The organism is Pseudalkalibacillus salsuginis, from assembly GCF_021646685.1.
Lineage (GTDB): Bacteria > Bacillota > Bacilli > Bacillales > Fictibacillaceae > Pseudalkalibacillus > Pseudalkalibacillus salsuginis.
In genome coordinates this window covers 229779-345121 of record NZ_JAKJHW010000002.1, presented here as the reverse complement: position 1 = coordinate 345121, position 115343 = coordinate 229779, and the positions used below count along the sequence as shown (strand labels likewise).

The following is a 115343-nucleotide window of genomic DNA, read 5'->3' as shown; positions in this document are numbered from 1 at the left end:
ATTGTAAAAAGGGAAGCAGAAGGATTTTCATCATATGATCTAGACCTTTTTTCCCTTACTATGTGTTCTTTTCCTGTTCGTTATACGAACGATTTAGGATGGATAAAACAAATTACGCTCTGGAAGTAGAACGCCAGTGTTATACAATAAATTTTAAACTCTAATGGTAATGGGGTTGTCAATTGGTTTATAGAACCTGGCGATGGTCTGACCTTGTGGCAACCGATTCCAGGCAGCTGCCCCTGAAGGAAATAGGACATAATTTCTGTAAGCCTGATTAAGGCAACGCTTTATATGTAATAAAGGTTAATGCGGGGCGGACGCATTAACCTTTGGTAAAGGATAGGAGGCTATGCTTTGATTGAAAAGGGGGAGGGCGTCCCCTTTTCATAATCTATCTTATGCAGTTTGATAGAAGGTGCCTGTGCGTTTGCTAGATTTATAGGAAAATTACTAGATTATTTTCATGTTTGTTCTTCATCGGTTTTAGATTTTACGTCCAGGTGAATATACTAAAAGGAAATCCTTTATTCAGGATCGAATTGATTCTATAAAAGCTTGGGAGGGATTGTTGTAATGAAAATGCTTGAAGCCATACCTGCTTTACCGGTAACAGACCTCGAGAGCAGCATAGCGTTTTATCGCGACTCGCTTGGATTCTCGGTCGAGTATGAAGAGGATGGTTTTGCGGTATTAAGCTGGGATGAAGTCCGGATCCATCTGTGGCTGGCCAATGATGAAAGATGGCGCAGGGTGGACAGGTCTGCTCCAGTCATTACTGGTACCGAGTCGTTTATCGCAGGGACAGGAAGCTGTCACATTGGAATGGACGGTGTCGATGAATTGCACGGACGTCTAGAGGACCTTGGGATATTGCACCCGGATGCGCCTTTAGGCGATCGCCCATGGGGAGTTCGAGAGTTTGCGGTGATTGATCCAGACAACAACTTGCTCACCTTTTATGAACGGATTGGAAGCTGATGGGTACATATGCAACGTTCCGGGTTGGAATACTATGATATAGCTGTAAATGAAATGATAACCGAATATGATGTTATAGAGAGCAGACCAACAGTGGTTTGCTTTTTCTATTCAAAAAGTTTGTGAATTAAGGTCCTATTATAGCTCTATGGGTCCCTTGAAGGAGGCAAAAATAGAGACTCATAAGAGCTTCATGAGACCATGAAATAGCGAAAGGTTGAATTTGAGGTACCCATAAGAGCTTCATGAGACCGTAAAAAACATGAAAAACTGAATTTGGGGTACTGAAAAATTGCCCATTGGTTCTATTTTACTAGATTGTACGGGTCCATACGACTTTTCGGGTAGTAGGAATATATCTTTCGTTCTTATCTGTTACGCCCTATGGAGAATAGCGGATTTTGACAGACCTGTGGAATAATTGAATTATTCAAATTATTTCATTCGGAGGGCGAGAGATGAAACGGTTAACTTTTCTGATTTGTGTAATGCTCGTATTCACAACATGGTTTACCGCATTGACACCGGTAACGAAGGTGAATGCGGAAACGAGTGGAACAACAATCATCAACACGAAATTGCAAGATGCGATGGAGGACACATCAGACCCACTTGAGGTGATTGTGACCTTCCATACGAACGATGGCCCGACTAAAGAACATGCCCAACTCTTAAAAAAGGTAGGGATTACGAAGGGAGTAACGTTCAACGAGCTTCCGATGGCTGGGGTTTTAGCGACGCCGAAACAGATCGAATCTCTTACCCAGCTTGAAGAAATCCGTTCCTTATACTTAAACGAAGAACTCGAATATGAAAATGAAGACTCGACAGACTTGACTGGGGTAGACAAGCTCCGTGAAGATGCAGCTCTTACCGCAAAGAACGACGGACTACCGGTTTCAGGTAAGGGTGTCGGCGTTGTCATCAATGACAGTGGTGTCGATGGGACCCATAAAGACATCAAATTTGGTGACCATCTGGTACAAAATGTCCAGGGTGCGACGAATTTGAATGCATTCAGTGATTTGCTTCCAATAACATATGTTGAAGATGTTCCAAATACGGACAGTGACTCCGGGCATGGGACGCATGTCGCTGGAATCGTCGGTGGAAATGGGGCAATGTCGAGTGGGAAATATGAAGGGGTCGCGCCTGGCGCAGATTTAATCGGATATGGTTCCGGTGCTGGAATCTCAATCCTTGATACGCTCGGCGGATTTGATTATGCATTGACCCATCAAGCTGAGTATGACATCCGTGTCATCACGAATTCATGGGGATCGACGAGTGATTCAGGAACCGATTTTGATCCTGAAGATCCGATCAATATCGCTACGAAGAAGCTATATGACCGGAACATAGTCACCGTATTCTCTGCTGGCAACTCGGGTCCTGGAGAAGCGACAATCTCTGGCAACTATAAAAAAGCACCTTGGGTCATCACGGTTGCAGCGGGTGATAAGCAAGGGAACCTAACCGATTTTTCATCCCGTGGTGTAAAAGGGAAAGGCGGTACAGTGACGGTTAATGGTGAAGAGTTCACTTGGGAAGACCGACCGACAATCACAACACCTGGGGAGGATATCATATCGACAAAGACTATAGCGCCATTGACAGCATTAAGTGCTGACAAGGATGCGGAGACTCTGGATCCTGCTCATCTACCGTATTACACTCACATGAGCGGAACTTCGATGGCCGCGCCGCATGGGGCTGGGATCGTAGCCTTGATGCTTGATGCTGATCCAAGCCTCACACCGAAAGAAGTGAAAGAGATCATCCAGCAGACAGCGACCAACATGCCAGGGCATGAACCCTGGGAAGTCGGAGCGGGTTATGCGAATGCTTATGCGGCTGTTGATATGATTTTAAACGATAAAAATTACGGCCAGACGCTTAATCTAACGAATGAATACAATGCGAATGTAGAAATGGATGTCGAACGGACACCTGTAGAGGTTGAATACAATCCTGTAACAGCTGACTCAAACAAGGTGACGTTTGAAGTTGAGGAAGGCTTGACAGAGCTTGTCGCGCGCATCAATGCAAAAGGGCTTCTCGATGAAACAGGGAATCCGCTCAATCTTGTGCTTACCTCACCAGACGGAACAGAATACTCTTCAGGAATCTATGTTCTGTTCACGTTATATACCGACCGTACCGTCCAGGTGACAAATCCAGTACCTGGTACGTGGACTTTAGAAATACGAGGGCTCCAGGGCAGTGTTGGGCTGCCTGAAACGGTTGAAGGCGAACTTGCTTTTAAAAAAGCGAGCGGTTTCACTGGGTTGAATGACATCAGCGGCCATCCGGCAGAAGGTGCAATCAAGAGCGGGGTGAGCGAGCGGTTTTTGGATAGCGATAAGAACGGGAACTACAAGCCAGATGACGCTTTGACACGTGTCGATCTTGCGAAGTACCTGACAATGGGTGCTGGAATCCGTCAGTATCTTCCAAATGGCGGGGCGAGTTTTACCGATGTAGCTTCGAGTGATACGGCTTATGTGGAAGCAGTCGCTGCAAAAGGTGCAGCCTTGAAAGATACAGCACAAGGAGATGGCGGTGTTCTATTGCCGACAGCTGACGGTAAATTTTCACCAAAGAAAGCTGTTGACCGTGCTGGGCTTGCCTATGCTCTTGTGCAAAGTTTGGGACTCGAAAGTGAAGCGAAGGCGCTCAATGATGATCCATTGACAGTGCAATATAAGGATGAAAGGGTTGCAGTTGAGGATGCAGAGCAAGTTCCAGATCATTTGAAGGGATACGTCCAACTCGCTCTCGACCTGAACATTCTTAATGCTTATTTTAATGTCACTCAAGGTCCGTATGATCTTGAGCCAACTGTCACAGCTGTTTTTGAGCCAGCACAGACAGTCACACGAGGAGATTACGCCGTTGCCATCTCCCGTTACTATGCGAACTACTTGATGCCTTGAAGGCAATAGAATTCAGTTGACCTCCTGACATAGCGTCAGGAGGTTTTTTTGTTGCGATGAAGGAATGTCTAGCTCCAACGACCAACCACTTGGGTCACTTCAGACCTTCTGTGGCGGCGACACATTGATTTAAGTCGAAGTGTTTATCCACGCAGAACCGAACTTTGTTTGGTTCGAGCCTCCTCGTCGGACTTCCAGCGACCCTCATGGCTGAACAGAGCGTTTGCGCTTTTCTTATGGCGAGAATATACATTATTATTCAAATATTATGTACTAAAATAAGGTAATTTAAGTATTTTTATAATAACTATTGAATAAATATTATTGAGTATGTATAATAATTCGAAAGAGAGATGAGTTAGGAGAGATGCAAAATGGCAAAGGCCGTTGAACTATTACCGACAAAAGGATTGACCGCTTCCAATTTTACAGGTCAGGATTTTCTTACAATCGCAGATTTCCATTCAACAGAAATCATGTACTTACTTAAACAAGCTTTAAAGCTTAAACAGGAACAGAAGCTCGGCGTAGCACACAAGCATTTGAACGGTAAGGTATTAGGGATGATCTTCGATAAGGCGTCGACGCGTACGCGGGTTTCTTTTGAAGTTGGGATTATCCAACTTGGAGGGAATCCGATTTATTTGAACACGAAGGATACCCAGCTTGGACGCGGGGAAACCGTTGCTGACACGGCTAAGGTGTTATCCCGTTACGTAGATGCTGTCATGATCCGGACATTCGCGCATAAGACAATTGAAGAATTTGCAGCGCATGCCGATATTCCTGTGATCAATGGTCTCACCGATTTACACCATCCTACGCAGGTGATGGCGGATCTGTTGACGATCTTAGAATATAAAGGCAAATTGAAGGGGTTGAAATTGTGTTATCTCGGTGATGGTAACAACAATATGACACATTCCCTTTTAGAAGGTGCCGCAAAAGTCGGGATGGACATCGCCGTCGCAAGTCCTTTCGGGTATGAACCCAATCAGATGATACGCGATCAGGCGAAACTTGTAGCAAAACAGAATGGGAGCTCCGTGGTGATCACCAACTCTCCGGATGAAGCGATCCAAGACGCGGATGTAGTGGTTACGGATGTATGGGCAAGTATGGGGCAGGAAGAAGAGTTCGAAACGCGTATAGAAGCTTTCAAGCCTTACCAGGTGAACAGTAAGCTCTGTGAAAAAGCGAAGGACGATTTTATGTTCATGCACTGCTTGCCTGCACACCGAGGCGAGGAAGTAACAGCTGAAATCCTCGATGGTCCGCACTCCGTCGTTTTTGACGAAGCTGAAAATCGCCTCCATGCACAAAAAGCGATCATGCTTGCGCTTATGGGAAATAATTAATTGTAACCAGGTAAAAGGGGAAGATCCATAACAAAAGGATCACCCCTTTCTTTAAATGAAAAAACGCAACGACAGACTATTCGGTGCAAAACGGTACAGGAAGTGCAATCGTAAACCCACAATTCTAAACAGCGTAACGTGCACATCTTCAGGTTTTAGGCTAATGTACATTTCCATGCGAATCGATTATCCCAGGTTACTCCAGGGTTTCGTCCATACGATGAACCCTTCGTGAATACCTCCGAGGTTAAATAGGGATATTAAAAAAAGAGATCTATTATCCAGGAGGTACATAGATGGCAAACATATTCGAGGCGTTAGTCGATTATATGAAGAAGACCTACGATGATGAACCGAAAACTCCCTTGCATGTTGGGGAGGTAATGGGATGCTGGCTGTATTATACTGCGCTTGCAGAAGAAATTCCCGCTTTGGAAATTTGTTTGAACACTACGATTGATGATGAATTAAGCGTAATCGTAAAAGAAGGAAAAGACTTAGGTGAGTCCCAATTGAATAGGCTTGAAGCGTTCATGCTGGAGGAAGGCATTCCATTGCCGAGAGCAGATGCACATAAACCGAAAACAGACCCGAATGCTATACCGTCTGGCGTTAAATCATCTGATAATGAAATAGCCAATTTACTAAGTGTTAAAGTGGCGAGTAATATCGTGATGTGTGCAACAAATACAACCCAGTGTATACGGGGTGATATGGAAAAAATCTGGGTGGAATTACAAAGTGAGAAAATGCTTTACGGATCCAAACTGAAAATGCTGATGCGAAAAAGAGGCTGGATCAAGGTGCCACCATACTATACACCTTCTGGCCATGAGGGATGATGGAGGAAGCAGGCTGCGACGGGCAGCCTGTTTTTTCATTATTCCGATGAAAACTGAAATCCCTACAAAAAAGTGACTAAGCTTGAATGTTGTAAACTTTTAGAAAGAAGGCCCTGATTAACCTATTTTTCAATTGTTCCGGATTGTAAAGATTAGAAATAATAATTACGCCAAAGAGTAATTTATGGTTGCTTTTTAGCGTAATTAAGAATACTATATAAAGTAACAGGAGGTGTAAAAATTGGAAATGATAGAAAATATTCGTTTGAACGTGGCATTATTGCGGAAAAAAGTACCGAATTTGACTACTGCAGCCAAATCTGTCGGGTTACGGCCAGCGACAGTCTCGAACCTATGCACAGGAAAAATTCCAGTGGGACGTTCAGAGGTCCGCACATTAGTTGCACTCGCAACGCTTGCTGAATGTAGTCTTGATGAATTGATTATCAGAGGGGAGAAGATTGATATGATCGAAACGGGGATCAAAACTTTGGATTTGTTCGCACCACTCGCAAAAGGGGGGACAATCGGCCTGGTCGCGCGCCACGGAATGGGGCAACTGGTCATTTTAGCTGAATTAACCCATCGCCTTAAACAGAACGGCTATGCATCGGTTCTTTTAAAACCAGAAGGAGACAATGAAGACCTCAATGACATTTTGGAATACTATGATGTCGTTGTAACGTCTGTGGATGAAGCGTATGAAAAAATGGCTGGCTTCGGCAATCAGAAGGAAATCATGTTTACGGCCGATCGTTCACATGTCCTGACAGGGGAAATCCATGATCTTCAACAACGCCTTCAAGATGTTGGTGTGCAGAACGTGACCACCTTCCTTCTGGATCTGAAGGGAGAAGCGATGGATGAAGATCTGCCATACGGACCGCTTGAAACGTTGTGGCAATTCGATATCGACCTGGCTACCCGCCATAAATTCCCGGCAATCAATCCAATTTACTCAACATCGTCTGTCCTGGAAGGGGCATACCTTGACCAGAATCACTTGCATATCCAGCAGCGCGCGCAAAAACTGCTCCGTCGGTACCGAGAACTCCGGGCTGTCGTCAATGTGAGGGGAATCGATAGTGTACCTGAAGCAGAAAAACTTACGTACAAAAGAGGCGAGCGGCTTGAAGCCTATCTGACACAGCCGTTTTACGTCGCAGAGCAATTCACTGGTAAGAAAGGCGAAACGGTCAGCCTGAAAAATACACTCGCTGACGTTCAGAAGATTTTAGACGGCTCCGCCGATTCGAAAGAAATCGATCAACTAGACTACATCGGAACGTTGTAACCTATAATTAAGAGTGCTGATCCACATGATCCAGCATTCTTTTTAAGTGTCAAAAAACACGGAGACTTAAAACTTTCTGCACAGACGGTTGAGACAGGATAGTGAGTGAGATCCTTACCAAAGGAGTTAATGGAATCTTTGGGACTCAAAACTCCCATCTTTTTTGAAAGACGAATGAAAATACGTGGGTAACCATCATTAAACCCTAAAACCCGAACGATATATAGAATTTTCATGGTTATTGTTCCATTTTAGACGCTTATACGTTATAATCCAATTTATAATTCAATATCAACTCGTATAATCGCAGGAATCGGCCTGCAAGTCTCTACCCGGTCACCGTAAATGACTGGACTACGAGTGATGACCGCAATGTAAAGTTGGCCCATCATATATGTTGGGTTTACCTTATATTGGTGTATCTATTCACGATCACTCGAAGAGACAGTTGATGTCTACTCGGGTTTTTTTATTTTCACCCGGAAAGGTCCATTGTCTTCGGAAGTTTGTTTATTTTCTTGCCGAGAAATCGATAATAACTTCTTAAAAATGATCAGGAGGAATTTCATTATGCAATTGCTGAAGGAGAAAGTGTTGGAGGAAGGGATTGTGCTATCTAATCAGGTGTTGAAGGTTGATGCGTTCTTGAATCACCAAGTTGATCCAGCACTCATGTCATCAATCGGGAAGGAGTTCTTGTCCCATTTTTCAGGAGAAAAAATCACCAAAGTTTTAACGATCGAAGCATCAGGGATCGCCCCTGCACTCATGACGGCTGCTCATCTGGAGGTGCCTCTCATTTACGCAAGAAAGCAAAAGTCACTTACTTTGAAGGATGATATTTATGTAAAGAAAGTATACTCCTTTACAAAGCAGGTTTCGAGTGACTTGACGGTAGCAAAGAAATTCATATCACCGGATGATCGTATCCTGATCGTTGACGATTTTTTGGCTCATGGAGAGGCTGCGCTCGGGCTGGCAGACATCATTTTACAAGCGGGTGCTGAGGTCGCAGGAATCGGAATCGTCATTGAAAAGGCATTCCAAAACGGTGGGGAAAGGCTGAAAGATGCCGGATATCGAGTGGAATCCTTGGTACGGATCGTGTCACTGGAAAATCAAAGGGTCGAATTTGCAGAGGACCATGAAGAAAAGGAGAAGATCAACCATGCAACGTCCATCTAAAATTTTCTCATTAGGGTTTCAACATGTACTGGCCATGTATGCTGGTGCAGTCATTGTACCACTCATTGTTGGGGGAGCATTGAAACTTTCAGCTGAACAGTTGGCTTATCTCGTTTCGATCGATTTATTCACTTGTGGTTTGGCAACGTTGTTGATGGTTTGGAAAAACCGTTTTTTCGGTATCGGGCTTCCGGTTGTCTTAGGCTGTACGTTTACTGCAGTCGGGCCGATGATTGCGATCGGAAGTGAACATGGCATTTCAGCGATTTATGGAGCTATCATTCTATCAGGTATATTCGTCGTATTGTTTGCTGGATTTTTTGGGAAACTGGTTCGATTCTTTCCACCTGTCGTTACAGGATCAGTTGTTACTGTCATCGGCATTACACTTATCCCGGTCGCGATAACGGACATGGGCGGTGGTCAAGGAAGCCCAGATTTCGGAAGTCTGGATAATCTTGCATTATCGTTTGGAGTACTGGCTCTGATCATATTGATGAACCGTTTTTTAAAAGGATTTCTTCGCACGGTTTCGATTTTGATGAGTCTGATTGTCGGTACGATCGTTGCTTCTTTCATGGGGAAAGTTGATTTTGCATCGATTGCAGAAGCTTCTTGGTTCCATATGGTCAAGCCATTCTATTTCGGATTACCGACATTCGAATTTTCTGCAGTTCTCACGATGTTGTTAGTAGCGACCGTCACTATTATCGAATCCACCGGCGTCTTTCTAGCATTAGGAAAAATTTGTGGGAAAGAGATTTCATCGGATGATTTGTCCAAGGGATACCGTGCGGAAGGATTAGCCGTTCTATTAGGTGGTATTTTCAACGCATTCCCCTATACGACATACTCTCAAAACGTCGGACTTGTTCAAATGACGAATGTGAAGACGAGAAATGTGATCTTTACTGCTGGCGGCATATTAGTCGTGCTTGGCCTTATTCCGAAAGTGGCAGCATTTACGACCTTGATTCCAACGCCTGTACTAGGTGGAGCTACCATTGCCATGTTTGGCATGGTCGTCTCGACAGGGATTAAAATGCTAGGAAGCAATGTTGACCTGGATCATCATGAGAATCTTTTGATCATTGCTTGTTCCGTAGGTGTCGGTCTTGGGGTCACTGTATCCCCGACCTTGTTCGACCAGTTGCCGCAGGGATTCCAAATCTTTACGGATAACGGAATTGTAGCAGGAAGCCTAGTAGCGATCGTCTTGAACATGGTCTTTAATTTCGGTCCAAAAACGAAAGTAGATATAGCTGAGTCTGAAAATCTAAACCATAAAGCAGGCTGATTGAATTAAATCCATACAGATGAAAATCCCTCTTAAGGTGACCGTTAGGAGGGATTTCGTTTTTTGCCAAATCATCTTTCTCATACATCATCTGCAAATTACCGTTTCCTCGTTTTAGAAGATCGCTTGAAGGATTAATCTTCAAGCGTATGTTCATGTATGAAGGAGTTTTATCACGTGAATTCGGGTCCCTAAGGTGATATCATTTGTACAATAGCTTTTATGCTCCTGCATACACTGATCATTCGTAAATAATAGAGGAGAATCGATCAAGTCTAACAAGACGATATCGAATGAGAAAAGGTTCTCACTAACCGGGCTTCTTATCCTGCCAATCATTGGCCTGTTCATTGCTCGACAGTTCTACACGAACGAATGGCTTGAGCTTTTATCTGGAAATTATATTTGTTATTCATCATAGTCCTTTTGCTGCCAGCCGCTATGATTTAGATGTCGGATTTATAGATTAATTTCGGTGACTAGCTCTCATCATAGGAAAAAAGAGTTAATCGCACACTTTCAGGATTATTTTCACGAGTTCGAAAACCTACGGAAAAGGATGAGAATGATGAACTTACGAACTGAAATCTGTTCACTTTTTGCCATTGAATATCCGATTATTCAGGCGGGGATGGCTGGCGGAATTACGACACCCGAACTTGTTGCTGCAGTCTCCAATGCTGGGGGACTCGGCACTTTGGGTGCTGGTTACTTGACGCCTGACGCAACAAGGGATGCGATCCGGAAAATCCGGGAGCGGACCGACCGGCCTTTTTCTGTAAATCTATTTCGGGTAAAGATGGAAAAGGAAGACTCCCGTACAACTGCTGTCCAAGAAAATCTTATGCCGATCTATGAAGAACTGGGTATTTCTCCGTCTGCAGAACAACCTGAAGTTACAGATCACTATGAAAAACAGTTTGATATCTTGATAGAAGAGAAGGTGCCGGTGATCTCTACCACATTCGGAGTACCGACCCAAAACCAAGTGAACCGTGCCCATGGGCAGGGACTCAATCTGGTAACGATGGTGACAACCGTAAAAGAAGCGATTAAAGCAGAAAAAGTCGGGGTTGATGCGGTCGTTGCCCAGGGCGGGGAAGCTGGAGGGCATCGCGGAACGTTCGAGATGGAAAATAGAAGGGGAGCTAACATCGGAACATTGGCGCTCATCCCTCAGGTTGTGGATCATGTATCGATTCCTGTCATTGCGGCTGGCGGGATCATGGATGGGAGGGGTCTTGTCGCAGCACGTGCGTTAGGAGCAGATGGTATACAGCTAGGAACCCGTTTTTTGAATGCAGTCGAGAGCAGTGCCGATCCCGCTTATAAAAAAGCATTGCTCGATTCAGATGAAGAAAGTACGGAAATTACAACGGCTTTTTCTGGAAGACCTGCTCGCGCGATCCGAAATCGATTTATGGAATTTTTAAAACTGAACGAAATCGAACCGCTCACCTATCCGATTCAGAACTTTATCACGAAAGAAATCCGTGCTGCTGCCAAACGGCAAGGGAAAGCAGGGTACATGTCACTCTGGTCAGGCCAGGGTAACAGGCTCATCAAAAATGGCCAGACAGCTGATGAAATCGTCAAGGAAATCATTTCAGAAGCAAAAAAGACCAAAAGCAAGTTGTAAAGGTCTCACCTCTTGAGGTCCGGGCTCGACTGTGAAATTGACACTTAGACACGAAAATCTTCATCCTGGTGACATAGTAGAGGTAGAGGTTACTTTCGTAGGGTTGAACAATGGATGGCCAGCGATTTTAAGCAACTTGAAAAGTCTACTCGAAACAGGGAAGACCTTGCCGCCTTTATCAATTTGACATGGAATTTCATATGAATAGCGATTTGCGTTTTAATAGTGGATGTAAGGATTCGGAACACTTTATCATGCAATATAACCAGAATAGAGCCATACAAGACCCGTATCCAATTTACGATGCGGGTTTCATTTGTACTAAAATATGGGAGAAGCATAGTTCTGTTTAGAGGTGGTAAGTGAGAAAGGTAATGTTATTCATGGTGTTTATGGTATTCTACTGGTTGTAATAAAGAGCTTTCTTTTTTTGAAGTGAAGATGCCGAGTATACATAAAGATGTTCAGAAGTTCATTGATCAAGTCGATGAACAAAATGGCGTACATCTTTTCTTTGATAAAAAGGAGGCAGTTTACGTATTTTTGAATGCTGCGAATATGGACCAGGGGGAAGAGGCGGCTTACATTAAAAATTTCACTGTCAAATGCGAAGGTGACACCTTAGAAATCTATTATGCCGAAAAGGGAACCAGGGATTATTCAAACAACCAGCTTGACCATCAATTGTTATACAAAATAAACCTTGATAAGTACTACGAAAAGATAGTAGCGTTCAGTAATGAAAAGGAAGTCCCATTTGCGGTCGCTTCAGGAAATTGAATAAAGAGAAATGACTATGGAACTGGGGTGGCGGGTTTGAGTCCTCCAGTCCCATAGCATGTTGGTATGAATCGGTTAGTTGACACGATTCACATACAGTCGGAATCGTTCTTTGAGAAGGGCCCATTCTTGGTTTTCAAGCATTTCTTCGGTGATCAGGTTTCGATCTATTCTGATCACCTCTGCTCCAGCATTCATATAATCCTCAACATTTTCTTCACTTGAACACATGAGGGGGATATCATCGAACGGTTCCAATACGGCTGCGATAAACGAAGGTCCTAGAGCAGAAGCCGGAAATATATTGACCATAGATGCTCCCTGGATCGTCGCATGAACCATTTCTGTAGGTGTGAAGACGCCTGGGATGTACAAAGTATGGCGGTTGTTCGCAAAATAAAGGACTTCTTTCACCATGATCGGTGAAACCAGAAAGTCGGCTTTCGCTTTGATGGCATCCTCTGCATCGTCAATAGAGAACACGGTTCCCGCTCCAATCAGCAAGTCTGGAAACTCTTTCTTGATCTTTTTGATTTTGTTTATACCGTTGGGTTCATCCAAAGTAATTTCAATCGCTTTAGCACCGCTGTCAACCAATGCTTGCACAATCTCTGAAAGATGGTCATCGGGCATGTTCCGCAACACTGGGATGATCTTTGCCTCTTTCAGCTCCTCCAACATAGAAGTTCACCTCCTGAAATGCAGGCTGTATCTTTACCTTGCACCTATCTATGAAAACGGAATAATAGATTATTTTTAGGATGCCTGTTGTATGGTTTCCCAATCTACATGGATTTTAAAACCAAATCCTCGTTTTTCAATAGGATTACATCAAAAGTCTTACTTCAGTTTCAAACCTTTGCTCGTTTTTCCTTCCTGGTTGATTGATTAGGATAGAAGAAAGAGGAAAGAAAAAGGGAGAGATATGTAATGAGTAAATTCATTTGTACGACATGTGGCGTCCAGTATCCTGAAAGTACACACGAACCGGAAAGTTGCCCGATATGCCGTGAAGAGCGGCAATATGTGAATCCGAAAGGACAGGACTGGACCACGCTTTACACAATGATCGAGAGCAGAGGTTACAAAAATGAAATTGAACAAGAAGAAGAGAATTTGTACAGTATTAAGACTACCCCGGGCTTTGGAATCGGACAGACGGCTTACCTTGTAAGAGAGGATGGTTTCAATGTTCTTTGGGATTGTATAACCTACCTTGATCAAAAGACCATCAAAGCCATCGGAAAACTAGGGGGAATCGATGCCATTGCTTTATCACATCCACATTACTATTCCACTCAGGTTGAATGGGCTCATGCATTTGACGCGCCGATTTACATCCATGGAGATGATCGGCAATGGGTCATGGAACCGAGTGAGCGGATACACTTCTGGTCAGGAGAGGAACTGCAGTTAAAATCCGGGATTACACTTCATCGCCTGGGAGGTCATTTCAGTGGTGGCGCCGTTCTCCATTGGAAGGAGGGTAACGCAGGAAAAGGTGTCCTGTTGACGGGAGACATTATCCAGGTCGTCGCTGATCAGAACTGGGTAAGCTTCATGTACAGCTATCCGAATCTGATCCCTCTGCCTGCCAGGAAAGTAGAGGATATTGCGAACCGGGTAAGGCCGTTAGGGTTCGACCGTATCTATAGTGCCTTCCATAAAATCGTGAAGACAAAGGCAAACGAAGCGGTTCAACGGTCCGCAAAGCGGTATATGGATGCAATCGAAGGAAAGCCGTTTGATACGTGATGAAGTTAAGAAAAAATTAATCTTTAATCTAGGTGGAGTTAAGAAATGCTCGATATCCTGTGATAGTAAAAATATATTACACACAGGAGTGATTAAAATGCATCATGCTGGTTTCTTTCCATGGTTCATTTTTCCGATCCTTTTTATTTTCATTGGGATTTTCGTTACGAGCCTCATTTTGTTAAGGAGAAATGGAGGATGCTACCGTAGAGGATCTTATAACGCAATGGAAATGCTTGAGAAAAGGTATGTCAATGGTGAAATTGACGAAAGCGAGTTTAAAAAAATCAAAGAAAACTTGAAGTGATTTGTTTGGAACACCGCTGATGAAGCGGTGTTTCTGTATGATGCAACCTTCAGTTGGTTAGGATATGATTGGTTCAGAATGGAAGGAAGGATGGTGAATACATGTCGATACGAAGAAAACTGATATTGTCGAATATAGCAATGGTCGTCATCCCTGTCATTTTATTTATTTTAGCTGTTTTTTTAGTTATTTCGCTTTTATTTGGGGGCTTTAACGATTTTTGGTCTGTGATGAATGATGAAGAGAGCACTGACACGGCTACAATCGATCTTGAATTTAATGAGCTGAAGAAACTGGCTTCCCTATCTCCCGATCAGTTGGAGGATCAACAACAACTCATTAAATTTAAGGAGGACCTGGCAAAACACCATTCTTCCTTGATCGTAAGAAAGGAGAATAAAATCCTATTTCGTTCTTCTGAGCTAGGAAACCTCTCTGTCAATGACCTGCCTGCTTTCGGTAATGACAGCTTCCAACGCCCAGTTCAATGGATTGACGGCGAACATTATCGTCTTAGGTCATATGACTTTTACTTCGATAACGGTACAGAGGGAACGATTTTCCTTCTCCAGGATCCTGGAGGAAACTTCGGCAGAGGGTTTTTCCCGTTGTTGTTCGGAATTCTTCTTCTGATTTTGATCGGAACAAACGGGTTACTCACTTATTTGGTGTCAAGAAGCATAATCAAACCGGTCAATGAATTGATTAAAGCCTCTAATCGGATAAGTGAAGGGGCCCTTGATTTTGAAATTGTCAACAAGAAAAAAGATGAATTGGGAGAGCTTTCTAGAACATTCGATCATATGCGGAAAAAGTTGAAAGAGTCGATTCGTGTACAATTGAAATATGAAGAAAATCGAAAAGAACTGGTAGCCAATATCTCTCATGATCTCAAAACACCGATTACATCGATAAAAGGGTATATAGAAGGAATTCAGGAAGGTGTAGCCAATACACCTGAAAAAATGAATCGTTATCTAAAAACGATTTATACAAAAGCAAATGATATGGACTATTTGATTGACGAACTATCGTATTATTCCAAACTGGATTTGAACCGGTTGCCTTATGATTTCGAAGAATTGGATATCCGCTTGTTTTTGTTGGACTTGAAGGAAGAGCTCGCCTTTGATCTGGAACAGGATGGTGTAGAACTCTCTTTCCAAGCAGACAATGACCGAACCTATCATGTTCTGGCAGATCGGGAAAAAATAAAGCGGGTGGTTGCGAACATCATCAATAATAGTTTGAAGTATATGGATAAACCCGACAAGTGCATCACGATCCGCCTGAATGAGGAACAAAATCAGGTTATGGTACAGATTGTTGATAACGGTTCTGGTATCCCGGACAATGCGCTACCTTACATTTTCGATCGTTTTTATCGAGCAGAGCCATCCAGGAATACGAGTTCTGGCGGAAGTGGTCTAGGGCTCGCGATTGTTAAGCGGATCATCGAAGATCATAAAGGGGAAGTATGGGCTGAAAGTAAAATTGGAGAAGGCACAGGTATCCATTTTACCTTACCAAAAGTGAAGGGAAAGGAGGCAAAAAATGAATAGACTGTTGATTATCGAGGATGATGTGAGTATTGCAGAACTTGAACGTGACTATTTGGAAATTAACGGTTTTATGGCAGATATTGAAACAACCGGTGATCAGGGGCTGACAAAAGCCATCAACGAGGAGTACTCCCTTATTATTCTTGACATCATGCTGCCCGGTAAAGATGGATTCGAACTCTGTAAAAAGATAAGGGCATCCAAGGATATTCCTATACTGCTTGTAACCGCAAAGAAGGAGGATATTGATAAAATTCGTGGTCTCGGTTTAGGAGCAGACGATTTTATTGTGAAACCATTCAGTCCCGGTGAACTGGTTGCAAGGGTTAAAGCGCACCTTGCAAGGTATGAACGGTTTTTAGGAAGAGATCGGAATAAGGAGGAACTCCGGCTCCGTGGCCTTACGATTGAGAAAAATACTCGTCGTGTATGGATGAACGAAAAAGAAATTTCCCTTACTACAAAAGAGTTTGATTTGCTATTATTTTTAGCCAGTCATCCGGATCATGTATTTAGTAAAGACCATCTATTTGATCGGATTTGGGGATTGGACTCAATAGGGGACATCACGACAGTAACCGTCCACATACGGAAATTACGTGAAAAAATTGAAGCCGATCCTTCCACCCCTCAATACATCGAAACGGTTTGGGGAGCAGGATACCGCTTCAAAGCATAAAGAAAACTTCGGTTATGCCACAAGCACTCTTGCTGCTTGTGGTTTTTTATATACTAAGCCGCTGTTAAATCGTGATGTTGATTTTTCAATAGCGATTTTTTAAAACCGAAATTCACGACATTCCTGCGGGAAAAGCGAGCCAGGCGCCCGGTACAAGTAGCAAAGAGGCGGATTGCCCGCGGTAAGGGAGTGATTCAAAGAAATCAACAATGTAGAGTGGATAAAGCCCATTCTTAAGGTTTATTTAATAAATGGTTTAGAAGATTTTTAGGAATGTACCTTATCCTTTTAAAAGAAATCATTTTTGAAAGGATGGGTTGTAATGGGTTCTTTAAAGATTCCACCAATGGTTCGCCGGACTGTCAGATTCATTTATGCTTTATCAGCTATTGTTTTGGTGATTTGTATCGTGCTTCAAGTCTTTATTGCTGGCTCTGCATTATTTTCAAACACGGGCAATTGGAAAATCCACGCCGATTTTGTCAGTTATTTTGAATTCATCCCACTTGGAATGTTCCTGCTGTCATTTATCGCAAAAATTAACGGGAAACTGAGATGGATATCCCTGGGAATGTATCTATTGATTTTGCTTCAATATATGACCATCCATGTATTCTCGGGTATGGGAAACATAATCGCTCTGCATCCGGTTTTTGCTCTCATATTATTCTGGGGAGGAATACATTTGGTCAAGAACTCTTATCCTTGGTTAACTGCTAAATAGACTTGGCGAAGTGGATTTTATGGGTCTATTATGGTTGATTCTGTTGACTCTGTTCAGTTGTAAAGTGGTCATAGTTTTGAATACAGAGAGGCAATTTAAGAAAGTGATCATCATTACCTATTCTCTCGTTTGTTTCTTTGTATTAGTTTTTGTATTCTCCACGATAGCTTAGGGAGGTTAGATCATCGTGAAGAAAATAGATTTGAAGACAAAAAGGATCTTACTCACGTTCCATCTGCTATTTTCAGGTATCATGTTAGGTTCGACTGTGGTTTTTTTGATTCTAAGCATTGCAGCCGCAGCTTCAAATAATCAGCAGGTATTGATGGCTTCCTATAAGACGATGAATTTATTAAGTAAGACATCGATCAGGGCGTCCACGATTGGTACAGTTGTTACTGGAATTTTTTTATCGGCCTTAACCCAATGGGGATTCCTTCGCTATTATTGGATCATTGCAAAAGAAGTGTTGACCATCTTTTGTATCGGGATTGGTATGGTTGGAATTTATATATGGTCATTGAACGGATTGACAATGGTCGAATCTGATGCGACTTTTAATCAAGAATTTATAATCAACCAAACTTCTCTTTTTGTAGGGATCATCATGCAGATCATTTTCCTACTTACAATGTTTTTCCTATCTGTCTTTAAACCCTGGGGGAAGAGGAAAGCTCGGAAAAAGGTTGAAGTTTAATTGCAAAAAGCAATAAAGGTATGACAAATTACGTCCTCCTTTATTGCTTTTTCCATACGGTGTTTCTATTCGATTTGAGCAAGCAAAGCGACCAGGGGTTCTTCCTCCATCCAGATTTCAAAATGATTGATCACGTAATCGATTGCTTCGTTTTCGTCTCCAATCCCAATAAAGTCAGGCGGCGTGGAGGGTAAACTTTTCTGATTCAGCATATAGTTTTTTACATGGGGATTGGCTGAATGTGCATCTTTCAATAATTCCAATGTCTTCTCAAAATTCCTGGTTTCCTTGTATTCCAATAGCGCTTTGTTGAAGGTGATGTTGGCGGTATTATCATCATATTCCTTGATCAACCGCCGTGCCTCATCGAATAATCCGTCTTTAATCAGATTAGGTAGAAGCACGTACCGGACACCTTGATTATCCATTGGATTTTCCTCGAGAAGTTCCCTTAGCAAATCGAGTGCGAAATCCCTTTCCCCCAACTCCAGTTCGCATTCTGCATAATTGAATTTAGCCGTCATATACGGTCTAGCTTCAAGATTCATCCACAAATGCCCTCTGTTTTCATTGATGAAATCGGTGCCTAGCTTCTCTTGTTCCTTCATCATGAGATCGAAAAAGAAATCTCCCTGTTCCTCCAAATCCAACACTTCATTTAGGTCTTCCGGGACTGAAGGATTTCTTTCAAGTTCAGGCTTAATCTCCTCCATGAACTCTAAAAATGAACGACTTCGGGTTGAAACCGTAGGTGGAGCAACACCATATTTATCAGCGATTTCCTTTTGTGTGACACGTCGTTCTTCAAAGTACGTATGGGCGACGTATTCCAGTCCTGCTGCATAGGATTCGACCTTTGTAATTTGCGGAAACATATGGTAGCAATAATCAACCCAAAGCTCGTAAAAGACGCTCATTCCTGCCTCGGTAAATATCCCTTTCGTGTTTTCCTCAAAGCAACTCCAAACCTCTTTTTCTGTTAAAGACAGCTCAGTATCATCTATAAGGAATTGTTCCGATTCTTCTAATGCATACATTAACCTGAACGCTTCCTGAATGATTTCAGGGTAGTATTTTTTCAGGTTTATTTGCGGCGGTGACTGTTGATCAATGCTACCTATCTTTTCTGTAACATCTTTTACTACATAGGATGGAACGAAGATCGGCGGACCGTTCACATAGAATCTCTCTTTAAATGGAAGTAATGACCCAATAAGGTAGAATCCATCCATCGGAGGACCATTCGGGATGTTTTCTAATTCAACACTTAACCTTTCTTCCGGTTTCATCGGATCTACTAAGGTACATATATTATCAGCATGATTCTCTACTAGGTAGACAGATGGTTTACATTGGAGCCAGTCTTCGACAGACTCCTGTTCTTCCTTTGAAAGTCTAGTGTTTTCAAGGAAAAGCTCTGCAGGCGATTTTTTTTTTGTAACGGGTAGGTGGAATGTACTCCAGCAATAGGAGGCTTCGAGTACATATTGAAAATGTTCTTCCGTGAACTCCTGGAAATCAAGCCGATCCAAAATAGTACTTTGGATGGCATCATTATAATAGTTGATCGCATACTCTATCAATTTGTTATGTAGTGCATAAAATTCACGCTGCTTCTTTTCAAAAAGGAAGTCAATGACATTATCATTCTTGTCGAGACAACACTTCTTGTATTTTTTACCGCTGCCGCATGGGCAAAGATCGTTCCGTCCAACTGTTTTCATATGGGAAACCTCCATAAATATTCTATTAACAATGCTACCATGAAAGGTTTAGAGGAAAAACACATATGGACATGAATCTTTCCCAACCAACTATGATGAAGGATTCTGTGTTTTAAGAAATGTTCACACAAGTATCCAGGTGTTGGGTTTAGAATGGAAGTAGAGTCGTTAACAATGTATATGAACGTAAACGCGAAGCAAGGGAAGGGATAGAACTCATGTATAAAGTGAAATGGTGGATTTTTACTGTGGTTTTTATTACTACGGTGACAGCGTGTGGGAATCTGGGGGATCATCAGGAACATGATGTAAAAGAGGTTTCAGTTAAACCTTTGGAAGTCGACTTGCAAGGGTCAGATCATCTCCGGAAAAATGAAACAGGTCATTTTGAGGCAATCGTTACGCAAGGTAATGAACAAGTAAATGATGCAGATGAAGTCGAGTTTGAAATATGGAAAGACGGTTCTAAAAAAGAAAGTATCATGTTAGAAGCGAAGAATGAGGGAAAGGGCGTATATTCGGTTGAATACGCCTTTGAAGAGGAGGGTGAGTATGTCGTCCAGTCGCACGTAACCGCACGGGACATGCATACGATGCCGACTAAAAAAGTGATTGTAAATAATTAGGAGGGTGACTTTCATGAAAAGAATAGGTTCTGTGATTGCAATTATTTCCATCATTATTTTAACGGCTTGCGGAGAAGAAAAGCTGAAAAAGCCGGATGATTTCAATTTCGAGGTCCAATCATTCAACTATACGGATCAGGACGGTAAAACTGTCAGTTTGGAAGATTTGAAAGGTAAAATGTGGATTGCTGATTTCATCTTCACGAGCTGCAAAACAGTTTGCCCACCGATGACGAATAGTATGGCCAGTCTTCAAAAGAATATTAAAGAAGCAGGACTTGAAGACGTAGAGATCGTTTCCTTCAGTGTGGACCCTGAGGTCGATAGTCCAGAAAAGTTGAAGCAATTCGGTAAAAAACATTATGCCGATTTTTCCAATTGGCATTTCCTTACAGGTTATGAACAAGGAGATATCGAAGCGTTCGCCGAAGAAAGCTTTAAAGCGGCAGTTCAAAAAACAGCAGCTTCAGATCAAGTATCACATGGTACCTCCTTTTACCTTGTTGACCAAAGCGGCACAGTTGTAACCCGATATAGCGGTACAAACCGTTCAGATGAGGACGACCAGAAAGTGATCCAGGATATCAAAGCACTTCAACAATAAGACCATAAGGGGGAGTTCGGGTTGTACAAAATCAGGGGAGAAGTAGTTGAAGACATCCAAAAGATTAAAGAAGTGAATGACCAGGCTTTCGGACAGGAAAATGAAGCGATGCTGGTCGAAGCGATCCGGAAATCCGATTCGTTCATTCCAGATCTGTCCCTGGTAGCGGAAACCAATGATGGAGATGTGATCGGGCATATCTTGTTCAGCCTGATCTCTATTGAAACAACCGATGGAAACGAATCGGTTTTAGCACTTGCTCCTATGGCAGTTAAACCAGAATGGCAAAACAAAGGTGTGGGATCATCACTCGTACGGGAAGGGCTTGAGCGTTGTAAAGCTGCAGATTATCGTTCCGTAGTTGTTCTCGGACATCCGGAATTTTATCCCAGGTTCGGTTTTGTCAGGGCAAGCACGAAAGGGATCCGACTGCCATTCGAGGTATCGGATGAAGTTTTCATGATCCATGAGCTGGTACCAGGTATACTTGAGGGAATCGAGGGGACAGTCCGATATCCAGAAGCCTTTTCAGAGGTCGAGTAATGATCAGACCGATTTTTTGTTTTCACGTTGCATTCCAGTGAATTTGCGCTATCTTATCGATAATTACGCTAGTGGGGGTTATGATAACGTCGAACAGTTCATAAGTACTGCTATGCAAAAATAAATTATTTTATATGGAAGGTATTGAAAGGTCGTCCGTAGAAATATAGGCAGAGGGGGAAGTTTATGCCGACATGTCAGGTGTGCCAACGTGAATGGACATGGAAACAAACTTTTATAAGACAATTCCGTTTTAATCATAGGATGACTTGTCCGTCTTGTGGAGAGAGTCAATACATATCAGCAAAAACCCGTAAGAAAATGATCGGGTATGTAATTCTTATCCCCTTCATTTTAATGTCCTTGATGGCGATAATCGATGTTACAGTTATCAACATTTCTCCAGGGTTACTCTATCTATCTGAGGTTTGTGTTTTTGCCATTTTAATCTTTCTACTCCCATTTTTTATCGAAATAACCAACACTGAAGAACCACTTTGGTGATGACCAACTATAAAGGTGTGATAATAGATGCTTGAAAACTATTCTCTAAAAATAGCTCCTTTTAATCAAGAAAGGGTAATCAGGGTTTACTTGCCTAAATCGTATGAACAATCTAATCAACAATATCCAGTTGTTTATATGCATGACGGGAAAAATGTGTTTCGGGACGAAGATGCTGTCGGCGGTAAATCATTGGAACTTGAACACTACCTCGACGAAAACAGTATTGATCTCATCGTGGTAGGGATCGATGCCCCGGACACGTTTGAAGATCGGGCCGACCAATATTGCCCTTGGAAAAACGGAGAATATTGCAGAACTTATTTTGGTGACGAAAGAGACATAGGCGGGAAAGGAAAAGAATATGTTAGCTTCATTGTCGAAGAGCTTAAACCATCCATTGATAAAAAATACCGAACGCAGGTTGATCAAACTACAATGGCTGGTATATCCTTAGGCGGACTCATTTCAACGTATGCAGCCTGCCGTTATCCCTCCATCTTTTCAAAGGCAGCGGGTCTTTCAACAGGATTTTGGCGCAACCAGGATGAAATAGAAGCATTGTTGAAAACCACGGATTTTTCTGCAAATAAGGGGATATATCTTGATTGCGGCACATATGAAACGAATGATGAAAAAATCAACGCTGAGTTTTTGAAGTCGAATCTGAGGATTAAAAGCATCCTTCAAGATACGGTCCCGAATTTCATCTTCAAAATCATTGATGGGGGAGAGCATGACTACCATTACTTCCAGAAACGAGTGCCGGATCTTGTTGAATTTATACTTCATGGCTCGTTAAAAACGACGGCTCAATCGTAAGGCACCGGATACAAGAGGCATGTTCCAATTTTAAACTGCATATATATCATTCAGACAAGTCTACGAGGTTGATGGTCAAATCAATCTCATTTTTTATACCAGATATCACATTATAATGATTTTAAAAAGATATTGATTTTTATTTGATAAGTGGTATTATTGGTTTGTACACTATTAATAGATGAGGTGATGAAAGAATGGGTAAGAACAAGAATCATATGACGACAAGCTGGGGTGCTCCGGTAGGGGACAACCAGAACTCGATCACCGCTGGTTCCCGTGGGCCGACGCTGATCCAGGATGTACACCTCCTTGAAAAATTAGCTCACTTTAATCGTGAACGTGTCCCGGAACGTGTCGTACACGCAAAAGGTGCAGGTGCACATGGATACTTAGAGGTAACGAATGACGTGAGTAAATACACCAAAGCGGATTTCTTATCAGAGGTAGGCAAGAAGACTCCTCTATTCGTACGTTTTTCTACCGTTGCCGGTGAGAATGGTTCTGCAGATTCAGTACGTGATCCTCGTGGTTTCGCAGTCAAATTTTATACAGAACAAGGAAACTATGATCTCGTGGGAAACAATACACCGGTCTTTTTCATACGTGATGCGATCAAGTTCCCAGACTTCATCCATACACAAAAGCGTCATCCGAAGACGCACTTGAAGAATCCGAATGCGGTTTGGGATTTCTGGTCATTGTCTCCGGAATCCTTGCATCAGGTCACGATCCTGATGTCCGACCGTGGCATTCCGGCAACCTACCGTCATATGCACGGATTCGGAAGCCACACATTCAAATGGGTCAATGCAGATGGTGACGCTGTCTGGGTGAAATACCACTTCAAGACACAGCAAGGCATCAAGAACCTGACAGAAGAAGTCGGTACGAAGATTGCCGGGGAAAATCCTGATTACCATACAGAGGATCTTTTCAATGCGATTGAAAATGGAGATTATCCAGAATGGAAGCTCTATGTACAGATCATGCCGCTTGAAGATGCAGACACTTATCGTTGGGATCCTTTCGATGTTACGAAGGTCTGGTCACAAAAAGATTATCCATTGATCGAAGTCGGAAAGATGGTCCTGAACAAAAATCCTGAGAACTATTTTGCAGAGGTGGAGCAAGCGACCTTCTCACCAGGCACACTTGTACCAGGTATCGATGTTTCCCCTGATAAAATGCTCCAAGGTCGACTGTTCGCATACTCTGATGCCCACCGTTACAGAGTTGGCGCCAATCATAATGCGCTTCCGATCAACAGACCACGAAACGAAGTGAAAAACTATCAACGTGATGGACAAATGCGATTCGATGATAATGGCGGGGGTTCTGTGTATTACGAGCCGAATAGCCATGGCAGTCCGAGTGAATCTCCTGAAAACAAGCAAGCAGCATACCCAGTATCCGGCGTGGCTGAAAGTGTCCCATATGACCATGACGACCACTACACACAGGCAGGAGATCTCTACCGCTTGATGGATAAGGGCGAGCGCGAACGACTCGTTAAAAATATCGTCGGTGCGATGTCAGGTGTTGAATCAGATGACATCAAACTCAGACAAATCCAGCACTTCTATAAAGCAGATCCGGAATATGGTGAAAGGGTCGCCAAAGGACTTGGATTGTCTGTACCGCAAGAAGTGAAATGAAGATTGAATAAAGAATGATGATAAGATAGTTAACGGGTTTTATTTTAGAGTACAGACAATAAATACACGAAGTAAAACGCAGGTGATTTCATAAAGTGAAATCTACCTGTGTTTTTTCTTGTGCAAAGATTTCCGCAATCGTCGAATTCACAAACCATTCACGGACTAAGAAATATATACAGGAATACTATGGGATTTGCCATATACTCTAGTATGCGAATAACAAGGGCTGCTAGAAAAACATGTTAAAATATAGATGATACTTTCCGTGGTGTTGTTCCAGTATAGAGGCTGGATTGTGGAAGACTTGATTTCAAGATAATCTTAAAAAAGTGGGGTATTATTTAAGATATTTCTCTTTAAGAATGGAATAGGTTCGCTAAACAAGAAAGAAGAAATGAATGTAAGATAATAAAGAGTTTCCAAATAGAACAATGGGGGAATGGGTTGTGAAGTCAATAATGGTGTCCCATTATGATGTATTTAGTAAAGAATCTAATAAAGGGAATCCCGCTGGAGTAGTTTTAAACGGGGATGAATTGACAGATATAGAAATGCAAGAGATTGCTTTCAAAGTAGGTTTTAATGAGACTGCTTTTCCAGTTAAATCGGAAGTATCAGATTTTAAAATACGTTTTTTTACCCCAGGTCACGAAATGAACTTATGTGGTCATGCAACATTGGCAACCGTTTATGCGTTAAAAACTAACGGGTTATTGGATGATAAAACAACTTTTACAATAGAAACAAAAGCAGGGATTTTACCTATAAGGACTTCTTCAACGACTGAAAGTGATCTATTAATAACGATGCAACAGGCTTCACCAAAATTTGAAGAATTCAAAGGGTCAAAAGGAAGTTTAGCTAAATCGATAGGAATTAAAGAATCTGATATTGATGGGAACATACCAGTATTATATGGAAGTACTGGTACTTGGACCTTATTAGTACCAATAAAAAAATTAGATTCTTTTAAAAAAATGAAACCTAATAATAAAGAGTTTCTTGGGATTTTAAAGGAAATGCCAAAAGCATCTGTTCATCCATTCTGTTTAGAAACCTATGATTCTATTGCTGACATGCATGCTCGTCACTTCTCTTCACCGTTTTCAGGTACTATTGAGGACGCAGTAACAGGAACTGCTTCGGGGGTAATGGGTGCCTATTATGCGAAATATATAAATAGCAATTTTAAAGAATTTCTAAACCTTATAGTTGAACAAGGTCATGAAATTGGAAAAGATGGTAGGGTTATGGTTCAGATCTCCAAGAATGGAGTATCCCTTGATGTTAAAATAGCTGGAAATGCAGTTTATGTTAAGGGTTTCGAAGTTTTGTCAGAAAATTAAAAAGCTGTAATTGAAAATTCACCTCATAAGGGAGCGTTTGCTGTGAGCAACTCCTGGCAGAAAACGTTTAAGCAGGGGAAGTTAGGTGAATTTTCTAATGGGCTTTTTAAGTGGACTAACTTTAATACTCCAAATAATAGTTACAGGCTGCTCAAATGAAGGGAAATATCAGAAGGAACAATTGGGGCTGAAGAGGATATTAGACCCAAATGCTGATATTTTTCAATATGATGGAGTATCTACAAGACAAATCATAAAATCTCTTGTATTTAATTGCTATTCGTCAAAGCCCAACATTTCCCATAATTGATAAAGATAATAGAGACCACGTAATTGTTCTTTATTTCGTATATTAAACTGTACATATATTTTATTTAAAATCATTTTTGTAGCTTCTATATCACCATCTTTTATTTCCTTTATGGACTGTTTAAGAGCGACTACGTCTTCCGAATAAATCAATGATTGACTTAATTTCATTAGAAATATTTTGATGAATTGAAAAGAATCATATAATCGATAATTGCTATTTTCTTGTCTGAAAGATTGGATATATCCTTCATCTTCCCAGTAACGAATGGTGGAGGGAGACAGACCGATTATCTTAGCTACATTACCAACCGTTTCTGGCTTTTTAATATACACTTTATATTCATAAATTTTAGAGATGTTTGAGCTAATATGGTCAGCCAATTCTTTTTCCACACCGTTTTTTGTTTGTTCCTGATTAATCACCCAAAGAGCATGGTGAGGGTTGTTTCGTCGAAACATTTTTAATACAGAAGATGTTATGTCCATACCAAAACTAGGAGCCATATTAACGATACATTCAAAATATGCCACATGTATTTGAGAGTAAGCTCTATACCGCTGGTCCAACCTCTTAACAGGTGGAACCAATCCTCTATCTTCATAGCTACGTAATGTGCTGGTACTTATATTTAGCTTCCTGGCGATATCTATTGGCCTCAATGGTTTCATTTATGGTTCTCCTTAACATTACAACTCATAAAAGGTTTTTATTATAATTGCTATCATTATAACTATTTATTAATTATAACCTTTCAATTGGCTTTAATGTTGTACGATGATAACGTAAATAATTATTGGGAGGAATTAATCTTGAAAGAACACATGATTAAGCCAAACATAACCATTGATGAAATAGGCAAAGCATTTTCTAGGTATATTGATGAGAATTGGGAAGAAGTTTTAAATAACCACAAAGAGAAGTTCGAAGCATTATTCCCAGAGTATGAAGACGCAACATATGGGATGTATTTAGATCACCTTTTACCACCTTTTTGGAAAGAGGTTGAAATGGCAGGATTCAGATCGGCAGAAAAAACAAAAGAGGATGACTTTATTATTGCAGGGTGTTTGAATTTTAGAAATTCCATCGAAAAAACTAAATGGAAGCCATATGAACACCGAGTGTTTTGGATCGTCATTGAAAATGATGGTCATCAGGAAATCGGTACCCTTATCTTTGAACTGTCTCACTCTCACTCAAAATTCAAGGTTCCAGAAGCACCTGTCGTAAGTATATTTAAAGTAACAGACAGAAAAGAAATAACCGAAAAAATAATAGAAAGAAAAGAAAACCAATAATTATCAATAATTAAGAATGAATGTAACCATTAATTTTGGAGGAACGAATTTTAATCAATTCGATCAATTTGTTATCAGATCCTGATTTCTTGTAGGCTACTTTATAACGAGGGATGGAAATGATGGATCTCTGTTTCCTCATACCATCCCGTCAATATTCCTGCATAATAAAACCCCTCCATAATAGACAGAGTAATGTGCTCTCTTTTTTCTGTCTAACTATGAAGGGAGCATATCACAAAACTGTCCTCCTTCTTTTTGGGGATATATCGTAGCAGATTTGAATTTTATCGGTGCAATTCTGATTTTTATCGGTGCAAATTCAAAATTTAACGGTGCAAACTCAAATTATATCGTTAATTTCCGTTTTCCTTATACTCGACAGGCTGGTTATTGAGCCATTGATTAAAGTAGGTTTCCGTTTCTGGGCCGACAACTTTTCGGAAGGAATCAAGCAAATCATCTTTTGTTGCAAATGCGAATTGATTGTTCTCATAATAATGGGCGAGGGCTTCATTCATTTTTTTGACACCGATTTCCTCTTCCAATTTGTTGAATATTTGCGGACCGACTCCGTAAATGAGCGCTGCATAAAGTTCATCATTTGGAAATCCAGATGTCGGTGTAGAAATCGATTGGCCACTTTTGGAAAGTTCGGGCAGTTGCTCTGTTATTTCCTGATACCGTCCAGCATGGTAAGAAGCCAATTCAGGATAATGTTCTTTTAAAAACTGCAGGGTCGAGTAGTTCGTCAAGCTTTCATCAAGCCAAGGCTCCTCGATTGGATGGTTCCCAACGACCGCATACCACCATTGATGAGCGATTTCATGTACGATGGTCGAGATGAAATAACTTTCCCCAGAATTGTAATGATTGCTGTTAACGACAGTCATACCGGGATATTCCATACCAGTGAACGTCTTCGGACCTGGTACGATATCAAATTCATCATAAGGATTTTCCCCGAATGCCTGATTGAAGTGTTCAAAAGCTTTTTTAGCAGCTGAATGATAGATTTCAAAGCTTTCCTCAGATTCAGGCGTGTACCAACTTCGGATCATGATCCCATCAACATTTTCGCTTTTGATCTTATACTTAGGATCCATTACACACATTGCAAACTCCCTGACCTTTTCAGCTTCGAATTTATATGTCTTTTTCGTTTCGTATTCGATCGGAGCTGATTTTTCAATACCTGTCGTGGCAATGTGATATTCTTTTGGAACAGTGACACTGACAAAATAATCAGCAGGCTCATTGTAGCCTGGGTCCCCGATCGGTTGGAATTCATTCATATACCAACCGTCCTTTTCGTAGACGGTTCTTGTCGGCAGCCAATTCGCAAAAAAGATGTTGTCTTCCGTATAAGAAAAGGTTCCCTCATTAAAGGGTACGTTAATATCAAATTCCATCGTCAATTCGATCGTTTCATTTTCTTCCCAATTGTCTATCGGAATTTCCAGCATTGTATCGTTAACCTTGAAATCAGTAACAGCTCCATCTACAGTGATCTTTGTAAAGCCTAACCCGCCTGGTTCGGGATGTGGTCCCAAGAAATCCCGCCAGGCTTCACTTGTAAGTTTGTCGAGATCACTGAATTTATTCGCAAGCACCTGGAAATAAATCTTATCTTGCTTCCTTCCTGTATCGTTCTTCGTAAATATTTTCATGTACGCTTTTGCTGTTTTCTTGTCTGGATATACTTCTACATCCACCTTATAAACCGTATTAACATCTTCTAATTTAGGGTTTGAACTAAAAGTCTGAAGGAAATCTGTCTCATCATGAAAGAAATACAGCACAACCCCTAAAAGAAGCAGGAAGGTAACGCCGAACCATAGGATCGTTTTCATACAGTCCCCCATTTTTTCTATTTTTCTATAGTATAGTTTTCAACAACTAACAGATATTACCTCTTTAAGATCAACTTCAAATCTTTTAATTTTTGCTAAAGGTTTTGTTAAATAATAATGTTGATTTTTATAGGAAATTTTCTAAAGCGAAATTCGCGACAACGGGAAAGCGAGCCAATCGAGACCCCGCAGCGATTTAAGGATCTTCGACTAACAACCACCACGTCTTGTGGTGAACGTCGAAGCCAGCACATCCTGTGCAAGTGAGCGAGGGGGCTTGTGGATCGCCCGCGGAAAGGGAGTGAATTTTGCATATTTCAACAATAAACTTTAACAGAGCCTTGCTAAAAAAAGTTGAGGAGGAGAATCCCCTGGACAATAGGGGCTCTACGGTAGGTGTTCGATACGAGCAAAGTTTTGAAATAAGAAAGGTACCCGACCGCTCTTTTCCAGTAATATCGAGTGGTGCAATTATCATGATTTTGGTGCAATTACGTAAATATTGCCACTACAAAAATGATTCCCTGAAAATCAACTTTCGCAAGGATTAGGGACGTTTTTATAGAATTATAGAGGGTGGTTCAAAAGTAGAGAGTGGGGTGACCAACTAATGTTAAGAGAAACGATCCATACGGCTGAAGATGTTATGAGAATGCTTGATTCGATGCTCAGAGATGAAGCACAATTCTGGGATTCCTTCTACGAAGACAGGGAGAAGGGGGTTCCATTCTTTGTGAATGTTCCTGACGAAATTTGGTTGAGTATTTTGATAAGGACCTCCTCAAAGCTGGGCGAGTTCTTGAACTGGGGTGCGGGCCGGGACGGAATGCAATCTATTTTGCAGATAAGGGATGTCAGGTCGAAGCGATCGATCTTTCCGAAACAGCTCTCCAGTGGGCAAAGGAGCGGGCAAAGGAAAAACAGGCAGACATTCATTTTATAAAAGGGAGTCTCTATGATCTTACGGCTGAAGCGGGTACATATGATATCGTTTATGATTCCGGATGCTTCCATCATATCCCGCCGCACCGCCGAATCAGTTTTCTTCAGCTTATCCAAAAAGCACTGAAGCCTGGCGGTAAATTCGCGATCACTTGTTTTTCTGCAGGAGATATGGGTGCAGAGATTTCAGATTGGGAAGTGTACCGTCAACAAAGCATGAAAGGCGGTCTCGGATATACAGAGGAAAAGTTAAAAGAGGTGTTCCGTGACTTCGACGTGATTGAATTCCGTAAAATGAAGGAGATCGAACAGCCGGCTGATTCATTCGGGGCACCGTTTCTTTGGACTGCCCTTTTCCAAAAGAACTAGAAGAGGAGAATGGCGATGAAGATAAGATTAATAGAAGAGCCAGATGCGGAAGCCTTTTTGAATCTGCAGCAACAACTGGATAACGAAACGGAGTTCATGATGTACGAACCTGGTGAGCGGGACATGGATTTAGAATACCGGAAAAAGAGTGTCAAACAATATATCGAGGATCCGCGAACTGCTGTCTGGGTCCTCGAAAACGAAAGTCGGCTTGTCGGTTTCCTCGGTGCTTTCGGAAACAAACCGAGACGGATCCAGCATAGAGTGTATCTTGTTATCGGTATCCTCCAAGAGGCAGCTGGCCAAGGTTTTGGAGCGAAGCTTTTCGAGAAGCTCGACAACTGGGCGAAATACACTGGCATCCACCGACTGGAGCTGACCGTCATGGCCCATAACGAAGCAGGGATCGCATTGTATAAAAAAATGGGGTTTGAGGTCGAAGGAACGAAGCGCGATTCGATGCTCATCAATGGAAAATATGTTGATGAATTTTATATGGCAAAATTGATGTAAGAGATGGAAAAAGCGTTTGATCCTTATTTAAATACGGACGAGAGATAAGTTAGGGGACACTATGAAATTGAAATTAGTTGTACTTGTTGTTCTATTTTTTGGGATAGGAATCTATACGTTTTTCCAGATGACGGAGCCGACGGTTGAGGCGGCGGTTTCTAAAACCATAATCGAAAGTGAATATGAACGTTCTAATGATTCCTTTGAACTTGTCGAGGTTCCAGATTCAAACTATTATCTAGCTATTTACAATGAACCGAATCAAATCCTGGTGCTAGAGTCAAAAGACTTGTGGGGTAGGTACAATACGTCGGTCGACTCAGGCATGAACCTTTATGCACATACCAGAAAAGGCAGTGATCATTTTATGAATGATAAGCTTAAGTACGGAACAGTCGAGATCCCAGAAGGAAAAACAGCCTTTATAGAGGGCAAACCGGTTTCCATACTTGGCCTTGGTCGATATTTTTCGGAAACGAAATTTTACGCTGATTATAAGGACCTTTATTTCTATCATTTAGAGACACCAAAAAAAATTAAAGCAGGGGCTTTTGATACCATTGTGGAGGTTCAATGAGGAAAAGTGAAGGGTAAAGAAGGAATCAACCTCCAATTATCGAAATGAGTAGTTGAAAAAAGGAAGGAGTTGAAGGAATGAGAGATGAAAGACTCGTTCGATTAGCCAATACTGTGGTCAACCATTCACTTGAATTGAAAAAGGATCAAGTGGTATTAATCACCGGAAGTATTGTCGCTAAACCATTGATGAAGGAAATTATCCGTGAGGTATACAAGGTTGGAGGCAAGCCATTTATCGAGTTACAGGATGATGAATTGAATGTGGAAATTGCAAAATCATCAACTGAATCCTCTATCCAAATTTCAAAAGGCTGGCTGGAGAAGAAAATTGAAGATATCGACGCATTTATACATATACGTGCAGTGGATAATGATGCAGAACTGTCGGAAGTCCCGACGGATAACATGCAGCTTAACGGGAAGGTGATGAAGCCTGTCTACGATGTTTTGACGAATCAGCGTAATTGGGTACTGCTCGATTATCCTACTTCTGCTGCTGCACAAAAAGCAAAGATGGGCACAGAACGCTTTGAAGATTATGTGTTTGAAGTGTGTGGAATCGATTATGAACTGTTGGCTGACAGGCAAAAAGCGCTTCAAGATCTGATGGGGCGTACAGGAAAAGTGCGGATCGTGGCTCCTAATACAGATATTACTTTTTCAATCAAGGATATCCCAATTGTTGCAAGCCATGGGAAGCGGAACATCCCAGATGGGGAAATTTTTACGGCACCCGTGAAGACCAGTGTCAATGGAACGATCACTTACAACACACCATGCCCGTACAAGGGAGTCACTTTCAATAACGTATCGTTAACTTTGAAAGATGGGAAAATTGTCGATGCATCCTCAGATAATACGGAAAAACTGAATGAAATTCTGGATTCTGATGAAGGTGCACGTTATATCGGGGAGTTCGCGATCGGATTGAATCCGTTGATCAACGCCCCTGTCGGCAATATCCTTTTTGATGAAAAAATTAATGGCAGCATCCACTTTACACCTGGCTCAGCCTATGAATCTGCCGATAATGGAAACCGTTCGATGGTCCATTGGGACATGGTGTTGATATTGAGAAAGGAATTCGGGGGAGGGGAGTTGTATTTCGATGACCAGTTGGTTCAAAAGGACGGTCTGTTTGTATTGGATGAACTGAAACCGCTGAATCCGGAACAATTATTACAAAAAGAGGAAAACGTGCACGTCTAAAAATAATAAATACTCTATACGGACATTCGAGCACGAAAAACCGGGTGAAAGTGTTCTATAGTTGAATAAACCAGGCAGGCCTATTGAAATGATCTTCGATAGGCCTGTTTTTTGTGTGTGGTAAAGCACGCCATATGTACGGGATACATGTATTCTTAACCGCGTATGCCCAGACCCGATCTGCTTTACTTGAAGGGCTTTAGATCGTTTTTAGGTAGATATTGTGCCAACATATCCGCCTAACAAAATCCGTCTAATTGATAGACTACTATCTTACTTTCCTCTCCTGAAAAGGGCAGAATCCCCAAATTACCTCCCTTATAAGGCGAACTCTTCTCTAGCAAACAACCATTTTTTCATAATTAGACGGACAACCATACCGTATATTATCCCATTACATATAATGCAAGGACAAGCGAGGTCAAAACCAAAATTTTAGGAGGAAATATACGTATGACAATTTCGCGTAAAAAAGTTGAATCATTAGTTGGATTATCCATCAAGGTCAACATTGGAGGACCAGAATCACGTGATGGACATCTATTAGGTACTACAGATGAGTATTTGGCTCTTCTGCATAAGGATGTTGTCGTTTATTACCAATTGTGCCATTTGAAAAGTGTTTCGATCAATTCTGCAAAGCTTTCTAAACGATCACATAAAAAACATTTCATCGATGATTGCACATTAGAGGAGCTTCTTAAAAAGTTGAAGCATCACAAGGTGAAAATTAACCGAGGTGGACCAGAAAGCGTCGAAGGTGTGTTGAGTGAAATTCACAAAGATCACATCGAACTTACAGTAGGCGATAAAATCTTGTTCATCACAATCCATCACATCAAGAGTGTCAGCAAGGTTGATAAGAAGTCATCTGGAAAAAAATCTTCAGGGAAGAAATCAGACGGCAAGAAATCAGACGGTAAAAAGTCTTCAGGCAAGAAATCTGATGGTAAAAAGTCTTCAGGCAAGAAATCTGATGGTAAAAAATCCGATGGTAAGAAAAAGTCTTCTGGGAAGAAAGATCACAAGTCATCTTGGAACTCTTCCGGCAAACACTCTTCCGGCAAACACTCTTCCGGTAAATGCGACGTTTCAGATGCCATGAAGAAAGCTCGCAGACATGGAAACGACAAATATATGTGGAACGATCCATACGGATCATCTGGAAAAAGTTCTTCATCAGGAAAGAGATCACATGACAAGAAATTCAAAAAATCCAGAAAATCATCTTTAACTAGCTTGGAGCGTAAAGGCTGGGTCAAGCTTTAATCTTGAACCGGCTTCTTCACCTGAAGAACGAGTACAAGTCAAATCCAGTACCAGGGTAAACATAGCTCAGCCAAGAATAAGCTTGGCTTTGCAAAGTTTCCCTGGTCAATAAATGAAAATAAATGCATTCAACCTGAAAATGGAAGGAGGAGATAAGGATGCTCGTTACATTGTTCATACTTTTCACTGGTTGGATCCTCTATCTATTGATGAAACCGATTGAAGAAACAGACCTCCCAGCATATATGTCAGAAAATGATCCACCACAAGTCGAAATTGCCTCCTTACATCATGAAAGAAAGGTCATTGAGATTGAAAATATCTCGTCAGAAACTGATAAAAACGAGGCGAGGGAACGTGAATGACCAAATGATCTTACTACCGCTTATCATCTTTGCACTGACTATTTTTGTGATGATCTGGAAGCCCTTTCGGATCAATGAAACGATACCCACGACAATCGGGGCCTCCCTTTTTCTTCTGTTTGGCATCGTACCGCTGTCAGACCTTCTTTCCATATTCAATATTGTCAGCGGTGCAGCCATCACGATCCTTTCCTCAATTGTCATGTCAATCATCTTAGAAAGCCTAGGCTTCTTCAATTGGGTTGCGTATAATCTTGTCAACCGGGCAAAACAATCAGGGCTCAAGCTTTTCATATATACGACGGCACTCTGTTTTGCGATGACCCTTTTTTTCAATAATGATGGCAGCATTCTTATTACGACCCCTATCATCATCAAAACCGTCAACATGCTCAATTTGAAAAACAATCAAAAAATAGCCTATCTCTTGCCCGGAGCGCTGATCGCCACTGCAGCAAGCGCACCGATTGCTGTCAGCAACATTGCAAACCTGATTGCTTTGAAAATCGTTGGTCTTGACATCAACAGCTACGTTTCACTGATGTTCGTCCCGTCCATGATCGGAATTGGAGTGATCACACTTCTTTTATACTTGTATTTCAAAAAAGACATCCCCAAAAAGCTTCCAAATTTGAAATTGCATATGAAAAACTACGAAGTAAATAAGCGATCTCTTCCGCATCCTTTATCGATTCATACCACCTCACCCCAGGTCGATTGGGGACTATTCAAAATTTGTATGATCATCATCGTGGCGACACGCGCTGGGTTTTTCTTGTTGACGCCATTCGGAATCTCCCTAGAATGGATTGCAATAATTGGTGCAGCAGCTTTGATTGCAGTACGATGGTTCAAATCAAAGGTAGGGGTGAAAGACGTTGTCAAAAAGACTCCTTGGCATATTCTCTTATTTGCATTCAGCATGTACATTCTCGTATATGGCCTGCATAACATCGGGCTGACCGATGTATTGATCCAGCAGCTTTCTGATGTCGTTAAACAAGATCGTCTTTCTGCCATTTTCACGATGGGTGGTTTATTGACTGTCCTTTCGAATACCTTCAACAATTTACCAGCAGTCATGATCGGTACATTGACTTTGACCGAGATGGACTTGGACGCACATACACTCCAGGTGGCGTATCTTGCGAATATCATCGGCAGTGATATCGGAGCACTTCTGACACCTGTAGGAACATTAGCGACATTACTTTGGATGTTCATCTTACGTGAGCATAAAATCCATATTAGCTGGAAGCAGTATACGAAGATTGCATTCATAGTGATTCCTTTAGGGTTGATCATTAGTCTATTAAGCTTGTATCTGTGGACAAACTGGATTTTCGGGTAGATTCTGGGACACTTGACTAAAAGGTCGGTATCTCTGCCTGAAAGAATGGCAGAGGTATCAAATTCATTTAAAGGAGGAGGATCATCTTGAATAAATATAAACGCTACATTGGTGAAAGAGTCGAATTAACCTTAAGCGGCAAAAATCGTATAAAAGGAATCCTGATCGATACGGGATCGAACATCGTAGTCATATATGATGGAAAGGACTATCTCTACGTCCCATTGGTCCATGTCCAAAACCTGCATTTCAATTGCAAGGATGAAGAACCGATCCCAGAGCCGACAGAATTTCCGATGTGGAGTGAGGAAGAAGATACGATATCACTTCGTAAAATCTTGAACAATGCGAAAGGGATTTTCACAGAAATTTTCGTGACGAGCAACCAATCGATCCATGGCTATGTTGTTAATGTCATGAATGATTACTTTACGTTTTTCTCACCGGTCCACAAGACACTCTATATTCCTCTGCAGCACTTAAAATGGTTGATCCCATATAATCATCAGCACAGGCCTTATTCATTAGGCAGCACCGAACTTCCTCTGACCCCTTCCAATGTCCCGTCATCACGTACTTTTGAAGAACAATGCAAAAAGCACGTCGGGAAAGTCGCCGTTTTTGATCTGGGTATGCATCCATATAAAATCGGAAAACTGGTCAATATCGAGGATGGTCAGCTGGAGATTATCGTTGCAAGGAATCAAACGATCTACCTCAATATTCAACACATTAAGACGGTACAATTTCCGTAGTCCATAAAAACTTTTCTACAGGTGGATGTAAGCCATGATGTAGAAAAGTTACATATAAAAGGCAATAATAGAGAGTATAGTTTCAAACTACTCTTTTCAGAATGGGTGTGATGACAGATGTCCATGGTCATGACCGAAAATGAATTGACACTTGCGATCATCCAAACATTGAAGGATGGAAAGAAGAATGCTTTTCAGGAGATTATGGAGGAGTTGCAACCATATGATATGGCACAGCAATTCATCCATCTACCTGCAAAGCATCGTAATAAATTCCTGTTGTTCCTCTCGATCCAACAGTTGACGGAACTGATCCAGGATCTTGATAAAGAATACCAGCTTGAGGTTCTGCACAAACTGGGGATTGAAAAATCTACGCAGGTACTTGATTTGATGGAAAATGATGATCTTGCAATGTTGCTGATCGATCTTGATCCTGACAAGATTGAAGAGCTGTTATCGGAAATGAAGGATGAGGAATCCGAGATTGTTCAGAATCTCATGAACTATCCACCCGAGACGGCAGGAAGGATTATGAACAACCGATATGTTTGGATCCCCAAACATTATTCAGTCCGTGAATCAGTCAATAAATTGAAGCATTTTGCAGAACTGGCTGAATACCTTAACTATCTATATGTCATCGATAAGGGCAAGAAGCTTGTCGGTGTCGTCTCCTATAAAGATCTGTTATTGGCGGATCTCTATGACAAGATTGAAGATATCATGTACAGCCGTGTTGTGAAAGTGGATGTACATACGGATCAGGAAGAGGTTGCGAAAATCATCAGCCGTTATGACTTTGTCACCATTCCTGTGGTTGAAGAGGATGATAAATTGGTTGGCGTCGTGACCGTCGATGATATTATCGATGTCGTCATCCGAGAAGCGAATGAAGATATTGAAAAGTTGTCTGCCTCTGGTAAAGCGATCGACTTTAACACCAGGCCTGTAGTTGCAGCGTATCGGCGCTTGCCATGGTTGATTTTGCTATTATTCATCGGATTGATTTCCGGAAGTATCATCAGCGGTTTCGAAGCCACATTGGAACAAGTTGTTGCCCTGACTTTTTTCATGCCGATGATTGCCGGAATGACAGGAAACACAGGAACGCAATCACTTGCCGTAGTAGTAAGGGGGCTTGTTTCAGAGGATCTGAATATTCGTGAGGTCTTTAAACTGATTTTCCGGGAATTATGGGTGGGCATGCTCATTGGTATCACGTGTGGAATACTGATTTCGATCATCGCTTACATTTGGCGTGGAAATCTTACTTTAGGCCTGGTGGTCGGAAGCTCATTGCTATTGACATTGATCATCGGGACACTGGCAGGTACGATCATACCTTTGATTTTATATAAATTGAAGGTCGATCCAGCTGTCGCTTCCGGACCGTTGATCACCACGATCAATGATATCTTGTCGCTTTTGATCTATTTCGGGATTGCGACTGCATTCATAACAAGGCTATCTTGATTTTTAAAAGGGTGATCGAAAAGCCTTTTTAAGGAGAAAACCCAGGAAGAAATAGTGATTCTTCCTGGGTTTTTCTTGTTCTGAAGATCGGTTTGTTCTGTTGGTTCAGTCCATGGGCTGTTTTATAATCGTGCAAAAATTATAGAGGACACCTATTCTGCTATTCGTGACAAACAGGGGTTTTTAATAGAAGACATTTGTCCGCTATACGGAGAAAAGACCGCTGATTTTTTCAGCAATTAAGGTCACCTAAGTCCCTTAAAGTTTTGTAGTAGATCACAAACAGCCTCCTCGTTCGGACCTCCAGTGACCTTCGTGGCTGAACAGGGCAATTGCGCTTTTCTTTTAAACCAAATCGGAAAGGTGGTTCCGTAAATAGCGGTTGCGTTCTTTAATATAGCCTAAAATGAATTCTAGTTCGCTGTAAAATTGATTCACAGTTCCCTTCAAGTGAGGATCTTTCTTTAAATAGGGTTCGATCTGTCGGTACATTTTGCGTATGTTTTTTCCAAGATATTCAGGTGTGAACTGGTTCTTAAGAATTTTTTTAAGAATCATGAAGTATTGACCCCTGAATGACGAAACATCGAGGAGCCGCGCCGTTAAGGTGTTATAGCCCTGGATCGGAATGTAATCGCAATCCATCTCCTCCCCGTGGATATCCCGACCGAACGTAGCATCATAATCCCATGGGATGATTTCGAATAAACCGGTATCACTACGGCGGTACAGCGCATAATTGTGGATGAACCCGTCAAAGTTCTGCGTACAGACGACACCCGCGAGCCATCTTAAGTATTTATCCACATCCAAGTACCGGTGGATTTCCGTTTCAAAATCTTTCTGGGATATCGTATTGATCTGATAAATGAATTTCGCCAACTCGGCTGTGTCCCGATTATCTCCCTCTTTACGGCTGTACCCTGACTCGAAGCGTTGTTTGATATCCTCAAGAACCGGACTCATCAAGGAGAAATTCGCATTATCATTTTCCGCATAAAAAATAGGACCCTTCGGTAAATTCCTGCTCTTTAAAAAGCATCGGTCAACGGATTCAAGCTGGAGGTAGATCCCCTGAAATTCACCATTGATCGTCAAAAGCACATAGTTAGACCTGGGGGATAGGACCCCGATTGAAGAAAAGAAATCAAGAGAGAGCTTATTCCGCATCAGTGATTTATCGATGTATTCTGCATTCAGGTGCAGTTCCTTAATACCTGAAGTCACTTTTGGGAAAATGATCTGGTAGGACTTCTTGGTCATCTTGCGGATATGAGCTCCACGGTAAAGAAAATCGATATCATAGACGGTATCGCCGACCACCAATTCTGCCTCTACGGGATCCTCTGACCGGAAATCTTTTTTAAAGTGCTGATAAACATCATCATCAATGTAAATTTCGTAGCTTGGCATGTCCTTATCGCTTCTCATCCAATCTTCCTTTACACTTTTCTACTCCTATCACTATATGAAAAAGGTGTGAATACGTACCTGTTTATCATTAGACACCAGATGGGGTATCGCCAACCAAGAACCGAATAATCTTGAACAGGAGGAAATTGGAAAATGATGTTTTGTCATAAACTTGCAATACTTTTCGAATCCCTTTAAAAAATAACCTTTCTGAAATCCCTGGTCTCTGGTAGAATAAGGAAGGTTGTGATTTCAATGAAACAAATAATTTGTTTTGGACGTTTAATAATGAAAACAAAGGTGAAAGAAACATGCAAACGGCCTTGTTAACCGTCGCCATAGGATTGATTCTTTTTCTACTGTATGGTATCCTTCCGACGGTCTTTTTACGAATGTTTACAATAGGAATGGTGAAAAAAGGTGAAAATAAGCAAACACTGGCTTTGACGTTCGACGATGGTCCCCATCCGATCTATACACCACGAGTATTGGATTTATTGAAGAAATACGATGTGAAAGCGACATTCTTTGTTGTTGCGGAAAAAGCTGTGAAGCATCATGAGCTTATCAAGCGGATGCATCAGGAAGGGCATACGGTAGGGATCCATCACTATAACCATACCAACAGCTGGTTTTTGACACCATTGGCAACAAAACGTGAGATCCATGAAAGCGCGAAAATCATCAGCAATCTCATCGGTGTAAGACCGTCTTTTTATCGCCCCCCTTATGGACGGTTCAATGTGTTCACGATGTGGTTTGCAAGAGAGTATTCGATCGTGCTTTGGTCTGCCATTTTTCAGGATTGGAAAAAGGGGCAGGATTCGATAAACTTGAATAAGCGTCTGGTAGGACGACTTTCAGATGGTCAAATCTATCTTCTCCATGATGATGGAGAGAACAGCGGGGCGGATTCAGATGCACCTGAACAAATGATCGAAGCTTTGAGAGGGTTCCTTCCGTACCTTCGATCTAACGGGTTTCGCGGCGTTTCATTAGAGGAACACTTAAATATTCACGCGACAAAAGAACAAAAGAGGTCTGTATGAATCTTGAGAATATGACAGTTGCTATTGAGAACTATGGTTATTGGATTATTTTAATAACACTTTTTTGCGGTGTTGTCGGTATTCCAGCACCAGAAGAGACATTTCTGGTATTGATTGGTATGCTTACCGCCCAGCATCACTTGCTTCTAATTTGGACAGTGATCTGTGCTTTCATGGGAAGCCTGTCTGGAATGCTTACAGCCTACATGGCCGGTCGTTATCTCGGCATTCCATTCCTTAATAAATACGGCCGATATTTAAAAATAACGTCTGAACATTGGGAGAAGGCAAGTACCCAATTCCGACGATATGGAACCTTGACCATTTTATTCGGACTGTTCATCCCGGGTGTAAGACAGCTTGCTCCATATATTGCAGGGACAAGCCGTTACCCATTTCCAGTGTATGTCGCCTATTCGATCATCGGCAGTGCGCTTTGGGCGATCAGCTATATTTTTGTCGGTTTCTATATTGGTGATCAAATCCCTATCCAATACTTTCCATGGCTTGGGGTGGCAGCACTGGTGCTCTTCATAGGAGCGATTTTCATCAAGAAAAAGAGCTTGAAAGGAGGGAGCCGAGCATGAGGAAAATATTGTTTTTACCTTTGTTCCAGATGCCGTCTGGACACCACCGGGCAGCAGATGCGCTAATTGACTCCATTCAAGGTTCAGATCAAACGATCACTTGCAAGAAGGTTGATTTTCTCAGCTATTGGAATGAGCCTTTGGAAAAAACGATCGGGAATGTGTATTTGAAATGGATCAGCTCACTCCCGAAAACATACCATTGGGTATACAAGCGCTTCATGTATGAGCCGAAGAATCCGCAGAATAACATGTCGATCGATTATGTGCAGATGCTTGGTTTCGAAACGAAAATGCTTGAGTTGTTGAAAGAAGAGAAGCCTGATCTGATTGTCTGCACACATTGTTTTCCGTCTGCCATTGTAAGCAGATTAAAACGGAAGAATCAAATCGCTGTTCCCGCAGTGAATGTGTATACGGACTTTTTTGTCAATGGCATCTGGGGAAAGGACCACATCGATCTTCATCTCGTCAATGATGAAACGATGAAAAGATTCTTGGTCGAGAAGTATGATGTAGATGAGGAACAAATTTCGATCACCGGAATCCCGACAAGTGATGAAATGGTCTCCTTAACAACTCGCTTTCCGTCGGATAAAAAGCATATTCTTGTAGCGGGAGGCAGCATCGGAATCGGGAACATCCTTCCTTATTTGAGAAGCATCAGGGAAAATGCACGTTATCGATATACTGTCTTATGCGGAAAAAACGATAAGCTGTTTAAAGAATTGGAATCCTGGAATCTCTCACATATTCAGCCGGAAGGATATATCGAGTGCAGGGAAGAGATGAACAGGCTCTATGAACAGGCTGATGCCATCATAACCAAGCCAGGTGGTATCACGATCAGTGAAGCTTTGAAAAAGCGATTGCTCATTTTCGTGCACTCCGCGTTACCAGGGCAGGAGCAATTCAACTTAAATGGTTTGAAGGAGAAGAAGCTGATCATGGAGCTTCAGAATCAACCATCTGAAAACGAAATTGCACTTATACTTGAAAACGAGTGGCGGAGGAAGCAGATCTTCAGCAGGATGGATGACTTTTTAACGTCTACAGAAAGTTCAGCTATGAATGAAATCGTCAAGTTGATGGATACTCCGGCTGTGCTCAATATGCAACCAGGTTAAATGAATTTTACGGAGCTGTCCAAATGATCATGTCAGACACCACAAGATGACATTAAGTGTCATAATCATATGGGACAGCTCTTCTTCTTAAAAGATAAAAAGGTATAAACATTTTGTTTTCGAAGAGGGAATGTCTAGCTTCACCGCCCAACCACTTTGGATCACTTCATCCTGCTGCGGCAGTCGACACATTGATTTAGTACGAAGTATTTCCCCACGCAGAACCGAACTTTGTTTGGTTCGAGCCTCCTCGTCGGACTTCCAGTGACCTTCGTGGCTGATCAGGGCGTTTACGCTTTTGTTGTAAATAGTGGTAAAACATCGGTAAGGGGAGAGGTTGTTGAAGAATCGTCTAAGTGTTTCCGGGAGTACAATCATGTCTGATCCCGCTCAATTTGAAAGGTTGTTTTGGGATGGGATAGTAAATATTGAGATTGGAGAGTTTGATGATCAATCATCGTTGGGTCGTTTCTTGAAATTATGTAAAGAAAGGAATGCGAATTTCGGTATCCATTCTCCGCTTTTCAGGAATGGGAGCAAATATGACCTGATTGAAAAAGTCCAAATGAAGCCGGAAGATGCCTGGGTGCAATTTGAAAAAGAGGCGGAAAAACTATCCAGACTCGGCGCAGAATATATCCTTGTCCATTTTCCTTACTTTAAAAGTAAAAAGGCTGAATATAAGCCAAATTCACTGATTGAAAAAGGATTGAAGAGGCTGAACACCATCCAAGAAAAGTACGGATTGCCTATCGTGTGTGAACCGAAGCTTGGTTTACATCGTTCCCCAGATGGCATCCGTTATCTGCACCAATTTCCTGAAGAGACGTGGAAACAGTATGGATTGAAACTTTGCATCGATATCGGTGATTATTTGATCGCAACCGGAAAACATGCAATGGATTATATCACAAAATGGGAGAAACATATTCATGTTGCCCATATACATAACGTTGCGTTCATGGGAGATAAATATATTTGGACACCTGTCCATCCATCCTATGAGAACAATCTTAAGCATTACGAGCTGGAACCGATTCTTCGTTACCTTGCAGGGATCGGGGGTATCAGGTTCGTTTTCGAGCATACTCCACACATGACCCCAAGTGATGCGTTCGTTGCAGAGGGTTATGAGTGGGTGAAAGGGATCATTGATGATGAGGCTTGCCGAGCGAGGTAGGTCTTTTTTGCTATTTGGCGTGATTAGCTGGAAATCGGCGTGATTCCTACAACCGGTCTATCTTAAAAGCAAAAGGACGACGAGTCGCCGTCCTTCCGTAATCAAATAGCCTTTTCAGCGGTGATTTTTCCATTTACTGAACGCATTTGGATCGCCATTTTTGTAAAAACGATGCCTAACAAAGCAAAAACGAAATAGAGGACACCCATTCCGACTCCACCGATCGCCTCCCCTATGATGATTCCAAGTGCCCCGACCATCTTTCCGATTTGGAAGACAAATCCATTGAAAGCCATATAAGCTCCACGTCGTGAATCGTCAACGATATCTGCAAGGATCGATTGACGTGTCGGAACGTACATCAATTCCCCGATCGAGAGGATGACGACAGCGAGCACAAGGGTGGTAAAGTCATTTGAGAATGCCAGGACTCCATATCCGAGCCCGAATAAGATGAATCCTGCATACATGATCGGCTGTTCACGCTTATTACGGATCCATTTTGCCACAAGCCCTGTAAATAGTACGATGATAATCGTATTTTCGACTGTCAACAGGCTGAGCAGCTTAACTCCGTCAATCGAAAAGTCCAGACCGCTTAAAAAGGAGTACGTTTTCGGAATGATCTCATCTTCCAGTCGTACAGCGATGAAATTGTCACGCTGGAACTCGATTGACAACACCGCGATCCCTCCGATTATGAACATCACAAAAGGGAGATCTGTAATGACAGTCTTATAGCTTTGTAAAATCGGCTTGATCCCGTAAGGTTTCGTTGTCGTGCTTTCTGGTGTATAGGTTTCCTGGATGAGGGTGGCTGTCATCCAAAGCGTCACCAGGGACATCAGGAATAAGGCAAGCAACAATTCGAAAAAGTGTGTTTTATACAGGAAGCCGCCGACAATTAAACCTAGCATCAAAGACATGTTCACGGCCCAGTAATTGATGGCATACATGAAGGCGCGGGTTTCTTTTGTGCTGACATCGATCAACATCGCTTCAGCAGCCGGATTTACAAGTCCTGATGCAATTCCGATGATCGCCATCATGCCAAAAGTCATCCATGGAGAGGAGTACCAGGGCGAGTTGGCGAGGATCATGCCGACAAAACCGATCACTTTCATCCATTCACCGGTCACCATCAACCTTTTACGACCTAAAATATCGGCTAAATACCCACCATACAATCCAGCGATGAACTGGATGATGACGTTTATCAATAACAATGTCCCTGCCCAGAAGGCATTGATGGCATTAGTAAAATAAATCGCCATGAAAGGAAAGATCATGGAACCGATCAGTCTGCTTAAAAAAGAAGTGTAGATACGTATTCGAATATTCGGATGTAATTCTATCAACATAGTTTTTTCACCCTTCCTTCTCTCATTTTGCAATTCCTAAAAGGGGATAAAAAGGGTATAATGCTATTAATTATGTCCCCTTTTTAGGAGGTGAGTGAGATGAAAGACCTTTCCTACTATGAACTGCGAGCGTTCCTTTATCCCAGGGAAAAAGAACGGTGTTCAACATTCAAGCTGAGCGAGCTTGAACAGATATGGTTCTGTACACAGAAAAATGTGAAAAGGAAAATGAAAAAATTCGAAGCTGAAAAGCTGTTGGCTTATGAACCTGGCAGGGGAAGAGGTAATGCTTCTGCGGTTCGGTTTTTCCTACCCTTTCAGGAGGAAATCGAAGCAGCTGTCAAAAAATGTGTTGATCAAGAACGGATGGACGATTTGATTCACCTTTTACAGCTTCCGATCCCGAAGTCGTGGGTAGCCAATATTTCTGAAGAAATATTGGCGCTTTTCGGACTGCAGTCTAAAAGTCAATCGAAGGATGTCTTACGCTCTATTTTCAGAAACGAGCTTACGAGCCTCGATCCAGCCAAAGCATCCATCACTTTTGAAAGTTATCTGATCCAGCAGTTAGGTGATAGTCTTGTAACCTATGATTTTGAAAGTGACACGATCAAACCCCACCTTGCTCATCATTGGGTTGTGGCTGACAATCATAGAAAATGGAGTTTTTATCTAAGAAAAGGAGTCCGGTTCCACCATCAGAAGATCCTGAAGAGTGAAGATGTCTTGTATACATTCAATAGGATCGAGCGGGGGTCCCCTTATTATTGGATGATCGAAGAAATCGAAAACATCGAGTGTCCGTCTCCATTCATCGTTACGTTCCGATTGTCGAGACCGAATCCGTTTTTTGCACGGTACCTATCGACCCACAATCTAGCAATCTTACCGAGTGATGTGGAATTTGATGACTCGGAATGGATCGGGACAGGTCCATTCAGGCTGAAGGAGCGATCAGAAAAGAAATTTGCCCTGGAAGCGTTCGATCACTATTTTTTGGAGCGGCCGCTTTTGGATGAAGTGGAATTCTGGAATGTACCGTATGCAGCTGCCCGACAGATTAGCTTCCATATCGAAGGAGTCCAGGAAAGTCAAGAATATCTTGAAAAAGAGGAGGTTGAAGTCGGATTCCGATTCCTGGCTTTCAACTTCAAACGAACATCTATTGTTCATCATCCTTCGTTTCGGGAGGCGATGTATCATCTCTTGGATGTGAAACAGATGTACATCGATGTTGGAAGACCCGAGCCGATCGAGGCATCCAGCTATTTTCATTGGAAATCCGAATCCCGGCAACGAGAGACTTCTGAAATTCCTCGGTTGCTTGAGGAATCTGGATATGAAGGGGAAGAATTGGCTCTCTATTCTCTAGATTATTTGCGGGCTGCAGAAGAGGCGCAATGGTTAATTGAAAAGGCTGCCCGATATGGTGTGAACATCCATCATGTTCCTTTTCGAATCAGTGATTTTTACTCACCTGAGCTAGATCAGAATGGCGATCTTCTGCTAATGGGGGAGGTTGCATCCCATGATCACCACCTTTCCTTTTTTGGGGCTTTTAAAAACGACGCTCTGTTGTTCCGCCGGTTATTAGGGAAAAAGCATTTGGAGAAGATCGATGGCTGGCTCGATTGTTTTAAAAAGGAAGAGACAGCTGAGGGACGTCAAGCATGGATTGATCAAATCGAAGATCATATCAAAGAAAACAATCTGTTCCTTTATATGAACCATCCGGTGAAAAAACGGGCCTTCCATCCGATGATCCAGGATATCCAGTTTGTTTCATTCGGAAATGTGGATCTACGGAAATTATGGATCCAGTGATTTTTCAACTTTTAAAATGTACCGAATCGCGACACTCCTGCGGGAACCAGGCGACCTACATTTAAGGTAAATGAGGAGGCTTGCGCACGGTAATCTAAAGGGATGAATTTAAAGCTTAAGGGTGCACAATTACCTTAAAAAAACAAAAATTATTTTTAATCCGATAAAATTATCTAGAAAACGGGACAGTGGCGAGTGTTAAAGGTCGGAAAAAGTCGATGGAAAAATTGAAAATAGCTGTTGACACGTTTTTTTCGTCATGCTAAGATTCGAATCAAATAATTTAAAAATTAAATTGATTTCAACTCTTATCAAGAGAGGCTGAGGGACTGGCCCGATGAAGCCCGGCAACCATCAAACTTAGGTTTGAAAGGTGCTAATTCCTGCGAAGCGTATCTGCGTTTCGGAAGATGAGAGAGACAAATGTGTGATAATTTGGCCTCTCTGTCTTTGCAGAGAGGCTTTTTGATTTTCATGAAAAACGAACGGAATTGAAATCTAACAAAGGAGGCCAGACAGTGAGGAGTCCCAATTTTTATAAGAAAGGAACGGTTCAAATTCCGAACTTCATACTGGAATCAGGGAAAAAACTTGATGAAGTCGAACTCGCATATGAAAGATGCGGACCTCGGAATGCACCCGCAATTCTTGTCTGTCATGCGTTGACAGGGAATCAAGATACAGTCGGCACCCCGGATGAACCCGGATGGTGGCGGGGATTAATCAAGGAAGGCGGATATATCGATACGAAACGTTATCAAGTCATCACCTTCAATGTACTTGGAGGCTGTAACGGTTCAACAGGTCCGGCATCAATCAATCCAGAAACAGGTGAACCTTATCGAACGGATTTCCCGTGCCTGACAGTCCGTGACCTGGTAGAAGTTCAGTTCGTAGCACTGAATATCCTCAACATCAATCATTTAAGAGCGGTAATCGGGGGATCACTCGGTGGGATGCAGGTCCTCGAATGGGGAATCATGTATCCGGATTTCGTTGACAGTATTTTCCCGGTAGCTGTCACGCCTCAGTTCAGCGATTATGCGATTGCATTCAACCATATATCAAGCCTTGCGATCCAACAAGATCCTGCCTGGCGTGAAGGAAAGCTTCCGAAACAGGGACTGAGCCTTGCGCGGATGATCGGGATGATCACTTACCGTTCAGATGTCCTGTTTGAAGAACGCTTTGAGCGGAACCATATCATATCGGAGGGACTTCCGAATTACGATATTGAATCATACTTATCCTACCAAGGCCAAAAGCTGACTGAGCGCTTTGATGCCAACAGTTATCTTAGGCTGCTTGAGGTGATGAACAGTCATGATCTTGGACGTGACCGAGGAGGGCTTGACCATGCGATCGAGCATCTGCAAGTTCCTGTATTTGCGATCAGTTTTACAAAGGATCTGCTTTACCCTCCTGAAAAATCACGTGAATTCGTGAACAGTATCCAACAGCTCGGTGGCACTGCCCAATTTTATGAAGTTGATTCCAAATTCGGACATGATGGATTCCTGGTTGAGTTCGAGAAATGGGGGCATTTTGTTCAAGATCGATTAGCAGAACTTGAAGCAGAAGAGACGAGATTGGAAGCTTAAAGGATTTAATGAATCAAAAATTATTAAAAATGAGGAGTGATTGACATGAGTGAAAAAAAACAGTATCGATTTGAAACAGTAGGTATCCATGGTGGGCTTGAACCAGATCCTGTAACGGGAGCGAGAGCACTTCCGATCTATCAATCGAATGCATACAAGTTTAATAACACGGATCATGCTGCAGACCTCTTTGGCCTGAAGGAAGAAGGCTACATCTATACGCGTATCGGCAACCCGACGGTCAATGTCGTAGAGGAACGGGTGACTGAGCTTGAAGGAGGGCTTGCCGGTTTAGCATTCTCAAGTGGAATGGCAGCAATATCCGCTGCGATCTTCAATGTAGCCGAGTCAGGTGATGAAATTGTCTCCGCTTCGACTTTATACGGCGGCACTTACAATTTATTTTCAACCACACTTCCGAAGCATGGAATCAAGACTCATTTCGTCGAATCAAAGGACCCTGAAAATTTCCGCCGTGCGATCACGCCGAAAACGAAAGCGATTTTTGCTGAGACAATCGGAAATCCAGGATTGAATGTCCTTGATATTGAAGCGGTGGCATCAATCGCCCATGAAGCAGGAATACCGCTGATCGTCGACAACACGCTAGCGACACCTTATCTGTTAAGACCGATTGAACATGGGGCTGATATCGTTGTCCATTCGGCTACTAAATGGCTCGGTGGAAACGGTACGACGATGGGAGGAATCATCGTCGATGCAGGTAAGTTCGATTGGAATTCACCGAAATTCCCTGGATTTACAGAACCGGACCACAGCTACAACGGAATCGTGTACGCTGAGGCACTGCCGGAAGCGGCATTTATCGTGAAAGCCCGCGTCCAGGTATTACGTGATACAGGCGCTGCGTTAAGTCCCTATAATGCTTTCCAGCTTGCGTTAGGATTGGAAACGCTGCACGTCCGGGTGAAGGAGCATGTGGCCAACGCCAGGAAAATTGTTGAATATCTTGAGGAACATCCTGGTGTGGATTGGGTGCTCTATCCTGAGCAAGAAAACCATCCATCAAAACAACTTGCGAATAAATACTTACCAAAAGGCGCAGGATCGGTTGTCGTTTTCGGAATCAAGGGCGGAAGGGATGCAGGTGCTGCAGTGATCAATAATGTTGGATTATGGTCACACCTCGCGAACGTCGGGGATGCGAAGAGCTTGATCATCCACCCGGCAAGTACGACCCATCAGCAGTTGAGGCCGGAAGAGCTGCCTTCCACAGGCGTCACAGAAGACTTGATCCGGTTGTCAGTCGGAATCGAGAACGTCGAGGATCTTATCGAAGACTTGGAACAAGCGATTGAAACGGCTACAGGTTTGATATCGAAGGTTGAACAAGTAAACTAACTCGTAAAAATATGAATAGATGATTTCTTATCCAGAGTGGTGGAGGGGCTGGCCTGATGAAACCCGGCAACCATCAAGTATGTAAGGAACTTGGAAAGGTGCCAATTCCAGCAGGAGAACATTCCTGATAGATAAGAAGGGCTGTTGCTGGCCCTCTTCTTATTGAAGGGGGCTATTTTCGTCGGACTTTATATAAAAAAGCAAGAGGCTGGGAGAAGCGGATATGGGAAAAAGGGAATATATGCAGTCGTTAACGGTGTCCAAAAAAATGATCGGATTTTCGTCTTAACGAAGATCAGCAGTAAGATTTTTGCGACGTAAATTGACGCAATACGAGCAATTGAAATCAGGTGTTAAACAGGAGGGAAAAGCGTGGCAACTGTAAAAGTCGGTTTACTCGGTTTCGGAACGGTCGGCAGCGGTGTCTATGAAATCATCCAAAATTATCAAGAGCGGTTAAAGTCACTTCTTGGAAAAAATGTCGAGATTGCAGGGATTCTGGTCAATGACATCACTAAGGAAAGGGGTATTTCTCCGGATATACTCGTCACGTCCCATTTTGATGAGATCCTTTCGATACCTGACCTTGATGTCGTCATCGAAGCGATCGTCGGAATCGAACCAGGGTACACATACTTAACAAAAGCCATCGATAAAGGCTGCCATATCATAACTGCGAATAAAGAACTGTTTGCGCATAAAGGAAGGGAATTGAAGCAGAAAGCGCAAGAAAAGAACGTCGAGATTTCCTATGAAGCATCTGTTGCTGGCGGGGTACCGGTCATCGGGACGCTGCACCAATTGCTTCAGGTGAATTCCGTCGTGAAGATCGAAGCGATTTTGAATGGAACCTCCAACTACATTTTAAGTGAAATACGGAATAAGCGGACTGCTTTCATTGATGCTTTGCAATCCGCACAGGCTAAAGGATATGCTGAAGCGGACCCATCTAATGATGTAGATGGCTATGATGCCTTTTATAAAATCGTCATACTTACAGAATTGTTGTTCGGACAACGGCCAGAATGGAAATGGATCGAACGGAAAGGGGTCCGGGATATCTCATTGAATCATATCAGGCTTGCTGAATCGTTCGGTTTCAGGTTGAAGCATGTTGCCTCACTTCTTTATAAAGATGGTGCTTTGAAAATTGATGTAGAACCCAAAGTAGTCTCAGAAGAACATCCATTGTATTCTGTGGAAGGTGTTGATAACGCCGTTGTCATTACAGGAGATCTTGTCGGACAGTTGAAGCTTCAGGGACCTGGGGCAGGCAAGCTCCCAACAGCCAGCGCAATCATCGAGGATCTCGTAAATGTTTTCAACTCCGTCCATCATGCCCATGTTAAAAAAGACGTGAAGCTCCTGAATGATATAGATGACCAGCTACAGACGTGGTTCGTGATCGGAAATTCCAATGATCAGCTTGATGGAGTGATCCTTTTTGAGGAATCAATTAAGGATCAAAATGAACTCATTACCGGAAGGCTTGTCAAGACGACAGGCCGAGAAATCAAAAAACTGAAGGCGAAGGACAATGCACTCACCGTGTACCCTTTCACAGGTACACCTGCACAACCAGCCAAAAAAGCCTTCGTATCAGCTTAAACAAGGAACAGTCCACATCTTCGGATGGTCGGGCTGTTTTTTATTCGCAGCAAACTCAAAATTTAACGGTGTAATGTGGATTTATTTCGGTGCAATTCCGGAATAAATCGTAGCAAACTTAAGATATATCGGTGCAAATCTGGATTTTATCGGTGATTTATAAAACAGAAAAGCTTGAAATTGTTATAGAAATAGTGGATTATGGAAAAGTGTTAAATTCTGCTAATGAGGTTGGGGGATATCGTGGAACCGAAAATTAATACGAAAATCATTCTTATCACCTTCATGATTGGTGCTTTTTTTGCTGTTTTGAACGAGACGCTTCTCAATATTGCATTGACCGAGCTAATGCATGTATTTGAGATCGAAGCGCCGACCGTCCAATGGATGGCGACGGGATTCATGCTCGTGATGGGTGTCTTGATGCCGATTTCTGCGTTGCTGATCCAATGGTTTACGACGCGGCAGATGTTCATTGGTGTGATGTCGATCTTTTTAGCGGGGACGATCATAGCTGCATGCGCCTTGAATTTTCCGATGCTGTTGACGGGGCGGATGGTCCAGGCAGTCGGAACGGGGTTATTGATCCCAGTCATCATGAATGCGTTGCTGTTGCTCTATCCGCCTGAGGTACGGGGCAAGATCATGGGCACATTCGGCCTCGTCATCATGTTTGCGCCGGCAATCGGACCGACGCTTTCAGGTGTAATCGTCGACTTTTTAGGCTGGCGCTGGTTGTTCATTTCTGTCATCCCGTTCGCACTGTTTTCGATTCTTTTCGCATTCAAATACCTGGAAAATGTCGGGGAAATTACGCGTCCTAAAGCAGATGTCCTGTCCATCATCCTTTCGACGATCGGGATTGGTGGGATCGTCTATGGCTTCAGCAGCGCAGGAGAAAGCGGGGAAGGTTTTGCTTCGGTTAAGATCCTTTTGATCATTGCGATCAGCCTTATCAGTCTGCTTTTCTTCGTTTTACGGCAATTGAAAATCGACGAGCCATTGCTGGATGTCCGGGTCTTCGCTTATAAAAATTATGCGCTGGGTGTCACGATATTCGTTGTCGTGATCATGGCGATGTTCGCCTCTGAAATTGTCATGCCGATGTATTTGCAAGGACCACTCGGATATTCAGCTAAGATTGCAGGCTTATTACTCCTGCCAGGAGCTTTACTCAATGGGTTGATGTCTCCGGTCATGGGGACCTTATTCGATAAGTTCGGTCCAAGGAAGCTGATCATTCCGGGAACGATCGTATTAGTAGGCGTGATGATCTTCTTCAGCAACATCAGTCCTGGTATTCCGATCTGGTCATTCATCCTTGCCTATATCGTGTTGATGCTCTCCATTTCAGCGATTCTGATGCCATCACAGACGAATGCGCTGAATGAATTGCCAAAGCATCTTTATCCGCATGGGACCGCAATTGCGAATACACTGCAACCGATCGGCGGGGCATTGGGGGTAGCTGTTTTTGTCAGTATCATGAGTCAAGGTCAAACAAGTTATCTGGAACGACAGACCGGCCAAATAACGCCTGAACTATTGGATAAGGCGATGACAGCCGGGGTCCACCATGCTTATTGGTTCGCGCTTACTCTTTGCATCGGGACGTTCGTAGTTGCATTGTTCGTCCGGAAAGGGATCTCTCCCGACTTTAAAACAGAAGAAAATAAAGAGGAAAAAAGACCATCTTCATTCGTGTGAAGGTGGTCTTTCATATGAAACAGAAGAAGTGAACAGATTAATCGTAGAAGTGAACAGATTAATCATGGAAGTGAACAGATTAATCGTAGAAGTGAACAGATTAATCGTAGAAGTGAACAGATTAATCATGGAAGTGAACAGATTAATAGTAGAAGTGAACAGATTAGTCATGGAAGTGAACAGATTAATCGGAGAAATGAACACATCAACCTGAGAGGGTAGTTGCATCGTCGTCACTTTCATCCTTCGTAATACTAGTAAAGTTTTCTTTAGTATTTTTTTACGTTCTAAACATTACCTGATGGATTTTTGTCCGAAAATCCTCTGAATTATAGTTTTTGATTCTTGTATTTAATGCAAAAAACAGCATATCCAGCATGGAACCAGCAAAAAAGCACCACAATTCTTCAATTTTCAACTTTTTAAAATTACTCAACACTAGCTTAACAATCTAACTCTATCATTTGATTTGTAGGATAAAGACAAAGTCAAGGAGTGGATAAGGTTGTCAAAGAAAATGGATCGAAAAAAATTCCTTACATACCTAGGTACTGGAACGGTGGCATTAGCAGCAGCTAGTACAGGATTAGATGGGATTGCAGATAGAGTGAAGGCACAGCAAGGCACTTTCCACAAACCAAATAAAAAAATACCGAAAATGGGCCCTTTAAAATTCAACCCGATCGAACCTACGAGCATGGACGATCTCGTACTGCCAAAAGGATATTCGTATAAGGTCGTAGCAGCATATGGGGACAAAATCAATGCAAAAGGTGACACTTTCGGATTCAACAATGACTATACGTTATTTTTTCCGATAGAAGGGGAAGATGAACGCGGGTTGCTATGGGTAAACCATGAATACGTTGACGATAAATTCGTGTTTGGTAAAGAGATCGAAGGTAACTATTCAAAAGCTCAGATCGAAAAAATGCTTTATAACCAGGGCGGTTCGATCATCGAAGTCGTAAATGGACCGGATGGATGGGCGATGGATACTTCCTCCCAATATGCCCGTCGTGTCACTGGATTGACACCGATCGCGCTTACTGGGCCAGCAAAAGGAGCGAATACAATCGGAGGTGCATCGAAAGTACAGGGTACATTCGCGAACTGCTCTGGTGGGGCAACGTTATGGGGTACGTTGCTGACATGTGAAGAAAACTATGAATCTACTTCAAAAGCAGCCAAACTCGATGAAACGCATTACGGCTGGGTTGTCGAAGTAGACCCGTTCGATGAAAAATTCCAGGTCCGTAAGCATACTGCTCTTGGCCGTTTCAATCATGAAAATACATGCATGGGACTCGCGAGAGACGGCCGTGTTGTCGTCTACATGGGAGATGACAAGAAGGATGCGTGCGTGTACAAGTTCATCAGCAAAGGGAAATATGATCCGAAAGCTGGTAAAAAGAACGCGAAACTTCTAGAAACAGGGACCCTTTATGTGGCTGATTTCAGTAAAGGTGCCTGGGTGCCGCTCACAATCGAAGAGGTTCAAAAAGCAGCCGGTGATGATCAGGAATCGTTGGCCAAGTTCCAATCGCAAGCAGACGTTGTCGTCAACTGTCATGACGCAGCACTCCTTGTTGGCGGTACGCCGACAGATCGACCTGAAGACGTTGAAATCAGCCCGTTTGATGGAACAGTATTCATCGCACATACGAACAATGACAATCACGGAAACATGCATGGGCATATTACCAGGTTTTTCGAAAAGAATGATGACCATGGTTCGCTTGAATTCCAGTTCTCAATCTTTGCGGCAGGCGGAATCCAGAGTGGTTTCAGTGCACCTGACAACCTGACGTTTGATGAAGATGGAAACCTTTGGACGGTAACTGATATTTCCAGCAGCAAGTTGAACAGCACGATCTGGGAGCCTTTCGGGAACAACGGCATGTTCGTCATCCCAACCCATGGTAAAAATGAAGGAGTGGCGTTCCAATTTGCTTCTGCGCCTGTCGAAGCTGAGCTAACTGGTCCATCTTTCACTCCTGACGAGAAAACATTGTTCCTATCTGTCCAGCATCCGGGTGAAGAAACCGAAGACCTTTCAAAACCTACAAGTAAATGGCCTCATCGTGCCGGCGATTCTATGCCACGACCTGGTGTCGTTGCAATCACAGGATTTTAATAGGAAGGAGAATGCATTATGCCATTCAATATCGGAATTCCAGGATTGATTTTGATTTTGATTATTGCCCTCGTTATTTTCGGTCCAGCGAAACTGCCTGAAATCGGGCGGGCATTCGGAAATACGTTGAAAGAATTCAAAAACGCAACCAAGGACCTTGTCTCTTCAGATGATACAAGCGCAAAAGAAAAGAAAAATTAATCAGCCGGGAGAAAAGAGGATTTCCTCTTTTCTTCTTCTTTATAAAGAATATAAGCCGAATTCCAAAATATTTGCGCTTGAATTAAATAAAGGTAAAAGGAGCTGAGGGGATGTCCCAAGAATTGGAGTTGGTCGATCACCTTTCCGAGTTAAGAAAACGGATTCTCATCGTCGGGGCTGGTTTTCTCGCATTTTTCATCATAGGGTTCATTTTCGTAGAACAAATCTATCAATTCCTTGTAAAGGATTTGGATACCGAACTGGCGCTTTTAGGCCCGACGGATATTCTATGGATCTATTTTAAAATCGCCGGGGTTGTCGCGATCAGTTTGACAATCCCGTTGGCCGCCTACCATACATGGCGGTTCGTCCTTCCAGCGTTAGAGGCAAAACAGCGGAAGGCTACATTGATGCTGATCCCTGCCTTGTTTTTATTGTTCATCATCGGTCTTGGATTCGGCTATTCAATTGTTTTTCCAACAGTCCTCAGCTTTCTTCAGGGACTATCCAACGAAGGTTTCCAGATGTTTTACACGACGGAAAAGTACTTTAATTTCCTTTTCCAAATGACGGTGCCTTTCGGAATCCTGTTTGAAATGCCTGTCGTGGTCCTCTTCTTAACAGCGTTAGGAATCCTTAATCCTACACGTCTGAAAAAATCAAGGAAGATCTGTTATTTCGCTTTTACCGTATTGGCTGTCGTTTTGACACCACCGGACTTCCTATCTGATATCCTAGTACTCGTCTGTTTAGTGGTCTTATTTGAAATAAGCATTACGATTTCAACTTTCGTGTACAAGAAACGCGAAAAGAAACTGAATTTGGATTATTAACAAAAACGTCAGGGACTGCTCCGCATCGAGACAGTCCCTGTTCGTTATATTTCCAATTTCGAGAATGGAAGAAAGAGTTTCACGCCTCTCTTATTGACAGGCAGGAATTTCATATCCCCAATCAAATGGCTCGCATAACCCGCAAGACTTGCTATGAAAATTCCCTCGATTCCTATTGAAGTTTCGAATTGATGAGCGATGATACCGAAGAATACAATGCCCAAAATCGAATGTGTGTAGCTTCTATGAGGGACGAAGGAAGCGACGATTATGTAGATGCCCAGCAGGAACAACCAATTTTCCTGAAGCATGAACCCGCCGATCAGCACGCCTGCCCCGGACACTGTAAGCATATGCCTTCTCGTTATGAACGAGGAAACAGCAATGATTCCGGCGCCTGTCCCCATGCCATACCACTTTTCCATACCAGCCCCTTCCACAAAGCTGTAAATGATCAATAAAATACCGATGATCTGTGCAAGTGTCTGGATGAATTTGTGCGTATTCGTTATTTTGTTGCTTAACGTCCCATCCACATCGATATCTGGAATAAGACCGGTAATCCCTCCACACGCGATTAGAATACCTGTTGTTGTGGGATCGGTTTGCAGAGCATTGGAAGTAATCAATCCTGCAACCCCGCCAACAAGCAGATGTGATGTTCCTTTCATGATGGTTCACCTATCTCTCTATTTTGATGTGTTATGGCAGTATTCATCATTTTAAAGAAAAAAGGGGAAGGAAGAAATGCTGGAGGCTGGATTTGTGTCCTTTTGCTTATTAGTCTTTAGGCAATTTGTCATATATATCTATTAAGTGGAAGGGGGTATGGAGATGGGAATGGTAGATTCAAAACTAGTACTGGTTTATACTGACAATGAAGAAGATTCCTTTGGAGAGGTGTTTTCATGTATACTATTTTGACGATTATTGTAATCCTGATAGGTGTCATTTCGCTGGCTGGTACAATAATGGTCGGGAGAAAAGTGGATAAAACTAGTAGAGAATATGAAATGGAGGCCGATCGTACTGCCGCTCAATTGAAAAGGTCCCATGAATATGAATCCCGGTCGCTGAAAGTCAATTTAAAGGTGTTGACAATGATCTATCTTGTGACCTTCATCCTCGGCATTGCAGCATTAGCTGTTTATATCCTATATTTCCGATAATATTAAAGAAGGCTGACTGAATTTAAAGTAAGCCTTTTTTGTCATTGTACTCTATAAATACTAGGGCTTCCAGTTATTTCTTTACGAGTTCTGCCCCACCATAGAGGGAAACTTTTCGAAAAGAAATATATAATGAAAGTACAGTTTTAAGGACAAGTTGGATTTAATTAAAATAAATAACAGTCAATATATTGTATCTAATGTATTCACAATTTTTAAATCAATGTTTATAATTAGGTTTATAGTATTCTGTAAAGATAGATGTAAAGACATATTGGAATCTCGTAGAATTTTTACAGAAGGGAGTAACATCTATAATCTGGATAGGTCTAAGTTCAAAAAGAGTGACATCACACTTTTAATCATAGAATTTATATTACAAGATAAGCTAATCTGCTAGCAAAAGTGAATGAGGAGGTATTCAATTGGAAACTCCTTTAAAAGCCGAAGATCATAGTGTGCTAATAAAAGAAATCAGAAAATTAATCCATGAGTTTCAGAATGATCCGAACCAATCAACGTTTGATAAAGTGATCGAACTGACTGATTATTTATGTAAATTAGAAAACAATAAGCATTATAATAGGGATTGATAGATGTTAAGAAGATGGTCTAGTTCGCGGCTGCATTGGAGGGTCTCCTTACTATTTAAACCCTTTGTTTGGGCCACCCTGATCAATTCTTCTTTCTTTCTGGATATGTCTTCCAATTCCACCTTTTCCTTGTCTTTAACATCTAACATATAATCCGCCCTCCATAAGTTACGACTATAATCATCTCTTTTTTATTATGCAAAAACTGATAATGAATTGAAACTGTTTCGAGCAAAGGTGTCAAAGTGAGACAAATGTTTATCCAAATCGTCAGTGGAATAATGGTTATTCGCCATTGTGTATTTATAATAATCTGACGTTTAGTGTATGCATCTAATGAAACATACACTCAACTTAATGGTTGTCTAGAATGGAAAAACCACTCAGTCTTTTAACTGAGTGGTTTTACGCTTGCATATCTGATTCACCCATTGGAATCGATTTTATCGTAGACGCGATATTCATCTTTTTAATATCTTCCAATAAAATCTTTCAATCAGATTGGGCTGGTCTTTGTAAACCTATCAAATATTCCAGAAGTCCAATAGTTTGTCCCAATGCGTTTATCTATTACTGAACCGTATATCCCCCAGGTTTTTGAGATACCGCAAACCCCCCTGAAATTAATATCCACCTTTCTATAGAATTTACATATTATAGTAAATGATTTGGAAGTGAACAATACTATTTTTTTGAAATAATATGTAATTTGATTCCGCAAAATTAGTATTTTCGCCGTTACAAATCTATCTCCACTTTAATATTATGTAATATCTGATAGAGAAAGGAGGAATGGTTTGTGAACGAAAAGGACAACCTTATCGGAGTAAAGTATTATTATGATGAATGCGATTGTAAAAAGAAGGATGACAAGAAGAAGGACCATAAGAAAAAACATCATAAGCATAAAAAGAAGCATCATAAAAGCAGCTGTAAGCACGACCATAAAAAGAGCAGCGGTAAATGCAGCTGTGGCAAGTTCGACTGCAGAAAGAGCAGCGGTAGATATGACGACTGCAAAAAGAAGCGAAGCTCTGGGTATGACTGCAAAAAGAAGCGAAGCTCTGGCTATGATGACTGGAAAAAGAAGCGAAGCTATGGCTATAGCAGCAAGACTGGTAAATCAAAATATAATCCAAGTTTTGATTTCAAACATGATGATTGCAAAAAGAAGCACAGCCACTTCAAATGTGATTGCTTCAAGGTGCATGGTTCTGGCAAATGGGATGACCATGACTGTAAGTTTGACAAATTTGATAAATTTGATGACTTCAAAAAGAAACGAAGCAGCTGTGACTGTAAGCGTGTCTGGGAACTATTCTAAAATCTCCTGATCTCTTAAAAAACGAGTGTGGTTGTTCACACTCGTTTTTAATTCTTATCAAAAACTTCAATATTTTCTATTGTGAAATTGTGGAAGTTGAGTTAATGTATATAGAAATCTCTTTGGAAGGTGTGATGTATTTTGGGACAACAACTTATCGTGTATGGAAAAAGGAGTGGAAGAATCCGTCTTTACTTTTAGCGGGAATCGGAATCTCTAACCTAGGGGATTGGATCTACCTTATCGCATTGAACCTGATGATTTTGAATGTTTATGGATCAGCTGCAGCTGTCGCTGGCCTCTATCTTCTGAAACCATTCGCTTCGTTATTGACCAGCTTCTGGTCAGGCAGTATCATCGACCGATTCGATAAACGGCGAATCATGATCATGCTCGATGTGATCCGTGCTGGATTAGTCGCCTTCATCCCGTTCTTTTCCTCAATCCTGTTAATCTATCTTTGTGTACTTCTGGTCAATATGGGAAGTTCATTTTTCCATCCGACGGCCACAACTTATATTACTGAATTGGTACCCGGCAAGAGGAGGAAACGCTTCAACTCGTTACATAATCTAATGTCCTCTGGTGCTTTTGTCATTGGGCCTGCAATAGCGGGAGCCCTAGTTTTCATCGGCTCACCAGAGCTTGCAATCTATATGAATGCACTGTCGTTTCTGATATCCGGATTGATTATCGTATTTTTACCAGGCATGGATACAAAAGGCTTGCCTGCAGGTGAACGGCTTGACTTACAGGTCATAAAAGAAGATTGGAGAACAGTCTTGTCGTTCAGTAAAAAAGCAGCATATGTTATGGGCGTTTATGCTCTTTTCGAAATCACGATGGTGTTCACGGCTGCGCTGGATTCTACTGAGGTCGTATTTACAAGAAGGGTGTTGGGGCTCACAGAGGGAGCTTATGGGGCATTGGTCAGCATTGCTGGAATCGGATTCATTGCAGGTTCTGTGTTTGTCACGATTTTTGCCGATAAAATCCCGTTGCGCCATCTTATCGGGATAGGGACGTTGATGAGTGCTGTCGGGTATCTCATTTATGCGTTCTCAACATCTTTAGTGGGAGGTTCAGTCGGTTTTTTCATTCTGTCATTCGCATTGGCAGCTGGAAACACAGGATTCATCACTTTCTATCAAAACAACCTGCCAGTCGGAATCATGGGACGGGTGATAAGTATTATCAATGTGTTCCAATCGCTTTTCCAAATAGTCCTCATCATCGTCATCGGATTGGCCGTTGAGGTATTCACCATTCAAACGGCTGTAATCGCAGGGTCATTCCTTATGCTGTTGATTGCAATCACGTTGGTGTGGTTGACGACACTACCGACCAAAACAAAGTACTTTATGGATTCTAAGCTTACAAGTGAATTAAGGAGGAAAGAGAATGCCAGAAAAAACGGAACAACTTGAGAAATTGGTTACCTATCTTAACAGTCAGAAATTGATCAGTGGCGCGTTATTAACTGCGGAAAAAGAAAAACCTGTCTTTATCAAAACATTGGGAAAAGCCAATGTGGATACAAATGAGAACATTCACAAGGAAACGATGTTCGAAATAGCATCCCTGACAAAATCATTTACAGGTATGGCGATCATGATTTTACAAGAACAAGGTAAATTGGACGCTCAAGATCTGATACATATGTATATTCCAGAGTTCCCATATCAGGTAAAAGGAATTAAAATCCACAACCTTTTGACGCATACATCTGGTTTACCGGATTATATAGAAATATTTGAAGAACATTGGGACCGGAATCGAATTGCGTGCAACAAGGACATCATCGAATATTTCATTGAAAATGAGCCTGAACTTATCGGAGATACGGATGAAAAATTCGAGTACAGTAATACGGGGTACATCTTGCTTGCAGAAATCATTGAAAGATTGAGCGGTCAAGCATATGGTGATTTCAAAGATCATATTTTCGACCCGCTTGGAATGACACGGACTAGAGCGTTTGCACAACGAATGGAAGAACCGATTGAAGGATATGCAAAAGGTTATATTTATTTTAAAGATGAAAATAGATTCGAGTTACCTGATGGAATCGATCAGCACGCCTACGTTTATTTCTTAGATGGAGCAAAAGGTGATGGCCAAGTCAGTTCGACAGTCAATGATCTGTACAAATGGACGGAATCGTTTAAAACAAATCGACTTGTAAAAACCGAGACAATAAAGCAAATTTTTCAACCAACTCAATTACAAGATGGTCGTCGCTCTCATTATACCTATGGTTTCCATTCCGAAATGAATGCCGGATATGGCTATGGATGGAAAATAGAAAAGGATGAAAAACTCGGTAAAATAATTACTCATGATGGTTATGGTGCAGGATACAGCAGCGGTATAGTCATATATCCAGATCACGAAATCACCATCATCTATATGAGCAATCTGGATTATAGTGATGGTCCACTCAATAAGACCCATCATGAAATCATGCTCGAAATAGAAAACATCATGTTCAATCGTCCATTTAAGTATCCTGTACTTCAAAATGTAAAATCCTAATTTTAAAGGAGAGAGGAATATGGGAAAGCAATATTCAGAGATTCATAGGGAGCACATGGATTTCATCAGGAAACAGCATCTTTTTTTCGTCAGTACGGCACCTTTATCAGCGGATGGCCACGTGAACGTTTCACCAAAAGGATATGATACCTTGCGTATCCTATCTCCAACTGAAGTCGCGTATCTGGATCTGACAGGAAGTGGAAATGAAACGACCGGCCATATTGAGGAGAACGAACGGATCACCTTCATGTTCTGTGCATTCGAAGGTCCTCCACAGATCTTGAGGCTGTATGGTAACGGGAAAGTGATCCTGCCTGATTCAGAAGAATGGGGAACATACATCAAGCATTTCGACCCTCTTCCAGGCATACGACAGATCATCACAGCAAACATCCACCGAGTTTCAACGTCCTGTGGATACAGTGTTCCGTTCATGGAGTATGTGGGTGAGCGGGAGACATTGAATATCTCCAATACGAAAAAAGCGTCGAAGCTTGAAAATTACCGACGTGAAAAAAATGCCAAAACGATTGATGGACTTGATACGACTATTGGGAAAAACCTGAGGAGTTGATGATATGTGTGGGATTTGAAGCCAGAAATTCAGGACTGTCTGAAAAGAGAAACCAGATCATAGGGAGGATTGAAGAGGATCTGGCCAAAGATAAAAACGTGTTAGGCCTGTTTTATGGAGGTTCAATCGGAACTGATCAAACCGATCCATATTCGGATATAGATTTACGGGTAGTCATTAAAGATAAAAGTATCAGTCTTTCCTCCATCTAATAGGGATGACGCTTGATGGAACCCTGCATGATCATCTCTGGATAGGAGACTGGTGGCGGGATACGTCAATCTACAGTCTTTCGACGCATGACTGGAGAGAGAAAGAAAAGTCGTACAACCAAAGTAGTAGAAAAGTTGATACCATCACACGATTCGTAAACAACGAGCAAATCATATAATTGAGGTAACAAATAGAGAGAGAAGGTATATCATGAGATTCAGGGATTTTCATAAGAACATCAAAATCCGTATCATTGAAACGTTTATGAGTCGTTTTGTCGGAAGTATGATCTTCCCGTTCATGTCGATTTATCTGGCGGTCCATTTCGGTGCTAAGATTGCAGGGCTTTTATTGTTGATCAATGTTTTCATCGGGATTGGAATCAATTTTATAGGGGGATACTTCGCTGATCAATTCGGTCGTAAAAAGATCATGCTGTTTGCAGAAATATTGAGATTTTCCGCCTTTTTCATCATGATGGTCTGCAACTCACCATGGTTCTTTTCCCCAGTGATCACATTCATGATGATGACTGTCAACAGCATTTGCTGGGGGCTTGCCGGCCCTGCGAACTCTGCGATGCTCATCGACGTCAGTACACCTGATCAGCGAAAACTCATGTACTCGATCACATACTGGGCGAACAACCTTTCTATTGCCATAGGTGGGATATTGGGTGCATTCCTATTCAAGGATTACTTGTTCCAGTTGTTCCTGGCATTGACGGTAGTCACGGGAGTGGTTGTCTACCTTGTTGCGTTCTTGATCGATGAAAGCTATGCACCAGTCAGCTCTGTGTTACGGCCGCAGGAGCATGTCTTGCAGTTATTCTCGAATTATAAAAAAGTCTTGCATGATCGTCTGTTTGTTCTATACGTCTTCGCTGGTGTCTTGATTTTATCGATGGAGTTCCAGTTGACGAACTACATAGGAATCAGGTTGAGTTCGGAAATGCCAGTCCAACAGTTTTTGTTCTGGAAAGTTGACGGCGTACAGATGATGGGTTTTTTGAGGAGTGAAAATACCATCCTTGTAGTATTGATGGCATTGCTCGCCGCGAAGCTGATTACGCCGTTCCGAGACAAATCCGTCCTGGTCGGAAGCTGCTTCATTTTTACGATCGGATATGGGGTGATCGCCTACTCGAATAACATACTGCTTTTATTGATTATGATGGCAATCTTGACGGTCGGGGAGGTTTGCCGGGTACCGGTTGAACAGTCGTACATGGCAGCGATACCCCCTGATGATGCACGAAGCTCATATATGGCATTCAACGGTCTGAAATATAACCTGGCGATGTTGATCGTCTCTATCACGGTAACGATCGGGGCTATCCTGCCGTCCGGAATCATGGCAATCTTCATTACGGTCATCGGTTTGACTGGAACGTTGATCTATTACTTGATCAGTCCAGGTCTGGATGCACGGAAACAAGAAGTGGAAATAAAGCAAGCGGGTTAAAAAGAGGAAGGGTATTATGGAAAAGCGGGTTGCAGGTCTGATAGCTGTCGTGATTGTAATGTTCAGCGGATATTTTGTTTATGGAAAAATGGCAGATGACACGTATGAAGGGATGGCAATCATACCTGAAGAGAATGAAGATATACCATTATATAAAGGGTTGGTACCTAATCGAAATACTTATACAATAAAAGGGGACCACCGGGAAGATATCTACAAATACTATTTGAAAGAACTTCCTGTAAATGGTTGGATATTGGATGATGCCGCACTTGATGATAATGATTGGAGGGGTTTTCGTTCAACATGGATTAAGAATAAATTCGATGGTGAGCTTCATTTATCTGTGTCTTATAATGAACATGGTAATGAAACTGAAGTGATCTTTGATAAGACACCAAGACATACTTCTACGGAATGGGTTAAAGAAGTACCTGGAATGGTTTGTATTTATGAAAATCCGGATGATCGAAATTGCCGTAAAATAAATAATCCGGAAAGTATTAAGAGGATTGTCCATCTTCTCAATTCCAGCTTGGATTGGAACGAGGCAATAGGGCTACGTGAAAAGATGAGTTTACTAATGATAGGCGATTTGAAGGTAGAAGTCCATTATGAATCGGATAAAGAGGTGTATTTCCGCTCTCACAAAGGGATCAAAATTATGAAACCCGAACTGGAATTTTGAATACACAAATTTATCATTAGATTGAAACTTTGTAAAATCGTTTTTACAGTAGTAAGAAGCTCCCGATTTGGGGGCTTTTTAACCTGGACCTTCAAAAGTTGTGGGAGTGCAGCATGACCTCATACCTCTACTAATATGTATATAGAAGAGGACAGAATGATGTGGGGGATGCATATGGCGATTCATACGGTCGTATCCGGGGATACATTATGGAGGATTTCGAGTATCTATGGGGTACCCATTCCTACCATACAGCTGGTGAATGGATTGACCTCGGATGCACTCGTACCTGGATTGAATCTCTATATTCCGGACGAAAGCCTGCCCGAGAGGTTTTACCAGATCAGAGCAGGGGATACGTATTGGAAGCTGTCACTGCTATTCCGGACGACAGTCCAGGCAATCATCGCAGCCAATCCTGGTGTTGACCCTGACGCACTGCAAGTAGGTCAACGCATCCGTATCCCGACTCAATTGAAATACCCGCTGCAGACGCTTGTGTTCATCGATGCTTGGGACCAGTCCCCTTATCAGAATATTTTACGGGAGATTTCCGGAAATATATCTTATCTTGGCATTTTCACTTACTCATTCAACCGTCAAGGGGCTCTTATCCAACCGAATGATGAAGCTATCATACAATATAGTAAACAATTGAATATCAAACCGTTGTTGGTCATCAGCAATTATGAACAAGGCAATTTCAGTCCGGATTTGGCTGATGTTGTTTTACAGAGTACAACTGTCAGGGGTACACTGATCCGGAATCTTGTCACTACGGTTACTAACAAAGGTTTTGCTGGGGTAAGCATCGATTTTGAATTCGTGCCTCCGACAAGAAGAAATGAGTTCACTGCCTTCTTGCGGGAATTGAAAGGGGCCCTTGGAACGAGGATTATGCAGGTCAATGCCCATGCAAAAAGCAGTGATATGCCGTCGAACCGTTTAGTCGGATTTCTCGATTACAGGGCGATTGGAGAAACTGCAGATATAGTATCGATCATGACGATAGACTATGGCTATGCGGTCGGGCCTCCTGATCCCATCGCCCCTGTCTGGTGGGTCGAACAGGTGTTGATGTATGCAACTGGTCAGATCAACCGTCGTAAAGTCATGTTGGCAATGGCCCTGTATGGGTATGATTGGACGCTACCTCATAAGCAGGGAAATGTAGCTCGGTCGATCACTGCGAATAATGCCCAAAATCTGGCGATAGCGAATTGGGTTCCTATTACATTTGATCTCTCAGCACAAGCTCCGGGATATATTTATAGAAGAGATGGTATAGAGCATGCGGTATGGTACGAGGATATAAAAAGTTTTGTCGCAAAGTACGCCCTTCTCGAAGTATATAACCTGCTCGGAGCCACATACTGGCGTCTACGTTATCGATTTCCTCAAAATTGGGTTTATTTGGATGAAAACGTCGAAGTTGTGAAATGATTCGGTTGAGTGGAAGGGTGTCGGTTAATGTGGAAAACCCACGGTGAAATTTCCCGTGGGTTTTTCTTAAAAGGTAAGAAAGTATAAAAATTTTGTTTACGAAGATGGAATCTCTAGCTCCCACGCCCAACCACTTGTAATCGTTAGTTTCAACTGACAGGTACTTTGACGTAATCAATTTCAAAGCCGAGATCTTCAAGCATTTCGTGATCCTTTGTACTGTCCTGGCCCGCTGTCGTCAAATAATCACCGACAAAGATGGAGTTGGCTGCATACAAACCAAGTGGCTGGAGGCTTCTTAAATTCACTTCACGTCCGCCTGATATGCGGATTTCTTTTGTTGGATTGATGAATCGGAATAGAGCCAGTACCTTCAGGCAATACCTTGGATCGAGCTCATAGGTCCCTTCTAATGGAGTGCCATCAATTGCATGTAGGAAGTTTACCGGAATTGAATCTGCATCAAGGACTTTCAAACTGTGTGCAACATCGACGACTTCCTGTTTCGTTTCTTTCATTCCGACGATCACACCTGAACATGGCGAGATGCCAGCATTTTTCGCAATATTGACAGTAGAGACGCGATCATCATATGTATGGGAGGTCGTGATGTTGTCATGATTCGTCTCGGCTGTATTCAAGTTATGATTATATCGATCGACACCGGCAGCTTTCAGCCTGGCCGCTTGGTCAGGTTTCAATATACCGAGGCAGGCACAGATTTTCAATTCGTAATTCTCTTTGATTTCTTCTACCGCGGATACGACAGTATCGACATCACGGTTCGTCGGGCCCCTTCCGCTGGCAACTATACAATATGTCCCGACATTCATTTTATGAGCTTGTTCTGCTCCATTCAGAAGGGTCTTTTTTTCAACCATCGGATAGGAGTCGATCGGTGCATCGGAAACGATCGATTGAGCACAATAACCACAGTTTTCGGGGCATAGTCCTGATTTCGCATTCATGATCATATTAAGCTTCACTTTATTCCCATAATACGTTTTCCGGATTTGGTAGGCTGCATAGAGTAAAAGCAAAAGTTCTTCATCAGGTGCATCCAAAATGGATAAGGCTTCTGCATCGGTAATTTCCCCGCCAGAGATTACATGGTCTGCGAGGTCATTCCATTTTGTTGTCATTTCACCACTCCTTTAAGCTGCAGATTTTTTGATTGTACGGGAGGTTTTTGAAAGAGTACGGTTGAGTCTTGGTGCAATAAGGCCTGCACACACTGATAAGAGGATGTCTTTCGGGAGCGGTGCAAGCATCCATCCCCAGGCCATTTTGTACGTGAATCCTTCAGGAGCATCCGCCCATACCTTCATTGCTGCAAACATCCAGTTTGTCCCCGCTGCATAGTTGATCACCATACCGACCAATGCTGCAATCAGGTAACTTTTTTTACTGGAATTCGATTCAACGATTTTTCCAGTTATATAAGCTACTAGAATGAAAGAAAGGATGAATCCGAACGTCGGCTTCAGAATCATGCCGAATCCACCGCTGAATTGGGCGAACACAGGGGCTCCGGCTAGCCCGATCACAGCGTAAACCGTCATCGATATCGCACCTAGACGACTTCCTAGAATCATGCCGGCCAGAACACTGAAGAACGTTTGTAAGGTTATTGGGACACTCCCGATTACAAGGAGGGAGGTCAGGTTTGCGCCGACTGCCATAAGAGCGGCAAACACAGCAGCAAGTGTAATATCAATCGGTTTCAGTTTCATAAAAGTCTCCTCCAAAACATAGTTATCTCTCTAGTAGAATATAAGGAAACTCAAAAAATATGTCAACTAAAATATTATAATGGTTTACAATTAAGCTGTACCAAGTGCTTTCAAAATTACAGGGTTTGTTCAAAAACACGAACCAATAGCATGATAAGGGAATTTTTGGGGATTGGATAATGAAAGGGCTTTGACTTAGGTGGTGATTCCACCACCTAAATCTCCTCAGGAAGGGACGACTTCTTCAATCATTTTACCTTTTGATCGATAATGCTGGATCATTTCATACACGAGGTCGGATTTGGTGACAAAATGGAGTGTTCGCTTAAGAACAGCAGGCTTCAAGCGACGGTAAACGACACCTTGATGCTGGACGTGTTCCGCCTGGATTTCAGGTATGAATGATAAGCCGACTCCTTCTGCTGTATAACCGAGGATCGTTTCATAAGGCGTTTCGAGTGCCAGTTGATATGAAAGACCATTTTCCTTATACATGTTTTCAACTTTAAGGCGTGTTTCACAAGGGATCAGCGGAAGGATGATTTTTTCCTGATTAAGGTCATCAAGGGTGATCAGAGGTTTTGGAGCAAATAAATGATCACTCGGTATTGCCACTAAATATTCTTCCTCAAATAACATAAGATCCCGAATGCCATCCCCTTCTTCAAAATCTTGAATGAATGCACCATCGATTTCACCTTTATGAAGGGACTCCAATAATTGTGTGCTCCTGCTTTCAAGCACTGTAAACAGTTGATGTGATTTCATCTGTTTTGCGATTTTCGGAAAATAATAAGATGCCATTGTCGGCAATGATCCGAATCGAAACGTAGTCGGATTGATGGTTTCGTAAATGACGGAATTGAGTTGTTCGACTAACGGTCTGATTTTCTTAAGAAAGAGCCTTCCTTGCTCAGTCAGCCGGATACCGATATTCGTCCGGACCATCAAAGTCTGATTCAATGATTTTTCAAGCTGTTTCAATTGTTTGCTCAGTGCAGGCTGTGAGATGAAGAGACTGTTTGAGGCCTTTGACATGCTGCCTTTTTCCGCAACTTCAATAAAAAAACGCAACTGTTGTAAAGTCATGTGAGCCACCTTCCTGGTTATAACGGATTGTTATAGCAATTATACCATAATGATTATTCTGGGAGTCGGAATTTTGAATTAATATGGAGGGTAGATGGGGGTGATTTGATGAAAGGACCAGTAGCAATCGGTGAGCAAGGACAGCAAACAGCCTATAACAAAAAAATACATTATGCATGGATCATCCTTGCCCTGGCGTTCCTGACTCTTTTGACTATACAGGGGATCCGTTTATCATTCGGTGCTTTTATCGAACCTTGGGAATCTTTCTTTCAGACGAACCGCGGATTGATCTCCATGGTAGGGATGGTCAGCTATATCATATTCGGTATTTCCCAGCCGGTGATCGGTAAGGTCGTCGATCATGTCGGTCCCAGAGCAATCTTTATCGGTAGTGTGATATTCGTTGGTACGGCGATGTTCATGACGACATTTGCAAACCATCCGTGGCAATTATTCCTTTTATACGGTATCATTGCATCAATCGGTTTTGGTGGAGCCTCGCAAGTAACCGGAACTGTCGTCATTTCAAACTGGTTCCAGAAAAAGCGCGGACTTGCACTCGGTATTTTGTCGGCTGGAACAGCTGCAGGTCAGCTATTGATTGTCCCATCGACGCTCAATTTCATCAACTGGACCACCTGGCAGACGGCTGTATTATCGTATGGGTTGTTCTTAATGTTGATTTTTCTTCCACTGCTCGTGTTTTTCATTAAAAACCGGCCAAGTGAAATGGGTTTGCAACCATATGGGTACACAGTGAAAAGACCAGCTAAAACTATTCAAATGCCGGTTCGTGCACCAGGTATGTTCGTTTTCTTCAAGGTACTGAAAAAGAAGGAGTTTTGGTTTTTGATGCTTCCATTCTTCGTTTGCGGTGTGACGACAAGCGGATTGATCGATACCCACTTGATTCCGTTTTCAAAGCATCATGGTGTTTCGAATGCCGTCATCAGTTGGACGATCGGGCTTTTAGCTGCATTCAATTTTGCAGGGACGATCACTTCTGGTTATTTATCGGATAAGTGGGATTGCCGGAAGATGCTCGGGTTCTTATATGGCCTCCGCGGTTTAACCTTGGTGTTGCTGCTCATCATCGGTGGTTTTTCAGACTTAGCGGTGTTCTTTCATCATAATCCGGCTATGTTGATCTTATTTGGCATTTCGTTTGGAATCGTCGATTTTTCCACGGTTGCCCCGACGATCAAGCTTGCTACAGAGTATTTCAAAAACTACAGCATCGGGCTTGTGGTAGGTGGGTTGTTTCTCAGTCACCAGATTGGTGCAGCACTCGGCTCTTACTTGCCAGGAATGTTATACGACATGATGGGGAATTACCAGCAATCGATCATATATGCGATTCTTATTCTTGTCGCTGCTGCAGTCATGAGTTTCCTGCTGCCGCAACCTGAAAACAGCTGATGAATGGAAAGGGGGCGTCCTGATGGATAAAGACGCTCACATTCGAAAATTCGATAAGCAAGCTAAAAAATATGAAAAGCTGCAAAAGAAAGATCCTACAGCCAGATTTCGGAAAAGGATCATTCCTGATGCAGATGGGAAGACCCTGGAGGTTGCGATCGGCACTGGTTTGAACCTTCCTTATTATAGAAATGTAACCGAATTGACAGGGATCGATTTCAGTTCTGAAATGCTGAATGCAGCCAGTAAAATCACTCATTCCTATCCGTTCGAGATCAATCTGGAACAGGCAGATGTCGAAACGATCCATTTTGAAAAGAACAGCTTCGATACAATCGTTTCTTCCTTATCCTTCTGTTCTTACGAAAACCCTGTGCAAATATTGAACCGCTTCCAAAGGTGGAGTAAGCCGGATGGGAAAGTATTGATGCTTGAACATGGGAAAAGTACGAATCGAATGTTAAGAGGGATCCAAAGAGGCATTGATCCGCTTGCCTATAAAATGATCGGCTGCCATCAACAAAGGGATATTATTGGTTTTGTGGACGAATCACAACTGGAAGTGTTGAAGGTAGAAAGGGCACTGGCAGGTTTGATTTATTTCATATGGGCAAGACCACAAAAATAGGGAGCTGACCATCAATGAGGTCAGCCCTTTTCCGTTACATGCTATGTTTTATGCCTTTTTGTACTAAAAGCCAGTTTGCCGGGAAGCTGGATGCGGTGCCAAGTATCATGGCGATCTGCATCATGAACCAGTAGGTCATCGTATCTGGTTTAGGTGGTTCTGTAAATAAGTAAAAATGAACGATTGCCATCCACCCGAACATACCGACTTCAAACGCGATCAGAGCAAATGTATCCGCTTTGATCGCTTTGATCAGACCCTTTTTCCAACTGATTTCATGCCCCATTTTCCGGCTCATTGGGACGATGGAGAAAACCTGGAAGAAGATCCCGAAAAGATAGGCGAGAATAAATTCCACTGTGTAATGGGAAAATAGGACCGAACCAGCAATCGTTAATCCGGTCATTGCCACAATAGGTACACCGACAGCGTCTCCGAAAGCACATCCACTGGAACAATGACTCGTTGAAACGAATACCCCTTGCCAGCGAGGTTTATCCCCATGCATCTCCCCACCATCGCTATTCTCAGCGACATTGTCATGATGATCGGTTTGCTTGGCCCTGCCAATTTTCCAATAGGCATAGATGCCAAGAGGACCAAGGTAAAGTCCGTTGATCGGCCATACGATATTCATGATCCCCATCGATTGTGGATTTTTTATTACATCAATAAGAATATAAAGAGCAGACAAAATTCCTAGAATGACTGCGAGATAAGAAATGAAGGTCAACAAAACGACAGTTCCCTCCTAGAAAACATGTTACATAGAAAATACCCCATATGCGTATCAGATAAACGGATGATTCTCAAGATTCGCGCAAAAAAAACCTGCCCTCATCATTGAAGGCAGGTTCAACCTTTTTTACTGCTTGGTTACGCCTCTTCTTACTTTCGATACTCCTAATAATATAATCGGAATTACCAAACCCATCGTTCCAAAATAAAAAACCATCCATTTAATAAACTCAGCGGTATACACAATATCTGGGTAAACAACTATTGAGAGAACAACCAATATCATCCCTAAAGGGAATGTCAAAACCTTATAATCCTTTAACTTTAAAGTATGAGCTAGGGACAAAACAGACGCATAAAAACAAATGGCTAATTTAATAAATATAGAAATAAACCAAACACCTGCTATTACAGCTTCAAACCGTTGCAGAATATTCCCAATATTTATTTTTTGGGAAAGAGTAAAAGTCGGATAAAATTGCCTAGCTGTTATATCTACCCCAAGAACTAATATGGAAACTACTGTAAATATAATTAATAGAATTCCTCCATTTAATGCCCCCGAAAAGAATTTTTTTTCCGCTCCTTTCTTCTTTTGTATATAAGGAATAATCATTAGAAAAACAGAAAATTGGAAAAAAGGAACGGCGATGAAAGGGAGACTCGCTCGAACTATGGTTTTTACTCCGCTCTCAAAAAGAGGTTGTATATTTGAAAATTTAACTTCAGGGGTAAGAGCGATCAACAGTGTTAACATCATAATAATTAACCATGGATAAAATATTTCTGCTGTCCGAGCCAACGTCTCAAGTCCTAAACGAATCCCCATGATCACAACAACAATAAAAATAATTAAGAGAGCTTCAAGAGGGGTTTCCGGCATAAGGAGCGTTATTACGAAGTCACCTACATCCCGAAGAACAAAGGCAGAAATCATATAAAAATTAAAGAAGAAGGCTAAATTAACTAATTTTCCTATCCATTTTCCTAAAATGACTTCCGTATATTGAGCAAAATTTAAATGAGGATAAAGATTCGCAACGGAAGTAATGAGTTTAACAACCAACAACCCAATCACTACTCCAAATCCAGCAGCAATCCAAGCATCTTGTTTTGCTTCAGCCGCAAGAGATGAAGGAATGTAAAGGACAGAACTGCCTATAGTAAATACGAAAACAAATATCTGAAATTGCCTTACTGATATCACACCATTTTCAAGCATACTTATACCTCTTCCGGTAAAGTTGTATCTTTCCAATTTATTCTTAATAGTATTAGCTCTCCTATAAACTATTAAACATTTCTAGCTTCTGCGAAAAAGAACGTAACAAGGACTTGCGTTATTTAGCTAAGCTTTTGTTAAACATTACTGCCCACCTGCCCATCAATGACAAACTTAACAAAAGCGAGGTTCGGGAAAAAATATCCAAAACGGGTTTTCCGGTTAGTGTATTTTTAAACGGTTTAAGTTTATTCAAAGCGATTATACATACAGTGCATTTTAATTTTAAATCTACAAAAATACGAATGAGCTTACCTATTGGCTTCATCAACGATTTCATTCTACTCATACCTCTTTCATGATATTAGGACAATTAAAACAAAAAATGCTGAGGACTTATTTTATCTAAGTTTATATTGTTTAATTCAGGAAATAATGGATGAAAACGTGATAGAGGGTAGAAAAATGAGATTTTTTAAAAAGTTGTTTAAAAGTCGAATCCTTGTCTACACAAACAGAAGGGCAAATTAAATAAGTGTCTGAAAGAAAATATACATACTATAAAAATGCACGGGAAGATACATTAGATTTTTTGTCAAGGGACCGTGAACTTAGAACATTCTTTTACAATGTGGTCGCGAAGGATTCGAAAGTAGAAAATGCGTTAAAAGTAATGACGGGATTGGAAAATATTCCAGCAAGTAAATTATTTTCATCTCTCGAAATATCGGAAAAAGTATGGGAGCATTCAATAACTGTTACATTGGATGAACTAATTGCAGATTTTTGGTGAAGAGATTCAACTTTCGAATCCAGATGGGATAAGAATAAAAAAAGAGTGGGACAAGAAATGTACTGCATGCGGTAGGAATAAAAAGATGTCAAGATAAGACGGGCGGGTACTATAGGAATCCCCCCTTGAAAAAATCAAGAAGTGGTGTTGGTCGGGACTGAAGGAAAAAGGACCATATGAAAGCTATCATTTATATATAATACCGAACGACAGGATTCAGAAATTTGTGGAATTTTCCGTAAGTATGAAGGTAGATTTCAAAATATGACGAGTAGGTAGTGGGGTGTCCTTCTAAAAGAAGGAAGGGAGTATATCTGTATGATTGCAATCTTAGGAATCCTTTTAGTAATTATTGTGATTGTGTATATCGAAGTTCCTTCCCTTTTGAAAAAAGGATTAAAAAAAGAACTATGGGTATTTGGGATTCTGCTTCTTTTTGGGACAGGGTTAAGTATAGCTCAGGGATTACAGGTAGATATCCCGAATCCTATGGATTGGATCAAATTTGTTTATAAGCCATTTAGTGATATTCTATACGGTTTATTGAAGTAAAAAGGAAAGGCGGGAAAGAGATGCAGGAAAAAAGTAAAATTAATGGAAGGCAATTTACATTATTGGTGGTTATGTTTACGATTGAAAGCCCTCTCTTATAGGCCACCATGCTTACTTCCGAAGATTTAATAAGGGCCAGTTTAAATGCAAAAAAAGAAGCAAATAATGGTGTGATAATAATAACAAAGTCAACAGGATTGTTTGCACCTACATAACAAACTAAATTCCACAATACCAGCTAATAGAAGATCATTTGGGGGCTTTAAAGGAGTAACCGGAATACCTCCAATAAAGTTCTATAAAGCAAAAAGACTCGTCAATTCGACGAGCCATTTTTAATTATATAAAGCCATTTCAATGACAAAATATATACCATTTTAATTAGTAATTTTGAAATCACCCCTCCAAACGGAATGGTTTAGACAACCCCAGACCCAAAGATTATTGTGTTTGATCCTTACTGTAATCGTAATCGGATGGGTCTACAGGGTTGAATCCTTTTGGTTTGTAAAAACGCAAGAGGTCACTGTAGACGATGTTATCGGATAATTCCAGTTCTCTTCTTCCGAATTCATCAGCATCCTTACAAAACTTATTCTTAACAGCCTGACCTGTCGGATTTTCATAACATTTATCATTGATGGATGAATATTCCGGCGTCATCACGTCGCCGTTGCGGAATGGGACGATTTCCCGATGCTCTGATGAGAGCAGGTCAGATCCGAATGATAAAAATGGTTCATCTTCAATTCCCAGTAGATGCAATACTGTCGGGCGAACATCGACTTGCCCGCCGTATTCATGGACCTGTTTTCCTTTAACACCAGGAATGTGAATATAAAGCGGTACTCTTTGAAGTTGTGCATTCTTATAAGGTGTAATCGGTTCTCCTAACACTTGTTCCATCGCTTTATTATGGTTTGTGGATATTCCATAATGGTCGCCATACATGACGACAATCGTGTTCTCATACAATCCAGATTCCTTCAGATCATTGAAGAACTGCTCAACAGCCTGGTCTGTATAATGAGCAGTCTGAAAGTATCCATTTACCACTTCATCTTCGGTTTCAGGTGTTGGGAAGTCGACATCTCCTTCATCCATTTTGAAAGGGAAATGGTTCGACAAGGTGATCATTTTTGCATGGAAAGGTTGTTCCAGGTTTTCAAGATAAGGGATAGACTCTTTGAAAAAAGGTTTGTCCTTCAATCCATAGTTGATGACATCTTCTTCATTCATGTCATAATACGCAGAATCGAAGAATTTCTCGATTCCGTAAGCTTTGTAGATATGATCACGGTTCCAGAAGGTTTTGGTGTTTCCATGGAAGGAAGACGTCGTGTATCCATGCTGCTTCAAAATAGCCGGTTGAGCCTGGTACGTATTTTGTGCCTTCTCCATGGATACGGCTCCACTCGGTAATGGGAAAAGGGAATTGGCTATCATGAATTCCGCATCAGATGTTTTCCCCTGACCTACCTGATGGAAGAAGTTATCGAAATAGAACGTGTTCGGATCGTTCGTCAGCTGATTGAGAAAGGGTGTCACTTCCTGACCGTTGACTTCTTCACCGATGACGAATGTCTGTAAAGACTCCAAAGAAATATAAATGACGTTCATATCTTTTGCTGCACCGAAATATTCTTCATTCGGCCGCGTCTGGTTCGCTTCAATGAATTCTTTGGCTTCAGACAGATCATCACTGCTTGCCATCGCACGTTGCGTCGATGATTTAGCTGTTACAATTGCATCGTATATTTGATAATTGTATTGTCCGATATATTTTACAAGATAGTTCCGGTCGAATGAGCGTGTAAGCAATTGCGGCCGATCCGTTTCTGCAAGGCCAAGGTTTGTAGAAAAGATCAGTATCGCCGAAACGAAAACCAGACCGGCTTTTTTCCTTGAAATCGGTGGTTGGTGGCCAATGATCTTGAACAGTACCAAACCTATTAAGAGGAATGTATCTGTAAAATAAAGCACATCCGTAAACTTCATAAGTGCTAATGCACTATCACCTAATTCACCAGCACTATTTGTGTGAAGCACTGTCGGAAGTGTAATGAAATCATTGAAAAATCGGTAATAAGCTACATTGGCATATAATAGGAACGATAATAGGAAATTGATTAGCAAGATCGCACTGACTCTCTTTTTCCCAGCCGTCAATAAGGCGATACCGAAAAAGAATAGGGCCGAGCTGATCGGGTTTATGAGCAATAGGAATGATTGCAGCGCATTTTTGATTTCCAATTCAAATTCAATTTGATAAACCACATATGTCTTCAGCCAAAATAAAATGACTGCGACGAAGAAGAATGCATAGGGCTTATTGAAAAAATCCTTCCAGTTCTTATTCATTTGTATCATACAACTCACCTACTAAGATGTTTTTTCGAATGTAATTAAATAATACCCAAGAAAATGGGCTGAAAACAGGCTATCACTTTGTAATTCAACATTGATCGGCATCTTATAGTTTATTCGTATGTCATGCCGGAAAAGAGAGCGTATGGAAAAAAATGAAAAAAGAAGGATTAATAACCTTAAACAAATGGAGGTCGTCAGTCCCATTTATCAATTGAAGTGACTTCCTGCTCATTCAAACGAGTTAAAAGTATTCCAGCCTCTTCTTCGATCACAGTTTGCTCCAGGTGCTGCTTCTTTACGAAGCCCTCCTTATACATATGCTCAAGCATCTGATAAAGCGGGTCATAAAAATGATCGATATTGAAAAGCCCGAGCGGCTTCAGATGATAACCCAGCTGGTTCCACGTCATGACCTCGAACATTTCTTCCATCGTTCCGATTCCACCAGGCAGGGCTATGAATGCATCTGCGAGCTCATACATGAGAGCTTTCCGTTCATGCATCGTATCGACGATTTTCAGTTCTGACAATTCCAGATGGCCAACCTGCTCATATATTTTTCGCGGTATGATACCGGTCGCCTTTCCGCCGTGGCTCATTACAGCATGGGCGAGTTCACCCATCAATCCCGAGTTGCCGCCTCCGTACACGAGCTTAATATCACTCTCCGCCAATAAGGCACCTAACTTTTCAACGTTTTCCCGATAAGTCGGGCTCGTCCCGAAACTGGACCCGCAAAATACACAGATAGACGAAAATTTGTACATATCGTTCGTACCCCCTTAATTACAAATGATTATTCTTAGCCTATAAAAAATTTAGCTTAATAAGAACAAAATTCGGAGCAGACCTTTGAAATTCCTCTAAACAACTTATATATTAGTTATAAGCGGGTTTTGACTAATCTTATTGAAGAGAGGGACTTAATTATGCCACTATTAGATGAAATTTTGAACTATAATGAATCGTTTGTTGAAGAAAAAGCTTATGAACCCTATCAAACATCAAAACTTCCAGACAAACGCATGGTTGTTGTTTCTTGTATGGACACGAGATTAGTGGAACTGTTGCCGCGATCGATGAATTTGCGGAATGGTGATTTCAAATTGATCAAAAACGCCGGGGCAATCATTTCTCATCCTTTTGGAAGCGTAATGAGGAGTATACTTGTAGCCGTATATGAGCTGAGCGCCGATGAAGTATTCGTGATCGGTCACCATCAATGCGGCATGAACAGTATCGAGCCGCAAAAAATGATAGGCCACTTTAAAGAACGTGGAATTTCAAATGATACGATCAATACCTTGAAGCATTCTGGCGTTGACCTTGAAAAATGGTTGAGCGGCTTCAACAGTGTCGAAGAAAGTGTAAGAAATAGTGTGGATATGGTGCGCAATCATCCCCTATTACCTGATGATGTTCCAGTTCATGGGCTTGTAATCGCCCCTGACACCGGGAAATTGGATCTCGTCGTTGATGGTTATGACAGATAATCAAGATTAAGGGCTGAACACTGAGGTGTTCAGCCTTTTATGCATTATCCCGACAAATGAGGGTATAAACGCTACAATCCCAAAATTATCTCAACAACTCGGAAATTATCTCGACAACTCGGAAAATATCTTGAAAAAACCGAAATTATCCCGACAACTCTCAAAATTATCCCAAAAACCATTCTAGGTGACTGAGATTATTGTTCTGATAAAGGAAAGAGACGATGCAGTTAGTAAATGAAAGTTATTCAACATAAATGCGTAAATATAAGTTAATATGATTGAATTTGGCTTCAAACGGCTCTTTACATCATATGTAAGACAGGAGTAATATTAGGGACATCTTAAAAATGCTAATGTTTATTTTTACGAAATTCACTCCCGATTTGTCAAACTGAGGGGGCTGACTGACTCGCTTTTCCCGCAAGAGTGCAGTGAATTTCACTTAAAATTATTTATCTAAATAACGTGTTTCTTATTCTTATCGCTTAATTCATTGATGGAGCGGGGGACCCGATTTTCACGTGGCGGACGTCACTAGGGGTGAATCCTTTGTTAGAAAGGTAGGGCGACTCTTTACGCCCGAATCCGACAGCTAACCTCGTAAGCGTTTGAAGAGAGGATGATGAACGTGCTCAAAAGCCAATGACCACGGGTATTCTACCTCTGTGGTTTTTTGTATGCTTAATTATCATCATAACAAATTGATAAATGTAGCATCATAAAGAATAACAGCTGAGAAGGGGAAATTATAATGGCCGCAACCCAAAAACAAATCGGATTAATCGGACTAGGAAACTTTGGAGGAAGCTTATGTAAGGAATTTGAGGATCTGAACGCTGAAATTCTTGCGATTGACAGGAATGCCGATAAAGTGGACGCCTATTCATCTATGGCGACACATACTGTCGTTGCTGATTCTACTGACGAAGGAGTCCTGAAATCTCTAGGCATCCGCAATTTCGATCTCGTCATCGTCTCTCTTGGTGATGACATCCAATCAAGTATTTTGACTACCCTAGTTCTAAAAGAAATCGGTGTAAAAACTGTATGGGCAAAAGCGCAATCCAAATATCACCGGATGGTATTGGAGAAAATCGGAGCAGACCGGATCATCCATCCTGAACGGGATATCGCTAAACGGCTTGCTCACCATGTTGTTTCAGAAAAGATCATCGATTATATCGAGCTATCACCTGACCATAGTATTGTAGAGCTGATCGCTACAAGAAAAGTGAACGGAAAGTCTTTGGAAGAGTTAGGGATCCGTTCTAAGTATGGATGCAATATCGTCGGAATTAAAAAAGGGGTCGAAATTATCGTTTCTCCTGCTGCGGATATCCGATTGGAAGAAGGAGATACTTTGATCGTCATCGGAGCGAATTCGAACTTGAACCGATTTGAGGAGAAAGGATTGTAAGGGATGAGTAACGTCAAACTCTCACCACCTCAATTTTTAGTCGTTGTATTTATGGTATTCATCTTTTTAGGAACATTACTTTTGAAAATACCCTTTGCTAGTAATGAGCCGATAAGTTGGTTGGATGCCTTGTTTACTTCGACATCTGCAATGACAGTCACAGGGCTGATTACTGTCGATACTGGTTCGGCATATACTGTATTCGGTGAATGTGTAATTATGTTATTGATCCAAGTTGGTGGGCTTGGAATCATGTCTTTTGCGATCTTGATCTTCATGATGATCGGGAAAAAAATCGGCATGAAACAACGAATGTATGTACAGCAAGCACTGAATCAGACGACAATCGGCGGTGTCATCCTTCTCGTTAAAAGGCTTTTTATTTACTCAATCATCAGCGAATCAATTGCCGTCATATTCCTGACGATAAGATGGGCTCCTGAGATGGGTTTTGGACAAGGTTTGTATGCGAGCGTGTTTCATGCCATTTCTGCATTCAACAACGCTGGTTTTTCGATCTGGTCGGATAGTCTGATGGGGTACGTAGGAGATCCTGTGATCAATATCATTATCACCTTCTTGTTTATTACGGGGGGCATTGGATTCACGGTTTTGTCCGACTTGTGGGCGGAGAAGGAATTCAGGAATTTAAGTCTTCATACGAAATTGATGCTTATCGGTTCATTGGTCATCAATGTCATTGCTTTCTTGTTCATTTTCATTTTCGAGTATAATAATCCCGCAACCCTTGGACCGTTATCATCAGGTGAAAAGATTCTCGCTTCTTATTTCCAAGCTGTCACACCACGAACGGCAGGATTCAATACATTAGACATCGGAAGTATGGAAGACTCTTCAATCATCCTAATCCTTCTTCTCATGTTTGTTGGAGGAGGTAGTGCTTCTACTGCTGGGGGCATAAAGCTGACGACCTTCTTGATCATCTGTTTCGCTGTCTTCACTTTCTTAAAAGGAAAATATGAAATCGTCATCTTGCGGAGAACGATCGATCCACACCTTTTATTGAAGGCGTTAGCGATTGCTACGATAGGTCTTGCGTTTGTTTTTACAGCACTCCTGGTGTTAAGCGTCACGGAAAGACATACTTCAATGCTTCCACTTATTTTTGAAGTGTTTTCCGCTTTCGGAACGGTAGGATTATCAATGGGAGTGACAGGCGAGCTTACAGCCATCGGAAAAGTCATCATCATTCTGATCATGTTCATAGGCAAATTAGGGCCATTGACATTAGCCTTCTCATTAGCAAAACAAAGTTCTGAAAAAATCAGATACCCTAGAGGAGATGTTCTGGCAGGTTAATATGTCGAATGGGTCTTTAGTCTTGGTTGTTTTTTATACACAAATTAAATATTGATAAGTGAAAAACACTGTCCTGACGGGCAGTGTTTTTTTATATTATCTATTCTTTGATCTGTTAATTAAAACTTATGAATCAATAAACCAAGCTCCTGATGAACGAATTTAGTGAGAATAGTTCTCAAGTATCATTGACGATGATAATCATTTTCAATTAGTGTAGTGTTATCGCGAATGAAAATCATTATCAACAAAACCAGAAAGGAAGATTCAGATGATCGTAATGGAGAAAACATCAAATAAATCTTTATTAGCACAACAAGAACGACGCGAATCGAACGCAAGATCCTACCCTCGGAGGATACCGATCGCCATTGAAGAAGCAGAGGGAATATTCGTTACTGATGTTGAGGGGAAGCGCTACTATGATTGCCTTGCAGGGGCAGGAACACTCGCCCTCGGGCACAACCATCCCGTCGTAATCAAAGCGATGGAACAGATTATTCAGGATAAACGACCCTTACATACTTTAGACCTCACTACTCCCGTAAAAGAAGAGTTCGTGAGTGAAATGTTCTCCTCACTTCCAGACCAATTGAGAGACCGGGCGAAGATCCAATTTTGCGGTCCAACAGGCGGAGATGCGATTGAAGCTGCATTGAAGCTTGTGAAAACTGCGACTGGAAAAAGCTCTATCCTTACCTTCCAGGGTGGATATCATGGTTCGACGCACGGTACGATGGCGATCAGCGGTAACCTTGGACCGAAAGAACGAGTTCAAGGTTTAATACCAAATGTACACTTTCTGCCTTATCCATACGAGTATCGTTGTCCATTTGGAATAAAAGGGGAAGAAGGCCATAAGATCAGCAGCCGATATATCGAGAACCTCCTGGATGATCCTGAGAGCGGTATCCTGCCCCCTGCAGCGATGATCCTGGAAGTCGTCCAAGGGGAAGGCGGATCGGTTCCTGCCCCTTTAGGATGGCTTCAGGAAATGAGACGTATAACGAAAGAACGGGGTATTCCGTTGATCATTGATGAGATCCAAACCGGTATCGGACGGACAGGTAAGTTCTTTGCTTTCGAACATGCCGGGATTTTACCTGATGTCATCGTCCTCTCAAAAGCGATCGGGGGCAGCTTGCCATTATCGGTCGTGATTTATGATAAAGATCTTGATCAATGGGAACCGGGCGCACATATCGGAACATTCAGAGGGAACCAGATGGCAATGGCCACCGGTACGGCTACCCTCCGGCACATCAAAGATAAGAATCTTACTGAACATGCGGATCGAATGGGGGACAAGTTCCAGGTCTTGCTTAAGGAATTACAGGAAAAGTACCCGGAAATCGGTGATGTGAGGGGACGCGGTTTGATGATAGGAGTAGAAATGGTTGATATTTCTAAAGCCCAGGCATCGAATGGAAGCCACCCTGCCAATCCGGGGCTGGCAAGCCAGGTCCAACGTGAATGCTTCAACCGTGGTCTCATTCTCGAGGTCGGTGGTCGGCATGGTTGTGTCGTGCGGGTACTACCTCCTCTGATCATTACAGAACAGCAAGTTGACGAAGTAGCCTCGATTTTCAAAAATGCAGTGACCGCTGTTCTTGGGGAACGGTGATCCGATGATTACAAAAGTATTGAAACCATCGTCGATTCAAAATGAGGAAAAGAAAACTTTCGATCCCTTCTTTTTGCATGGTGGAGCAGAGGGGGCTGCAGCATACAGCCATGCAGTCCAGCTGGTGAGCGAGAAGTTGATCGAGGCGTTTTCCGATCAATCAAAACCTTACGTCGGAAAAGCGCCCGAAGACATCAGGCATGAAATACAAAGGCTGGAACTTGTAAAGGAAAATGGAGAATCTTTGTATGAACTGTTGGAGGATATACAGGAACCTCTTTTAAAAAGCAATATCAACATCAGCAATCCTAAAAGTATTGCTCACTTGCACTGTCCGCCTTTGCTGCCAGGCTTGGCAGCTGAAATGATCATCAGTGCGTTCAATCAATCCATGGATTCCTGGGATCAAAGTACAGCCGCCACATATTTGGAACATGAGCTGATTCGCTGGCTGCTTCCGAAGTTCGGGTTTGGGGAAGTAGGTGATGGCACTTTTACGAGCGGGGGTACACAATCGAATTATATGGGATTATTGCTCGCCAGGGACGATTATTGCTGGAAGCGATGGGGTCATCATGTCCAAAAGGAAGGACTCCCGGAACAGGCTAATCGATTGAGAATCCTTTGCTCGGAGCACGCTCATTTTACTGTGAAAAAGTCAGCCTCACAGCTTGGTCTAGGGGAAAATGCAGTTGTAGTCATCAAAACGGATGATTACCATCAAATGTGTATGGACGACCTTGAAGAAAAATTGGGATCTCTTGAAGATAACGGACTATTGCCTTTTGCACTCGTTGCTACGTGCGGGACGACTGACTTCGGCAGTATCGATCCGATGAAAGAAATTGGACAGGTTGCTGAGCAATATGGTCTCTGGTTCCACGTGGATGCTGCCTATGGCGGTGCACTCATCCTTAGCCACAGCCATTATCAAAAGCTGGCTGGGATTGAGCAAGCTGATTCGATCACCGTCGATTTTCACAAGCTTTTCTATCAACCGATCAGCTGCGGGGCTTTCCTTGTCAAAGATAAACGATCATTCAGGTATATACAGCACTATGCCGATTATTTGAATCCTAATGATGACGAGGAGGATGGCATGCTTCATCTTGTAACGAAATCAACACAGACGACGAGACGATTCGATGCGTTGAAGCTGATGATGTCCTTACGGATGATTGGAACCAAAACATTCGGTGACATGATCGATTATACGTTCAATCTTGCCAGGGAAACAGCAGATGAGATCCATCGACGCCCTGGTTTCAGGATCATCAACCGGAATCCAGCCTTGAACGCCGTCGTATTCCGATATGATCCAATCGCTGGTGAAGGACTTGACTTGAATTTGCTCAATAAAAAAATTCAACAGATGCTGCTCGAGAGCGGTGGGGCAATCATGGCGAAAACCTCTGTTGAGGGAGAGACCTATTTGAAATTCACCTTGTTGAATCCTCGGACTACATTGGACGATATCAAGGAAATTCTTACGATGATTGAACAATATGGACAAACGTACTCAACCGAATGGGGGATGAACCATTGAAAAAGTATAAAACCATTGCTGAACAAGCCACAATGCAGAGTTTTCTGAATTGCTATCTGAGAGAGACCGGAAATTATGAAAGGGTTGCTGATCAGACGATTCTCCAAACAATTGATAAAAAAGCAGAGCGTATCATCAAATGTTACCTCCAGCATCAAGGAGTGGAATTGATCATGCCGGTTAATTACTGGTCGCCTACAGGCCGCCACCTATTCGCGTTTCCGATCTATTACCGCCATGTAGGCAGTCAGAGACTAAGAAGCATCGATTACATCACACTCGTTTCATTGTTGACAAAAGAGTTGTTGATCGAGCAGAACCGGGAAGATGCCGAAGATGAATTCATGCTGAGGGTCATTCTAAGCTGCCGCAATGTCACAAAATATATTCAAGAACGTGCAGAGGACTCAGAGCAGTTGTCTGATGTGAACTTCAGCTATATTGATTCAGAGCAGTCGTTGTTATTCGGACATTTGCTGCATCCTACATCGAAAAGCAAGCAGGGGATCTCAGAGGAAGAAGAGCATCTGTATTCCCCTGAGCTTAAGGGTGAATTCCAATTGCATTACTTCAAGGCGGATCCGTCGATTGTCATACAGGATTCAAGTTTGGAGGAAAGTGCCGCATCCATCGTAAGCCGTGAATTGAAGGAATCGGCTGAGCTAGAGGAAGGAAATATCTTCATCCCGACTCATCCGTTACAGGCCAAGCAGCTGATTGAGCGAAAAGATGTGCAATCCTTGATGAAAAGAGGAATGCTCGAATATATCGGTCCATTAGGGAAGAAGTTTACGGCTACATCCTCTTTCCGGACTGTTTACAGCAAAAGATCGAAATACATGTTCAAATTTTCTGTCCCAATCAAAATCACGAACTCACTGCGTGTCAGCCAAAAGAAAGAGCTTGACCGAGGTGTGGAAGTTTCGAGACTGCTCGGTAAAAATGTAGGGCAGGATTTACAGGAACGATTCGAGCGTTTCCGTATCATTGAAGACCCAGCATACTTGAATTTGGATCTTGAAGGGGATTCCACTGGATTTGAAGTCATCATCAGGGAAAATCCATTCTATGAAAATGGCCGCAATACGAGTTTGATCGCGGGATTATGCCAGGACCATGCCTATGGTGGCAAGATGAGGATCCTAGCGATCGTCGAGGAGATCGCGAGCCGGGAAGGTCGGAGTACCGAAGAAGTGAGTGTGGATTGGTTCAATCGTTATCTATCCATTTCCTTGGATCCGATTCTCTGGCTCTATGAAACCTATGGAATCGCACTGGAAGCCCATCAGCAGAACTCGGTACTCCAATTGGACGACGGTTATCCTGGGACTTTCTATTATCGTGACAATCAAGGTTATTACTACAGTGAACCGAAGGCCGATTTGTTAGTCGCGTTGCTTCCTGATCTGAATCGGAAAAGCAATACGATCTGTTCAGATGAGGTAGCAGAAGAACGGCTACGCTACTACTTCTTCATCAATCACCTGTTCGGGCTCATCAACGGATTCGGTGTAAGTGGCTTGATAGCCGAGGAAAAGCTTTTGCAGGTCTTAAGATCACGCCTTGAAGAACATCTGGAGAAAGGAATTGCTGTTCGTTTCATCGACAGCCTGATCAATGTACCAGTCTTGCCTTGCAAAGCGAATCTGTTGACGCGTTTCCATGACATGGATGAGCTTGCCGGATCCCTTGAAACGCAATCCGTCTATACGATGATCGGCAATCCGATCACGCAGGAGGTTGAACTTGCTTATGAGAAGTAGCTACAACTTTTACGATTCAAGGATCGAAAAAGAAATTTCTTTTGAAAAGGTCGATTATGAACGGGATGTTGAACGCATTCACAAATGGATGAATGAACCACACGTCATACCGTTCTGGCAGCTTGACTATCCGATTGAAAAGTTCTCCAAGCACTTACAGAAAGCATTGGCTGATGCGCATCAGACGCTCTGGTTGGGAAGTCTGGAAGGGGTTCCGATGAGTTACTGGGAGTCCTATTGGGTCAACGGGGATGTCGTCGAAAAGTGTTATGAAGCCGACAGATCCGATCGAGGAATCCACTTACTTATCGGAGATACTGCTTATCTTGGGAAAGGTTATTCATTGCCAATGCTTGAATCGATGGTCGGTTTTCAGTTCCAAGTACATGAGACGACGAAGATCATCGCAGAGCCTGATATCCGGAATGAAAAAATGATCCATGTGTTTGAACAATGTGGTTTCGAACGGGTAAAACCGATTGAACTTCCTGATAAAACAGGATTATTGATGTTTTGTCATCGGGACGTGTTTGAAAGGAGACGGAAACATGACGGTAAAAGAAGAATCCAAGCGAATACATGATGTCATTGGAATTGGGATCGGGCCGTTCAATTTAGGAATGGCTGCGCTGTTAGAAGAGGTTCCGGAGATCGATGCGTTGTTTTTTGAACGGAAAGATGAATTCGATTGGCACCCAGGGATGCTGCTGGATGGGACGACTCTCCAGGTCCCATTCTTTGCAGATCTGGTAAGCATGGCGGATGTCCGGAGCAAGTACAGCTTTCTCCATTATCTGCAGGAGCATGATCGCATATACCACTTTTATTTCCTGGAAAAGTTCCATATTCCAAGGAAAGAGTACAACCATTATTGTAAGTGGGTGTCTGATCAACTAGGTACTTGCCGGTTCGGAAGGTCAGTTGAAAATGTTCAGGCGCTTGTAGAAAATGGGGAGCAGATATACGAGGTGGACGTCTTGAACAGGAGAGACCGTTCGATTGAAACTTATCAGGCGCGTCACCTGTTGATTGGGATCGGCACATCACCGTCCGTTCCATCCTTCATAAAGGAGCATATCGGGGAAACGGTCTTCCATTCGTCCCAGTTCCTGAACAATAGGAAACGATGCCTCGAAGCCGGATCGATTACGGTGATCGGTTCAGGCCAGAGTGCTGCGGAGGTATTTTATGATCTTGCAAAAGAACAAGAACAAAAAGGATATTCATTAGATTGGTATACCCGTTCAAAAGGGTTCTTCCCGATGGAGTATTCCAAGCTTGGGCTTGAATATTTCTCACCGGACTATACTGATTTCTTCTACCAGCTGCCGCAATTTAAAAAGGACAAGCTGATACAGGAACAGGATCTTCTCTATAAAGGAATCAGCACAGATACGATTGCGGAAATCTATGATCTGCTCTATGAGCGTACTGTAGGTGATGGGAAGCCTGACATCGGGTTGCAGGCGATGACGGAAGCCTCGGACCTTAAGCGGACCGGTGACAATTGGGAGTTGGAATTCATCCACAGGCTTACGGAACAAACATTTGTAAAAAAATCAGATGTCGTCATACTTGGAACTGGTTATCAACCTACAGTGCCAGGATTTTTAGAAGGGATAGACCATCTGATTGACTGGGACGAGCATGGCCGATATCAGATCCGACAAAATTACGAATTGAAAATGAACCAACCGATGGGCAACAAAATCTTCATCCAGAACGGCGAACTCCATACACATGGCGTAGGCGCACCGGATCTCGGATTAGGAGCCCATCGCAATGCAGTCATCATCAATTCCCTGGTTGGACGTGAAGTATATCCAGTAAGGAAGAAAAATGTATTCCAGACATTCGGAATGGAAGCGTCATGTATGCCAGCCAACGTTTAAACAACTTTATCCTGTTCGGTTGTATCTTCCTGTTTGTCGGGACAGAGGTGTTGTTATCGCCATTCTATCCGCAATTCTTTGAAAAAGTGTTCGGGATTGAGGATTTGAGCTTCACAGGCATGTATGTTTTTTTATGCCGTCTGACCGTGGTGCTGATCTCGCCGATCTGGGGGCTGCTCGCAAAACGGTTTGATGCCAGAAAATTGCTGCTGATCGGGCAGGTTGGCACTGCTTTTGCTTGTGTTCTTATGGCGGTATCACAGACAGAACAGCAATTCCTCATTTTTTCGATCTGCCTGTTGTTTTTTAAAAGCAGTTACATCTTACTGTACACGATTCTGATCCAACAGGCTGGAAAAGCGAAAAAGCGTGTGACCGGGCTCTATCATGCTGTATTCCAGTCATCCGTGATTGTTGCAACCTTAGCGAGCGGGTGGGTGATCCAATTGGAGGATCCGCTCATCGTCTTCTGGTGGGCGGCAGCATTGGATGCCCTCCAAGCGATCGTTTGCTTTCTCGTTTTTAAGAGGATGAGGGCTTATGCTGAGGTTGCTAAAGAGCCAGAAGTGCTCGGAAAACGGGTTGTTGGCTTTGGCTTCCTTATGAAAATGGCATTGATCATTTTCACGCTGCATTTCTCAGTCACGCTAGTACGGCCATTTTTCACACTGTTTTCGGAACGGGAGCTTCATACATCCGTGTTTTCAAGCAGTTTGCTGTTCCTTATGCCGAGTATCATGGCGGTGGCGGCTGCACCGATGATCGTAAAATGCCGACCCGATAAGATCCCGTCCTTGTATAAAATAGCAGGTATGATCCTAGGAGCCAGTCTCCTGTTCCAAGGGGTCGTCACCAGTATGCCGTTATTCGTGGTGTTCAGGTGCCTGTTCGGGCTGGCACTGGCAATCTGCCAAGCCAGCTTGGAAATCGTCCTGTTCCAGCGCGGCGGCAATGTCCATTATCAATATGGGATTATGTCAGCCTTTCAAAATATGGGGCTATTGCTTGCGCCGTTGGCTGCTACATTTTTAGTGGAAAATTACACGTTACAGCATCCATTCCTCTATGCTAGTGTAGCAATCGCGGTTCATCTAGCTCTTGTATTCCTGACCATCTATAGTAGGAGCGGAGTTCAAGAAGAGAAAAGGATCATTGCTGAACAAGAGAAACGACGTTATGTTGGATAACCATAAAGAAAGTAGGGATAACATGTTATATAGCAAGGAAGTAGATCATGTCTTGAACGAAGAGGTTTGGCTTGTGGCCAATCAGAAGCTGCTTGCAAAAATGCTTGCAGAATATAAGTATGAAGGGATGATTCACCCTGAAGTCACAGGGGAAAGCGAGAATGGAAAGGTGTACGAGCTGATGGTTTCTGATGGTAAGAAGTACCGATTCACAGCGAAACCTCGTCTGTTCGACAGCTTGGATGTTGAACCCCATACAGTTGAAGTTTCGGTAGAGGGAAATTGGGTGAAAGCAAAAAGCGCAATTGAACTTTTACTTGATATCCAACCGATGATCGGAATGTCTGCTGAAACGGCAGGCCATCTGATCAAGGAACTGAACCATACGTTGCTTGCGGATGCACACTTGCTCATGAAGGATTCCAATCCAGCCGATGAATTGATCCATGAAGATTACAGCAAAATTGAAGGGGAGATGAGCGGGCATCCGTGGATTACATATAACAAAGGACGGATCGGCTTTGGTTATGATGATTATCTTGCGTTCGCCCCTGAAAATCAACAAGAGGTGAAGCTGTTATGGATTGCTGTCCATAAAGATAATGCAAGCTTCCAATCTGTCGAAGGGCTTACTTTTGAAAAAGTCATCGAAGACGAATTGGACGAGACAGAAGTTTCTCGCTTTGAAGCTGTTTTAGCGGAAAAGGGATTGAAGAGGGCGGATTATTTCTTCATGCCGATCCATGAATGGCAATGGAAGAATGTCATCATCCAGACGTTTCCGGAAGACCTTGCAATGGACCGGATTATCGCACTTGGTGAAGGGGATGATCGTTACCTGCCGCAGCAATCGATCCGAACTTTCGCCAATCAGACAGATAAGACAAAGAATCATGTGAAAGTACCGATGAGTATCCTCAACACGCTCGTCTATCGCGGACTTCCATCGGAACGAACCTTGATCGCCCCTCGTATCACCGCGTTCATCAAGGGGATCTATGAAAACGATCCATTTTTAAAAGAGGAATGCAGAGTGATCTTACCAGGAGAGATCGCGAGTATTAATTATGCCCATCCTCAGTACGAGCAGTTGAAGCATGCACCTTATCAATACCTGGAAATGCTTGGTGTCATCTGGCGTGAAAGCATCTACACGTATCTGGAAGAAGGAGAGCAGGCGGTTACATTGGCTGCACTCAATCATGTCGATAAAAATGGAAAACCTTTTATCCACAGTTTGGTCGAGCAATCTGGTTTGACAGCTGAAGAATGGATGAAGGACTTCTTCGGGATCGTCATGAACCCGCTGCTCCACTACTTGTACCAATATGGCACCGTATTTTCACCGCACGGGCAAAATACGATCCTTGTACTGAAAAATCATAAGCCGTACAGGCTGGCGGTCAAGGATTTCGTCGATGATGTAAATATCAGTGACCAGCCTTTTGAGGAGCTTTCTGGTCTGACGGATGATTTGAAGGCTGTCTTACGGAGTGAACCGCCGGAAGGCTTGACGCAATTCATTTTTACAGGATTATTCATCTGTCACTTGCGCTACTTATCCAATGTGCTAGACCGTAGCGGATTGATGAATGAACGAACCTTCTGGGGACTTCTAGCTCGATCGATCAAGGATTATCAGGCAAAATTTCCTGAGCTGGAGGAGCGGTTCAAACTATTCGACTTCTTCAAGCCGGAATTGACCAAACTATGCTTGAACAGGAACCGTATGGTCGATTATGGATATGCAGAGGGTGATGATCGCCCGCACGCCTCCGAATTTGGAAAAGTGGACAACGGACTTGCCTTGTTCCAGTTGATTGAAAAATAAAGCGAACACTAGACCACCTTCCAGATGAGCGGGGAGGTGGTTCTTTTGATGATGGATTGTGATGCAATTATGAGTTCTGTAGTGTTAAAAACTTCAAAGAAGTGCAATTATAGTGGTTGCCGAGCAATGAATTTCACAAGCGGTGCAATTATTTTAATTTTCGCGCAATTATTCTTGAAAACCGTGCAATTATCATTTTGTCCTACTCATCAACCTTTCTTCAACACGATTTTCCGGTACATCCCGTTCATCATGACAGGTGAATCTTCCATTTTGGTCATCGAATGGTTGTTTTTGCGGTACAACTCTTCAAAATCGATCCCGATATCTGTTCCTAACACTGATATAACTGGCCTGATCAATCTTTTCCTAAATGATAATTTTCCTTTACCAGGCGTAAATTTATCAAATATGATCAACTGACCGTCTTCTTTGAGCACACGTTCCATTTCTTTAAAACAAGCATCAGGGTTCGGTACGACTGATAAGATCAAACTTGCAACAACAAAATCGAAGGATGCATCTTCAAAAGACAGATGCTGTGCGTCCATTTCTAAAAATCGAATCGAGGTATCATTGTATTTTGCCTTAGCTTTCTTCAACATATCTTTTGAATAGTCGACCGCTGTGATTTCCAAATTTCCATGGTCGATATACGCTAAGTCAGCCCCTGTACCTATTCCGGTAAAAAGGACAGTCGCACCGTCCGGAAAAAGAGCATCTTTGAAGATCTTCAAACGTGCGGTACGAAATCTACCCGTATTAAATATAGATTCATAGACAGGGGACCACGCTTTGTAGATGATTTTGTTCCAGGAATTGTTCATTTGTATTCTCCTAATCTTAATCTATCTACCAATATACAATATATGTAAGTATCTGATAAGATGATAAGTAGGTGTTTTACTAAAAGGAGGCGGTAAATTTGGATAAAAGTCCACAATGGCTATTAACTTTCGAGGAAAAGTGTGAATGGGTAAGCTCTTTACGGACAACCCCAGATGAACGATGGCTTAAACCTATTGCTGAGGGGAAATGGTCGATCGGTGAAATCATCAGCCACTTTTATTTCTGGGACCGTTTTATTTTTAATGAGAGACTATTAAAATTAGAAAGTGACGACTTCAAAAAAGCCAATGTTGAGGATATGAACAAGAATGCTTCTGATTTTGCCAAATCAGGAGTACGTAGAGAGGAGCTCATTTCGATGTTCATCCAATCCCGGAAAGAGATTTGCCTATTCATTCATAGCCTTCCTGATCAACGGTATCACGTACCATTGAAAATCGGAAATAACTCGGTAACGATTGAGAAATATATCGAAAGGATGAATGAACACGATCACCATCATATAAACCAAGTCGAAGCTTTTTTGAAAGATAAAGCACTTGTCCAGGAATAAAAAATGAGAAAGCTTTTACTCTCGTTAAGTATTGGTATTTTGTCAATAGTATTCCTGCTGCTTTATGCTGCACCTATTCTTTTTCAAGAAGGGAACCCAGCTCCACTACTGACAGCGATCATGAAACTAGAGAAAACGGACGAAGGGTACATCCAGTATACTGAAACGGAAATGAAGAAGAAATACATATCCAAAAACAACAGGGAGAACCGGTACCAAGTCGTGAAGGAAGTGTTGGAAGCTAAAGGATGGTCATATGAGGAGCAGGCAGGATCAGGGTTAATTTTTGAAAAAGGAAACAACGAGTTGATTGTTGATACAAAACTCTATTCTTCATACTATTATCTTTGGAGTCTCCCAAAGGAAATCTAACAAAGAAACAAGGGGATTATGCTATTGCTTACCGTTCTTGACGGTATAAAGAAGGCTTTCATCCTGAAAGGGTCAAATTATTTACTTCAGCTGCAGCTCGAATACCGGATTCAATCGCTCCTTCAATCCACCCGTGAAAGGAAGAAGTATGTTCTCCTGCAAAATGGATCCTTCCTTCCGGGCGCGTCATTACATCACGGAATTCTGTGAATTGATTGGGTTTGAACATTGTAAAACAGCCACCGGAAAATGGATTCAAGCCCCAGCTGAAGGAAGCCCCAGTAAGAAACTGTTCAAAAACAACAGGCCCGTGGACATATGACAACATCTGGAGTGATTCATATATTCGTCTTCCTTCTGGAAGGGAATCCCATAAACTGGCGTTATCTCCCCATGTATAACTTCCTAACATGACCCCCGGTCCAGGCTGGCCTATTCCATGGCTTGGATAATAAGCGAATTGGAGTGGCAGATCGGTTGTAAGGTTTCCTCCTAATAGCTTTTCAGCTTCCCAAAATTTTCGTTTGAATTCCAATCCTATCTTTGTTGAGGGAACAGAATGGAGTTCATGTATCAATTGCCTCTTTTTAAAAGATAATGAGTTGTAAGGCTCAACGTTGACGAATTGGAACACCGGGTAGGGAATAGTGGTGATCACATAATCACCAGTGATCTGTTGCCTTTGTCCGTTTTTGAAGTTCATGGTTGACACTGTTATACGATCAGAAGCTTGATGGATTTGTTCCACTGTTTGATTGAAAAAAATGTCGCTGCCAAGTTGTTGCATGAAGGACCATGGTAAACGATCGTTTCCACCAGGTATTTCTACATACTCTAAATCCCCAGTGTATAGGTTTGTGACAATGTCAGTTATGATGTCTATGAATGAAAGCTCTGGAAAACCTTCGATCCCAAGCATGACCTGGATCATCCTTATTTCTGCATCCCCTAACGATGGTCCGAGAGGATTATCCCTCAAAAAAGTCCCGAAAGAATACTCGTCATATTCTATTTTTAGTTGCTCTCGTTCTTCAGGTGAAGCCTCATTATATAAATCGAAAAATGGCTGTACAGCTTCCAAGAAAATTTCCATGGCAGTCTTGTCCTTATTTTCAGGTGACACAGGAAACTTTAAAATATTGGGGAATTGTTCATAAATGCTTCGTTTTGTTTTAACATTATTTACAAAAATAACATCGTTCGGTGTACTGTTGATGAAGGTGTTCACTGGGAGCTGTAAAAGTTTGATATATTCCATTACGAGCAGGTGTGTTCTTGGTATCCGCATGGCACCGACATCAAGATAATTCCCGCTTGAAAAAGGCTTCCTTAAAGTGTAGACACGACCGCCGACACGATCATTTCCCTCTAAAATGACGACTTGATGTCCTGCTGCCTTTAAAAGGGAGCCCGCGACGAGGCCGGCCATCCCGGCTCCCAGGATGATGATCCTCTTAGGGTTGGCCGTTTTTGGCAATCCTTTTTGGATAATTTCAAGCATACCATCCGGATAGGAAGGTACTACTCGTTCAGAAGATAATACAGTACGTTGCAACATCGGCTCCCCTCCTTATCTATAACAGTTTATTTTCCATAAAATAGAAATATTACAATGGGGCATTATTCCAGGAAAATTTGATTTTTTTAAAAAATCCGTTTGAGACAAGCCCGATTTTGCCATCCTATGTAATAGAGAGACAAAGTTGTGACAACGTAAGACCAAACAGGTCAAAATCGAAAGGGGATATGGGAATGGAACCTGAGAAGGCGATTGGGTTGATGCTTCAGTTCGGGATGTATACGATTGGGATCATTACTGTCACAATTTTGATTTTGAAGGCGATAACATGAGAATGCTAAACCATTATGAGACCTGCTGCTGAGGTCTTTCTTTTTTTGTCTTTTTTACGTATTGCCATGTCGCAATTTTACTATCGATTGTTAGAGGAACCATAGCGAAATTCGAGAAAACGTTACTAAACAAATCTGTAAAGGGGAGAACTATGAGTAAAACATTGAATATCTGGTCTTTTTTGATTATGTTCCTCTCTGTTGGTCTTTTTTTTACTCAATCGTTTGTCGTTCAAATCATCCAGCCTTCAATCGGTCATCAGCTTACACTTGCTTTGTCCCTGTTGGCGTTCTTATTGGGTGTGATCGGAATGTTTTCAATCGATAATTGGAAAGCAGCCTTCCGGAGTATTCTTACGGTTTTCTTCAGTGCTTCATTGTCTGTCGTGTTGACATTCATTATGTTTATCGGCTTACTTTTTGATTGATGTTGGTGGCAGGTGCCAGTTCTCCTTCATAATATGTAAGAACGTTTTATGAGGAGGACTCAAGCATGGCCAAGAAACCAGCAAAGAAAACGACCAAAAAAGCCTCAAGATACGAATCGAGTGTAAATAAATATGAGCACACAATGAAAATGGTGACGAGTGAGACCTGCATAGCCTGCAAAACACAATGCGCAAGAGGGATCGATTACATGGAGAGGATGTCAAAGCCCGGAGCGGTCGGGAAAGGGGTTCCTTGCCATCTCACCAAAGGAAAAGGGATGAAATAAACGAATTGATATGATGGGCTGTCCCAATGCCAGACACCACCACACAACATTTTGCATTAAAACTACACGAACGGTGGGAGTCAGACACTTATGGGACAGTCTTTTTCTTATGAACCGGGTTGTGAAAAAGTGAAAAGGCATTCTGATAAAGGTAAAGAAATTTAAAGTAGGAGTAATTCGATGAAACTTCAGGTGGTTATAAAACGTATAACATCATAAAATCCAGGAGTTGTATTTATGAAAAAGTTCTTTTTGCACTATTGGATGTGGTTGTTGATAGTGGTGTTGATAATCAGTGAAGTCTTCACTTTCATCTATCTTCATCCATAATCAGGGGCAGAATAGGAATCCTATCACTGCTTTATCTTACTATTTCTGTAGAAAGAGTCGGAAATCCGGTCATTGACTGAGGTCGCATTTACGGAAATGGAGTATCTTCTATGGAAAATAAATTTCTACATATAAAATTCCGCTATCTGATAACATGGTATGCCATTGCTATAGGTATCCTTGCTTTTGGTGGAGTCTTTTTATCGCTCATGGACATGGGTGGCTCTTTAACCTCTTTCATCACTTTTTCTCAGTTCGCGCTTTATGCCGTAGCGGTCCTGTGGCTGAGAAGGGCATATTATAAGAATAATATGAGCGTAAAGGGATTGTTCAAGTCGATCCGTAAATCCAATGGACTGGGTAAGAAAATGCTGTTCACGATTTTCCACCTTACCTTTTCATTTTCCGTAGTAACTTTCATTTTTTATTTGTTTTCATTTTTAGTGCCAGACTTTCTAGTTGAAATGTTGGAGGATGGAGACGCTACCAGATCGTTCGTTTCTGAAACCTCTATACCTTCGTTCATCCTGATCGTATTAATCGCTCCGATTGTTGAAGAATTGGTGTTTAGAGGGACACTCCTCCAAAAGCTCCGTTTCAAATATGGAAACACGGCTGGTATCCTTGTGACTTCGGCCATTTTCAGTTTGATCCATATGAACAGTGGCATGATCGGGCATTTTACACTTGGCGTTTTCTTAAGCATCTTTTACTTGAAGACGAAGAATATCTGGGTACCGATCATCTGTCATGCGCTGAACAATTTCCTGGCATTTTTCGCTTTTATGATAGATGGGGGTTCTTCTGAGGGAAGCATTGGGGATGCCATCATGGAAATTCAGCAAGTCGGCCATTATTTTGGGATATATGCCTTTTTCTGTACGATTTTCTTAATATGGCTTACGGCTTCCCAGATCAAAAAGCTTAATAAGCGTGAGGAGAAGGAGGTTGTATCAACTATTCAAGTTGAGTGAGGAGGTGCGGGAATAGGGATCTCCTTATTATGGAGTATGATCGAAAAAGCCGTTCAAAGGGAATGATTCCTCAGGAACGGCTTTATTCACTCAAGCTGTAGTTTGGATTTTTTCAAAATGTGATGGATCAAATCCATAAAGTTGAGGATATGCGTACAATTGTTGTAATTCGTTTATGCGTAATGGTAATGGAGGATGAGTGCTCATGATATGGGAGAACCATACAAAAAATCCTTTTTCCTTCTGGTGTTGCTCAAGGTAATCGTGGACATTCATATCATCAAACAATACTTTACCGATTGCTAATAGACTTAGGCTGCGAATACCCGCTTCGACATTTCGGACAGTTACGGCGGCAATCCGATCACATGAGTGTTCACAGGCACGTGAATAGGCATTCCCTAAAAATGGAGTCCAAAGTGCTGGCAATATGACCAATTGTTTCATTATGTGGTTTCTTTGGATATGTGCCAACTCATGCGCAATGATAAAATCAAGTTCTTTGCTGTTATGACGAAGGTGAAGTTCGAAAATATCAGAATATAATACGACGAAATTCCTTCCGAAAAAACGGGTGGCGAAAGCGTTCAGAATTCCATCAGACTGCATCACGTATACATCTGGTACTTTATCAAGTCCCATTTGGTCACATAATACACGCGTTCTTTCGTAGACTTCCGGGTATTGATTGCTGGTGATCCTTACTCCGTTATTGAGGATGTTTCCGACCATCAATCCATGTAATAGCGTCGTGATTAGTAGACCTCCTAAGATGTAGAAGATCCCGATAATTGAAAAAATTAGTACAAGATAGGTCACAACACTTAGTACGAGAGCAAAAATGAAATATCCTTTTTCTTTATCGTGTACTAAACGATTGATCATTTTATAAAGCTACCTTCTGATCCGCTTGCTTGATTTCTTGAAGAATAATCCCTTCAATTTCTTCATTTTTTGTCTTTAACATCCCATTGATGAAAAATGCATCAATCAATGCCCATATCCCAAAACCGCCTAATGTCAGGGTCATCGCAATTCCAGAACCTACTTTACCTAAAAAGTAGCGATGTCCGCCGAGCCCGCCTAGGAATAACCATAGCAACCAGGTTACAGCTGTAGATTTCTTTCTTTTTTCCATTTCTGACCCTAAAAGATGAAGCTCCTGGTTACTCAACTCTTTTTTCAATATTAAGTTTTCCATCTCTCTTTCTCCTTCTGCTTTCAAATATATTATAACGATATAATGATAATGCAATTTCAAGATCTTGTATATATCTTTTTAAGGGGGCCAAAAGAAATATTTTTCGACATTTTATACTGAAGGATTTCAATGAAGGGTTTATGGGGTTGGGATCGAATGATATATGTGACAAAAGTATTATGAAAAGAGAAGAGGTTGGTAATATGTTGTTTAAAGGGGAAAAAGTCTCACTGCGTAAAATGACAATGGAAGATACATCTATATACCATAAATGGCAAAATGATATGAAGATTGCTCCACTTGTCAATCCTTTCATTGATATGCTTTCGATCGATGAAGTTGAAGAGAGTTTAAGGGGAATGTTGCATGCCGATAACCGGAAGAATTACATCATTGAGCATCTGAAAGATGAGAAGCCGATCGGTTATACAGGATTGTTCAATATCAATCATTACCACAAAAACGCTGAATGTTATATTGCCATTTATGAAGATGGGTATCGTGGAAAAGGCGTTGGTCCTGAAGCGATGGGACTGTTGATGGAATATGTGTTCAAGGAAATGAACATGCACCGTCTATCCCTGAGGGTCTTCGCTGAAAACGAACATGCGATAGGGATGTATAAACGGATCGGTTTTCAGATTGAAGGCCATCTTCGGGAAACAAGGTTTTACCAAGGAGCATGGCAAGATTCCTACATTATGAGCATTTTGCAGGAAGATTATCTGACCTAGTGGAACATCTGCATCTTTTAAATAGGATGCCTTCGTATAGATGGTTGTATTAGAATTTAGAAATATACGAAAGAAAAGCGGAAGTGACTGGTCGCTGAGCTAGACATCAAGAAAAAAGGAAGCGACCTGCTTCGTCACGCAGGTCATTTGTGCAGAAAACAGCCTTTGAATAAGAATCATGCCCGCCAGGCATCGGTTCTTTTTTATTGGCTTTGTCATTTTTACGAAGTTCGGATCGATTTCGGGCAGGAGTATTGCGAATTTCTCTGATATCAACCTTTCATAAACGGCTTTTCATTTAAGAGAAATAACGAATAACATGATGAAATTGTATAAAATATTAGAATTATATATAAAATTCAAAAAACTATATAATTTATTTACATTATATGGTACTATAATCCTAACTAAGAGGAAAGGGGATTATAGTGTAAACCGTGCTTTGCACCTTAGACCTTCAAACATAATCATTTTTTGGGGGGATTTATCATGGGGAAAATGAAAGACGAAGTTTATTTGATCAATGGGCATACGATGGTGATCTTACCGCATTTTGATGGTTTTGGAAATCTTTATTCACTTGTAATTGAAGCAGAGCGTGAATTGGTTTTGAAACGGAAGCCGATTGATATCATGAAGGACAGCTGCTTGTATTATGGTTCCAGTTTACAAGGAAGAGTAGACGGTGCAATCCATGTCACCAAGTTCAGCAGGATGGTCCCGATCATGGTGTGCAATCGTTCTGGGATCTTTTTCTTTCCGACACAATCATCGAAGAGTGAGTCATGTATTTGGATCGCCCATAGCCATGTGAAGGAAATCATTCGAGTTGACTCGGAACATTGCAAGGTTGTGTTGACGAATCACAAAACGGTTCCAGTTCACGCGACCAAAGCAGTGATGGAGTCAAAGGTCAACAGGGCGGCACAATATCGCCATCTCGTCAATCAACAGTTTTTGGTGCAGTATCCGAAATCAAATCCAGTCAACCCCGATCATTTAGTTGCTCTCGAATCAACAGGTGCCTACACATTTACACAAGATCAAGACAGGACCCTCTCCTGACGGAACTTTAATGAAAAACATCGGTACATATAAGTAAGATAAGTCGGTAAGGGGTGAAGGGAAATCATAGCAAGAATCAATCATGACAGCTGCTAAAACGCAGCTGTCTTTTCTCTTGGATAATCGTGCTTTGTTTTTAATTTTCTAAAGAGAGCTTTGTACCAACTCCAGCCGGAAAAATGACTGGCGTAACCCTCGTAGCAGAATGAACGTTAACTGTGTCGAGAATGTAAATCATTCAAACGTTAATGAAAGTTATAGGATTCTTCATATATGGTTCATAAAAGTGATTTAACCTTTAATTAAATCAAGCCTTTGGTAATGTTCTACTACATTTGATACCTAAATAGATTGTAGAGTAGAGGAAGGTGTTAAGTGGCAATGCAAAAGTATTCAGTTCAAGAATGGGAGTTGCATGGAATTCATTTATATGGGAGAGAAAAAAGATACTGGAACTTTCAATGTTCTAATTGTTATAGTGTTCAATCGGTGGAAGATATTCTGAAGGCGGGGTTTCCCCCGAACATGGCTTATTCATACTGTCAGAACTGTCACCATAAGGCTAAACAAGGGACGGAGGGGAAAGGGAAAATCATTAAGGTCAATCAAGATCTCCACGTGGAAATATTTGATTTTGCATAATAAAACGGGACTAGACTAGGTAAGATGGAAGCTTCCTTTAGGAAGCAAAACATCGTCTTAGTCAGTCCCTTCTTTATCACTTTAAATGGCCCAGTTTCCGTCTTTGAACAGTTGGATCTTTTGTCCGTCATTGGTTTCTGCGACAATATCCAAGTCAGCAGAACCGATCATAAAGTCGGTATGTCCTCGACTTTGGTTGACACCTCGATCTTCCAACTCTTCTTTGGAAAGCTTACTGACATCTTTGACTGACATAGTGATGGCAGTCCCGACAGCAAGGTGACAGGAGGCATTTTCATCATATAAGGTGTTGTTGAAAATGATCCCGCTGTTGGATATCGGCGAGTCGTATGGTACTAAAGCAACCTCACCTAAGAATTTCATGCCCTCATCAATTTCAAGCAACTGTTTCAACGTGTCATAACCTGTTTCTGCACTGAAATCCACGACTTTTCCGTCTTCAAAAGTGAGGCTGAAATCATCGATGATATTCCCCATTGCCGATAGTGGCTTTTTACTTGAGACGGTCCCATTTACACCATTTTTATGTGGTGTTGTGAAAACTTCTTCAGTCGGAAGGTTCGGTATGTAAGACGTATTGAAAGTCGATTCATGGCCCCCGCCGATCCATAGATGATCCGGATGAAGGTCAATTGTCAGGTCAGTTCCTTCTGATCGGTAATGCAGCGTCTTGAATCGCTTCTCATTCAAGTAATCCACTTTCTCAGAAAGAGCTTTTCCATGTTCCTCCCAGGCTGCGACCGGATCATCCTGATCGATACGGACCGTTTTGAAAATTGCATCCCAAAGCGCCTCGATCGCTTGTTTCTCACTTTTATCCGGGAACACGCTCTTTGCCCATCCGGAAGTAGGCACACCAGCGATCGCCCAGTGTATATCCCCGTTCAGCTGAGCTTTTGAGAATGAATGAAGCCTTTCACCCCGGTTTTTCTGTACCCACATTATACGTTCTGGCGGGACTCCCTTGTATGCATTCGGATCATCCCCCGTAATGTTTAACAAACAGTCATTGTTTTCTGCAAAACTATTATATTTATCGATTTCCCACTGCGGCAGATCATCCTTCAACGTCTCCTCAGAGGCTCCTTCAAAGTGTAATCGGCTGGTCTCGGTATCCTTCCAGTCAACATATACACGCTTGCAGCCATTATCATAAGCATGCTTTGTAACTTTACGCGTAAACTCTTTTGCTTCAATCGGGGAAAGAATCAACAACCGTTGTCCTTCTTGTATATTCAGTCCGGTTTTGACCACGAGTTCAGCATATTGATCCAACTTTTCCTCAAATGATTTCATCTTAAAATCCCTCCTCTAGGAAAATATTATCATAGTTCGATGAAAGGTGTTAGAGAAGAGGCGGTGAATTGGAAAATTTCTGATAGTATTCATTCGAAATGGTATAATATAGAAAATGATTCTGGATACGAGATATAAAGGGTAATAGCTTTGATAAAAGGGGAGGACAATTTGCAAAAAAGAAAATCCGGTGATCGAAAAGACTGAAACAGAATCATCCAAAGGCGTTATTCTCAAACATTTTATAAATCAGAAATGTTCGAAGAGGGTGGTCGGTTATTTTAAAATATGTTTTTCTTTTTATTTGTATGGTTTTAATAGTAGGTTGTTCGAAAGAACCTGAAACTGAACAACACTTTAAAGACTTACTAGATGGAAGTGATATCACATCATTTTCTATCAACATCGGGGGTGAATCTACTGGAATAATTACTGACCGGGAAAAGATCAAAGAGTTTTATCAATTTTTAAAAAACGTAAATGTTAAAAGGATGACTTCAGAAGAAGTGGTAGAACTTCATAAAGATGAAAAATCCATAGAGGTGATGGTGGAAACGGATACGGCTTATGAGATGTATGGGATTCCAATGCTGCAGGATGGGCAGATGGGCGTGGTGATGTTTAAAAATGGGATCGGAAAAGTTTTTTATAAGAGTGTGCAAACCACTCCTGATTTATATGAAGATATCTATACTTATTCGAAAGAAAAGCTGGACCACGGAAAGCCTGTTCAATTGAATATAATCGAGAAATTGGAAAAGGAAAACGAGAACGAGAACGAGAACGATATCATCGAATATCCTGCTGATGAAAGAGTACCAGACAATGGAAAATAAGTGGTTGAAACGTCTTATAATAATTTCGTTCATTAGTATGGTTCTGATTTGGTCTTTTACCTACTATCAAAACTCCTCAATCGATAAAGCGATAAAAGGAAAGAACATCCATCATGGAAGTGGTGTACGTTTCCAAGGATGCTAAGCTAGTCCTCCAGGATACAGGGGACATGATCAAGGGTGAATCCTATTCAAAAAGGGGTCCTCGGCTGGAGGTTGAGAGGAGCCAGTAGTCCTACAGTGAAAAATCGAGATAAGGACACGGTTTTCAGATTAGATAACCTCAGTGTAATTTCTGTTGATGGAAATGGACATTTATACGGTTATGCGAACCCTGCCAAAATCAAACAGATCAAATTTCTGGAAGGGTCTCATGAAGTAAGAGTAAAAATAGATTCCTCCTACTGGTATCTTCCTATGTTAAGTAGCGAAATGAGTTTTAAAGCAGAACAATTGAGTGTGTTTTAAAAGACGGGTCTGAAGTTTTTTATCCTTTTGAAGAATTACAATAGATCATGCATTGCTTCCATTGAGGTGGTGTTTTTTATGGAATTAGTTTATAAAAGGAGCAATGGAAATGCAAAGTTACAATAAATTGGTTCGGGATCGTATTCCAGAAATAATTGAAGCGGATGGCGACCGTTATGAGATCCGAATTTTGGAGTAGAAAGAATACATACAAGCTCTTGAAGAAAAAGCCCTGGAGGAGTTTCAAGAATATAGAGAAGCAAAAGAGGGAGAGTCTGAACTTGAAGAATTGGCTGATCTGTTGGAGGTGATCTATGCGTTGGCAAAAGCCCGAGGATATTCTAGTGAATCACTAGAGTCAGTGCGAAAAAGAAAAGCTGAATTACGTGGTGCATTTTCTAAGCGAATTTTTCTGATAGATGTTAAAGAAGGCAGGGATTAACCATGGGTGGATATACGTATTACAATGAGGATGATTTCTTTCGTAGTTATCAAGAGCGGCGGCATCGAGCAGAAAGCCCGAACAATGTCATGGAAGGGCCTGCATTGATGCCCTTGCTCGGAAATGTTGAAGGAAAAGATGTGCTTGATTTAGGTTGCGGTGATGGTCAGACTGGGGTCGAACTGTTTGCTGGAGGTGCATCAAGTTACCATGGCATTGATGGATCAGTAAGAATGATAGAACTGGCAGAAGGAAATTTGAAGGATATGAATGCAACGTTGGAGCAAATGGATTTAAATGTTTTGGAGGTTGGGATCATGAAATATGATCTCATTATTTCTCGGTTCGTCCTTCATTATTTGGCTGATCTCTCAACGCTATTCCAAAAGATCCATCATTTATTGAAGGAGGATGGGAAGTTTGTATTCAGTGTTCAACACCCTATCATTACGGCTTCAATTAAGAGTGCTCAAGGAAAGCTGAGGGCTGATTGGATTGTGGATGATTATTTCGATGTCGGAGAGCGGATCGAGCCCTGGATCAATCAACCGGTGACAAAATATCACCGGACCACGGAACGCTATGTACAAGAATTGCTAGACGCTGGGTTCATGCTCATAAACCTGAAAGAAGGAACCCCGGAACGCCATCGGTTCAACACGGTGGAAGAGTACGAACGGCGTAAGAGAATCCCTTTATGCCTCATTCTATCAGCGGAAAAAGTGCCAGGCACCGATCAGGAAGGTAGGCGGATCAAGTAGTTTGGAATAGTGCCTGGTACACTTACGGCATGTACTGATCTGATTTGCCTCTTGGGATGCTTAGTGTGTCCCAGTTGCTGCCTTTCAGTTGTTTTCCGATGTAAATGATTTGGCCGATATGGGAAGAGTAATGTGTAATTTGTCTTTGGATAGAACTAAGAACATTCAACGGTTCCTTTCGGATATAGACTGTCTTCATCATATCTTCTTCACTTAGGGAATCAATGGTTTTCAAAAATACATCCCATCCCTTTTCCCATATAGCCATTAATTCTTCTTTTGTTTCCATGTCATCAATGAACTCCGTATCACGATGACGGTCAGGTTTCTCGCCATCTGTTGTCAAAAAATCTGTCCATCTCGAAACCATGTTCCCGCTCAAATGTTTGACGATGATTGCAATGCTATTGGATTCCGTATTTGGAGTCCAGAATAGCTCTTCAGTTGACAATTGCAAAAATACACGCTCCCCTTGCGTTTTCAATCCTTTGATATTCGACTTCACTTCTTCTAAGTAGAATGTGGAAATAGATTCCATCTACCTCACCTCCTGAAAAATGTCATACTGATACATTCCAAATAATCTTAAGAATTCCTTCTTATTTGTGTGAACAATTATCATGCTTGCAGGTATTTTGTTTATTTTTGGAGAATCAATTAGCGAAATAATTTTCATAAAGGGGTTAAGAGCAGATGGATCGAACAGGACAGATACACAGAGTCGTTTTTGTTGCTGAGAGCATATTAGAAAATAAACAGAGGATCGCTGACCAAATAGCCCAGCTCCGGTCAGAGGCGGTCGATGTGGATAACGATTTCTTGAATGAAGATGCAATGAAAGAAAGGGCATTAGACTTGATTGAAATGATCGGTGCCACCCTGAAAAACGATGATCCTGCAGGTTTTAACGAAATTGTCAGTTGGGGAAGCGAAAAAGGAAAAGAAGCGGTCATAAAAGATGTCCCGATAACTGAAGCACTGCAAAATACACAATATTATCGAAAAGCCCTTTGGATGTTCATTGCTGAAATTGTAGAAAAGGAAAGACTCAGCGCGGAAGATATCATTAAGGTTGCAAACGGATTGGATCATGTATTGGATCAAGCTGTATTTGGTTACAGCAAAAGCTATGTGGAATACAATCTGCAAATCGCACAAAGGTATCAAGACACATTACTGGAATTATCCGTCCCAGTCGTACCTCTTTTTAGTGGTGTAGCAGTTCTGCCGATGATCGGTGATATCGATACAAGACGTGCAAAGATGATACAGGAAAAAGCGCTGGAAAGATGTCAGGATTTGAAACTGGATCGATTGATCATTGATTTATCTGGTGTGACAATCGTCGATACGATGGTAGCGCACCATATCTTCCAGTTGGTCACGATACTGAAGCTTTTGGGGGTTAAAGCAGTAATAACAGGGATCCGTTCAGCGGTAGCGATAACCGCTGTAAACCTGGGAATTGACCTTTACAATCTGAATATCTACTCGACCTTACAACAAGCTTTGGAAGCGTTGGGCTATGGCCTGGTGAAAAAGGAAACAATCAAGTAAGAAGGAAGGCAGGAACGTAGTATCAAAAAGTACATCAATTGGAATATCGTATTTATACTTTTGACTTTACAATGGTTAATGACGCCAATCGGAATCGATCATCCTGAGGACCTGGCTTTGGAACGGATCCTCGTAGGACTCATCATCTTTTTTGAACTTATCAACGAATGGAAGAAACTTATCCAGACGAAAATGAAGTTCGGAGTTTATGCTTCATTCTATATTTTCTTCCTTTCCGTGCTTATAGTGGACTTGCTATTAAAAGGATATCAGTCTTTTGCCTCAGCACTATTCGGTATAGGCTTGTCCGTTTTGTATGAGAGATTTAAAAAACATTTCAAAATGGAAGAGGAATATGAACAGGTTTGAATGACTCTATTGAATATAATCGTCTGTGTAATCTTGTCCAAGGGTTACACGGCCGATTCCTTCTTCAGCTAATTTCTTCTGAAGTTGATCAAGTATAAATAAAGTAACCATTTCGTTCAACTCCGCATCACATAGTTCTTCCAATTGCTTGAAAATCTCTTCGCGCGATTTCGTTTCAAGCAATCCATAGACAATCGGATACATATCCTCTTCATCAGCTGAAAAGTGGTATTTAAACGTATCATATATCTCATCGATCCATTTCATAAGCCATCACCTCTAGGTTAATTTACCCATACGTATGCCTCTCATTCACCCTTAAATTTCTTGAAATTTTTTAGCATATTTTTTAAAATAATAATCAATAATAGAAGATGTGTTCATCGTTATTGGGCTATAGCCAAGCGGTAAGGCAACGGACTTTGACTCCGTCATGCGCTGGTTCGAATCCAGCTAGCCCAGCCATACATATAAAAACACCCTTTTGTGGGTGTTTTTCTCTTTTTTAGAAAGAATCATACGGCAACAAACGATTTTATATTTAAAAAAACAACAATGAGTTCAATCATCCCAATGTTGCCATCCTAAAGGTGAAACTCGGATCCCGGAAAATGGTCGTCGGTGGTGCTTCAATTGGAGGCGGGTTGCCAAAATTTTTCGGATCAATGATGTAAAAGTCGATTTGTCCATCAGCAGTCATGATGATTTGGTCCGTATATGGGATGTTAGGAGGTGAGAGGTATGGATATCCAATCAACAGCAGCCTTGATTGATTTTTGTGAACGTGAACATAAGACGATTGCAGAAGCGATGATCGCTCAGGAGCAAATAAAATCAGGTAGATCCAAGCAATAGATTTTCGATAGGACGAAGGAACGCTTGATCAAAATGCAGCATGCAGTAACAGAAGGTTTGAATGACGCATCCGAAGCACCGAGTGAAATCTCAGGCGGTGATGCAGTGAAAATGAAGGCGTATATTGAAGCTGGGGATGTCCTGTCTGGTTCGATCATCAGCGATGCGTTGGCTTGCTCGATGGCGACATCTGAAAGTAATGCCCGGATGGAAGTGATCGTTGCTACACCAACCGGTAGGAATTTTACCAGGTGTATTGTTTTCCCTTCATAAAAACATAGAAGTAGAGCTTGAAGGGATTGTTTACAGCCAGTATGCACGGCTATATCATCGCTAATCGATCGTTCATATCAGGAGCTGCAGGCGTCTGCCAGGCAGAAGTAGGATCAGCTACGGCAATGGCTGCAGGTACGATCGTCGAGCTGAAAGGTGGTTCGCAGCGCCAAGCGGTCCATGCAACAGCTATGGCTATAAAATCCCTGCTCGGACTCGACCGTGACCCAGTTGCTGGATTGGTTGAAGTACCTTGCATCAAACGGAATGTGGTCGGGACATCCATTGCCTTTTCTTCAGCAGGCTGGTGTAGAAAGCCGGATACCATGTGACGAAGTGATTGATACGATGTATGATATAGGTAGAAGCATGCCGTGAACTTTGAAAGAGACGGCATTAGGTGGCTTGGCGATCACACCGACTGGTCAAAGGTGAAAGAGCGGTTGTTCTCAAAATCCGGTTTTATCGAATCAGCTGGGAGGAGGAAATGAAGATGCACCTCAAAATAACGGAAATGGCGCTCCACGAACTGAAAAGGTTGAAGCTGGCAACAGATAAAATCCTGCGTATCGATGCTGAAATGCAAGGTGGGTGCGGGACGATGATAAAGTTCAAGCTGATTGAAGACGATTCAAGGAAAAGTGATTCAGTCATTCGTGCAGAAGGACTCGAGTTCTATATCGATCACTTCACAAAAAGGAATTTGGATGAGGAACTGACTTTGGATTTTCATCCAGAATCAGGTTTTGTGTTCGAATCCGAATGGGGTCCGATGGGGCTTGAATGTCATCTTGCTTAAATCGCCCGCAGTGTCGGGTGGTTTTACGTGCAGGTCTATTTTACTAAGTTGTAAAACAATCGATGAATTTTGCAAAACAGTTGAAAACGCCATTGAAATACCTATGGAAACCAAAAAAGTACTGGCCCGATTCGAGCCAGTACTTCAGTATCTTTATTGCATTTGGTTCGTTGCTTGGTTGGCTTGTGTGTTACCGCCCATGCCACCCATGTTGGATAAACCAGGGATGACGTTCTGCAGTTGACCAGCCTGTCCAGTCATCATGCTATAAGCAGCAGCACCAATACCTACAGACGCGATTACAGGCAACCAGTTAACATTTCTTCTGTTCATTTTGTAAATACCTCCCTTACTAAAGTGAACGAAAGACATACTTATTTTGTTCTTCACGATCCATAACATGTTAGTAGAACAATTCCATTTTTACATGTAAAAAGCATAAGGATGATAAATTAGGATGAGAGTACCTGGGTATCATAAAAAAAGCCAGGAGAAAAGCGGAAGGGCCGTTTAAAAAGTATGAAACAAATGATAAGGCTACAAATGATTAGGGGAATGAAAGATGATCAAACTAATACCAAATACAAGAACCATGATGAAAATAGAACTTGAAATCATGAACTCGAACCAGCAATATAACCTTTGGGCAGCCGATAAAATAAAGTTGGAAGAGGCAGATATTATAAAAGAACATGACGAAAGTGAAAAATTAGGATCAAATCGATGGTTTATCCAATATGAAGAAAATATTGTTGGGCTCATCGATTATTTGCCTAAGAATAAAAAAGATGGAATGCCCTGGATTGGATTGTTCGTCCTACATGGAAACTTTCATGGGAAAGGTTTAGCAACACCGGTTTACGATGTTTTAGAAAAGAAATTGAAAAGCTATGGGCATGACGAAATTCGACTAGCGGTATTAGAAAAAAATATACCTGGCATTCTTTTTTGGGAGAGGCAAGGCTTTGAAAAATACAGTGATGGTGAGTTGGATGGTAGGAAGATCGGACGATGGCGAAAGGAATTGACGAAATGACTGAGCTCGAGCGTGATATGCATTCCTACAGCTGGAAACTAATCGGTCATAAGGAAAACGGCGTGAATAACGGAGGAATTTATCATTTGGCAGTTACTAAATGAAATTCCATCTGTTTGGAAGCCGGAATCAATAAGGAAATAAAGAGTGCTGCCCCAAAACAATCGTCTCAGATACCACCAATACAGCATTTTACGCCAAAACCATGCTTTCTCAAAATGTTGTTAAGAACGATGAGGGTCAAACACTCTGGACAGCCCCCTTTTTTACATTAATACAGATAAACTCGTGCTTCGTAAGGCTTCAACGATACAACATGATAGCTTTCATCGATTTCACTGTAGTTGGTAAGAACTAGTTCTTTGTTAGACCCAGCCTCTATCTCGTTAAAATCGAATTCTGCTTCATTCCTGCATAAATTGGTTATGATCAGAGTAGTCTGTTTCCCATAGGTACGGGTATATACGTATAGTTGCGGATGCTCCGGAAGCAACAAATCATAGTTGCCATAAACGAGCACTTCGTTTTCTTTGCGGAGACAGATTAATTTCTTATAATAGGCCAAAATCGATTCAGGATCATTCAGCTGGGCTTGAACATTGATTTTTTTATAGTTAGGATTGACGCCCATCCATGGTTTCGAGGCTGAAAAACCTGCAAACTCGTGGTCATTCCACTGCATTGGCGTGCGGGAGTTATCACGGCCCTGCGTCCAGATGACTTCCATCAATTCCTCTTGGGTTCTTCCTTCTTGGATCCCTCCTTCATAAAAGTTCAACATCCCGACATCATTGTAATACTCAATAGAAGGGAACTTCACATTGGTCATCCCGATTTCTTGTCCTTGATAGATATATGGTGTCCCGTGCATTAGGAAGTAACAGGTAGCCAATGCCTTTGCAGACTCCTTATGGAAGTTTTGATCGTCACCGAAACGGGATACCGACCGTGTCTGATCGTGATTTTCCAGATACAGTGCATTCCATCCGCGGTCTTCCAATCCCTTTTGCCACTCAGTCAAGATCCTTTTAAAATTGATCAGGTCGAACGAGGTATCGGTTCCTTTCCCCCAGAGCCCCATATGTTCAAATTGGAAGATCATATCGAAGTACCCTTTTTCTTCACTGACCCAATCCTCAGCATCGTCAATATTGACACCATTCGCTTCGCCTACAGTCATGATATCGTATCGATCAAATGTCTTTCGCTTCAATTCTTTCAAGAAAACATCGATTCCTTCCCGGTTCATATGACCTTCGAAGGAAGGAACATATTTTTTACCTTCCGGGTTCGGCATATCCGGGAAGTCAGGAACTTTTTTTATATGACTGATCGCATCGACTCTGAATCCATCAATCCCTTTATCCAGCCACCAACTGATCATTTCATACACTTCTTCACGTACTTTCGGATTCTCCCAGTTCAGATCGGGCTGCTTCACATCGAATATATGCATGTAATACTCATCTGTCTTTTCGTCATATTTCCATGCAGACCCGCCGAAAATCGATTCCCAATTGTTTGGTTCCCGGCCATTTTTACCAGGGCGCCAAATATAGTAATCCCGATAAGGATTATCTTTGGATTTGCGGGATTCGATGAACCAGGCATGCTCATCCGAAGTATGGTTGACGACCAGGTCCATGATCAACTTCATTCCATGTTTATGGGTTTCTGCCAACAAGCGATCAAAATCGTCCATCGTGCCGAATTCATCCATGATAGCCTTGTAATCGCTTATATCATAACCGTTATCAGCGTTAGGAGATTGATAGATCGGGGATATCCAGATGACATCGATACCGAGATCTCTCAGGTAATCCAACTCTGAAATCACACCTTGAATGTCGCCGATCCCATCGCCATTGCTGTCTTTAAAACTTCGTGGATAGATCTGATACACGACGCTTTCTTTCCACCATTTTTTAGCCATTTACATTTCTCTCCTCTATTACCAGCACGTATTCTTTATCTACTGTCTTTATTAGTGCAATCGTTTGCATCGTTTGCTATCCTAATGATACATCTTTCCTTTTTGTATTGCAATGACTTCAGAATGGATAAAAAATTACCGTAATAAAAAAGAGGAGGAATCATACAATTTGTGGAAATAGATGAAAGTTGGAAAGTTCAGGGATTTTTACAGAATTGAAGGTGAGCAGATGTCTGGGGAACAAAGAATAAAAGAATTAGAAGAACGTGTAAGTAAACTCGAGCTACAATTTGAAAAAATGCAGAAAAACAATGCATATGATCGTCAAATCGAAGTCAAACCAATTCCTGGTGATACATGGAAAGCACAGCCCGCAGAAAACTCCCGGATGGCTGGTGAAGATATTCCACCATGGGAACCGCCTAAAGAACCGGTTGATTGGGAACGGATTATCGGTCAAATCTGGCTGCCGAGAATATTCATTTTTGTACTGCTGTTAGGATTCATCTGGGGGTTCAAAGCCGCTTCGGAAGTCGGAATAATAAATGAAGGTGTACGTTGTGCCATTGGGTTCGTTGCAGGGATTGCTTTGATTTTCTTGGGTGAATTTCAGATAAGGAAGGATAGGAAGGCACTAGGACAGGTGCTTTTAGGTGGATCCGTAACTGTTTTTGTTGTATCGACATTCGCCTCCCATGTCTTGTATGGATTCATTGGACTGGGTTTCGCATTCTGCATGAACCTTATTTGGACTGGACTTGGAATCATCTATGCGATCAGGCATCGATCTGAGGTTCTCGCTGTGCTTGCAACAATCGGCGGTTACTTCATACCTTTCTTGTTAAACAGTGATACGGCAAACACATGGTTTTTCGTGAGCTATGAGGGGATCTTTTCGATCATCATGCTTGGATTCGCATTATGGAAGAAGTATGCGAAATTGCATGTTGTCGCCATGATTCTCTTGCCTGTCGTACTCATGCTTTATAATTTGTTTGTGATTCTGCCGGTATATCCAACCGCAAAAGGCGATCTTGAAATACTGAGTTATGGTATGCTTTTACAGCATTTGTTTTTATTAAGTGCATTTCTGCGTTGCATAGTGTACCCGAAAGTTCAGCAGTCTGTCTTGTTTATCAGTTTTCTCGCGACAATCGGGTTCATGTATCAAGGGTTCGACCAAAGCAAATGTGTTATGGTCCTGCTTGGAATCACCCTAGTATATGCGATCGTTTACGGCTATGTCCAGTTCAAAAAGATCGCTGATACAAGTACAGTTGTTTTTCCAATTCTTCTCCTAAGTTTGTTGTTTTATTACATGGAGGTATTTACAGGACATGAACTTGGAATTGTATTGTTGCTTCAAGGTACAGCAGCCATCTATATCGGGTTGACGAATAAACTGAAACCGCAGCTTTGGAGCGGTACCTTTGTTTATATCATCGGATTATTACATACGATAACCGTTCAAATTGAACAACTGAACTCAGCTCCGATGTACAGTTGGACGATTCTTGTCACTACATTATGGTTGTTGACGTACCTTTCAAAAAGGGAAAATAAGGTCGTACCGAACGAGTCAAGGAGACTATTATTCGGTTCGACGGCTATCGCTCTCCTGGCGTATATCAGTCAATTAAGCTATGTGTTCACGAAGTATGAATCCATCAACACCCAATTCCTGACGATGACCATATGTTGGATCGTCTACGCGGTATGTGGAATCGCTTATGGCGTTATCCGGAACAATCAGGCAGTCCGGATCGTAGGGATCATATTGATCTTCTTATCCCTCGGAAAATTGATTTTCATTGACTTGCCGAATGTATCCATTGTCGTACGTGCTATTCTATTCGTAATTGTCGGTGCAACTGGGGTTGTCATTTCACGATTCTTCTACACAAAAGACAAAAGTGATTCTGCTTGAAAAATCTTTCCTGTCTCTATACTGGAGGGATTTTTAGAAGTGAACAGAATAATCTCAGAAGTGAACAGAATAACCTCGGAAGTGAACAGAATAATCTCAGAAGTGAACAGAATAATCTCAGAAGTGAACAGAATAATCTCAGAAGTGAACAGAATTACCTCGGAAGTGAACAGAATAAACTCGGAAGTGAACAGAATTACCTCAAGGATGAACAGAATAATTCTGTTGGTGGCCATACACGAAATTCTAATCACGATTCTTCGTGTCTGAATAGAGGAATGTTCCCCAGCCTTCACGTATATATCCATAATGACATTGTTTCACATCATGATAGTTATCTATTAAAAAGGTGTAAAGGGTGGGATTCCTATGACGATCTTGGATATGGATGCGTCAGAAATAGCTGCTCGCATAAAGGAAGGGAAAATAACCTCTGAACTGGCCGTTGAAACGTATATCAAGCACATCGAAGCAATCAATCCAAAATTGAATTGTATGACAGAGGATCGGTTTGATGCTTCACGGAAAGAAGCACGGCAATCAGATGTATTGCTGAAAGAAGGACATGCAAATGGGAAGTTGTTTGGTGTTCCGGTAAGTATCAAGGAATCTTTCAATGTGGAAGGGATGAAAACGACTGGGGGCCTTGTACATCGTAAGGATTTTGTAGCGAAAGACGATGCTGAAGTCGTCCGTCTTTTAAAAAAAGAAGGGGCAATCGTCCTTGGAAAGACCAATACGCCATCATTATGTTTCTATCAAGAAACGGAGAACCCTGTGTATGGACGGACGAATAATCCATGGGATTTAGAAGCGACTGCTGGAGGCTCAAGCGGTGGAGAAGGCTCCTTGATGGGAGCTGGTGGAGCTGCAGTCGGTCTTGGGGCGGACATTGGTGGCTCCATCAGGTTCCCTTGCCACTTTAACGGAGTGGTCGGTTTCAAATCAGGGAATGATCAGGTATCACAAGAAGGTAATTATCCCTATGTCGAGTTTGAAGAACAGAAACGGATGCTTGGGATCGGAGCAATGGGGAAAAGCGTCCGGGATACCCGGCTCATCAATTCCATCATCTCAATAAAACAACCGATCACGGTTGATCTAAGTTCGTTCGAGCTTGTTGTCCCTCAGTTCTACTCATGTCCTTTAGGGGTCCAAACGGGCAGGCTCGTCCGTACGATAAAAGAGGATTTTGAGCAAGATTTCTCCATTCAGTTGGATGAGCCTCCATTTTTCAATGAGTCGTCGCTCATATGGCAGCAGTTGATGTCACTAGATGGGGCAAAAGCATTAAGAAAACATTTGATGGTCAATGATAAACAACCAAGTGTATATGTTGAGTTCCTGAAATCGAAGTACTCCCGATCAGATATTCACACCTTCTTGTCGTGGGCAATGATCGGAGCGCGATTATTCAGGCCATCCGGTAAAAGATTGAAGACTCTCAGGGAGATTTTGAGAAAAGGGGATGATCGGCTTCAAACATATCTTGATCATCGTCTGATTGTCATACCGGTCTATCATTCGCCAGCCCCGCCACATGGACAGTTATATAAAGAACTCTTTTCATTCTCAAAAACGTTCCTCCGCTATATGCCATATATCGCTTATGGAAACACATGGGGCCTGCCTTCATTAACTGTCCCGGTCGGTGAAACCTCAAAAGGTCTGCCGATATCGGTCCAAGTAATGAGCCGTGTCGGGAATGAAGCGGCATTGTTCGAATTTGGTGAACTACTGGAAAATAAGTATAGAGGTTATAGGCGATGTGACCAGCATGATGTGATTAAAAAGGAACAAGAGACAGCCATCTAGCAAAAAAATACTGACCCTTCGTTGAACCCGCTTTATTGAACTGGGCACATTTGGGGTCAGTTCTTTGTTTCACGGCAGACTTAAAATATCCTTACAACAATTGATCGAGGTTTCAGTGGATTTGACCAGTCTGTAATCTCCTTTTTCTTTCCTGATTTTCAAAGTAACTTGGAATAAGGAGTAGGCAGCTTCATACTCGCCTTCTTCAAACTTGTACTTCCCATAATGTTGATAAAGAAAGTCTCTATAAGGTTCATATTGTTATCGGTCGTGATGGAGCCGTTTGATCAACTCAATTGATCCTAACTGATTAACAATATGGTGGACCCCTTTTCTCATTTCTTTTTCATTTATAGGTTTTTCCCGTAAATCCTTATCGAATGTGAATTCCATGTCATAAGATGTACAATCCTCAACCATTGGATGTTCCCCCTTCACACATTTGGAAAACAGATGAACCAACTTTCGTGTCCTTATCAATCTTTGAAAATCTTCACACCCCGCTCTTCTAAAAAAGCGACAGCGTTTAGTGATACGTCTTCTTCAATACCAAATACCTGATACACATTGGATGCCCAGCTTCCTCGATCGGTAAACTTCGATACCTCTTTCGTGTATTCGTTTTTCCTTGTGATCGTCTCATTGTTCAAGTAATAACAATACCTTGGTTTGAAGATGGTTGCACTCAGCCTTCTCATTACGATATTGTCGGGTTCATCCATGTGGGAGTGTTCGATATCGGCTGTAAAATTTTCCAAAGAGAGGGGAGTCCACTCGATTTCTTTTTTTACGAATGATTTGCCGTCAGCATGTCTGTCTATTTCAAATAAGGAGGGAGCGATTTTTTTTATGAAAATTTCTTCACCTAACTTTTTGATCTGCAACCTTCCTT

Annotated in this window: 114 protein-coding genes, 1 tRNA gene, 3 pseudogenes and 4 riboswitches (2 of these 122 cut by a window edge); of the genes and pseudogenes, 91 read left to right on the top strand and 27 right to left on the bottom strand. The window is 42.0% G+C overall.

Annotation, left to right across the window (positions count from 1 at the left end):
- On the bottom strand, positions 1-34 hold the 5' portion of the coding sequence (locus tag L1611_RS06840; RefSeq protein ID WP_236312349.1) for an MGDG synthase family glycosyltransferase. The gene continues 1058 nt to the left of window position 1, outside the view; 34 of the gene's 1092 nt are visible here — the first part of the coding sequence; its start codon is at positions 32-34; the stop codon falls past the left edge of the window.
- Between the two features lie 542 nt (positions 35-576).
- Here L1611_RS06840 and L1611_RS06835 point away from each other — a divergent pair.
- The 9 genes from L1611_RS06835 to L1611_RS06795 all read left to right on the top strand — a co-directional run bounded on the left by L1611_RS06835 (position 577) and on the right by L1611_RS06795 (position 12312).
- A complete protein-coding gene (locus tag L1611_RS06835; protein ID WP_236312348.1) occupies positions 577-981 on the top strand; it encodes a bleomycin resistance protein in 405 nt (134 codons plus the stop codon).
- Between the two features lie 458 nt (positions 982-1439).
- Positions 1440-3917, top strand: a complete 2478-nt coding sequence (locus L1611_RS06830) for a S8 family serine peptidase (RefSeq protein WP_236312347.1) — start codon at positions 1440-1442, stop codon at positions 3915-3917.
- Between the two features lie 374 nt (positions 3918-4291).
- The gene (gene argF / locus L1611_RS06825; protein ID WP_236312346.1) at positions 4292-5275 is read left to right on the top strand and encodes an ornithine carbamoyltransferase; all 984 of its coding nucleotides are present in this window, start codon (positions 4292-4294) and stop codon (positions 5273-5275) included.
- A gap of 296 nt (positions 5276-5571) precedes the next feature.
- Positions 5572-6117: a DUF3231 family protein gene (locus L1611_RS06820; protein ID WP_236312345.1), complete on the top strand. Its 546-nt coding sequence runs from the start codon at positions 5572-5574 to the stop codon at positions 6115-6117.
- 250 nt (positions 6118-6367) lie between these two features.
- Positions 6368-7411 (top strand): ATP synthase beta subunit C-terminal domain-containing protein, encoded by a 1044-nt coding sequence (locus L1611_RS06815; protein ID WP_236312847.1) that lies wholly within the window; start codon positions 6368-6370, stop codon positions 7409-7411.
- A 276-nt stretch (positions 7412-7687) separates the two neighbouring features.
- Positions 7688-7788: riboswitch (purine riboswitch) on the top strand.
- 193 nt (positions 7789-7981) lie between these two features.
- Entirely contained in the window at positions 7982-8596 is a 615-nt protein-coding gene (locus L1611_RS06810) for a xanthine phosphoribosyltransferase (protein WP_236312344.1), read from the top strand.
- Positions 8580-9893 (top strand): nucleobase:cation symporter-2 family protein, encoded by a 1314-nt coding sequence (locus L1611_RS06805; RefSeq protein WP_236312343.1) that lies wholly within the window; start codon positions 8580-8582, stop codon positions 9891-9893. Before L1611_RS06810 ends, L1611_RS06805 begins: the two co-directional genes overlap by 17 nt.
- Before the next feature lie 559 nt (positions 9894-10452).
- Complete coding sequence (locus tag L1611_RS06800; protein WP_265738382.1) at positions 10453-11532, top strand: NAD(P)H-dependent flavin oxidoreductase; 1080 nt, start codon at positions 10453-10455, stop codon at positions 11530-11532.
- Positions 11533-11973: 441 nt separating this feature from the next.
- On the top strand, positions 11974-12312 hold the full coding sequence (locus tag L1611_RS06795) for a hypothetical protein (RefSeq protein WP_236312341.1): 339 nt from the start codon (positions 11974-11976) through the stop codon (positions 12310-12312).
- Positions 12313-12387: 75 nt separating this feature from the next.
- Here the strand turns inward: L1611_RS06795 and L1611_RS06790 are convergent, their stop codons facing one another.
- Complete coding sequence (locus L1611_RS06790) at positions 12388-12993, bottom strand: bifunctional 4-hydroxy-2-oxoglutarate aldolase/2-dehydro-3-deoxy-phosphogluconate aldolase (RefSeq protein ID WP_236312340.1); 606 nt, start codon at positions 12991-12993, stop codon at positions 12388-12390.
- A 249-nt stretch (positions 12994-13242) separates the two neighbouring features.
- Here L1611_RS06790 and L1611_RS06785 point away from each other — a divergent pair, with 249 nt between their 5' ends.
- The 6 genes from L1611_RS06785 to L1611_RS06760 all read left to right on the top strand — a co-directional run bounded on the left by L1611_RS06785 (position 13243) and on the right by L1611_RS06760 (position 18036).
- Positions 13243-14067, top strand: coding sequence for an MBL fold metallo-hydrolase (locus tag L1611_RS06785; protein WP_236312339.1), 825 nt, complete (start codon positions 13243-13245; stop codon positions 14065-14067).
- 97 nt (positions 14068-14164) lie between these two features.
- A complete protein-coding gene (locus tag L1611_RS06780) occupies positions 14165-14374 on the top strand; it encodes an SHOCT domain-containing protein (RefSeq protein WP_236312338.1) in 210 nt (69 codons plus the stop codon).
- Positions 14375-14475: 101 nt separating this feature from the next.
- Positions 14476-15936, top strand: coding sequence for a sensor histidine kinase (locus L1611_RS06775; protein WP_236312337.1), 1461 nt, complete (start codon positions 14476-14478; stop codon positions 15934-15936).
- Entirely contained in the window at positions 15929-16615 is a 687-nt protein-coding gene (locus L1611_RS06770; protein WP_236312336.1) for a response regulator transcription factor, read from the top strand. The genes L1611_RS06775 and L1611_RS06770 overlap by 8 nt, the downstream gene beginning before the upstream one ends.
- Positions 16616-16937: 322 nt before the next feature.
- Positions 16938-17339 carry a DUF6220 domain-containing protein gene (locus L1611_RS06765; protein ID WP_236312335.1) on the top strand — a complete coding sequence of 134 codons (402 nt, stop codon included), beginning with the start codon at positions 16938-16940 and terminating at the stop codon, positions 17337-17339.
- Positions 17340-17526: 187 nt separating this feature from the next.
- Positions 17527-18036, top strand: coding sequence for a hypothetical protein (locus tag L1611_RS06760; RefSeq protein ID WP_236312334.1), 510 nt, complete (start codon positions 17527-17529; stop codon positions 18034-18036).
- Positions 18037-18101: 65 nt separating this feature from the next.
- Here L1611_RS06760 and L1611_RS06755 read toward each other — a convergent pair whose 3' ends face one another.
- The gene (locus L1611_RS06755; protein WP_236312333.1) at positions 18102-19760 is read right to left on the bottom strand and encodes a YecA family protein; all 1659 of its coding nucleotides are present in this window, start codon (positions 19758-19760) and stop codon (positions 18102-18104) included.
- Between the two features lie 218 nt (positions 19761-19978).
- On the opposite strand from L1611_RS06755, the gene L1611_RS06750 reads away from it, so the two are divergent.
- From L1611_RS06750 to L1611_RS06725, 7 genes are all read left to right on the top strand, one after another.
- Positions 19979-20386, top strand: a complete 408-nt coding sequence (locus L1611_RS06750; RefSeq protein ID WP_236312332.1) for a FixH family protein — start codon at positions 19979-19981, stop codon at positions 20384-20386.
- Positions 20387-20399: 13 nt separating this feature from the next.
- Positions 20400-20990: an SCO family protein gene (locus L1611_RS06745; RefSeq protein WP_236312331.1), complete on the top strand. Its 591-nt coding sequence runs from the start codon at positions 20400-20402 to the stop codon at positions 20988-20990.
- Positions 20991-21011: 21 nt separating this feature from the next.
- On the top strand, positions 21012-21533 hold the full coding sequence (locus tag L1611_RS06740) for a GNAT family N-acetyltransferase (RefSeq protein ID WP_236312330.1): 522 nt from the start codon (positions 21012-21014) through the stop codon (positions 21531-21533).
- Positions 21534-21719: 186 nt separating this feature from the next.
- Positions 21720-22037 carry a TIGR04104 family putative zinc finger protein gene (locus L1611_RS20920; protein ID WP_407681711.1) on the top strand — a complete coding sequence of 106 codons (318 nt, stop codon included), beginning with the start codon at positions 21720-21722 and terminating at the stop codon, positions 22035-22037.
- A 27-nt stretch (positions 22038-22064) separates the two neighbouring features.
- Complete coding sequence (locus L1611_RS06735; RefSeq protein ID WP_236312329.1) at positions 22065-22859, top strand: alpha/beta hydrolase; 795 nt, start codon at positions 22065-22067, stop codon at positions 22857-22859.
- Positions 22860-23056: 197 nt separating this feature from the next.
- Positions 23057-24517 carry a catalase KatA gene (katA, locus tag L1611_RS06730; RefSeq protein ID WP_236312328.1) on the top strand — a complete coding sequence of 487 codons (1461 nt, stop codon included), beginning with the start codon at positions 23057-23059 and terminating at the stop codon, positions 24515-24517.
- Between the two features lie 449 nt (positions 24518-24966).
- Complete coding sequence (locus L1611_RS06725; RefSeq protein ID WP_236312327.1) at positions 24967-25866, top strand: PhzF family phenazine biosynthesis protein; 900 nt, start codon at positions 24967-24969, stop codon at positions 25864-25866.
- Between the two features lie 276 nt (positions 25867-26142).
- Here the strand turns inward: L1611_RS06725 and L1611_RS06720 are convergent, their stop codons facing one another.
- Entirely contained in the window at positions 26143-26847 is a 705-nt protein-coding gene (locus L1611_RS06720; protein ID WP_236312326.1) for a MerR family DNA-binding transcriptional regulator, read from the bottom strand.
- A 141-nt stretch (positions 26848-26988) separates the two neighbouring features.
- On the opposite strand from L1611_RS06720, the gene L1611_RS06715 reads away from it, so the two are divergent.
- Positions 26989-27477, top strand: coding sequence for a DUF6022 family protein (locus L1611_RS06715; RefSeq protein ID WP_236312325.1), 489 nt, complete (start codon positions 26989-26991; stop codon positions 27475-27477).
- Between the two features lie 356 nt (positions 27478-27833).
- Here the strand turns inward: L1611_RS06715 and L1611_RS06710 are convergent, their stop codons facing one another.
- Positions 27834-29330, bottom strand: a complete 1497-nt coding sequence (locus L1611_RS06710; protein WP_236312324.1) for a M1 family metallopeptidase — start codon at positions 29328-29330, stop codon at positions 27834-27836.
- Positions 29331-29940: 610 nt separating this feature from the next.
- On the opposite strand from L1611_RS06710, the pseudogene L1611_RS06705 reads away from it, so the two are divergent.
- From L1611_RS06705 to mgtE, 9 genes and pseudogenes are all read left to right on the top strand, one after another.
- Positions 29941-30641 (top strand): annotated as a pseudogene (locus tag L1611_RS06705) (class I SAM-dependent methyltransferase).
- Positions 30642-30656: 15 nt separating this feature from the next.
- Entirely contained in the window at positions 30657-31154 is a 498-nt protein-coding gene (locus tag L1611_RS06700; RefSeq protein WP_236312323.1) for a GNAT family N-acetyltransferase, read from the top strand.
- 61 nt (positions 31155-31215) lie between these two features.
- Positions 31216-31731: a hypothetical protein gene (locus tag L1611_RS06695; RefSeq protein WP_236312322.1), complete on the top strand. Its 516-nt coding sequence runs from the start codon at positions 31216-31218 to the stop codon at positions 31729-31731.
- A 77-nt stretch (positions 31732-31808) separates the two neighbouring features.
- Positions 31809-32942: an aminopeptidase gene (locus L1611_RS06690; RefSeq protein ID WP_236312321.1), complete on the top strand. Its 1134-nt coding sequence runs from the start codon at positions 31809-31811 to the stop codon at positions 32940-32942.
- Between the two features lie 453 nt (positions 32943-33395).
- Positions 33396-34211: a DUF2642 domain-containing protein gene (locus tag L1611_RS06685; RefSeq protein ID WP_236312320.1), complete on the top strand. Its 816-nt coding sequence runs from the start codon at positions 33396-33398 to the stop codon at positions 34209-34211.
- A 158-nt stretch (positions 34212-34369) separates the two neighbouring features.
- Positions 34370-34576 (top strand): hypothetical protein, encoded by a 207-nt coding sequence (locus L1611_RS06680; protein WP_236312319.1) that lies wholly within the window; start codon positions 34370-34372, stop codon positions 34574-34576.
- The gene (locus tag L1611_RS06675) at positions 34569-35927 is read left to right on the top strand and encodes an arsenic transporter (protein WP_236312318.1); all 1359 of its coding nucleotides are present in this window, start codon (positions 34569-34571) and stop codon (positions 35925-35927) included. The genes L1611_RS06680 and L1611_RS06675 overlap by 8 nt, the downstream gene beginning before the upstream one ends.
- A gap of 86 nt (positions 35928-36013) precedes the next feature.
- Positions 36014-36682 carry an LSm family protein gene (locus L1611_RS06670; RefSeq protein WP_236312317.1) on the top strand — a complete coding sequence of 223 codons (669 nt, stop codon included), beginning with the start codon at positions 36014-36016 and terminating at the stop codon, positions 36680-36682.
- 117 nt (positions 36683-36799) lie between these two features.
- Positions 36800-38158, top strand: coding sequence for a magnesium transporter (gene mgtE / locus L1611_RS06665; RefSeq protein ID WP_236312316.1), 1359 nt, complete (start codon positions 36800-36802; stop codon positions 38156-38158).
- Positions 38159-38503: 345 nt separating this feature from the next.
- Here the strand turns inward: mgtE and L1611_RS06660 are convergent, their stop codons facing one another.
- Positions 38504-39589 carry a CotH kinase family protein gene (locus L1611_RS06660; protein WP_407681710.1) on the bottom strand — a complete coding sequence of 362 codons (1086 nt, stop codon included), beginning with the start codon at positions 39587-39589 and terminating at the stop codon, positions 38504-38506.
- A gap of 293 nt (positions 39590-39882) precedes the next feature.
- Here L1611_RS06660 and L1611_RS06655 point away from each other — a divergent pair, with 293 nt between their 5' ends.
- From L1611_RS06655 to L1611_RS06640, 4 genes are all read left to right on the top strand, one after another.
- A complete protein-coding gene (locus L1611_RS06655) occupies positions 39883-40620 on the top strand; it encodes a polysaccharide deacetylase family protein (protein ID WP_236312315.1) in 738 nt (245 codons plus the stop codon).
- Positions 40617-41207 carry a DedA family protein gene (locus tag L1611_RS06650; protein ID WP_236312314.1) on the top strand — a complete coding sequence of 197 codons (591 nt, stop codon included), beginning with the start codon at positions 40617-40619 and terminating at the stop codon, positions 41205-41207. The genes L1611_RS06655 and L1611_RS06650 overlap by 4 nt, the downstream gene beginning before the upstream one ends.
- Complete coding sequence (locus L1611_RS06645) at positions 41204-42334, top strand: MGDG synthase family glycosyltransferase (RefSeq protein WP_236312313.1); 1131 nt, start codon at positions 41204-41206, stop codon at positions 42332-42334. The genes L1611_RS06650 and L1611_RS06645 overlap by 4 nt, the downstream gene beginning before the upstream one ends.
- Positions 42335-42674: 340 nt before the next feature.
- On the top strand, positions 42675-43514 hold the full coding sequence (locus L1611_RS06640) for a TIM barrel protein (protein WP_236312312.1): 840 nt from the start codon (positions 42675-42677) through the stop codon (positions 43512-43514).
- Positions 43515-43615: 101 nt separating this feature from the next.
- On the opposite strand, the gene L1611_RS06635 is transcribed toward L1611_RS06640, so the two are convergent.
- Positions 43616-44875: an MDR family MFS transporter gene (locus L1611_RS06635; protein WP_236312311.1), complete on the bottom strand. Its 1260-nt coding sequence runs from the start codon at positions 44873-44875 to the stop codon at positions 43616-43618.
- Between the two features lie 99 nt (positions 44876-44974).
- Here L1611_RS06635 and L1611_RS06630 point away from each other — a divergent pair, with 99 nt between their 5' ends.
- The 10 genes from L1611_RS06630 (at position 44975) to tatC (ending at position 56148) form a co-directional block, all read left to right on the top strand.
- Positions 44975-46699 (top strand): SgrR family transcriptional regulator, encoded by a 1725-nt coding sequence (locus tag L1611_RS06630; protein WP_236312310.1) that lies wholly within the window; start codon positions 44975-44977, stop codon positions 46697-46699.
- A 305-nt stretch (positions 46700-47004) separates the two neighbouring features.
- Positions 47005-47116: riboswitch (SAM riboswitch) on the top strand.
- A 101-nt stretch (positions 47117-47217) separates the two neighbouring features.
- Positions 47218-48300, top strand: coding sequence for a homoserine O-acetyltransferase MetX (gene metX / locus L1611_RS06625; RefSeq protein ID WP_236312309.1), 1083 nt, complete (start codon positions 47218-47220; stop codon positions 48298-48300).
- A gap of 45 nt (positions 48301-48345) precedes the next feature.
- A complete protein-coding gene (locus tag L1611_RS06620; RefSeq protein ID WP_236312308.1) occupies positions 48346-49662 on the top strand; it encodes an O-acetylhomoserine aminocarboxypropyltransferase/cysteine synthase family protein in 1317 nt (438 codons plus the stop codon).
- Positions 49663-49686: 24 nt separating this feature from the next.
- Positions 49687-49800: riboswitch (SAM riboswitch) on the top strand.
- A 6-nt stretch (positions 49801-49806) separates the two neighbouring features.
- Complete coding sequence (locus L1611_RS06615; protein WP_236312307.1) at positions 49807-49983, top strand: hypothetical protein; 177 nt, start codon at positions 49807-49809, stop codon at positions 49981-49983.
- A 51-nt stretch (positions 49984-50034) separates the two neighbouring features.
- Positions 50035-51270 carry a homoserine dehydrogenase gene (locus tag L1611_RS06610; protein ID WP_236312306.1) on the top strand — a complete coding sequence of 412 codons (1236 nt, stop codon included), beginning with the start codon at positions 50035-50037 and terminating at the stop codon, positions 51268-51270.
- Between the two features lie 243 nt (positions 51271-51513).
- Positions 51514-52977 (top strand): MDR family MFS transporter, encoded by a 1464-nt coding sequence (locus L1611_RS06605; RefSeq protein WP_236312305.1) that lies wholly within the window; start codon positions 51514-51516, stop codon positions 52975-52977.
- A 28-nt stretch (positions 52978-53005) separates the two neighbouring features.
- Positions 53006-53191 carry a hypothetical protein gene (locus tag L1611_RS06600; protein ID WP_236312304.1) on the top strand — a complete coding sequence of 62 codons (186 nt, stop codon included), beginning with the start codon at positions 53006-53008 and terminating at the stop codon, positions 53189-53191.
- Positions 53192-53494: 303 nt separating this feature from the next.
- Positions 53495-55114, top strand: a complete 1620-nt coding sequence (locus tag L1611_RS06595; RefSeq protein WP_236312845.1) for a PhoX family protein — start codon at positions 53495-53497, stop codon at positions 55112-55114.
- Between the two features lie 18 nt (positions 55115-55132).
- A complete protein-coding gene (gene tatA, locus L1611_RS06590; RefSeq protein ID WP_236312303.1) occupies positions 55133-55315 on the top strand; it encodes a twin-arginine translocase TatA/TatE family subunit in 183 nt (60 codons plus the stop codon).
- A gap of 110 nt (positions 55316-55425) precedes the next feature.
- Positions 55426-56148 (top strand): twin-arginine translocase subunit TatC, encoded by a 723-nt coding sequence (gene tatC / locus L1611_RS06585; protein WP_225065721.1) that lies wholly within the window; start codon positions 55426-55428, stop codon positions 56146-56148.
- Positions 56149-56192: 44 nt separating this feature from the next.
- On the opposite strand, the gene L1611_RS06580 is transcribed toward tatC, so the two are convergent.
- A complete protein-coding gene (locus L1611_RS06580; protein ID WP_236312302.1) occupies positions 56193-56819 on the bottom strand; it encodes a metal-dependent hydrolase in 627 nt (208 codons plus the stop codon).
- Positions 56820-57056: 237 nt separating this feature from the next.
- Between L1611_RS06580 and L1611_RS06575 the strand changes: the two genes are divergently transcribed.
- Together L1611_RS06575 and L1611_RS06570 are read left to right on the top strand one after the other, a co-directional pair.
- Positions 57057-57317 (top strand): hypothetical protein, encoded by a 261-nt coding sequence (locus L1611_RS06575; RefSeq protein ID WP_236312301.1) that lies wholly within the window; start codon positions 57057-57059, stop codon positions 57315-57317.
- Positions 57318-57742: 425 nt separating this feature from the next.
- Complete coding sequence (locus L1611_RS06570) at positions 57743-57910, top strand: hypothetical protein (RefSeq protein WP_236312300.1); 168 nt, start codon at positions 57743-57745, stop codon at positions 57908-57910.
- Here the strand turns inward: L1611_RS06570 and L1611_RS06565 are convergent.
- Entirely contained in the window at positions 57895-58059 is a 165-nt protein-coding gene (locus L1611_RS06565) for an aspartyl-phosphate phosphatase Spo0E family protein (RefSeq protein ID WP_236312299.1), read from the bottom strand. The two genes, L1611_RS06570 and L1611_RS06565, sit on opposite strands and share 16 nt — an antisense overlap.
- 690 nt (positions 58060-58749) lie before the next feature.
- On the opposite strand from L1611_RS06565, the gene L1611_RS06560 reads away from it, so the two are divergent.
- The 8 genes from L1611_RS06560 (at position 58750) to L1611_RS06525 (ending at position 66154) form a co-directional block, all read left to right on the top strand.
- Positions 58750-59244 carry a hypothetical protein gene (locus tag L1611_RS06560; protein WP_236312298.1) on the top strand — a complete coding sequence of 165 codons (495 nt, stop codon included), beginning with the start codon at positions 58750-58752 and terminating at the stop codon, positions 59242-59244.
- A gap of 94 nt (positions 59245-59338) precedes the next feature.
- Positions 59339-60661 carry an MFS transporter gene (locus tag L1611_RS06555; protein ID WP_407681709.1) on the top strand — a complete coding sequence of 441 codons (1323 nt, stop codon included), beginning with the start codon at positions 59339-59341 and terminating at the stop codon, positions 60659-60661.
- Positions 60636-61769: a serine hydrolase domain-containing protein gene (locus L1611_RS06550; protein ID WP_236312297.1), complete on the top strand. Its 1134-nt coding sequence runs from the start codon at positions 60636-60638 to the stop codon at positions 61767-61769. Before L1611_RS06555 ends, L1611_RS06550 begins: the two co-directional genes overlap by 26 nt.
- Positions 61770-61788: 19 nt before the next feature.
- Entirely contained in the window at positions 61789-62346 is a 558-nt protein-coding gene (locus L1611_RS06545) for a pyridoxamine 5'-phosphate oxidase family protein (protein WP_236312296.1), read from the top strand.
- Positions 62347-62354: 8 nt separating this feature from the next.
- Entirely contained in the window at positions 62355-62558 is a 204-nt protein-coding gene (locus L1611_RS06540; protein ID WP_236312295.1) for a nucleotidyltransferase domain-containing protein, read from the top strand.
- A 211-nt stretch (positions 62559-62769) separates the two neighbouring features.
- Positions 62770-64023, top strand: a complete 1254-nt coding sequence (locus tag L1611_RS06535; protein ID WP_236312294.1) for an MFS transporter — start codon at positions 62770-62772, stop codon at positions 64021-64023.
- Between the two features lie 16 nt (positions 64024-64039).
- Positions 64040-64711 (top strand): hypothetical protein, encoded by a 672-nt coding sequence (locus tag L1611_RS06530; protein ID WP_236312293.1) that lies wholly within the window; start codon positions 64040-64042, stop codon positions 64709-64711.
- Positions 64712-64885: 174 nt separating this feature from the next.
- A complete protein-coding gene (locus L1611_RS06525; RefSeq protein ID WP_236312292.1) occupies positions 64886-66154 on the top strand; it encodes a LysM peptidoglycan-binding domain-containing protein in 1269 nt (422 codons plus the stop codon).
- A 149-nt stretch (positions 66155-66303) separates the two neighbouring features.
- Here L1611_RS06525 and bioB read toward each other — a convergent pair whose 3' ends face one another.
- The 3 genes from bioB to L1611_RS06510 all read right to left on the bottom strand — a co-directional run bounded on the left by bioB (position 66304) and on the right by L1611_RS06510 (position 68976).
- Positions 66304-67296, bottom strand: a complete 993-nt coding sequence (gene bioB, locus L1611_RS06520) for a biotin synthase BioB (protein ID WP_236312291.1) — start codon at positions 67294-67296, stop codon at positions 66304-66306.
- Between the two features lie 12 nt (positions 67297-67308).
- Entirely contained in the window at positions 67309-67887 is a 579-nt protein-coding gene (locus L1611_RS06515; RefSeq protein WP_236312290.1) for a biotin transporter BioY, read from the bottom strand.
- Between the two features lie 225 nt (positions 67888-68112).
- Positions 68113-68976 (bottom strand): LysR family transcriptional regulator, encoded by an 864-nt coding sequence (locus L1611_RS06510; protein WP_236312289.1) that lies wholly within the window; start codon positions 68974-68976, stop codon positions 68113-68115.
- 108 nt (positions 68977-69084) lie between these two features.
- On the opposite strand from L1611_RS06510, the gene L1611_RS06505 reads away from it, so the two are divergent.
- Entirely contained in the window at positions 69085-70398 is a 1314-nt protein-coding gene (locus L1611_RS06505; protein ID WP_236312288.1) for an MFS transporter, read from the top strand.
- Positions 70399-70420: 22 nt separating this feature from the next.
- Complete coding sequence (locus L1611_RS06500; protein WP_236312287.1) at positions 70421-71026, top strand: class I SAM-dependent methyltransferase; 606 nt, start codon at positions 70421-70423, stop codon at positions 71024-71026.
- 34 nt (positions 71027-71060) lie between these two features.
- Here L1611_RS06500 and L1611_RS06495 read toward each other — a convergent pair whose 3' ends face one another.
- Together L1611_RS06495 and L1611_RS06490 are read right to left on the bottom strand one after the other, a co-directional pair.
- On the bottom strand, positions 71061-71762 hold the full coding sequence (locus L1611_RS06495) for a DUF4396 domain-containing protein (protein ID WP_236312286.1): 702 nt from the start codon (positions 71760-71762) through the stop codon (positions 71061-71063).
- A gap of 129 nt (positions 71763-71891) precedes the next feature.
- Entirely contained in the window at positions 71892-72986 is a 1095-nt protein-coding gene (locus L1611_RS06490) for a GerAB/ArcD/ProY family transporter (protein WP_236312285.1), read from the bottom strand.
- 535 nt (positions 72987-73521) lie between these two features.
- Here L1611_RS06490 and L1611_RS06485 point away from each other — a divergent pair.
- Both L1611_RS06485 and L1611_RS06480 read left to right on the top strand, forming a co-directional pair.
- Positions 73522-73779 (top strand): Ger(x)C family spore germination protein, encoded by a 258-nt coding sequence (locus L1611_RS06485; protein ID WP_236312284.1) that lies wholly within the window; start codon positions 73522-73524, stop codon positions 73777-73779.
- 318 nt (positions 73780-74097) lie between these two features.
- Positions 74098-74331 (top strand): hypothetical protein, encoded by a 234-nt coding sequence (locus tag L1611_RS06480; RefSeq protein ID WP_236312283.1) that lies wholly within the window; start codon positions 74098-74100, stop codon positions 74329-74331.
- Positions 74332-74772: 441 nt separating this feature from the next.
- Here the strand turns inward: L1611_RS06480 and ltaS are convergent, their stop codons facing one another.
- Both ltaS and L1611_RS06470 read right to left on the bottom strand, forming a co-directional pair.
- A complete protein-coding gene (gene ltaS / locus L1611_RS06475) occupies positions 74773-76701 on the bottom strand; it encodes a lipoteichoic acid synthase (protein WP_236312282.1) in 1929 nt (642 codons plus the stop codon).
- 194 nt (positions 76702-76895) lie between these two features.
- Complete coding sequence (locus L1611_RS06470; protein WP_236312281.1) at positions 76896-77468, bottom strand: LOG family protein; 573 nt, start codon at positions 77466-77468, stop codon at positions 76896-76898.
- A gap of 162 nt (positions 77469-77630) precedes the next feature.
- Between L1611_RS06470 and L1611_RS06465 the strand changes: the two genes are divergently transcribed.
- The 10 genes from L1611_RS06465 to L1611_RS06420 all read left to right on the top strand — a co-directional run bounded on the left by L1611_RS06465 (position 77631) and on the right by L1611_RS06420 (position 90777).
- Positions 77631-78194 carry a beta-class carbonic anhydrase gene (locus L1611_RS06465; protein ID WP_236312280.1) on the top strand — a complete coding sequence of 188 codons (564 nt, stop codon included), beginning with the start codon at positions 77631-77633 and terminating at the stop codon, positions 78192-78194.
- Positions 78195-78669: 475 nt separating this feature from the next.
- Positions 78670-78820, top strand: a riboswitch (cyclic di-AMP (ydaO/yuaA leader).
- A 128-nt stretch (positions 78821-78948) separates the two neighbouring features.
- Positions 78949-79614 carry a potassium channel family protein gene (locus L1611_RS06460; RefSeq protein ID WP_236312279.1) on the top strand — a complete coding sequence of 222 codons (666 nt, stop codon included), beginning with the start codon at positions 78949-78951 and terminating at the stop codon, positions 79612-79614.
- A 3-nt stretch (positions 79615-79617) separates the two neighbouring features.
- Positions 79618-80934: a TrkH family potassium uptake protein gene (locus L1611_RS06455; RefSeq protein WP_236312278.1), complete on the top strand. Its 1317-nt coding sequence runs from the start codon at positions 79618-79620 to the stop codon at positions 80932-80934.
- A gap of 271 nt (positions 80935-81205) precedes the next feature.
- On the top strand, positions 81206-82558 hold the full coding sequence (locus tag L1611_RS06450; RefSeq protein ID WP_236312277.1) for an aspartate aminotransferase family protein: 1353 nt from the start codon (positions 81206-81208) through the stop codon (positions 82556-82558).
- Positions 82559-82562: 4 nt separating this feature from the next.
- Entirely contained in the window at positions 82563-84104 is a 1542-nt protein-coding gene (locus L1611_RS06445; RefSeq protein WP_236312276.1) for a pyridoxal phosphate-dependent decarboxylase family protein, read from the top strand.
- Positions 84101-85867, top strand: a complete 1767-nt coding sequence (locus tag L1611_RS06440) for an IucA/IucC family protein (RefSeq protein ID WP_236312275.1) — start codon at positions 84101-84103, stop codon at positions 85865-85867. The genes L1611_RS06445 and L1611_RS06440 overlap by 4 nt, the downstream gene beginning before the upstream one ends.
- Before the next feature lie 22 nt (positions 85868-85889).
- Complete coding sequence (locus L1611_RS06435) at positions 85890-86450, top strand: GNAT family N-acetyltransferase (protein ID WP_236312843.1); 561 nt, start codon at positions 85890-85892, stop codon at positions 86448-86450.
- Positions 86416-87759, top strand: a complete 1344-nt coding sequence (locus L1611_RS06430) for a lysine N(6)-hydroxylase/L-ornithine N(5)-oxygenase family protein (RefSeq protein ID WP_236312274.1) — start codon at positions 86416-86418, stop codon at positions 87757-87759. The genes L1611_RS06435 and L1611_RS06430 overlap by 35 nt, the downstream gene beginning before the upstream one ends.
- Positions 87738-88946: an MFS transporter gene (locus L1611_RS06425; RefSeq protein ID WP_236312273.1), complete on the top strand. Its 1209-nt coding sequence runs from the start codon at positions 87738-87740 to the stop codon at positions 88944-88946. Before L1611_RS06430 ends, L1611_RS06425 begins: the two co-directional genes overlap by 22 nt.
- Positions 88947-88968: 22 nt before the next feature.
- Positions 88969-90777: an IucA/IucC family protein gene (locus L1611_RS06420; protein ID WP_236312272.1), complete on the top strand. Its 1809-nt coding sequence runs from the start codon at positions 88969-88971 to the stop codon at positions 90775-90777.
- Positions 90778-90986: 209 nt separating this feature from the next.
- Here L1611_RS06420 and L1611_RS06415 read toward each other — a convergent pair whose 3' ends face one another.
- Positions 90987-91604: a class I SAM-dependent methyltransferase gene (locus L1611_RS06415; protein WP_236312271.1), complete on the bottom strand. Its 618-nt coding sequence runs from the start codon at positions 91602-91604 to the stop codon at positions 90987-90989.
- 98 nt (positions 91605-91702) lie between these two features.
- On the opposite strand from L1611_RS06415, the gene L1611_RS06410 reads away from it, so the two are divergent.
- Together L1611_RS06410 and L1611_RS06405 are read left to right on the top strand one after the other, a co-directional pair.
- Positions 91703-92179 carry a DinB family protein gene (locus L1611_RS06410; RefSeq protein WP_236312270.1) on the top strand — a complete coding sequence of 159 codons (477 nt, stop codon included), beginning with the start codon at positions 91703-91705 and terminating at the stop codon, positions 92177-92179.
- Positions 92180-92182: 3 nt separating this feature from the next.
- A complete protein-coding gene (locus tag L1611_RS06405; RefSeq protein WP_236312269.1) occupies positions 92183-92551 on the top strand; it encodes a hypothetical protein in 369 nt (122 codons plus the stop codon).
- 58 nt (positions 92552-92609) lie between these two features.
- Here L1611_RS06405 and L1611_RS06400 read toward each other — a convergent pair whose 3' ends face one another.
- Entirely contained in the window at positions 92610-94109 is a 1500-nt protein-coding gene (locus tag L1611_RS06400) for a flavin monoamine oxidase family protein (protein WP_236312268.1), read from the bottom strand.
- 194 nt (positions 94110-94303) lie between these two features.
- Between L1611_RS06400 and L1611_RS06395 the strand changes: the two genes are divergently transcribed.
- The 4 genes from L1611_RS06395 (at position 94304) to L1611_RS06380 (ending at position 96421) form a co-directional block, all read left to right on the top strand.
- A complete protein-coding gene (locus L1611_RS06395) occupies positions 94304-94402 on the top strand; it encodes a putative holin-like toxin (protein WP_225065756.1) in 99 nt (32 codons plus the stop codon).
- 152 nt (positions 94403-94554) lie between these two features.
- On the top strand, positions 94555-94830 hold the full coding sequence (locus tag L1611_RS06390; RefSeq protein WP_236312267.1) for a hypothetical protein: 276 nt from the start codon (positions 94555-94557) through the stop codon (positions 94828-94830).
- Between the two features lie 65 nt (positions 94831-94895).
- Complete coding sequence (locus tag L1611_RS06385; RefSeq protein WP_236312266.1) at positions 94896-95117, top strand: hypothetical protein; 222 nt, start codon at positions 94896-94898, stop codon at positions 95115-95117.
- A 440-nt stretch (positions 95118-95557) separates the two neighbouring features.
- On the top strand, positions 95558-96421 hold the full coding sequence (locus L1611_RS06380) for a CPBP family intramembrane glutamic endopeptidase (protein ID WP_236312265.1): 864 nt from the start codon (positions 95558-95560) through the stop codon (positions 96419-96421).
- Positions 96422-96511: 90 nt separating this feature from the next.
- On the opposite strand, the gene L1611_RS06375 is transcribed toward L1611_RS06380, so the two are convergent.
- On the bottom strand, positions 96512-97306 hold the full coding sequence (locus tag L1611_RS06375; RefSeq protein WP_236312264.1) for a M48 family metallopeptidase: 795 nt from the start codon (positions 97304-97306) through the stop codon (positions 96512-96514).
- Between the two features lies 1 nt (position 97307).
- A complete protein-coding gene (locus L1611_RS06370; RefSeq protein WP_225065762.1) occupies positions 97308-97622 on the bottom strand; it encodes a TM2 domain-containing protein in 315 nt (104 codons plus the stop codon).
- 203 nt (positions 97623-97825) lie between these two features.
- Here L1611_RS06370 and L1611_RS06365 point away from each other — a divergent pair, with 203 nt between their 5' ends.
- The 3 genes from L1611_RS06365 to L1611_RS20915 all read left to right on the top strand — a co-directional run bounded on the left by L1611_RS06365 (position 97826) and on the right by L1611_RS20915 (position 100063).
- A complete protein-coding gene (locus L1611_RS06365) occupies positions 97826-98356 on the top strand; it encodes a GNAT family N-acetyltransferase (protein ID WP_236312263.1) in 531 nt (176 codons plus the stop codon).
- A 489-nt stretch (positions 98357-98845) separates the two neighbouring features.
- Positions 98846-99421, top strand: coding sequence for a competence protein ComK (locus L1611_RS06360; protein ID WP_236312262.1), 576 nt, complete (start codon positions 98846-98848; stop codon positions 99419-99421).
- Positions 99422-99802: 381 nt separating this feature from the next.
- On the top strand, positions 99803-100063 hold the full coding sequence (locus tag L1611_RS20915; RefSeq protein ID WP_407681708.1) for a VVA0879 family protein: 261 nt from the start codon (positions 99803-99805) through the stop codon (positions 100061-100063).
- Positions 100064-100144: 81 nt separating this feature from the next.
- Here L1611_RS20915 and L1611_RS06355 read toward each other — a convergent pair whose 3' ends face one another.
- The gene (locus L1611_RS06355) at positions 100145-101380 is read right to left on the bottom strand and encodes an aminopeptidase (RefSeq protein ID WP_236312261.1); all 1236 of its coding nucleotides are present in this window, start codon (positions 101378-101380) and stop codon (positions 100145-100147) included.
- Between the two features lie 308 nt (positions 101381-101688).
- Between L1611_RS06355 and L1611_RS06350 the strand changes: the two genes are divergently transcribed.
- From L1611_RS06350 to L1611_RS06335, 4 genes and pseudogenes are all read left to right on the top strand, one after another.
- Positions 101689-102216, top strand: coding sequence for a hypothetical protein (locus L1611_RS06350; protein ID WP_236312260.1), 528 nt, complete (start codon positions 101689-101691; stop codon positions 102214-102216).
- Between the two features lie 180 nt (positions 102217-102396).
- Complete coding sequence (locus L1611_RS06345) at positions 102397-102684, top strand: hypothetical protein (protein WP_236312259.1); 288 nt, start codon at positions 102397-102399, stop codon at positions 102682-102684.
- Positions 102685-102793: 109 nt separating this feature from the next.
- A pseudogene (locus tag L1611_RS06340) lies at positions 102794-103126 on the top strand (nucleoside triphosphate pyrophosphohydrolase).
- A 2-nt stretch (positions 103127-103128) separates the two neighbouring features.
- The gene (locus L1611_RS06335) at positions 103129-103887 is read left to right on the top strand and encodes a class I SAM-dependent DNA methyltransferase (RefSeq protein WP_236312258.1); all 759 of its coding nucleotides are present in this window, start codon (positions 103129-103131) and stop codon (positions 103885-103887) included.
- A 22-nt stretch (positions 103888-103909) separates the two neighbouring features.
- Here the strand turns inward: L1611_RS06335 and L1611_RS06330 are convergent, their stop codons facing one another.
- On the bottom strand, positions 103910-104425 hold the full coding sequence (locus tag L1611_RS06330) for a DUF1572 family protein (protein ID WP_236312257.1): 516 nt from the start codon (positions 104423-104425) through the stop codon (positions 103910-103912).
- Positions 104426-104580: 155 nt separating this feature from the next.
- Here L1611_RS06330 and L1611_RS06325 point away from each other — a divergent pair, with 155 nt between their 5' ends.
- Together L1611_RS06325 and L1611_RS06320 are read left to right on the top strand one after the other, a co-directional pair.
- The gene (locus tag L1611_RS06325; protein WP_236312256.1) at positions 104581-105444 is read left to right on the top strand and encodes an STAS domain-containing protein; all 864 of its coding nucleotides are present in this window, start codon (positions 104581-104583) and stop codon (positions 105442-105444) included.
- A gap of 60 nt (positions 105445-105504) precedes the next feature.
- Positions 105505-105813 (top strand): hypothetical protein, encoded by a 309-nt coding sequence (locus tag L1611_RS06320; RefSeq protein WP_236312255.1) that lies wholly within the window; start codon positions 105505-105507, stop codon positions 105811-105813.
- 6 nt (positions 105814-105819) lie between these two features.
- Here L1611_RS06320 and L1611_RS06315 read toward each other — a convergent pair whose 3' ends face one another.
- The gene (locus tag L1611_RS06315; protein ID WP_236312254.1) at positions 105820-106080 is read right to left on the bottom strand and encodes a DUF6154 family protein; all 261 of its coding nucleotides are present in this window, start codon (positions 106078-106080) and stop codon (positions 105820-105822) included.
- A gap of 123 nt (positions 106081-106203) precedes the next feature.
- Between L1611_RS06315 and L1611_RS06310 the strand changes: the two genes are divergently transcribed.
- The 3 genes and pseudogenes from L1611_RS06310 (at position 106204) to L1611_RS06300 (ending at position 107740) form a co-directional block, all read left to right on the top strand.
- Positions 106204-106278 (top strand) — tRNA-Gln (locus tag L1611_RS06310).
- Positions 106279-106554: 276 nt separating this feature from the next.
- A pseudogene (locus tag L1611_RS20910) lies at positions 106555-107316 on the top strand (L-serine ammonia-lyase, iron-sulfur-dependent, subunit alpha); the annotation flags it as partial.
- Positions 107317-107434: 118 nt separating this feature from the next.
- Positions 107435-107740: an iron-sulfur cluster biosynthesis family protein gene (locus L1611_RS06300; protein ID WP_236312253.1), complete on the top strand. Its 306-nt coding sequence runs from the start codon at positions 107435-107437 to the stop codon at positions 107738-107740.
- Positions 107741-107893: 153 nt separating this feature from the next.
- Here L1611_RS06300 and L1611_RS06295 read toward each other — a convergent pair whose 3' ends face one another.
- On the bottom strand, positions 107894-108073 hold the full coding sequence (locus tag L1611_RS06295) for a hypothetical protein (protein ID WP_225065776.1): 180 nt from the start codon (positions 108071-108073) through the stop codon (positions 107894-107896).
- Between the two features lie 229 nt (positions 108074-108302).
- Between L1611_RS06295 and L1611_RS06290 the strand changes: the two genes are divergently transcribed.
- Positions 108303-108776, top strand: coding sequence for a GNAT family N-acetyltransferase (locus tag L1611_RS06290; RefSeq protein ID WP_236312252.1), 474 nt, complete (start codon positions 108303-108305; stop codon positions 108774-108776).
- A 271-nt stretch (positions 108777-109047) separates the two neighbouring features.
- Here L1611_RS06290 and L1611_RS06285 read toward each other — a convergent pair whose 3' ends face one another.
- Positions 109048-110709: an alpha-glucosidase gene (locus L1611_RS06285; RefSeq protein ID WP_236312251.1), complete on the bottom strand. Its 1662-nt coding sequence runs from the start codon at positions 110707-110709 to the stop codon at positions 109048-109050.
- Positions 110710-110890: 181 nt separating this feature from the next.
- On the opposite strand from L1611_RS06285, the gene L1611_RS06280 reads away from it, so the two are divergent.
- Entirely contained in the window at positions 110891-112636 is a 1746-nt protein-coding gene (locus L1611_RS06280; RefSeq protein ID WP_236312250.1) for a DUF2339 domain-containing protein, read from the top strand.
- Positions 112637-113005: 369 nt separating this feature from the next.
- Positions 113006-114451 carry an amidase gene (locus L1611_RS06275; protein ID WP_236312249.1) on the top strand — a complete coding sequence of 482 codons (1446 nt, stop codon included), beginning with the start codon at positions 113006-113008 and terminating at the stop codon, positions 114449-114451.
- Between the two features lie 261 nt (positions 114452-114712).
- Here L1611_RS06275 and L1611_RS06270 read toward each other — a convergent pair whose 3' ends face one another.
- Both L1611_RS06270 and L1611_RS06265 read right to left on the bottom strand, forming a co-directional pair.
- Positions 114713-114871 (bottom strand): hypothetical protein, encoded by a 159-nt coding sequence (locus tag L1611_RS06270; RefSeq protein ID WP_236312248.1) that lies wholly within the window; start codon positions 114869-114871, stop codon positions 114713-114715.
- Between the two features lie 56 nt (positions 114872-114927).
- Positions 114928-115343, bottom strand: the 3' portion of a protein-coding gene (locus L1611_RS06265; protein ID WP_236312247.1) for an arylamine N-acetyltransferase. The gene runs 418 nt beyond the window's last position; only the last 416 of its 834 coding nucleotides appear in the window; its start codon lies off the right edge, out of view; it ends in the stop codon at positions 114928-114930.

Bases quoted from the DNA above. Each gene is read 5' to 3' on its own strand.
- L1611_RS06835 (WP_236312348.1), top strand. From the start codon at position 577: ATGAAAATGCTTGAAGCCATACCTGCTTTACCGGTAACAGACCTCGAG.
- L1611_RS06830 (WP_236312347.1), top strand. From the start codon at position 1,440: ATGAAACGGTTAACTTTTCTGATTTGTGTAATGCTCGTATTCACAACA.
- argF (WP_236312346.1), top strand. From the start codon at position 4,292: ATGGCAAAGGCCGTTGAACTATTACCGACAAAAGGATTGACCGCTTCC.
- L1611_RS06820 (WP_236312345.1), top strand. From the start codon at position 5,572: ATGGCAAACATATTCGAGGCGTTAGTCGATTATATGAAGAAGACCTAC.
- L1611_RS06810 (WP_236312344.1), top strand. From the start codon at position 7,982: ATGCAATTGCTGAAGGAGAAAGTGTTGGAGGAAGGGATTGTGCTATCT.
- L1611_RS06805 (WP_236312343.1), top strand. From the start codon at position 8,580: ATGCAACGTCCATCTAAAATTTTCTCATTAGGGTTTCAACATGTACTG.
- L1611_RS06800 (WP_265738382.1), top strand. From the start codon at position 10,453: ATGAGAATGATGAACTTACGAACTGAAATCTGTTCACTTTTTGCCATT.
- L1611_RS06795 (WP_236312341.1), top strand. From the start codon at position 11,974: ATGCCGAGTATACATAAAGATGTTCAGAAGTTCATTGATCAAGTCGAT.
- L1611_RS06790 (WP_236312340.1), bottom strand. From the start codon at position 12,993: ATGTTGGAGGAGCTGAAAGAGGCAAAGATCATCCCAGTGTTGCGGAAC.
- L1611_RS06785 (WP_236312339.1), top strand. From the start codon at position 13,243: ATGAGTAAATTCATTTGTACGACATGTGGCGTCCAGTATCCTGAAAGT.
- L1611_RS06780 (WP_236312338.1), top strand. From the start codon at position 14,165: ATGCATCATGCTGGTTTCTTTCCATGGTTCATTTTTCCGATCCTTTTT.
- L1611_RS06775 (WP_236312337.1), top strand. From the start codon at position 14,476: ATGTCGATACGAAGAAAACTGATATTGTCGAATATAGCAATGGTCGTC.
- L1611_RS06770 (WP_236312336.1), top strand. From the start codon at position 15,929: ATGAATAGACTGTTGATTATCGAGGATGATGTGAGTATTGCAGAACTT.
- L1611_RS06765 (WP_236312335.1), top strand. From the start codon at position 16,938: ATGGGTTCTTTAAAGATTCCACCAATGGTTCGCCGGACTGTCAGATTC.
- L1611_RS06755 (WP_236312333.1), bottom strand. From the start codon at position 19,760: ATGAAAACAGTTGGACGGAACGATCTTTGCCCATGCGGCAGCGGTAAA.
- L1611_RS06750 (WP_236312332.1), top strand. From the start codon at position 19,979: ATGTATAAAGTGAAATGGTGGATTTTTACTGTGGTTTTTATTACTACG.
- L1611_RS06745 (WP_236312331.1), top strand. From the start codon at position 20,400: ATGAAAAGAATAGGTTCTGTGATTGCAATTATTTCCATCATTATTTTA.
- L1611_RS20920 (WP_407681711.1), top strand. From the start codon at position 21,720: ATGCCGACATGTCAGGTGTGCCAACGTGAATGGACATGGAAACAAACT.
- L1611_RS06735 (WP_236312329.1), top strand. From the start codon at position 22,065: ATGCTTGAAAACTATTCTCTAAAAATAGCTCCTTTTAATCAAGAAAGG.
- katA (WP_236312328.1), top strand. From the start codon at position 23,057: ATGGGTAAGAACAAGAATCATATGACGACAAGCTGGGGTGCTCCGGTA.
- L1611_RS06720 (WP_236312326.1), bottom strand. From the start codon at position 26,847: ATGAAACCATTGAGGCCAATAGATATCGCCAGGAAGCTAAATATAAGT.
- L1611_RS06710 (WP_236312324.1), bottom strand. From the start codon at position 29,330: ATGAAAACGATCCTATGGTTCGGCGTTACCTTCCTGCTTCTTTTAGGG.
- L1611_RS06700 (WP_236312323.1), top strand. From the start codon at position 30,657: ATGAAGATAAGATTAATAGAAGAGCCAGATGCGGAAGCCTTTTTGAAT.
- L1611_RS06695 (WP_236312322.1), top strand. From the start codon at position 31,216: ATGAAATTGAAATTAGTTGTACTTGTTGTTCTATTTTTTGGGATAGGA.
- L1611_RS06690 (WP_236312321.1), top strand. From the start codon at position 31,809: ATGAGAGATGAAAGACTCGTTCGATTAGCCAATACTGTGGTCAACCAT.
- L1611_RS06685 (WP_236312320.1), top strand. From the start codon at position 33,396: ATGACAATTTCGCGTAAAAAAGTTGAATCATTAGTTGGATTATCCATC.
- L1611_RS06680 (WP_236312319.1), top strand. From the start codon at position 34,370: ATGCTCGTTACATTGTTCATACTTTTCACTGGTTGGATCCTCTATCTA.
- mgtE (WP_236312316.1), top strand. From the start codon at position 36,800: ATGTCCATGGTCATGACCGAAAATGAATTGACACTTGCGATCATCCAA.
- L1611_RS06660 (WP_407681710.1), bottom strand. From the start codon at position 39,589: ATGAGAAGCGATAAGGACATGCCAAGCTACGAAATTTACATTGATGAT.
- L1611_RS06655 (WP_236312315.1), top strand. From the start codon at position 39,883: ATGCAAACGGCCTTGTTAACCGTCGCCATAGGATTGATTCTTTTTCTA.
- L1611_RS06650 (WP_236312314.1), top strand. From the start codon at position 40,617: ATGAATCTTGAGAATATGACAGTTGCTATTGAGAACTATGGTTATTGG.
- L1611_RS06645 (WP_236312313.1), top strand. From the start codon at position 41,204: ATGAGGAAAATATTGTTTTTACCTTTGTTCCAGATGCCGTCTGGACAC.
- L1611_RS06635 (WP_236312311.1), bottom strand. From the start codon at position 44,875: ATGTTGATAGAATTACATCCGAATATTCGAATACGTATCTACACTTCT.
- L1611_RS06630 (WP_236312310.1), top strand. From the start codon at position 44,975: ATGAAAGACCTTTCCTACTATGAACTGCGAGCGTTCCTTTATCCCAGG.
- L1611_RS06620 (WP_236312308.1), top strand. From the start codon at position 48,346: ATGAGTGAAAAAAAACAGTATCGATTTGAAACAGTAGGTATCCATGGT.
- L1611_RS06595 (WP_236312845.1), top strand. From the start codon at position 53,495: ATGGATCGAAAAAAATTCCTTACATACCTAGGTACTGGAACGGTGGCA.
- tatA (WP_236312303.1), top strand. From the start codon at position 55,133: ATGCCATTCAATATCGGAATTCCAGGATTGATTTTGATTTTGATTATT.
- tatC (WP_225065721.1), top strand. From the start codon at position 55,426: ATGTCCCAAGAATTGGAGTTGGTCGATCACCTTTCCGAGTTAAGAAAA.
- L1611_RS06580 (WP_236312302.1), bottom strand. From the start codon at position 56,819: ATGAAAGGAACATCACATCTGCTTGTTGGCGGGGTTGCAGGATTGATT.
- L1611_RS06575 (WP_236312301.1), top strand. From the start codon at position 57,057: ATGTATACTATTTTGACGATTATTGTAATCCTGATAGGTGTCATTTCG.
- L1611_RS06565 (WP_236312299.1), bottom strand. From the start codon at position 58,059: ATGTTAGATGTTAAAGACAAGGAAAAGGTGGAATTGGAAGACATATCC.
- L1611_RS06560 (WP_236312298.1), top strand. From the start codon at position 58,750: ATGATGAATGCGATTGTAAAAAGAAGGATGACAAGAAGAAGGACCATA.
- L1611_RS06555 (WP_407681709.1), top strand. From the start codon at position 59,339: ATGTATATAGAAATCTCTTTGGAAGGTGTGATGTATTTTGGGACAACA.
- L1611_RS06550 (WP_236312297.1), top strand. From the start codon at position 60,636: ATGCCAGAAAAAACGGAACAACTTGAGAAATTGGTTACCTATCTTAAC.
- L1611_RS06545 (WP_236312296.1), top strand. From the start codon at position 61,789: ATGGGAAAGCAATATTCAGAGATTCATAGGGAGCACATGGATTTCATC.
- L1611_RS06535 (WP_236312294.1), top strand. From the start codon at position 62,770: ATGAGATTCAGGGATTTTCATAAGAACATCAAAATCCGTATCATTGAA.
- L1611_RS06530 (WP_236312293.1), top strand. From the start codon at position 64,040: ATGGAAAAGCGGGTTGCAGGTCTGATAGCTGTCGTGATTGTAATGTTC.
- L1611_RS06525 (WP_236312292.1), top strand. From the start codon at position 64,886: ATGGCGATTCATACGGTCGTATCCGGGGATACATTATGGAGGATTTCG.
- bioB (WP_236312291.1), bottom strand. From the start codon at position 67,296: ATGACAACAAAATGGAATGACCTCGCAGACCATGTAATCTCTGGCGGG.
- L1611_RS06515 (WP_236312290.1), bottom strand. From the start codon at position 67,887: ATGAAACTGAAACCGATTGATATTACACTTGCTGCTGTGTTTGCCGCT.
- L1611_RS06510 (WP_236312289.1), bottom strand. From the start codon at position 68,976: ATGACTTTACAACAGTTGCGTTTTTTTATTGAAGTTGCGGAAAAAGGC.
- L1611_RS06505 (WP_236312288.1), top strand. From the start codon at position 69,085: ATGAAAGGACCAGTAGCAATCGGTGAGCAAGGACAGCAAACAGCCTAT.
- L1611_RS06500 (WP_236312287.1), top strand. From the start codon at position 70,421: ATGGATAAAGACGCTCACATTCGAAAATTCGATAAGCAAGCTAAAAAA.
- L1611_RS06490 (WP_236312285.1), bottom strand. From the start codon at position 72,986: ATGCTTGAAAATGGTGTGATATCAGTAAGGCAATTTCAGATATTTGTT.
- L1611_RS06480 (WP_236312283.1), top strand. From the start codon at position 74,098: ATGATTGCAATCTTAGGAATCCTTTTAGTAATTATTGTGATTGTGTAT.
- ltaS (WP_236312282.1), bottom strand. From the start codon at position 76,701: ATGATACAAATGAATAAGAACTGGAAGGATTTTTTCAATAAGCCCTAT.
- L1611_RS06470 (WP_236312281.1), bottom strand. From the start codon at position 77,468: ATGTACAAATTTTCGTCTATCTGTGTATTTTGCGGGTCCAGTTTCGGG.
- L1611_RS06465 (WP_236312280.1), top strand. From the start codon at position 77,631: ATGCCACTATTAGATGAAATTTTGAACTATAATGAATCGTTTGTTGAA.
- L1611_RS06460 (WP_236312279.1), top strand. From the start codon at position 78,949: ATGGCCGCAACCCAAAAACAAATCGGATTAATCGGACTAGGAAACTTT.
- L1611_RS06455 (WP_236312278.1), top strand. From the start codon at position 79,618: ATGAGTAACGTCAAACTCTCACCACCTCAATTTTTAGTCGTTGTATTT.
- L1611_RS06450 (WP_236312277.1), top strand. From the start codon at position 81,206: ATGATCGTAATGGAGAAAACATCAAATAAATCTTTATTAGCACAACAA.
- L1611_RS06445 (WP_236312276.1), top strand. From the start codon at position 82,563: ATGATTACAAAAGTATTGAAACCATCGTCGATTCAAAATGAGGAAAAG.
- L1611_RS06430 (WP_236312274.1), top strand. From the start codon at position 86,416: ATGACGGTAAAAGAAGAATCCAAGCGAATACATGATGTCATTGGAATT.
- L1611_RS06425 (WP_236312273.1), top strand. From the start codon at position 87,738: ATGTATGCCAGCCAACGTTTAAACAACTTTATCCTGTTCGGTTGTATC.
- L1611_RS06420 (WP_236312272.1), top strand. From the start codon at position 88,969: ATGTTATATAGCAAGGAAGTAGATCATGTCTTGAACGAAGAGGTTTGG.
- L1611_RS06415 (WP_236312271.1), bottom strand. From the start codon at position 91,604: ATGAACAATTCCTGGAACAAAATCATCTACAAAGCGTGGTCCCCTGTC.
- L1611_RS06405 (WP_236312269.1), top strand. From the start codon at position 92,183: ATGAGAAAGCTTTTACTCTCGTTAAGTATTGGTATTTTGTCAATAGTA.
- L1611_RS06400 (WP_236312268.1), bottom strand. From the start codon at position 94,109: ATGTTGCAACGTACTGTATTATCTTCTGAACGAGTAGTACCTTCCTAT.
- L1611_RS06395 (WP_225065756.1), top strand. From the start codon at position 94,304: ATGGAACCTGAGAAGGCGATTGGGTTGATGCTTCAGTTCGGGATGTAT.
- L1611_RS06390 (WP_236312267.1), top strand. From the start codon at position 94,555: ATGAGTAAAACATTGAATATCTGGTCTTTTTTGATTATGTTCCTCTCT.
- L1611_RS06385 (WP_236312266.1), top strand. From the start codon at position 94,896: ATGGCCAAGAAACCAGCAAAGAAAACGACCAAAAAAGCCTCAAGATAC.
- L1611_RS06380 (WP_236312265.1), top strand. From the start codon at position 95,558: ATGGAAAATAAATTTCTACATATAAAATTCCGCTATCTGATAACATGG.
- L1611_RS06375 (WP_236312264.1), bottom strand. From the start codon at position 97,306: ATGATCAATCGTTTAGTACACGATAAAGAAAAAGGATATTTCATTTTT.
- L1611_RS06370 (WP_225065762.1), bottom strand. From the start codon at position 97,622: ATGGAAAACTTAATATTGAAAAAAGAGTTGAGTAACCAGGAGCTTCAT.
- L1611_RS06365 (WP_236312263.1), top strand. From the start codon at position 97,826: ATGTTGTTTAAAGGGGAAAAAGTCTCACTGCGTAAAATGACAATGGAA.
- L1611_RS06360 (WP_236312262.1), top strand. From the start codon at position 98,846: ATGGGGAAAATGAAAGACGAAGTTTATTTGATCAATGGGCATACGATG.
- L1611_RS20915 (WP_407681708.1), top strand. From the start codon at position 99,803: ATGCAAAAGTATTCAGTTCAAGAATGGGAGTTGCATGGAATTCATTTA.
- L1611_RS06355 (WP_236312261.1), bottom strand. From the start codon at position 101,380: ATGAAATCATTTGAGGAAAAGTTGGATCAATATGCTGAACTCGTGGTC.
- L1611_RS06350 (WP_236312260.1), top strand. From the start codon at position 101,689: ATGGTTTTAATAGTAGGTTGTTCGAAAGAACCTGAAACTGAACAACAC.
- L1611_RS06335 (WP_236312258.1), top strand. From the start codon at position 103,129: ATGGGTGGATATACGTATTACAATGAGGATGATTTCTTTCGTAGTTAT.
- L1611_RS06330 (WP_236312257.1), bottom strand. From the start codon at position 104,425: ATGGAATCTATTTCCACATTCTACTTAGAAGAAGTGAAGTCGAATATC.
- L1611_RS06325 (WP_236312256.1), top strand. From the start codon at position 104,581: ATGGATCGAACAGGACAGATACACAGAGTCGTTTTTGTTGCTGAGAGC.
- L1611_RS06315 (WP_236312254.1), bottom strand. From the start codon at position 106,080: ATGAAATGGATCGATGAGATATATGATACGTTTAAATACCACTTTTCA.
- L1611_RS06300 (WP_236312253.1), top strand. From the start codon at position 107,435: ATGCACCTCAAAATAACGGAAATGGCGCTCCACGAACTGAAAAGGTTG.
- L1611_RS06295 (WP_225065776.1), bottom strand. From the start codon at position 108,073: ATGAACAGAAGAAATGTTAACTGGTTGCCTGTAATCGCGTCTGTAGGT.
- L1611_RS06290 (WP_236312252.1), top strand. From the start codon at position 108,303: ATGATCAAACTAATACCAAATACAAGAACCATGATGAAAATAGAACTT.
- L1611_RS06285 (WP_236312251.1), bottom strand. From the start codon at position 110,709: ATGGCTAAAAAATGGTGGAAAGAAAGCGTCGTGTATCAGATCTATCCA.
- L1611_RS06280 (WP_236312250.1), top strand. From the start codon at position 110,891: ATGAAAGTTGGAAAGTTCAGGGATTTTTACAGAATTGAAGGTGAGCAG.
- L1611_RS06275 (WP_236312249.1), top strand. From the start codon at position 113,006: ATGACGATCTTGGATATGGATGCGTCAGAAATAGCTGCTCGCATAAAG.
- L1611_RS06270 (WP_236312248.1), bottom strand. From the start codon at position 114,871: ATGGTTGAGGATTGTACATCTTATGACATGGAATTCACATTCGATAAG.